At 36.7% G+C, this 114,010-nt stretch carries 106 protein-coding genes, 2 tRNA genes and 1 other RNA gene (1 of these 109 only partly in view); 57 read left to right on the top strand and 52 right to left on the bottom strand.

All coding sequences use genetic code 11. The features are described 5' to 3' along the window. Nucleotides 1–104: 104 nt before the first annotated feature. Complete coding sequence (gene trhA, locus ACXAGS_RS12765) at nt 105–737, top strand: PAQR family membrane homeostasis protein TrhA (RefSeq protein ID WP_474907227.1); 633 nt, start codon at nt 105–107, stop codon at nt 735–737. An 18-nt stretch (nt 738–755) separates the two neighbouring features. Here the strand turns inward: trhA and ACXAGS_RS12760 are convergent, their stop codons facing one another. After that, entirely contained in the window at nt 756–1,427 is a 672-nt protein-coding gene (locus ACXAGS_RS12760; RefSeq protein WP_474907225.1) for a ZIP family metal transporter, read from the bottom strand. Between the two features lie 61 nt (nt 1,428–1,488). Between ACXAGS_RS12760 and ACXAGS_RS12755 the strand changes: the two genes are divergently transcribed. After that, a complete protein-coding gene (locus tag ACXAGS_RS12755) occupies nt 1,489–2,652 on the top strand; it encodes a THUMP domain-containing class I SAM-dependent RNA methyltransferase (protein WP_474907223.1) in 1,164 nt (387 codons plus the stop codon). 33 nt (nt 2,653–2,685) lie between these two features. Here the strand turns inward: ACXAGS_RS12755 and ACXAGS_RS12750 are convergent, their stop codons facing one another. Then, entirely contained in the window at nt 2,686–3,552 is an 867-nt protein-coding gene (locus ACXAGS_RS12750) for a hydroxypyruvate isomerase family protein (protein WP_474907221.1), read from the bottom strand. Between the two features lie 46 nt (nt 3,553–3,598). Between ACXAGS_RS12750 and ACXAGS_RS12745 the strand changes: the two genes are divergently transcribed. From ACXAGS_RS12745 to yidC, 3 genes are all read left to right on the top strand, one after another. Beyond that, on the top strand, nt 3,599–3,835 hold the full coding sequence (locus ACXAGS_RS12745) for a DUF3820 family protein (protein WP_474907220.1): 237 nt from the start codon (nt 3,599–3,601) through the stop codon (nt 3,833–3,835). 56 nt (nt 3,836–3,891) lie between these two features. Then, a complete protein-coding gene (locus ACXAGS_RS12740; protein ID WP_474907218.1) occupies nt 3,892–5,529 on the top strand; it encodes a CTP synthase in 1,638 nt (545 codons plus the stop codon). Between the two features lie 63 nt (nt 5,530–5,592). Next, complete coding sequence (yidC, locus tag ACXAGS_RS12735) at nt 5,593–7,485, top strand: membrane protein insertase YidC (RefSeq protein ID WP_474907216.1); 1,893 nt, start codon at nt 5,593–5,595, stop codon at nt 7,483–7,485. Nucleotides 7,486–7,776: 291 nt separating this feature from the next. On the opposite strand, the gene ACXAGS_RS12730 is transcribed toward yidC, so the two are convergent. Continuing rightward, nucleotides 7,777–9,801: a fasciclin domain-containing protein gene (locus tag ACXAGS_RS12730; RefSeq protein WP_474907214.1), complete on the bottom strand. Its 2,025-nt coding sequence runs from the start codon at nt 9,799–9,801 to the stop codon at nt 7,777–7,779. 254 nt (nt 9,802–10,055) lie between these two features. Continuing rightward, entirely contained in the window at nt 10,056–11,639 is a 1,584-nt protein-coding gene (locus tag ACXAGS_RS12725) for a fasciclin domain-containing protein (protein WP_474907213.1), read from the bottom strand. Between the two features lie 167 nt (nt 11,640–11,806). Between ACXAGS_RS12725 and mnmA the strand changes: the two genes are divergently transcribed. From mnmA to ACXAGS_RS12710, 3 genes are read left to right on the top strand one after another with little or no spacing between them, the layout of a single operon-like run. Further along, complete coding sequence (gene mnmA / locus ACXAGS_RS12720) at nt 11,807–13,009, top strand: tRNA 2-thiouridine(34) synthase MnmA (protein WP_474907211.1); 1,203 nt, start codon at nt 11,807–11,809, stop codon at nt 13,007–13,009. Between the two features lie 3 nt (nt 13,010–13,012). Then, a complete protein-coding gene (locus tag ACXAGS_RS12715; RefSeq protein ID WP_474907210.1) occupies nt 13,013–13,963 on the top strand; it encodes an NAD(P)H-dependent flavin oxidoreductase in 951 nt (316 codons plus the stop codon). 37 nt (nt 13,964–14,000) lie between these two features. Next, complete coding sequence (locus tag ACXAGS_RS12710; protein ID WP_474907209.1) at nt 14,001–14,450, top strand: hypothetical protein; 450 nt, start codon at nt 14,001–14,003, stop codon at nt 14,448–14,450. A gap of 13 nt (nt 14,451–14,463) precedes the next feature. Here the strand turns inward: ACXAGS_RS12710 and ACXAGS_RS12705 are convergent, their stop codons facing one another. From ACXAGS_RS12705 to ACXAGS_RS12675, 7 genes are read right to left on the bottom strand one after another with little or no spacing between them, the layout of a single operon-like run. Next, complete coding sequence (locus ACXAGS_RS12705; protein WP_474907208.1) at nt 14,464–17,865, bottom strand: HEAT repeat domain-containing protein; 3,402 nt, start codon at nt 17,863–17,865, stop codon at nt 14,464–14,466. A gap of 44 nt (nt 17,866–17,909) precedes the next feature. After that, a complete protein-coding gene (locus ACXAGS_RS12700) occupies nt 17,910–19,244 on the bottom strand; it encodes a DUF58 domain-containing protein (RefSeq protein ID WP_474907206.1) in 1,335 nt (444 codons plus the stop codon). Nucleotides 19,245–19,246: 2 nt separating this feature from the next. After that, nucleotides 19,247–20,239, bottom strand: coding sequence for an AAA family ATPase (locus ACXAGS_RS12695; RefSeq protein ID WP_474907204.1), 993 nt, complete (start codon nt 20,237–20,239; stop codon nt 19,247–19,249). 3 nt (nt 20,240–20,242) lie between these two features. Then, nucleotides 20,243–21,448 carry a DUF4350 domain-containing protein gene (locus ACXAGS_RS12690; protein ID WP_474907203.1) on the bottom strand — a complete coding sequence of 402 codons (1,206 nt, stop codon included), beginning with the start codon at nt 21,446–21,448 and terminating at the stop codon, nt 20,243–20,245. 1 nt (nt 21,449) lies between these two features. After that, entirely contained in the window at nt 21,450–22,172 is a 723-nt protein-coding gene (locus ACXAGS_RS12685) for a DUF4129 domain-containing protein (protein ID WP_474907201.1), read from the bottom strand. Further along, entirely contained in the window at nt 22,165–23,103 is a 939-nt protein-coding gene (locus ACXAGS_RS12680; protein ID WP_474907200.1) for a hypothetical protein, read from the bottom strand. Before ACXAGS_RS12680 ends, ACXAGS_RS12685 begins: the two co-directional genes overlap by 8 nt. Further along, nucleotides 23,069–24,052 (bottom strand): stage II sporulation protein M, encoded by a 984-nt coding sequence (locus ACXAGS_RS12675; protein ID WP_474907199.1) that lies wholly within the window; start codon nt 24,050–24,052, stop codon nt 23,069–23,071. Before ACXAGS_RS12675 ends, ACXAGS_RS12680 begins: the two co-directional genes overlap by 35 nt. 35 nt (nt 24,053–24,087) lie before the next feature. On the opposite strand from ACXAGS_RS12675, the gene ACXAGS_RS12670 reads away from it, so the two are divergent. Together ACXAGS_RS12670 and ACXAGS_RS12665 are read left to right on the top strand one after the other, a co-directional pair. Beyond that, a complete protein-coding gene (locus tag ACXAGS_RS12670; protein ID WP_474907197.1) occupies nt 24,088–24,813 on the top strand; it encodes an RDD family protein in 726 nt (241 codons plus the stop codon). Between the two features lie 3 nt (nt 24,814–24,816). Beyond that, a complete protein-coding gene (locus tag ACXAGS_RS12665) occupies nt 24,817–25,425 on the top strand; it encodes a trimeric intracellular cation channel family protein (RefSeq protein ID WP_474907196.1) in 609 nt (202 codons plus the stop codon). 2 nt (nt 25,426–25,427) lie between these two features. Here ACXAGS_RS12665 and ACXAGS_RS12660 read toward each other — a convergent pair whose 3' ends face one another. Continuing rightward, nucleotides 25,428–26,156: a peptidylprolyl isomerase gene (locus ACXAGS_RS12660; RefSeq protein ID WP_474907195.1), complete on the bottom strand. Its 729-nt coding sequence runs from the start codon at nt 26,154–26,156 to the stop codon at nt 25,428–25,430. On the opposite strand from ACXAGS_RS12660, the gene ACXAGS_RS12655 reads away from it, so the two are divergent. Together ACXAGS_RS12655 and ACXAGS_RS12650 are read left to right on the top strand one after the other, a co-directional pair. Continuing rightward, a complete protein-coding gene (locus ACXAGS_RS12655) occupies nt 26,155–26,799 on the top strand; it encodes an NUDIX hydrolase (RefSeq protein ID WP_474907193.1) in 645 nt (214 codons plus the stop codon). The genes ACXAGS_RS12660 and ACXAGS_RS12655 overlap by 2 nt on opposite strands. Nucleotides 26,800–26,835: 36 nt before the next feature. Next, nucleotides 26,836–27,651, top strand: coding sequence for a lysophospholipid acyltransferase family protein (locus ACXAGS_RS12650; RefSeq protein ID WP_474907191.1), 816 nt, complete (start codon nt 26,836–26,838; stop codon nt 27,649–27,651). On the opposite strand, the gene ACXAGS_RS12645 is transcribed toward ACXAGS_RS12650, so the two are convergent. The 3 genes from ACXAGS_RS12645 to ACXAGS_RS12635 are packed head-to-tail and all read right to left on the bottom strand — an operon-like array spanning nt 27,648 to nt 30,270. Continuing rightward, entirely contained in the window at nt 27,648–28,286 is a 639-nt protein-coding gene (locus tag ACXAGS_RS12645; RefSeq protein WP_474907189.1) for a hypothetical protein, read from the bottom strand. The two genes, ACXAGS_RS12650 and ACXAGS_RS12645, sit on opposite strands and share 4 nt — an antisense overlap. A 3-nt stretch (nt 28,287–28,289) precedes the next feature. Further along, nucleotides 28,290–28,784 carry an RNA polymerase sigma factor gene (locus ACXAGS_RS12640; protein ID WP_474907188.1) on the bottom strand — a complete coding sequence of 165 codons (495 nt, stop codon included), beginning with the start codon at nt 28,782–28,784 and terminating at the stop codon, nt 28,290–28,292. 58 nt (nt 28,785–28,842) lie between these two features. Next, nucleotides 28,843–30,270 (bottom strand): amidohydrolase, encoded by a 1,428-nt coding sequence (locus ACXAGS_RS12635; protein WP_474907186.1) that lies wholly within the window; start codon nt 30,268–30,270, stop codon nt 28,843–28,845. A gap of 99 nt (nt 30,271–30,369) precedes the next feature. Here ACXAGS_RS12635 and ACXAGS_RS12630 point away from each other — a divergent pair, with 99 nt between their 5' ends. Next, nucleotides 30,370–31,659: an NAD(P)/FAD-dependent oxidoreductase gene (locus tag ACXAGS_RS12630; RefSeq protein WP_474907231.1), complete on the top strand. Its 1,290-nt coding sequence runs from the start codon at nt 30,370–30,372 to the stop codon at nt 31,657–31,659. A gap of 2 nt (nt 31,660–31,661) precedes the next feature. Here ACXAGS_RS12630 and xerD read toward each other — a convergent pair whose 3' ends face one another. After that, nucleotides 31,662–32,564 carry a site-specific tyrosine recombinase XerD gene (gene xerD, locus ACXAGS_RS12625; RefSeq protein ID WP_474907184.1) on the bottom strand — a complete coding sequence of 301 codons (903 nt, stop codon included), beginning with the start codon at nt 32,562–32,564 and terminating at the stop codon, nt 31,662–31,664. Between the two features lie 251 nt (nt 32,565–32,815). Between xerD and ACXAGS_RS12620 the strand changes: the two genes are divergently transcribed. From ACXAGS_RS12620 to ACXAGS_RS12610, 3 genes are all read left to right on the top strand, one after another. Then, complete coding sequence (locus ACXAGS_RS12620; protein WP_474907183.1) at nt 32,816–33,337, top strand: hypothetical protein; 522 nt, start codon at nt 32,816–32,818, stop codon at nt 33,335–33,337. 86 nt (nt 33,338–33,423) lie between these two features. Next, nucleotides 33,424–33,939, top strand: coding sequence for a porin family protein (locus ACXAGS_RS12615; protein ID WP_474907181.1), 516 nt, complete (start codon nt 33,424–33,426; stop codon nt 33,937–33,939). Between the two features lie 75 nt (nt 33,940–34,014). After that, nucleotides 34,015–34,482 (top strand): hypothetical protein, encoded by a 468-nt coding sequence (locus ACXAGS_RS12610; RefSeq protein WP_474907180.1) that lies wholly within the window; start codon nt 34,015–34,017, stop codon nt 34,480–34,482. A 72-nt stretch (nt 34,483–34,554) separates the two neighbouring features. On the opposite strand, the gene ACXAGS_RS12605 is transcribed toward ACXAGS_RS12610, so the two are convergent. After that, nucleotides 34,555–34,890, bottom strand: coding sequence for a TM2 domain-containing protein (locus ACXAGS_RS12605; protein ID WP_474907178.1), 336 nt, complete (start codon nt 34,888–34,890; stop codon nt 34,555–34,557). A 24-nt stretch (nt 34,891–34,914) separates the two neighbouring features. On the opposite strand from ACXAGS_RS12605, the gene ACXAGS_RS12600 reads away from it, so the two are divergent. After that, entirely contained in the window at nt 34,915–35,802 is an 888-nt protein-coding gene (locus ACXAGS_RS12600; RefSeq protein WP_474907176.1) for a hypothetical protein, read from the top strand. Beyond that, complete coding sequence (gene aroQ / locus ACXAGS_RS12595) at nt 35,799–36,215, top strand: type II 3-dehydroquinate dehydratase (protein WP_474907174.1); 417 nt, start codon at nt 35,799–35,801, stop codon at nt 36,213–36,215. The genes ACXAGS_RS12600 and aroQ overlap by 4 nt, the downstream gene beginning before the upstream one ends. On the opposite strand, the gene ACXAGS_RS12590 is transcribed toward aroQ, so the two are convergent. From ACXAGS_RS12590 to ACXAGS_RS12570, 5 genes are all read right to left on the bottom strand, one after another. Continuing rightward, nucleotides 36,207–36,488: a DUF3817 domain-containing protein gene (locus tag ACXAGS_RS12590; protein ID WP_474907172.1), complete on the bottom strand. Its 282-nt coding sequence runs from the start codon at nt 36,486–36,488 to the stop codon at nt 36,207–36,209. The two genes, aroQ and ACXAGS_RS12590, sit on opposite strands and share 9 nt — an antisense overlap. 71 nt (nt 36,489–36,559) lie before the next feature. Beyond that, nucleotides 36,560–37,951, bottom strand: coding sequence for a dihydrolipoyl dehydrogenase (gene lpdA, locus ACXAGS_RS12585; protein ID WP_474907170.1), 1,392 nt, complete (start codon nt 37,949–37,951; stop codon nt 36,560–36,562). A 226-nt stretch (nt 37,952–38,177) separates the two neighbouring features. After that, nucleotides 38,178–38,579, bottom strand: a complete 402-nt coding sequence (gene msrB, locus ACXAGS_RS12580) for a peptide-methionine (R)-S-oxide reductase MsrB (RefSeq protein ID WP_474907169.1) — start codon at nt 38,577–38,579, stop codon at nt 38,178–38,180. Nucleotides 38,580–38,591: 12 nt separating this feature from the next. Next, nucleotides 38,592–39,080, bottom strand: a complete 489-nt coding sequence (gene msrB / locus ACXAGS_RS12575; protein ID WP_474907168.1) for a peptide-methionine (R)-S-oxide reductase MsrB — start codon at nt 39,078–39,080, stop codon at nt 38,592–38,594. A 116-nt stretch (nt 39,081–39,196) separates the two neighbouring features. After that, the gene (locus ACXAGS_RS12570; RefSeq protein WP_474907167.1) at nt 39,197–39,766 is read right to left on the bottom strand and encodes a collagen-like triple helix repeat-containing protein; all 570 of its coding nucleotides are present in this window, start codon (nt 39,764–39,766) and stop codon (nt 39,197–39,199) included. A gap of 153 nt (nt 39,767–39,919) precedes the next feature. On the opposite strand from ACXAGS_RS12570, the gene glgB reads away from it, so the two are divergent. The 4 genes from glgB (at nt 39,920) to ACXAGS_RS12550 (ending at nt 46,562) form a co-directional block, all read left to right on the top strand. After that, on the top strand, nt 39,920–41,815 hold the full coding sequence (gene glgB, locus ACXAGS_RS12565) for a 1,4-alpha-glucan branching protein GlgB (RefSeq protein WP_474907165.1): 1,896 nt from the start codon (nt 39,920–39,922) through the stop codon (nt 41,813–41,815). Nucleotides 41,816–41,915: 100 nt separating this feature from the next. Continuing rightward, nucleotides 41,916–44,315, top strand: coding sequence for a glycoside hydrolase family 31 protein (locus tag ACXAGS_RS12560; protein WP_474907164.1), 2,400 nt, complete (start codon nt 41,916–41,918; stop codon nt 44,313–44,315). A 37-nt stretch (nt 44,316–44,352) separates the two neighbouring features. Continuing rightward, a complete protein-coding gene (locus tag ACXAGS_RS12555) occupies nt 44,353–45,162 on the top strand; it encodes a M48 family metallopeptidase (RefSeq protein ID WP_474907162.1) in 810 nt (269 codons plus the stop codon). Between the two features lie 56 nt (nt 45,163–45,218). Beyond that, nucleotides 45,219–46,562 (top strand): MFS transporter, encoded by a 1,344-nt coding sequence (locus ACXAGS_RS12550; RefSeq protein ID WP_474907160.1) that lies wholly within the window; start codon nt 45,219–45,221, stop codon nt 46,560–46,562. 29 nt (nt 46,563–46,591) lie between these two features. Here ACXAGS_RS12550 and ACXAGS_RS12545 read toward each other — a convergent pair whose 3' ends face one another. Genes ACXAGS_RS12545 through ACXAGS_RS12530 form a run of 4 tightly spaced genes read right to left on the bottom strand, consistent with a single transcriptional unit; the run spans nt 46,592 to nt 49,540 of the window. Beyond that, a complete protein-coding gene (locus tag ACXAGS_RS12545; RefSeq protein WP_474907159.1) occupies nt 46,592–47,317 on the bottom strand; it encodes a head GIN domain-containing protein in 726 nt (241 codons plus the stop codon). A 24-nt stretch (nt 47,318–47,341) separates the two neighbouring features. Continuing rightward, nucleotides 47,342–48,442: a DUF4097 family beta strand repeat-containing protein gene (locus ACXAGS_RS12540; RefSeq protein WP_474907158.1), complete on the bottom strand. Its 1,101-nt coding sequence runs from the start codon at nt 48,440–48,442 to the stop codon at nt 47,342–47,344. Continuing rightward, entirely contained in the window at nt 48,420–48,980 is a 561-nt protein-coding gene (locus ACXAGS_RS12535) for a hypothetical protein (protein ID WP_474907157.1), read from the bottom strand. The genes ACXAGS_RS12540 and ACXAGS_RS12535 overlap by 23 nt, the downstream gene beginning before the upstream one ends. A gap of 2 nt (nt 48,981–48,982) precedes the next feature. Beyond that, entirely contained in the window at nt 48,983–49,540 is a 558-nt protein-coding gene (locus tag ACXAGS_RS12530) for an RNA polymerase sigma factor (RefSeq protein WP_474907156.1), read from the bottom strand. 220 nt (nt 49,541–49,760) lie between these two features. Here ACXAGS_RS12530 and lon point away from each other — a divergent pair, with 220 nt between their 5' ends. Both lon and cmk read left to right on the top strand, forming a co-directional pair. Further along, a complete protein-coding gene (gene lon / locus ACXAGS_RS12525) occupies nt 49,761–52,211 on the top strand; it encodes an endopeptidase La (RefSeq protein WP_474907155.1) in 2,451 nt (816 codons plus the stop codon). A 21-nt stretch (nt 52,212–52,232) separates the two neighbouring features. Beyond that, nucleotides 52,233–52,922: a (d)CMP kinase gene (cmk, locus tag ACXAGS_RS12520; RefSeq protein ID WP_474907153.1), complete on the top strand. Its 690-nt coding sequence runs from the start codon at nt 52,233–52,235 to the stop codon at nt 52,920–52,922. Between the two features lie 48 nt (nt 52,923–52,970). Here the strand turns inward: cmk and ACXAGS_RS12515 are convergent, their stop codons facing one another. Continuing rightward, nucleotides 52,971–53,351, bottom strand: a complete 381-nt coding sequence (locus tag ACXAGS_RS12515; protein WP_474907152.1) for a LysM peptidoglycan-binding domain-containing protein — start codon at nt 53,349–53,351, stop codon at nt 52,971–52,973. Nucleotides 53,352–53,606: 255 nt separating this feature from the next. On the opposite strand from ACXAGS_RS12515, the gene rpsA reads away from it, so the two are divergent. From rpsA to ACXAGS_RS12470, 9 genes are all read left to right on the top strand, one after another. After that, complete coding sequence (gene rpsA / locus ACXAGS_RS12510) at nt 53,607–55,430, top strand: 30S ribosomal protein S1 (protein ID WP_474907151.1); 1,824 nt, start codon at nt 53,607–53,609, stop codon at nt 55,428–55,430. Nucleotides 55,431–55,544: 114 nt separating this feature from the next. Beyond that, the gene (pyrR, locus tag ACXAGS_RS12505; protein ID WP_010519741.1) at nt 55,545–56,087 is read left to right on the top strand and encodes a bifunctional pyr operon transcriptional regulator/uracil phosphoribosyltransferase PyrR; all 543 of its coding nucleotides are present in this window, start codon (nt 55,545–55,547) and stop codon (nt 56,085–56,087) included. Continuing rightward, on the top strand, nt 56,084–57,010 hold the full coding sequence (locus ACXAGS_RS12500; protein WP_474907148.1) for an aspartate carbamoyltransferase catalytic subunit: 927 nt from the start codon (nt 56,084–56,086) through the stop codon (nt 57,008–57,010). Before pyrR ends, ACXAGS_RS12500 begins: the two co-directional genes overlap by 4 nt. A gap of 2 nt (nt 57,011–57,012) precedes the next feature. Next, nucleotides 57,013–57,345 (top strand): ribonuclease Z, encoded by a 333-nt coding sequence (locus ACXAGS_RS12495; RefSeq protein WP_474907146.1) that lies wholly within the window; start codon nt 57,013–57,015, stop codon nt 57,343–57,345. Next, nucleotides 57,342–58,247 carry a ribonuclease Z gene (locus ACXAGS_RS12490; RefSeq protein WP_474907145.1) on the top strand — a complete coding sequence of 302 codons (906 nt, stop codon included), beginning with the start codon at nt 57,342–57,344 and terminating at the stop codon, nt 58,245–58,247. Before ACXAGS_RS12495 ends, ACXAGS_RS12490 begins: the two co-directional genes overlap by 4 nt. A gap of 42 nt (nt 58,248–58,289) precedes the next feature. Next, entirely contained in the window at nt 58,290–58,937 is a 648-nt protein-coding gene (pdxH, locus tag ACXAGS_RS12485; RefSeq protein ID WP_474907144.1) for a pyridoxamine 5'-phosphate oxidase, read from the top strand. A 10-nt stretch (nt 58,938–58,947) separates the two neighbouring features. Further along, the gene (locus tag ACXAGS_RS12480) at nt 58,948–59,433 is read left to right on the top strand and encodes a SixA phosphatase family protein (RefSeq protein ID WP_474907142.1); all 486 of its coding nucleotides are present in this window, start codon (nt 58,948–58,950) and stop codon (nt 59,431–59,433) included. Further along, on the top strand, nt 59,434–61,518 hold the full coding sequence (ppk1, locus tag ACXAGS_RS12475) for a polyphosphate kinase 1 (RefSeq protein WP_474907140.1): 2,085 nt from the start codon (nt 59,434–59,436) through the stop codon (nt 61,516–61,518). Then, nucleotides 61,519–62,421: a Ppx/GppA phosphatase family protein gene (locus tag ACXAGS_RS12470; protein WP_474907138.1), complete on the top strand. Its 903-nt coding sequence runs from the start codon at nt 61,519–61,521 to the stop codon at nt 62,419–62,421. Here ACXAGS_RS12470 and ACXAGS_RS12465 read toward each other — a convergent pair. After that, nucleotides 62,408–62,989: a MiaE family protein gene (locus ACXAGS_RS12465; protein WP_474907136.1), complete on the bottom strand. Its 582-nt coding sequence runs from the start codon at nt 62,987–62,989 to the stop codon at nt 62,408–62,410. The genes ACXAGS_RS12470 and ACXAGS_RS12465 overlap by 14 nt on opposite strands. A 93-nt stretch (nt 62,990–63,082) precedes the next feature. Between ACXAGS_RS12465 and ACXAGS_RS12460 the strand changes: the two genes are divergently transcribed. The 7 genes from ACXAGS_RS12460 to ACXAGS_RS12430 are packed head-to-tail and all read left to right on the top strand — an operon-like array spanning nt 63,083 to nt 69,814. After that, nucleotides 63,083–63,913: an EboA domain-containing protein gene (locus ACXAGS_RS12460; protein WP_474907135.1), complete on the top strand. Its 831-nt coding sequence runs from the start codon at nt 63,083–63,085 to the stop codon at nt 63,911–63,913. Nucleotide 63,914: 1 nt separating this feature from the next. Continuing rightward, on the top strand, nt 63,915–64,826 hold the full coding sequence (locus ACXAGS_RS12455; protein WP_474907134.1) for a TatD family hydrolase: 912 nt from the start codon (nt 63,915–63,917) through the stop codon (nt 64,824–64,826). After that, on the top strand, nt 64,826–65,728 hold the full coding sequence (gene eboC, locus ACXAGS_RS12450) for a UbiA-like protein EboC (protein WP_474907133.1): 903 nt from the start codon (nt 64,826–64,828) through the stop codon (nt 65,726–65,728). Before ACXAGS_RS12455 ends, eboC begins: the two co-directional genes overlap by 1 nt. Before the next feature lie 2 nt (nt 65,729–65,730). Beyond that, nucleotides 65,731–66,882: a 3-dehydroquinate synthase gene (locus ACXAGS_RS12445; RefSeq protein ID WP_474907132.1), complete on the top strand. Its 1,152-nt coding sequence runs from the start codon at nt 65,731–65,733 to the stop codon at nt 66,880–66,882. Nucleotides 66,883–66,897: 15 nt separating this feature from the next. Further along, nucleotides 66,898–68,085 carry a metabolite traffic protein EboE gene (eboE, locus tag ACXAGS_RS12440; RefSeq protein WP_474907130.1) on the top strand — a complete coding sequence of 396 codons (1,188 nt, stop codon included), beginning with the start codon at nt 66,898–66,900 and terminating at the stop codon, nt 68,083–68,085. Further along, the gene (locus ACXAGS_RS12435) at nt 68,085–69,458 is read left to right on the top strand and encodes an alkaline phosphatase family protein (protein ID WP_474907128.1); all 1,374 of its coding nucleotides are present in this window, start codon (nt 68,085–68,087) and stop codon (nt 69,456–69,458) included. Before eboE ends, ACXAGS_RS12435 begins: the two co-directional genes overlap by 1 nt. 2 nt (nt 69,459–69,460) lie before the next feature. Continuing rightward, nucleotides 69,461–69,814, top strand: coding sequence for a transmembrane 220 family protein (locus tag ACXAGS_RS12430; RefSeq protein WP_474907126.1), 354 nt, complete (start codon nt 69,461–69,463; stop codon nt 69,812–69,814). Here ACXAGS_RS12430 and ACXAGS_RS12425 read toward each other — a convergent pair. Further along, complete coding sequence (locus tag ACXAGS_RS12425; RefSeq protein ID WP_474907125.1) at nt 69,811–71,571, bottom strand: DNA polymerase III subunit gamma/tau; 1,761 nt, start codon at nt 71,569–71,571, stop codon at nt 69,811–69,813. The genes ACXAGS_RS12430 and ACXAGS_RS12425 overlap by 4 nt on opposite strands. Before the next feature lie 107 nt (nt 71,572–71,678). Here ACXAGS_RS12425 and rnpB point away from each other — a divergent pair. Then, an RNA gene (gene rnpB / locus ACXAGS_RS12420) (RNase P RNA component class A) lies at nt 71,679–71,983 on the top strand. A 130-nt stretch (nt 71,984–72,113) separates the two neighbouring features. On the opposite strand, the gene rsmD is transcribed toward rnpB, so the two are convergent. The 3 genes from rsmD to ACXAGS_RS12405 are packed head-to-tail and all read right to left on the bottom strand — an operon-like array spanning nt 72,114 to nt 74,118. Further along, nucleotides 72,114–72,662: a 16S rRNA (guanine(966)-N(2))-methyltransferase RsmD gene (gene rsmD / locus ACXAGS_RS12415; protein ID WP_474907124.1), complete on the bottom strand. Its 549-nt coding sequence runs from the start codon at nt 72,660–72,662 to the stop codon at nt 72,114–72,116. Beyond that, complete coding sequence (locus ACXAGS_RS12410; RefSeq protein ID WP_474907122.1) at nt 72,663–73,463, bottom strand: DUF3822 family protein; 801 nt, start codon at nt 73,461–73,463, stop codon at nt 72,663–72,665. It abuts the gene before it with no gap. 4 nt (nt 73,464–73,467) lie between these two features. After that, nucleotides 73,468–74,118, bottom strand: coding sequence for a hypothetical protein (locus ACXAGS_RS12405; protein ID WP_474907121.1), 651 nt, complete (start codon nt 74,116–74,118; stop codon nt 73,468–73,470). Between the two features lie 103 nt (nt 74,119–74,221). On the opposite strand from ACXAGS_RS12405, the gene ACXAGS_RS12400 reads away from it, so the two are divergent. From ACXAGS_RS12400 to ACXAGS_RS12370, 7 genes are all read left to right on the top strand, one after another. Next, complete coding sequence (locus ACXAGS_RS12400) at nt 74,222–75,661, top strand: ATP-dependent DNA helicase (protein WP_474907119.1); 1,440 nt, start codon at nt 74,222–74,224, stop codon at nt 75,659–75,661. A 26-nt stretch (nt 75,662–75,687) separates the two neighbouring features. Further along, nucleotides 75,688–76,257, top strand: coding sequence for a DUF4126 domain-containing protein (locus ACXAGS_RS12395; RefSeq protein WP_474907118.1), 570 nt, complete (start codon nt 75,688–75,690; stop codon nt 76,255–76,257). A gap of 23 nt (nt 76,258–76,280) precedes the next feature. Beyond that, the gene (kdsB, locus tag ACXAGS_RS12390; protein ID WP_474907116.1) at nt 76,281–77,009 is read left to right on the top strand and encodes a 3-deoxy-manno-octulosonate cytidylyltransferase; all 729 of its coding nucleotides are present in this window, start codon (nt 76,281–76,283) and stop codon (nt 77,007–77,009) included. Beyond that, nucleotides 77,000–77,707 carry an HAD family hydrolase gene (locus tag ACXAGS_RS12385; protein WP_474907115.1) on the top strand — a complete coding sequence of 236 codons (708 nt, stop codon included), beginning with the start codon at nt 77,000–77,002 and terminating at the stop codon, nt 77,705–77,707. The genes kdsB and ACXAGS_RS12385 overlap by 10 nt, the downstream gene beginning before the upstream one ends. Before the next feature lie 62 nt (nt 77,708–77,769). After that, on the top strand, nt 77,770–78,825 hold the full coding sequence (locus tag ACXAGS_RS12380; protein WP_474907114.1) for an iron-containing alcohol dehydrogenase family protein: 1,056 nt from the start codon (nt 77,770–77,772) through the stop codon (nt 78,823–78,825). After that, complete coding sequence (locus tag ACXAGS_RS12375; RefSeq protein WP_474907112.1) at nt 78,825–79,370, top strand: 1-acyl-sn-glycerol-3-phosphate acyltransferase; 546 nt, start codon at nt 78,825–78,827, stop codon at nt 79,368–79,370. The genes ACXAGS_RS12380 and ACXAGS_RS12375 overlap by 1 nt, the downstream gene beginning before the upstream one ends. Before the next feature lie 119 nt (nt 79,371–79,489). Further along, complete coding sequence (locus ACXAGS_RS12370) at nt 79,490–81,430, top strand: YncE family protein (RefSeq protein WP_474907110.1); 1,941 nt, start codon at nt 79,490–79,492, stop codon at nt 81,428–81,430. A gap of 55 nt (nt 81,431–81,485) precedes the next feature. Here ACXAGS_RS12370 and ACXAGS_RS12365 read toward each other — a convergent pair whose 3' ends face one another. The 9 genes from ACXAGS_RS12365 to ACXAGS_RS12325 all read right to left on the bottom strand — a co-directional run bounded on the left by ACXAGS_RS12365 (nt 81,486) and on the right by ACXAGS_RS12325 (nt 89,872). Continuing rightward, nucleotides 81,486–82,646, bottom strand: coding sequence for an alpha-hydroxy acid oxidase (locus ACXAGS_RS12365; RefSeq protein ID WP_474907108.1), 1,161 nt, complete (start codon nt 82,644–82,646; stop codon nt 81,486–81,488). Further along, a complete protein-coding gene (locus ACXAGS_RS12360; protein WP_474907107.1) occupies nt 82,643–82,978 on the bottom strand; it encodes an L-rhamnose mutarotase in 336 nt (111 codons plus the stop codon). The genes ACXAGS_RS12365 and ACXAGS_RS12360 overlap by 4 nt, the downstream gene beginning before the upstream one ends. 1 nt (nt 82,979) lies before the next feature. Further along, a complete protein-coding gene (fucP, locus tag ACXAGS_RS12355) occupies nt 82,980–84,287 on the bottom strand; it encodes an L-fucose:H+ symporter permease (protein WP_474907106.1) in 1,308 nt (435 codons plus the stop codon). Nucleotides 84,288–84,321: 34 nt separating this feature from the next. Beyond that, a complete protein-coding gene (locus ACXAGS_RS12350) occupies nt 84,322–85,101 on the bottom strand; it encodes an L-fucose dehydrogenase (RefSeq protein ID WP_474907104.1) in 780 nt (259 codons plus the stop codon). A 31-nt stretch (nt 85,102–85,132) separates the two neighbouring features. After that, on the bottom strand, nt 85,133–85,957 hold the full coding sequence (locus ACXAGS_RS12345) for an amidohydrolase family protein (RefSeq protein ID WP_474907102.1): 825 nt from the start codon (nt 85,955–85,957) through the stop codon (nt 85,133–85,135). Further along, nucleotides 85,957–86,811 carry a fumarylacetoacetate hydrolase family protein gene (locus ACXAGS_RS12340; RefSeq protein WP_474907101.1) on the bottom strand — a complete coding sequence of 285 codons (855 nt, stop codon included), beginning with the start codon at nt 86,809–86,811 and terminating at the stop codon, nt 85,957–85,959. The genes ACXAGS_RS12345 and ACXAGS_RS12340 overlap by 1 nt, the downstream gene beginning before the upstream one ends. Nucleotides 86,812–86,821: 10 nt before the next feature. Next, a complete protein-coding gene (locus ACXAGS_RS12335) occupies nt 86,822–87,595 on the bottom strand; it encodes an SDR family NAD(P)-dependent oxidoreductase (RefSeq protein WP_474907100.1) in 774 nt (257 codons plus the stop codon). Continuing rightward, complete coding sequence (locus ACXAGS_RS12330) at nt 87,592–88,917, bottom strand: L-fuconate dehydratase (RefSeq protein WP_474907098.1); 1,326 nt, start codon at nt 88,915–88,917, stop codon at nt 87,592–87,594. The genes ACXAGS_RS12335 and ACXAGS_RS12330 overlap by 4 nt, the downstream gene beginning before the upstream one ends. An 85-nt stretch (nt 88,918–89,002) precedes the next feature. Further along, nucleotides 89,003–89,872, bottom strand: a complete 870-nt coding sequence (locus ACXAGS_RS12325; protein WP_474907097.1) for an AraC family transcriptional regulator — start codon at nt 89,870–89,872, stop codon at nt 89,003–89,005. 166 nt (nt 89,873–90,038) lie between these two features. Here ACXAGS_RS12325 and ACXAGS_RS12320 point away from each other — a divergent pair, with 166 nt between their 5' ends. After that, on the top strand, nt 90,039–90,380 hold the full coding sequence (locus tag ACXAGS_RS12320) for a pyruvate kinase (RefSeq protein ID WP_474907095.1): 342 nt from the start codon (nt 90,039–90,041) through the stop codon (nt 90,378–90,380). A 72-nt stretch (nt 90,381–90,452) separates the two neighbouring features. On the opposite strand, the gene ACXAGS_RS12315 is transcribed toward ACXAGS_RS12320, so the two are convergent. The 7 genes from ACXAGS_RS12315 to thrA form a co-directional block, all read right to left on the bottom strand. Beyond that, nucleotides 90,453–91,163, bottom strand: a complete 711-nt coding sequence (locus ACXAGS_RS12315) for a YebC/PmpR family DNA-binding transcriptional regulator (RefSeq protein WP_474907094.1) — start codon at nt 91,161–91,163, stop codon at nt 90,453–90,455. 68 nt (nt 91,164–91,231) lie between these two features. Continuing rightward, nucleotides 91,232–91,510 (bottom strand): 4a-hydroxytetrahydrobiopterin dehydratase, encoded by a 279-nt coding sequence (locus tag ACXAGS_RS12310; protein ID WP_474907093.1) that lies wholly within the window; start codon nt 91,508–91,510, stop codon nt 91,232–91,234. A gap of 16 nt (nt 91,511–91,526) precedes the next feature. Next, nucleotides 91,527–92,360, bottom strand: coding sequence for a sugar nucleotide-binding protein (locus ACXAGS_RS12305; protein ID WP_474907091.1), 834 nt, complete (start codon nt 92,358–92,360; stop codon nt 91,527–91,529). A gap of 82 nt (nt 92,361–92,442) precedes the next feature. Beyond that, complete coding sequence (gcvT, locus tag ACXAGS_RS12300) at nt 92,443–93,525, bottom strand: glycine cleavage system aminomethyltransferase GcvT (protein WP_474907090.1); 1,083 nt, start codon at nt 93,523–93,525, stop codon at nt 92,443–92,445. Nucleotides 93,526–93,589: 64 nt separating this feature from the next. Further along, nucleotides 93,590–94,888, bottom strand: a complete 1,299-nt coding sequence (thrC, locus tag ACXAGS_RS12295; protein ID WP_474907089.1) for a threonine synthase — start codon at nt 94,886–94,888, stop codon at nt 93,590–93,592. Nucleotide 94,889: 1 nt separating this feature from the next. After that, a complete protein-coding gene (locus ACXAGS_RS12290; RefSeq protein ID WP_474907087.1) occupies nt 94,890–95,813 on the bottom strand; it encodes a homoserine kinase in 924 nt (307 codons plus the stop codon). Between the two features lie 2 nt (nt 95,814–95,815). Then, complete coding sequence (thrA, locus tag ACXAGS_RS12285; RefSeq protein ID WP_474907085.1) at nt 95,816–98,257, bottom strand: bifunctional aspartate kinase/homoserine dehydrogenase I; 2,442 nt, start codon at nt 98,255–98,257, stop codon at nt 95,816–95,818. Between the two features lie 255 nt (nt 98,258–98,512). Between thrA and ACXAGS_RS12280 the strand changes: the two genes are divergently transcribed. Beyond that, complete coding sequence (locus tag ACXAGS_RS12280) at nt 98,513–100,063, top strand: NAD(P)H-hydrate dehydratase (RefSeq protein WP_474907084.1); 1,551 nt, start codon at nt 98,513–98,515, stop codon at nt 100,061–100,063. Nucleotides 100,064–100,070: 7 nt separating this feature from the next. Here ACXAGS_RS12280 and ACXAGS_RS12275 read toward each other — a convergent pair whose 3' ends face one another. Next, nucleotides 100,071–100,478, bottom strand: a complete 408-nt coding sequence (locus ACXAGS_RS12275) for an STAS/SEC14 domain-containing protein (RefSeq protein ID WP_474907083.1) — start codon at nt 100,476–100,478, stop codon at nt 100,071–100,073. 184 nt (nt 100,479–100,662) lie between these two features. Beyond that, entirely contained in the window at nt 100,663–103,221 is a 2,559-nt protein-coding gene (locus ACXAGS_RS12270) for an ATP-dependent Clp protease ATP-binding subunit (RefSeq protein WP_474907082.1), read from the bottom strand. 258 nt (nt 103,222–103,479) lie between these two features. On the opposite strand from ACXAGS_RS12270, the gene gyrA reads away from it, so the two are divergent. Together gyrA and ACXAGS_RS12260 are read left to right on the top strand one after the other, a co-directional pair. Then, complete coding sequence (gene gyrA, locus ACXAGS_RS12265; protein WP_474907081.1) at nt 103,480–106,038, top strand: DNA gyrase subunit A; 2,559 nt, start codon at nt 103,480–103,482, stop codon at nt 106,036–106,038. Between the two features lie 55 nt (nt 106,039–106,093). Then, the gene (locus ACXAGS_RS12260) at nt 106,094–107,341 is read left to right on the top strand and encodes a tetratricopeptide repeat protein (protein WP_474907079.1); all 1,248 of its coding nucleotides are present in this window, start codon (nt 106,094–106,096) and stop codon (nt 107,339–107,341) included. Between the two features lie 54 nt (nt 107,342–107,395). Here the strand turns inward: ACXAGS_RS12260 and ACXAGS_RS12255 are convergent, their stop codons facing one another. Together ACXAGS_RS12255 and ACXAGS_RS12250 are read right to left on the bottom strand one after the other, a co-directional pair. Next, nucleotides 107,396–108,148, bottom strand: coding sequence for a C40 family peptidase (locus ACXAGS_RS12255; protein ID WP_474907078.1), 753 nt, complete (start codon nt 108,146–108,148; stop codon nt 107,396–107,398). A gap of 11 nt (nt 108,149–108,159) precedes the next feature. Next, a complete protein-coding gene (locus ACXAGS_RS12250; RefSeq protein WP_474907076.1) occupies nt 108,160–109,335 on the bottom strand; it encodes an acetyl-CoA C-acyltransferase in 1,176 nt (391 codons plus the stop codon). A gap of 113 nt (nt 109,336–109,448) precedes the next feature. Between ACXAGS_RS12250 and ACXAGS_RS12245 the strand changes: the two genes are divergently transcribed. The 5 genes from ACXAGS_RS12245 to ACXAGS_RS12225 all read left to right on the top strand — a co-directional run. Beyond that, nucleotides 109,449–111,488, top strand: a complete 2,040-nt coding sequence (locus ACXAGS_RS12245; RefSeq protein ID WP_474907075.1) for an HD family phosphohydrolase — start codon at nt 109,449–109,451, stop codon at nt 111,486–111,488. A 109-nt stretch (nt 111,489–111,597) separates the two neighbouring features. Continuing rightward, nucleotides 111,598–111,681 (top strand) — tRNA-Ser (locus ACXAGS_RS12240). 27 nt (nt 111,682–111,708) lie between these two features. Further along, a tRNA-Pro gene (locus tag ACXAGS_RS12235) sits at nt 111,709–111,783 on the top strand. 763 nt (nt 111,784–112,546) lie between these two features. Next, entirely contained in the window at nt 112,547–113,539 is a 993-nt protein-coding gene (locus tag ACXAGS_RS12230; RefSeq protein ID WP_474907073.1) for a VOC family protein, read from the top strand. A gap of 18 nt (nt 113,540–113,557) precedes the next feature. Then, nucleotides 113,558–114,010: the start of an alpha/beta hydrolase family protein gene (locus ACXAGS_RS12225; protein WP_474907072.1), read on the top strand. The gene runs 663 nt beyond the window's last position; only the first 453 of its 1,116 coding nucleotides appear in the window; it begins with the start codon at nt 113,558–113,560; the stop codon falls past the right edge of the window.

Raw genomic sequence — 114,010 nt, 5'->3', positions numbered from 1 at the left:
GGTACTGCCACACCAGGTGGGAGAGTAGGTCGCCGCCTCCTTCAAACCCCTTTACAAAACGTAAAGGGGTTTTTTTATGCCTTGAATTGACCTAAATTTGAAGGATGAATATAAATCGGTCTAATATACTATTAGAGGAAAAGTGGAATGCTTATTCTCATGGTTTAGGAGTGGTATTATCGCTAATTGGAGGAATATGGTTGCTAACAATCAGTAGGGACAATCAGCTATTTCCTTTAATTATTTATGCTTGCTCTTTAGTTCTTCTCTTTGCAGCATCTACTGTATATCATTCGGTTTATAAACCAGATATAAAGTTTAAACTTAGAAAACTAGATCATATAAGTATTTACTTTTTAATTGCTGGTACGTACACCCCAATATGTTTATCTATTTTAAAGCCTTCCAAAGGATTATTTCTTTTAATTTTGGTTTGGAGTATAGCTATTGTAGGTACTATTTTAAAATTAAGGTTTACCGGTAAATATGAGGCAATATCTTTGGTTCTTTATGGAATAATGGGCTGGTTGGTAGTTATTGATTTTGATTTTATACTTCAAAACGATATTGTAGATTTTACGTATTTAGCCATAGGTGGAATTTTCTACACACTAGGAATATTATTTTATGCTATTAAACGTATTCCCTACAACCATTTCATTTGGCATATTTTTGTTTTATTTGGTGCAGCTTTTCATTGGTTTTTTATCTATAAGGAAGTAGTATTAAATTATTAGCTTAAAATTACTCCAATTTTACATAAAATAAGCGGTGGTAATCCCCAATATGATTACTAATAATTTTTGCAAGTTGAAGGAATGCCCTTTAGAACTTTCAAAAAGAATTATGGTTGCTATATGTAAAAATACACCTATGGACAAGGCGTGTAAAAAGATTTTATAATCTGAAAAGAAGGGCGAGGAACTCGCTAAATAACTTCCTAGAGGCGTCATAATGGCGAAAAGTAATATAAATAAGTAGGTGAACTTTTTCTTGAGCTCTGAATTAATTAAAAAAATTGATAAGATAAGGGCTATAGGTATCTTGTGTACTAAGATTCCCAGTAAAATATTATTATTTTTAGTAATAGGCATTCCTTCAACTAAAGCATGGATAGATAGACTGATAAATAATATAACGGGAAATTTATTTTTTTCTAAAGAAAAATGCATGTGCCCATGTTCTGCACCTTTAGAAAAGAATTCTAAAAATATTTGTAAAAGTAAACCGGCCAAAATAAATAGCGCTATTGTTTTGCTATTCGTTTTGGTATATACAGATGGTAATAATTCAAAAAAGGTTAGTGATAAAAGGAAAGACCCACTAAAAGCGAGCAATAGGTTAATGAACAAGGTTTTTTTTGGATTAAAAACCTTAACCAGAATAAAACTTAGTAAAACCGCTAATACGGGTAGAATATAAATCATTAAAAATAACAAAGGGTAAGGTGCAAAATTACCCTATTTTTGGAGAAATGAATGCATATATATGAGTGGTAATTTTAAGATGTTAGCAAAGACGCTTTTTGGGTTTGAACCTATCTTGGCAAAAGAGTTGAGAAATCTGGGTGCAAGTAATGTTAGGGAAGGTGTTAGAAACGTAACTTTTGAAGGGGATACTGGATTTTTATATAAAGCCAATTTAAGTTTGCGAACAGCCTTGAAGGTTTATAAGCCCATAAAGGAATTTAGAATTTCCAATGAAAAACAATTTTACAGAGAGCTTTTCTCTATAGACTGGCCTTCTATTTTTGATGTTTCCCAAACCTTTGCTTTTGATACTACAATGAATACAGAGTTATTCAATAATTCTATGTTTGTTTCTTTAAAGGCAAAAGATGCATTGGTAGACCGTTTTAGACAGGACGTTAAAGAACGGCCAAATGTAGATTCCCAAAATGCTTCGGTTAGAATAAACATTCATATTTATGATAATCAGTGCACCGTTAGCTTAGATAGTTCAGGTTCGTCCTTACATCAAAGGGGTTATAAAGTAGAAACAAATATTGCCCCAATAAATGAGGTATTGGCTGCCGGATTGTTATTGCAAAGTGGATGGGACGGTCTTACCAATTTATTAGATCCTATGTGCGGTAGTGGAACTTTTCTTATAGAGGCGGCTATGATCGCTTGCAACATTCCTGCAAATATAAACAGGGAAAAATATGCCTTTAAAAATTGGTTGGATTATGATGAAGAACTGTTTTTAAAGATTGTAGATTCCAGTTTAAATAAAGTACGAGAATTTAGATACAAGATTATAGGTTACGATAAAGCTCCATCTGCGGTACGTAAAGCCCAAACAAATGTTGAGCATGCCAACTTGGAAGAATATATCACTATTGAACGTAAAGATTTTTTTAGAACAGAAAAACCAACTGAAGGTAAATTGCACTTAGTTTGCAATCCTCCATACGGTGAACGCCTAAATGTGGAGATGGAAACGTTTTATGGTAAAATAGGAGATACGTTAAAGCAGAATTATCCAGGAACTGATGCTTGGATGATAACGGCTAATTTAGATGCTTTAAAACATGTTGGACTTAGACCGTCTAGAAAAATAAAAACGTTTAATGGTAAACTAGAATCTAGATGGGTTAGATACGAAATGTATGAGGGTAGTAAAAAACAGAAATATCAAAATAAAGAATAAAATAAAGGGCAACTTGTTAGTTGCCCTTTATTTTTAAATATCACATCTTAACAATGCATCTTTTAAAGCCGCAATTTTATCTTCCCAAGAAACAATGAATTCTTGAGCAACATAACCTTCAAACCCGGTTTCGTGTATTGCTTTAATAATTGCAGGATAATATAGTTCTTGTGTTTCATCTATTTCGTTCCGGCCAGGAACACCGGCGGTATGGTAATGTCCAAAATATTGATGGTATTGTTTTATGCTATTTATAATATCTCCCTCTTGAATTTGCATATGGTAAATATCATATAATAGCTTAAAATTATCACTGCCTAATCTTCGGCATAATTCCACTCCCCAAAGGCTGCTGTCGCACATGTAATCTGGGTGGTTTATCTGATTGAATAATTCCATCTGCAAGACAACACCATGTTTTTCTGCTATGGGCATAAGCTGAGCAAGGCCTTCGTAACAGTTTTGCAGTCCAACATAATCATCCATCCCTCTGCGGTTTCCGCTGAAACAAATTAAATTGGTATAACCGGCATCTGCTACTTTTGGGATTACTTCTTTATAGTTTTTAATAAGCTGTTCATGATTTTTTGGTTCATTAAAACCGTCTGTAAGCCCTAGTTCTGCCCCATTGCACATGGCACAATGAATATCGTATTTTTTTAACAAGGAAAAATTGTCCGGACCAATTAAATCTATGCCTTTGACTCCTAAATCTTTTAATATTGCCAAAAATTCCTCCAGCGGATACGAAGCAAAACACCATTGTGCTACACTATGGTTGATATTATTTTTAAGCTTAAAATCTTTTTTGGACGATGCCGTGCTTTGAGCGGATAAACTAGTTGTGGCCGCACCAGCGGTTCCAGCTGCAGCAGTTGCTATAAAATTGCGTCGTTTCATTATTATTGTGGTTATTTGTCCTAGAAAGATACTACTTTCATATGAAATGTATATGTTACACGATAAACAAAAACTGTTAGAGTTGGTTCATTACAAAATGCCTTTTGGAAAATACAAGGGCAGGTATTTAGTTGATTTACCTATAGCTTACTTGGTATGGTTCAGGCAGAAAGGTTACCCGCCAGGTAAATTAGGCGCACATATGCAGACCATGTTAGATATAAAATCTGATGGCTTGGAACCTATGATTAAAAAATTACAGAAAGAATTTCCCTTAGAATGACCCAAATTTTAACTGGTTTGTTGTAATTTTACGCCCCGTAACGTTGAATTTTGAACATGTCAGAGACTAAGTATATTTTTGTTACGGGCGGAGTAACTTCATCTTTAGGAAAAGGAATTATAGCAGCATCTTTAGCTAAACTCTTGCAGGCAAGGGGCTATAAAACCACCATACAAAAATTAGATCCTTATATAAATGTAGATCCTGGAACCCTAAACCCTTATGAGCATGGCGAGTGCTATGTTACAGAAGATGGGGCAGAAACTGATTTGGATTTGGGGCATTATGAGCGTTTTCTTAACGTTAATACGAGTCAGGCAAACAACGTTACCACTGGTAGAATTTATCAAAGCGTAATAGAAAAAGAGCGTAGAGGAGAATTTCTAGGTAAAACCGTACAGGTAGTACCACATATTACCAATGAAATAAAGGACCGAATCCAGATTTTAGGGAAGAGCGGTGATTACGATATTGTTATTACAGAGATAGGAGGCACGGTTGGTGATATTGAATCTTTACCATATATAGAATCTGTTAGGCAATTGCTATGGGAACTTGGTGATTTTAATGCCATAGTAATACACTTAACATTGGTTCCTTACCTAGCTGCAGCCGGAGAACTAAAGACCAAGCCTACCCAACACTCTGTAAAAACATTAATGGAAAGTGGTATAAAGGCAGATATTTTAGTTTGTAGGACCGAGCATGAAATTTCTGAAGAAAAACGTGAAAAATTGGCTCTTTTCTGCAATGTAAAAAAAGAAGCGGTTATACAATCCATAGACGCAAGTACTATCTATGATGTTCCTTTATTAATGCAAGAACAAGGACTAGATACCGTTACACTCAAAAAATTAGGATTACCAGATACATCAGAACCAGATTTAAACCGTTGGAAAGAGTTTTTGGATAGGCATAAGAATCCAAAACATGAGGTTACCATAGGTTTAATAGGTAAATATGTAGAATTACAAGATTCATATAAATCTATTTTAGAGGCATTTATACATGCAGGTGCCGCAAATGAGGTAAAAGTTAACGTACGTTTTATACATTCAGAATATTTGAAACCCAATAATGTAGACAAAAAACTGAAAGGATTAGATGGCGTATTGGTAGCACCAGGTTTTGGAGAAAGAGGTATAGAAGGTAAAATTAAAGCCGTACAATACGCTAGGGAAAACAAAGTACCTTTCTTAGGTATTTGTTTGGGTATGCAAATGGCGGTAATAGAATTTGCCAGAAACGTTTTGGGTTTAAAGGATGCAAATTCCATAGAAATGAACCCAGACACTCCAGACCCAGTTATCAACCTGATGGAAGAGCAAAAATCCGTTACAGAAAAGGGAGGCACTATGCGCTTGGGAGCTTGGGAGTGTGTACTTGAAAAAGGTAGCCTAGTTAGTGCAGCGTACAACGGAGCAAATACTATTATGGAGCGCCACAGGCATCGTTTTGAATTTAATAATGCCTATAAGGAAAGTTTAGAGCAAAAAGGTATGATGGCAACCGGTTATAATACTAAAGCAAATTTGGTAGAAATTGTGGAAGTAAAAGACCATCCTTTCTTCGTTGGCGTTCAATATCATCCAGAATATAAGAGTACCGTTGCCAATCCACATCCTTTATTTGTTGGGTTTGTAAAGGCTGTATTAAATAGAAAGCTACAAGAAAGCAGTGCCACTTTGGCATAAAAGTATTTTTTGGGCATATATTTGCTAGCTAGAGCAATAAATAATTTATTCTAAGTAATTTTCATGGAAGAGAAGAAACTGGATATCAAGTCTATAATCGGATTCGTATTAATATTTGGTATCCTTCTGGGCTGGATGTATTTAAGACAGCCATCTGAAGAAGAGTTGGCCGCACAAAAAGCACAACAAGAGCAATTGGCAGCCAAAGAAGATGCAGAGCAAACTGCACAGCTTAAGGCCAATTCTGAACCAAAAGAGCCAACCTTAAATATAAATGATTCTACGGCTGTAGCTAATTATAAGAAAGCCGTAGGCGAATTTGGTTTTACCAAAACACAAGATGGTACCACTTTATTGGAGAACAATGTAATCTCCTTGGTTGTTTCTAATAAAGGGGGGCAGATAGAGGAAGCAAAAATGAAAGATTTTGTAACCTATGATAGTGTTCCTGTTTATTTGGTAAAAGATAACAATGCAGATTTTGGATTAAATTTTACTACTAATGACAATAGGGTTTTAGATACACAAGATTTATATTTTGAACCAAGTTTAACCAGTAGTGGAGAGAATAAAGTACTTTCCATGAAAGCAAAAGTATCTAATAACCAGTATTTAGAATTTAGATATGAGATAAAACCGAATGATTATTTGGTGGACTTTACCATTAGGTCTCAAGGATTAAATGGGGTTTTTAACAGCTCTAAACCAGTAGAACTTAAATGGGATTTAAAGGGAATTAGGCACAGTAAAAGTGTTCGATATGAGAATAGATATACTCGTTTAACCTATAATCACGAGGATGGTAAAATTAGCAAGCTAAGTGAAAGTAGCGACGAAGATGAGGAAACCGAAGAAGACATTAAGTGGATATCTTACAGGCAACACTTTTTTAGCTCTATTCTTGCCACAGATCAAAACTTTAAATCGGCCAAATTAGTTTCTAAAAACCTAGTAGAAGAGGAGAGTAAGACCATTAAGTTTACCAAAGATTATAGTACTGTTGCTTCTTTAAATTTACAAGGAGGTGAGTTAAACCAAAGCATGTATTGGTATTATGGTCCTACAGATGTTAAAACATTTGAATCTTATAATAAGGTTGATAAATATAAAGACTTAAACCTTGTAGAGTCAATACCATTTGGTTGGGGTATTTTTGGTTGGATCAACCGTTATGTATTTACCCCATTCTACGGATTTTTAAGTTCGTTCTTGCCTTATGGAATAGCTATTATAGTTATGACTATCATGGTGCGTTTGGCATTGTCTCCTGTAACTTATAAATCGTACTTGTCTCAGGCTAAAATGAAGGTGTTAAAACCAGAAATTACTGAGTTAAACGATAAGTACAAGGACAATGCGATGAAAAAGCAGCAAGAAACCATGAAACTGTATAATAAAGCAGGTGTAAGCCCAATGAGTGGCTGTGTTCCTGCATTGCTACAGTTACCAATTTTCTATGCACTTTTCATGTTTTTCCCAACTTCATTTGCGTTAAGGCAAAAATCTTTTTTATGGGCAGAAGATTTAAGTTCTTATGATACAATTTTTGAATTACCTTTTACCATTCCATTCTACGGAGACCACGTAAGTTTGTTTCCAATTTTGGCTTCTGTTGCAATTTTCTTTTATATGACTTTGACCACTGGACAAACCATGCAAATGCAACAACAGCCTGGTATGCCAAATATGAAGTTCATCATGTACTTATCTCCAATTATGATGTTGTTCTTCTTTAACAATTATGCGAGTGGTTTAAGTTTGTACTATTTTGTTTCTAACTTGATTACAATATTTATCATGTTGGCAATAAAAAACTATATCATTAATGAAGATAAAATCCATGCTCAAATACAAGAAAACAAGAAAAAACCTAAAAAGGAAAATCGTTTTCAGCGTAAGATGAGAGAGATGATGGAAGAAGCGGAAGCACAGAAAAAATCTGGCCGTGGACGCTAAACTAAGTTGATAAAATATATCTGGGGGGAACTTTTATAAAGCTTCCCCCTTTTTTTATTAGGGGGAAACTTTTTCCAATTGTAATAGGTATAGTTTGGAAAGATTTAGGACTCCAAAGATGCGTTTCTTATACCCAATTACAAATTAATAGTTGTAAAACGGTCTTTTTTGTATGGTAAAAGAATGGTCTATGTTGTATCTCCGATAAACGGTAATTTAATACAATTAAAAAGCCTCTCTGTTTTTGCAGAGAGGCTTTTTGCCAACTAAACTTTAGAAGGTCTTGGGGGATTAATTGTGTAATGCGTCTAAGGTAGCTTGTGGCAGTAGTACTTTGTCTACAATATGTACAATGCCATTGCTAGCTTCATTATCTGCTCCAGTTACATTTGCATTTGTATCTGTTTTGTCATCTAGTTGAACGCCAGAACTTAAGTCTACAGTTATGGTCTCTGTTTGTAAGGTAGTTATAACTTGTCCGTTAGTTAAATCTGTACTAGCTACCGCAGCTCCAGATACTACATGATAGGTAAGGATTCCAGCTAATAGTTCTTTTTCTTCAGGAGTATCAAAATCTGCTAGACTGTTATAAGCATCGCCCAAAGAATCTAATAATGCAGCAAATGCAGCATTTGTTGGCGCAAATACCGTAAATGGTCCTTCACCACTTAATGCATCTACCAAACCAGCATCAGCTTGTATTAATGCATCAACCAAAAGGCTTAAATCATCAACAGATTGTGCTAGTTCAACAATGTTTGGTGTTTGTAGGCTAGCAACAAAATCTACTGCAGCCTGTGGTAATAAAACTTTATCTATTATGTGTACTACACCATTACTAGCTTCAACATCTGCGGTAGTAACTGATGCAGGAGTGTCCGTTGCATCGGCTATGAAAACACCTCCTGTTAAATCTACGGTTAGCATATCTTCACTAACTGTGGTTAACATTTGCCCATCTGTTAAATCTGTAGAAAATGCTGCGGCACCAGAAACCACATGGTAAGTTAAAATATCTACTAATAAATCAATTTCGGCTTCTGTATCAAAATCTTCTAAGCTATTATAATCGTCTCCTAGGGTATCTAAAAGAGCAGCAAATGCAGCATTTGTTGGTGCAAATACGGTAAAAGGTCCGTCACCACTTAAGGTATCTACCAAACCGGCATTAGCCTTAATTAATGCATCTACCAATAAACTTAAATCATCTGTTTCTTGTGCAATTTCTACAATATTTTTCATATTAAGAGAAGCAACAAAATCTATTGCTGACTGTGGTAACAATACCTTGTCAATGGTATGTGCTACACCATTAGAAGCCATGATATCAGTAGCGGTAATGTTGGCGTTAGTTTCAGATGCGTCACCAATTACAAAAGTTTCACCATTAGCAATTACTTCAATAGAATTGTCTGTTAAAGCTGTGGCAACCGTACCAGCAGCTAAATCTGCAGCCAGAACTTCTCCAGGAACAACGTGGTATAGAAGAATATCTGTTAATAAAGCTATTTCAGCTTCCGTATCAAAATCATCTAAGGAGTTGTAATCATCACCAAGAGCATCCAATAAAGCTACAAAAGCATCGTCTGTTGGTGCAAACACGGTAAAAGGTCCATCTGCTTGTAAGGTGGTTACTAGGTTTGCTTTTAAAACTGCTGCCTCAAGACTAGAAAGACTTTCAGTTGCAACTACAATATCAACTAAATCATCCATTGCTTCTTCTTCGCCATTTAAGGCATCAATAACCGCTTGTGGTAAAAGTACTTTGTCTATAACATGTACAATACCGTTGGTATTCTCAACATCAGCCATCACAACTTCGGCATCTGTATCTGTGGCATCGCTTATAAAAACTCCGCCAGATAAAGAAACGGTAATGGTTTCCCCCTGTACGGTTGTAATTTCTTGACCTTCAGTTAAATCAGTTGAAGCGGCAGCAGTACCGGCTACTACATGGTATTTTAAAATCATACCTAGCAGTGCTTTTTCTTCTTCTGTATCAAAATCGTCTAAAGAATCATAGCCATCTAAGCTGTTTAAAAGTGCAGTGAATGCATCATTTGTAGGCGCAAAAACGGTAAAAGAACCATCGGCACTTAATGTTCCAATTAAATCTGAATCTGCATTTTCATCTGCTTTTGATAATGCGGCAACCAATGAGCTTAATGCTTCCGTGTTTTGGGCGGTTACCACAATGTTAGTTCCCATTTCTTCCATGTTTGGTGGGTTACCTTCATCGTCATCGTCACAAGACAAGACGAAAAGACTCATGCATGCCAGTAGTAAGACATTGGACAACTTTAATAAATGTTTCATAGCTAAAAATTTATGTTTAATTAATTAATGATAAAAATCAACAACTAAACGCAGTTTGTTTTAAATAATAGGTTTATTGTTTTATGTTTTGCTATTAATGTTGATTAATTTTTTATAAAGATTAAACATTTTTGATAAGGTTGCGTTTGTTTAATTGTTTTTTGCAAAAGTTTAACAGAATGGGTTAAAGAAATAAAAAAACCACTTTTAAAGTGGTTTTGAATAAAATAACTGTAAATACTACAATTATACTTTTAATAGGGCAGTAGAGCAGATTCTATTGAAAATATACTCGCATTAGTTGTATTCAGTTCCAAATTCAAAATTTTCGATTTATGGTTATGTACATCAACCAGTATTTTATGTTCTTCTTCCTCTAAAACCTTAAGTATATTTCCTTGTTGCGTGGTTAATTCCATCCCATCCGTTAGCGATTCCATAGTTAATTTTGTATTTGGAATATGATGATAGGAAATAACATCGGCCAACAACGATACATTTTCTGCAGAATTTAAATCTTGTAAACTGATAATTGTTGGTATTTGCTTTATACAATTTAGAAAGGAGGTATGTTCAGGTACGAACAGGGTAAAAGGCTCACTACTGTTTAATATTTGGTCTAAATAGTCTTGAGCTAATACTATTGCAGTTATAAAAGCAGGACTTTCTGCTAAAATGTCCGTTAGTCCTAAATTATTAATAGAACTATTTTCTGCCAATTGTATAATTGCCTGCTCGGGAATCAATATTCTGTCTATGAGGTGTATAATTCCATTTTTTGCCGGTATGTCTGGTGTTGTAATACGTGCTGGTTCCCCGGTAAAATCAATAAATTCTTTAGTATAAGCTATTGTTATGTGCTCTCCGGCAAGGGTTTCAAGCTCACCTGCCTCCAAACTAGTTTTTGGGTGCATGCCATTTATTATATGATAACTTAAAACGGCTTTTAAAAGGCTAATTTCTTCGGCAGTGTCAAATTCTGATAACTCATTGTTACCGGCCAAGCTTAGTATAAATCCGATTGAATTATTGCTAGGCAATAAAACGGTAAATGGACCTTCTTCTCCCAAGCTGTCTAACAAATTGGTTAATTCCAGAGCTTCTTTAAGAACAGAAAAAGATTCATTTTGGATGATAAACTCTTTGAGTGTAGGGATAGCTTCTCCGTTGGGTGGGTTGTTAATGTCGATTCCAATATCTGCCAATAAATCAGCCGTTTCTTGAGAAATCAATATTTTATCAATTATATGAAGCGTACCGTTGGTGGCATCCAAATCTAAGGTGGTACTATTTGCTACTGTGGTGGTTGCATCTGTAATTGTGAATGACTCGGTATCTAGGGTCAATAAAAAGGTTTGGTCGTTTTGCAGCGTATTGTACATTCCACTGGCCAAACTAGTAGTAGGTAGGTTTTCCGCCACAATATGATATTTGATAATATCTTGAAGGATTATTTTTTCAATGCTACTATCAAAATCAGAAAAAGAGGAGTAGGATTCTCCAAGAAAATCAAATAACAATTGTATGGCTTCATTAGAAGGAGCAAAAACCGTCAAAGGATTTTCATCGCTTAATACATCATTCAAATTAGCAACTGTTATAGCTTCATTTAAAAATTCTAGTTCTTCAGTATTGGCTATAAGTTCTTCTAGATTTACGGTATTGGTCTCCTTATCAAGTTCATCATTATCCCCTTCTTGGTTAGTGTTTTCATCTGAACTTTGCGTGGTATCCTCTTGTTCTGCAATTGGGCCGTCATCTCCCTTTTTACAATTGGTAACAATGCTAATAGCAATAATAAAAATCAAGGATTTGAAATAGGTTGGTAGGGTTCTCATTTTACGTAAATAATTGAATAGAATTCTAGATTTGGAAAAGTAAAATAGTTATGTAACCCTTGTTTAAACGTAGTCTTAATTCTTTGTTACTACAATTTTAAACTTAAACCTATATGTAAAGTTAAGATGTAAATACCGACAGAATTACTTTGTATTTTTGCAGTGTTATGAGTAATGTTAAAAAGAAAGTTGTTGTTGGCCTTTCTGGAGGTGTAGATAGTAGTGTAACTGCTTATTTGCTAAAGGAGCAAGGTTATGAGGTTATAGGTCTTTTTATGAAAAATTGGCACGATGATTCCGTTACCATTTCTGATGAGTGCCCTTGGTTAGAAGATAGTAACGATGCCTTAATCGTGGCAGAAAAGTTAGGTATACCTTTCCAGACCGTAGATTTAAGTAAAGAATACAAAGAACGTATTGTAGACTATATGTTCAAGGAATACGAAATGGGTAGAACGCCTAATCCAGATGTGCTATGTAATAGGGAAATAAAATTTGACGTATTCCTAAAGATAGCATTAAACCTAGGTGCAGATTATGTTGCTACGGGCCATTATTGCAGAAAAGCGAGTTTTTTAAATGATGAAGGGAAAGAAATACATCAATTGTTGGCAGGTATAGATAACAATAAAGATCAATCTTATTTTCTATGTCAGCTGTCTCAGTCACAACTGGCAAAAACTTTATTTCCAATTGGACATTTAACCAAGCCTGAAGTACGAGAAATAGCAGCGGCCAATGATTTGATTACTGCAGATAAAAAAGACTCACAAGGTCTTTGCTTTATCGGGAAGGTGCGTTTACCCGATTTTTTACAGCAAAAATTGAAACCTAAAAAAGGTGTAATTGTAGAGGTACCGCAAGAAGCTGCCCATTATAAATATGTAGTGCCTGAATTTGCCTCTAAACAAGAAGAGTTAATGTTTAAGGCCAAAAAGCCGCACTATTCTATTACAGATGGGAAGATTGTAGGAGAACATAACGGTGCTCATTATTTTACTATAGGACAAAGAAAAGGTTTAGATGTTGGTGGAACCAAAGAACCCTTATTTGTAGTGGATACGGATGTAAATGAAAACGTAATTTATACGGGACAGGGTAAAAATCACCCAGGTCTTTATAGAAATACGCTTTTTGTAAATGAGACCGAAATGCATTGGGTTAGAGAAGATTTAAAACTAGCCATAGATGAGACTATGACCGTAAGTGCTAGAATACGGTATAGGCAGCCATTACAAGAGGCCACTTTATATAGGGTAACAGGGGGATTATTTGTGGATTTTAAAGTTCCACAATCTGCTATAACAGAAGGTCAGTTCGTTGCTTGGTACCATGGTGAAGAATTAATAGGCTCTGGCGTAATATCATAAAAAATGACCAATCCTATTACCCAATTATTCAAAATTAAATATCCAATAATCCAAGGCGGGATGATTTGGGCAAGTGGCCACAAGTTAGCATCGGCCGTTTCCAATGCCGGTGGTTTGGGGCTTTTAGGTGCCGGAAGTATGTATCCTGATGTACTTAGAACGCATATTCAAAAATGTAAACAGGAAACCACCAAACCATTTGGGGTTAATGTGCCCATGCTTTACCCTGATTTACAGCAAATATTGGATATTATTGTAGCAGAAAAAGTAAAAATTGTATTTACTTCTGCAGGTAATCCAAAAACATATACCTCCTTTTTAAAAAGTCATGGGATTACGGTAGTGCACGTAGTGAGCAGTTTAAAATTTGCACTTAAGGCACAGGAAGCAGGAGTAGATGCTGTGGTTGCAGAGGGTTTTGAGGCTGGCGGCCATAACGGAAGAGATGAAACCACAACCATGGTGTTAATACCAAATGTTGTAAATAAATTAAATATTCCTGTAATAGCCGCCGGTGGTATTGCCACAGGGAGCCAAATTTTGGCGGCCATGAGTTTGGGGGCAGCAGGAGTACAAATTGGTAGCCGCTTTGTGGCTACAGAAGAAGCTTCTTCTCATTTGGCGTTTAAAGAGCAAATAGTTGCCGCGCAAGAGGGGAGTACCCAATTAACTTTAAAAGAATTGGCACCTGTAAGACTCTTAAAGAATAAGTTTTTTGATGCTATACAACAGGCTTATGCAGATGGTGCCACTAAAGAAGAGCTGGTCCAATTATTAGGAAGGGCACGTGCCAAAAAAGGAATGTTTCTAGGAGATTTAGATGAGGGTGAATTAGAAATAGGGCAGGTGGCCGGGCTTATTGATGACATTATACCAGTTTCAGATTTAATGAAACGGTTATTGAGCGAATTTAACCTAGCTAAAACCAACATTAGCAAACTAGATTTTTCTTAGCTCACCTTAAAACATTAGCTTTTATATCTTTGCGTACATGTTAAAAAAGCTAACCGTATTACCCGTATTACTTTTCTGTTTTTTAGGTCAGTCCCAATTAGAAAAAGATAAGGCGTTACATTTTCTTGGTGGAAATCTTTATGGTTTAGCCGGGGCGGGTATTGCTAAACAGATTTCTAAAGGCAACAGGTTCTGGACTTTTGCTGGTGCGGTTGGCGGTAGTGCGCTTATTGGTTTAGGCAAAGAAGCCATAGACTCAGGTAAAGGAGGTAGCGGTTGGGACAATGAAGATTTACTGGCTACGGTATTGGGCGGACTTACGGTTGGTGTTACAATAGACCTGTTTACCAATCACGAACGACAAAAAAAGCGTTTTGCAGCCAAGCAAAAATTAAATGCGCAATACTATCAATTACCTAATAATTTATCGTTAAAAAAAGGCTTGCCAACTTTAACACAGCTAGCAAGCCCAAATCTTATTCGGTAAATTTAATTTCTATTTATTCTTTAAGGTTACTTAAGAATTCAATTAAGTCTCTTAATTCTCTTTTAGTTATCATTCTGCCCATTGGTGGCATTCCAGAGGGCATGTTTTTACGTGTTTTAATTCTACTATGTATTATTTCCATAGGTTCCGCATCTCCAGTTCTAAGAATTAGTTCTTCGTCTGTTTCTGCTTCTAAAACACCTGTTATTTCTTGGCCATCTGTTAGCGTTACTGTTACGCTACCATAACCAGGCGCAATTCTTTTTGTTGGGTTAATTAAGGCATCTAACAGTTCTTTTTTAGAAAGAACGGCACCTATATTATCTAATGCAGGGCCTACTTTACCTCCGGTTCCTTGATAGGAATGGCAGCGCACACATTGAGCCGTTGTGTTGTGTAAAAATACTTGTCTACCAGGCCAATTACTACCACCACTAAGTGTTTGTTCATAGGAATCATCTCCAAAACCATTATCGTCTAAAACGGCTAGTTGACTAATTAAATCTTGGTTTTCTGAGTTTTTAACTGACTCTATTAAATCCAATATCAATTCATTAGGTAATCTATTTTTATCCGCTTTTGCAATTAAATTACTTAAGATCGATTTACTTTTTTCAATTGGCATTGCGGCCAAAACCTCTAAAGTTTTTTGCTGTTCCCAAACACTTGCGTTCTCAAACACCGGTTTAACCACTTGTTCCAATGCTTCTTTTGATAGCTCAATTTTATCTAACATACCCAAAGCAGCGCTTCGTACTTGGCCACTAGGGTCTTTCATGCCTTGTGCTAATACTTGGTGCAATTGTTCATACTCTAGAATACCTAAAGCATTAAGAGCGGTAGTTCTTATAGATTCAGAACTGTTGGATTTTGCTAATGCAACTAATTCTGCTTCTTTTTCTTTTAAGCCCAAGTTGGCTACCAACTGTATGGCACCATTTAAAAGTGCTTCGCTCTTGGTCTGGAATAGATTATCTAATTCCTTATTCACCTTTTTTTGTACCAAGGCGGAATCTCTTTTTACCTCGCCTCTATAACGGCCATCTACACGATCATAAACCGAAAGAGACGCCCATGTGCCCAAGGCGGCTAAGGCTTCACCTCTTAAGTTTTCTGGTAAACTATCGTTCTTGGCAAATTTAATTAGATAGTCTATATGTTCTGGTTTTTCTACTCTTATGGCGGCGTTAATAGCTCGTCTTAGTAAAGCTTCATTGGTAAACTTAAAGTTATTTAATACTTCAGCTAAAGCAGGTAATGCCTCTGGTATAGACGTATCGTCATTTATAGCTCTTGCTGCTTCAGTGGCAATAGCTTCGTTAGTATCTTTTAAGAAAAGCGCAATTTTAGGGTCTTTTAATTTTCTTAGTACTAGTACCGCCGCCATTCTTAGGCTACTATCATTGCTTGCTGAAAGAGCGATTAAAGGCTCAGGATTTCCTATCCTTGCTAAGGCCAAAACAGCTGCATGCCTTAAGTATAAATCTTCATCGTTATTATTTTTGATAAAATTTAGCAGGGGCTCAATTGCTGTTTCAGCTTTAAAACGCCCTAATGCCTGGGCAGCATAAAATTTTACCCTATCGTTTTTATGTTGTAACAAGTTAATTGCTTTCTCACTTGCCTTAACATAATTGGCGTCTCCTAATACTTTTAGACTTTGAGCAACAATTTCTGGGTCATTATCTTCCAACAATTCGGTCAATACCGCAACCTTATCGGTATCTTTTTCAGCCATCATTCCCAGGGTCCAAATCCCGTGAATTCTGGCAAGTTGATTTTGTTCTTCCTTAACGTAAGACTTTAACTTGTAATAGCCCCAAAAGGTACTTTTTGCTAGTTGATATTGAGCCTTTAACCGAATTCTCCTATCTGTATTTTGAAATAATGCCAATAACTCGTCATTAGAAAAGTCTTCGTAATTGGCCTGCATTAATTTTAAGGTTTCCTCACGTTGTTGGGCAAGGTCATCTTTATCTTCAGAAACATCTAGTTTCCATATTCTTCCAGAATCTTTGGTGCCCCAACCGTTGAGCCAATCTGCCAAGTACAAAGCCCCGTCTGGTCCAAATTTAATACCGGTAGGTAAAATGCCACTTAAAACATCAACCTCACTTTTAAGCTCAAAAGACGCGCCTTTCGGTTTTAAATCAAAAGCCCATAAATGAGATAGGGATGGGTCTCCTACAAATTCTACAAGAAAAAACTTGTTTTTCCATTCACTACCCAATGCCGTACCTGGGTTGTGCACCATGCCTGTTGGGCCGTTATGGTAATTCATGATTGGCGGAACTATGTAGGCCGCTTGGCCTTCCCAGTGGGGTTTGTAAAGTTCTTCTTCCATCCAAACTTTATAATCGTTGTTTTTGGGGTCTGTATATTTTCCATATTGCCAATTAGAGCGCCAACCCGCATCTGAACCTTCTACAATATGTACAAGACGTTCGCTTTCGCCTCTATGGTCCCCATCATTATCAGAAGAAATAATATTACCGTAATCATCAAAAACAAATTCGTGGGTATTTCTTAGGCCGTGTGCAAAAACTTCAAAATTGCTTCCATCTGGATTACAGCGTACAATTACACCCTCGTTTGGAAAGGCGAATTCAGAACCATCTTTAGCCTTTATATGGCCACCAATATCTCCAATTCCCCAGTATAATTTACCATCTGGACCTTTAATGGCCCCAGACATGCCATGGCCACTAAATCCAATATGAACGCCAAAACCAGTTGCCAAGGCCTTTTTGGTTTCAAAATAGCCATCTTGGTTTATATCTTTTAGCTCCCACATTTCTGGGGCAACACCAACATACATTTTATCTCTTTCTACCAATAGCGCATTGGCAACATCTGTAATTTCAGTGTTAAAGTCATGAACAATTCTTTGGGCAACATCTGCCAGACCATCCTTATTGGTATCGCTTAGTTTCCAAACCTCTTCTTTTTCAATCGCTAGGTCTTTCCAATCGCTACTGCCATCGTTGTTCAAATCTTGTAACCATTGGTTTTGTTCACTATTCTCTGGAGCAAAAAAGGTATGTAAAAAGTTTCTTCTGTCTTCTGGTGTTTTAAAAGAACTTGTAGGGGTTACCCAATCTCTATACCCACGAATATCAAACTCTGAGTGTTTTTGACGCAGGGTACGTGTTATATAAACCGAACCAAAATCATCTACATCTAACGCGATAGGGTCTGGTGCTAACGAATCTGTAGCCCATAGGTCTAGTTTAAGCCCTTCTACAAGCTTTATAGTATTGTTGTTTTTTACCTCTAATGCCAGTTGCTTGGCGGTGGTAGCATTTTGATTAAGTGTTAGGGGATTTTGTTTGGGTAAATTTGGTTGTTGTTCACAAGAAAGCAGCGCTATCAAAGAAAGTGTTGAAATAGCACTTAAAAATTTATTAAAAAGCATTTGGTTTGGTATTAAGTAAAAATGAACTTGAAAATTAGTACATTTTAGATTAATCCCCTTGCTTTAATTTCTAAATATTTATTGATTGTATTAATGGTAAGATCCTCTGGTTTGGTCAATATCGTTTGTATTCCATTTTTTCTTAACTCATTGACAATGAGTCTTTTTTCGTATATAAACTTCTCTGCAATAGTCTGCTCAAATATTTGGTGTACGTTTTTAGCCTTATTTGTAACAAATTCTTGTAGTTCTGTGTTCTGAAAAAAGATAACCACCAATAGATGATTTTTTGCAATTGCCTGTAAGTAGGGTAGTTGTCTATGTAATGCATCTAGGGTTTCAAAATTTGAATACAATAAAAGTAGGCTTCGTTGATTTAGGTTTCGTTTAATATCAATGTATAGTCTACTGTAATCACTTTCTGCAAAGTCCGTATCCAAATTATAAAGTGTTTCTAAAATTAGGTTCATCTGAGCGCTTCTGCGATCCGCAACCACTCGGTTTTCTACCTTTTTGCTAAAGGAGAACATACCTGCCTTATCTTGTTTTTTTATGGCAATGTTGCTTATAACTAAAGTTGCGTTTATAGCATAGTCTAATAAGGATAACCCGTTAAAAGGCATTTGCATTACCCTACCTTTATCAATAACGGAATATATAGGTTGCGATTTTTCGTCTTGATATTGGTTTACCATTAATTGGTTGCGTTTGGCGGTAGCCTTCCAATTTATGTTCCTAATATCATCTCCTCTAACATAATCCTTAATTTGTTCAAACTCCATGGTGTGGCCAATACGTCTAATTTTTTTCAAACCGTATTCAGACAAACGATTGGAAAAGGCCAATAAATCATACTTGCGCAATTGTAAGAACGAGGGGTACACCGGTACTTCTTGATCCGTATTGAATTGAAATCTTTTGCCTATGAAACCAATAGGCGAAGACCCAAAAACGTTTATGCTACCAAAAGAATAACTGCCTCTTTGGGTTGGTCTTAATTGGTATTGATATTGTTTTTCTTGGCCAGGATTCAATACACTCCAAAGTTCAAAATCCCGCTTTTGAAATTGAAAAGGAATTTCGTCTATGAGCTTAACATGCGTTTTAAATAAATAACTGTTGGTTAAGCTAATGGCAATGGGGTTTTCATCGCCGTTAGACAATTTATCTGGAACCAATCTTTTACCTTCAATTTTACCTTTTGTTGCAAATAGCAAGAATAAATCTGTTGCCAATAACAACATAAAAATTACAAATAGTATTTGCATTACAAATAATACTTGCGGGTATACAAAGGCAACCAGAAAGCCTAAAATTAAGCAGGTTAAACACCAAAAAAAGCGTTTGTTGAGGTAAGTATTTTTAAAAATACGTTTCAATTTTATCTAGGTATTTCTATGGATTCTATAAGTTGATTTACCATTTTCTCTGGGGTTAACCCCTCCATTTCCCGTTCTGGTGTTAATATAATACGGTGCGCCAGAATAGGGTTGGCAATTTTTTTGATGTCTTCTGGAGTTATAAAGTCCCTACCGTTCATAGCCGCCATGGCTTTGGCAGCTTCTAAAATGGCAATAGATGCCCTAGGTGAAGCCCCTAAGTACAGATTGGCATTGGTACGTGTTGCATTTACAATGGCCGCTATGTACCGTAAAAGGTTGTCTTCTACAATAACATCTTTAATGGTCTCTTGATATTCTTTTATTTCCTTGGCTGTTAAAATAGCACTGACCAAATTTTCTTCATTGCGTACTTTTTGTTGGTGTTTCCGCTCTAAAATCGCCACTTCTTCTTCTAAACTTGGATAGGCAACATTTATTTTAAATAGAAAACGGTCTAATTGTGCCTCTGGCAATCTGTAGGTTCCTTCTTGTTCTACCGGATTTTGGGTTGCAAACACTAAAAAGGGTGGCGCCATATTATATTCCGCACCATCTATGGTAATTTGGCGTTCGGCCATAGCTTCAAACAAGGCAGCTTGCGTTTTGGCCGGTGCTCTATTTATTTCGTCAATAAGGACAATGTTGGAGAATAATGGACCTTTCTTAAATTCAAAATCAGAAGTTTTAACATTAAAAATAGATGTTCCTAAAATATCACTAGGCATTAAATCTGGTGTAAACTGTATTCTATTAAAATCTACATCCATTGTTTTTGCCAAAAGTTTGGCAGTTATGGTTTTGGCAACACCAGGAACCCCCTCTATTAGGGAATGCCCATCTGCTAAAATGGAAACAATTAATAATTCTATAAATTCTTCTTGACCAATAATTACCTTACCTAATTCCTCTTTTATTTTAGTTACTGCCGTCTGTAGTTTAGTAAGGTCTATCCTTGAATTAAATTCTAATGGGTTTTCGTTGGTGTTATCCATATATTATTTCTTAAATGCGGTTATCTTTTTGTTTAGTTCTAATAAGGGCTCGGGGCCGTTTATTTTTTTACCTTTTAAACGTTGTATTAGCTCCACTAAAGCCTTGGTTTCTTGTATTGTTTTTCCAGATTTGGCGGCCAATTTTTTAATTGTACCCTCATCTAATCTTGTAGTATCTATGTAATAGTTTCTTCTTAGGTACGCCAAAAAGAACTTTATTTTTTTAGCAATTAAATCCGAATAATCTTTGTTTTGATAGTAAAGAGATCCTACCGTTCTAGCAAAAGCTACAGAGGTATTCTCTTTGGCGGTAATTACGGGAATGATGCGTTGTTCCCTTTTTGCCTTGAAAATAACGAATAATAAAAGCCCTGCAATTGTTAAATAATAGGCCCATTTCAACGCGGTTTGGTTAAGCACAAAACGCATGGGTGAATCTATAATTACCTTACCAGCTTTCTTATAACTATCCCAAAACAATGGTTCATCATTTAAATAGGATAAGGCATTAGCGGCATATTCTTCATTGCCGTTTAAGAGATAATAATTACTAAAAGCTTGTGGTATGGTGTTTATGTAAAATTGGCCTTCGCCAAATTTAGATTTGATAAAATTTGGGTGTTTTTCGGTTAGTGTTGGGCCATCTAAAATTCCGTTGTTGCTTTGGAAACTTATATGCCCTAAAACAGTTGCATTTAAGGTGTCTATACTGCTAAAATGGGTATTGTATAAGCCCCGGTCATAAACATACTTCTTACTAAACTTTGTATTGGTAAAAGAAGCCTTTAAAGTATCTTCTTTAATGGTGTAATCCGTGCTAAGCTTTATATTTAATGTATCCATCAAAAAATAACTTAGAGATGTAGAGGAAATAAGCACGCTATTACCACTAGATACATATTTAAGTAATTGATTTGTTTCTTGACGGTCTAAACTAATATGATCATTAATGAGTAAATAATTGCTTTTTTGTGTGCTATCCCTGTTTACCAAAAACTCATAAACATTTTGATCTACACTAGTTATATCTGTTTTTGGAAACAAACTTTCTAGTTCCTGAAAAAGCACATGGCACCCAAACGGAATTTTATCATATTGGGTATAAGAAGGTCTCCAATTTAGTGGTCTTGGTTTTGTTATTTCGGTAACAATTATAGCCAATAATACCGCACAGAAAATACCTAGAATAATTTTAGAGCGTTTATCCATGCTAACTTGGTGTTTGGTCTTTTACGGTATTAAATCTAGTTGCTGCGGTTTGGTAGGCCGGTTCTGATATAGCTTGTTCTCCGTACCAAACATAGTCATATAAATAAGCCAATTCTGTAAAGCTATTTTTAAGTCTTGGTTCCTTAATTTCCTTGGTATAATCAGCATTTGTTTTTTCAAAATGCCAGTCTATTACGTCTTTGTTAGAAAGATGTTTTAACAACAGCAAAAATTGATACCTAACGGCCAGCCTATAATCCTTATCTTTTATGGCATCTGCCAATAATGCATCAAAATCTATGGTTTCTATATGTTGCTCTGCAATACCAAGATCGGTAAGTGGTTTTGCCCGTTTGGTTAATAGGGTGCTAACTTTTTCATTCACAGCAAATTTTATGATTAAGTATAGTACCAATCCGCCCAATAAGATATAGATAATGATTTCTAAAACTTTAAATGCTTCAGGTGATATGGTAAAGCCAAAAGTATCTGCTAACCAATTAAAGAAAAAAGCTAAAAAGCGGGTAAGCAGGTTTTGAGATTCTCCAGTAGTGATGGAGTAATCAAATTCATCACCCGCATATTTTTCTTGAAGGTCTTTTTCAAAGGCACGCTGCTCAAGATTGGTGTTCGTATCATATTTAACGATACTATCATTGGTCTGGCCCCAACATAGATAACTGCTAAGTAAAAAACCTAATAAAAGCGATACAATTTTAGGCATTGTTCAAATCCTCCCCAATTTGCGCTATACGTTTACGTGTATTAATATTATAGGTTTTTTCATGTAGGGTGTAATACAAAATTCCGTTAACAAATTGTGTTAGACATTGCCCATATATTAGAACGATTAAGGCTAAAGTAAGGCAAATGGTATAAATTACCGTAGCCACCACGTTACTGGTTAAAGAAACGCTATTCTCTACTACATGAAAGGTATAGATGCCAAAAAGTACTCCAGGAACGGACATCATTAACATCAATAAAATAAATAGTAAAAGACCCATTACAAAATTTACGCCCACAGAACGCCAAAAGTTATTTTTTACCAAATTCCAACCTTCGCTCAAGGCTGCACCTACCGGCTTCTTGTTCTGTAACATTTCAAAAAAAGAAACTCCTACCCAAGCAGAGATAAAAAATTGAAGTACATATTGTGCCAAACTCCCTAGAATAGGAATAATTAAAAAGAAAATTGAGACGATTAGAAAGCCTATATGGATAACGAATAACAATAAGATAAATAGAATTATACTTCCCATATGCGACTTGGTGTAGGCCCAAACGTCCTTTTTTTGAAAAGATTCGTTGGGGTCGTTATCATACAAAACCATATAGCTGGTAGATAAGCCATAGTTTAAAGCACCAACCATTACAAAAATGAGAAAGAACAGACCACCGCCAATGGCCATGGGTATGTAGAAATCTTCTTCATTAGCGGTCTCTATGCCAAAATTGTTTTCAATTTCAATTAAACCAAGAATACCGGAAACCATTAAGTAACTGGCAACCAAAAGACCTATTAAAAAAATACCATTGTAGCTAATAAAAACATTGGTAAACTTTTTAATATTTCGCTTAAAAAAATCAAAATAGGTATTGATAATGTCACCAAAGTCCCTATTCACCCTTAAGGGAACGTAATTTTTCGTCATCTAATCTATTTAAAAATATAGGATAAAGCAGATAATAGAAAACAATTAAAATTAAGGATACTCCTATTATCAAAGCTGCCAACCAAGTTGGCATATTCGTGTATCTAGTTATAAAACCTTCAATAAAGCCTGCTACAATAAAAAAGGGTATGGTACTTATTACCACTTTTAAACCATCTTTAGCGCCTTTCATAAAAGAGACTCTTCTAGAAAACGTTTTGGGAAACAAAATACTATTTCCCATGATAAGACCTGCACAGCCCGCGATGATTATAACAGATATTTCTATTGTTCCGTGAAGCCAAATTTGCTTGTTGGCCTCAAAAAATACTCCTTTGGTATAAAAGAAAGTGATAAATGCTCCTAGCATTACCCCATTGCTGAACAGAATATAGGCCGTACCTATGCTTGTAATAACGCCAAAGGCAAAAGCCAAAAAACCTACCCTTATATTATTTATGGTAATACCCAAAAAAGTACCAATTTCACTACCGCCTTTATATATAGCGGCAGGGTCTCCTTTGGCAATATTGTTCAGGGTTTCGTTTACGTAGGCATCCCCAAGAATCAACCGTAAAAAACTAGCATCATTTAAGGCGCTTATTACACCTATGGCGGTTGCCGCCATAAATATGAGAAAAGCTACCCCAAGGGTTTTATGGTATTGTTTAAAGAACAAGGGAAATTCAAAAGCCCAAAAATCTACAATCCTGTTACGGCTCTCTTTCTTGTTTTTGTATATTTTTTGATGGGCCTGGGAGGCCAGAGCATTCAAATACAATAAAGTTTTACTTTCTTCGTAATAAGTTTGCGCGTACGCCAAGTCATTGGTAAGCTGTATGTACCCTTCTGCCAGTTCATCTGGATCAGTGTTGGATTTTAGGTTAATGGCCTTTTCAAAAGCTATCCATTTTTCCTTATTTTGCTTTACAAAGGCAGCTTCGCGCATAAAAAAGTTTTACTAAGAGTTAAATTTAAAGTTTAATGGGCAACCTCCAAATCAATACAACGCAAAATGTAAACCTAAATTATAAAATAGTAAGTTTAGGGGAGCGCATTGTTGCATTTTTAATAGATGGCTTTATCCTATATCTCTATGCCATTCTTGTGAATTTTATTGGAGATATGATTGGTTATATTTACAAAGATGGTTGGACCCAAAGGGGACTGGTTGCTTTAATTTTTTTACCAGCAATGGGTTATAGTTTGTTTATGCATAGCCTATTTAACGGAAGAACCGTTGGTAAGATGTTGTTAAAGATGCGCGTGGTTCGTTTTGATGGTACACCTGTACATTGGAGTAATTATTTGGTTAGGTGGATGCTGCGTTTAGTAGACATTTGGCTTTTTTTAGGTTCTATAGGTATCTTATCCATTTTGTTTACGGAAAGAAGGCAACGATTAGGAGATGCCGCGGCGGGTACGGTGGTAATTAGCACTAAAAATAAAACCAAGGTTTCCCATACCATTTTAGAGGATGTAACGGATGATTATGAACCAACTTTTACTAACGTTACCCTACTGTCCGATAAAGATATTAGACTAATTAAAGAAACGTTCTTGATTGCCAAGAAAAGTAACGATTACAAAACGTTAACCGCATTACGGGTTAAGGTAGACAGTATTTTGGACACCAAATCTAATCTGTATGACCTACAGTATATAGACACCGTACTAAAAGATTACAATTACTACACGCAAAAAATATAAAACTTGTTTTTACAGCTTATAGATGTTTTGGGTACCATAGCCTTTGCAATCTCTGGTGTTTTGGTGGCCATGGACAAAAAATTAGACCCCTTTGGGGTACTTATTATTGGTTTTGTCACCGCTATTGGTGGGGGTACCTTAAGAGATTTGCTCATAGGAAATACACCTGTGGTTTGGATGCGAGACGCCAATTATATGATTATAATAATTGCCTCCGTATTTTTTGGTGTATTGTTTTTTAATAAGTTAAAGTACCTGCGTAAATCTCTTTTTTTGTTTGATACCATAGGTATTGGCCTTTATACCATTGTAGGTATAGAAAAGGGATTGGAGGCTGGCCTTATTCCTGCTATTTGTATTGTTCTAGGAATAATTACTGCCAGTTTTGGTGGGGTTATCCGGGACATTCTTTGTAATGAGATTCCTGTGATTTTTAGAAAAGAAATTTATGCTACGGCCTGCATACTGGGTGGTGTGGCCTATTTTGGTCTTAATTACATACCTTTTACTAAAAATTATGCTACCGTGGGTGGAATTCTCGTGGTTTTATTAATTAGGATTTTAGCCGTACGGTATAAAATTTCATTGCCGAGCATCTACAAAAATAACTAAGCTTAATCTAGTACTTCAGCTTTCAAAATATAAATATTTTGCTTAGGCCATTCTCCAGTATCTATTGGGGTTTGGTTTATTTTGTCTACTACGTCCATACCTTCTATAACCCTGCCAAATGGTGTGTAATCTCCATCTAAATGATAAGAACCAGGGTTTGTGGTCACTATAAAAAACTCAAAAGGAGAAGCAAGTTTATGTGGGTTGTCTCGCTCACTACTAGGCATAGAAATGGTTCCTCTATGGTGTTTGTGTCCTTTTCGCGTATCTGGAGGCAGAAGATAACGTCCTATTTTACCACGTTTTTTAGCCGTTCTCATATCATCAGAGTTTCCGCCTTGAATAATAAAATTGGGTACTACACGGTGAAATTGAGTGCTATCAAAATACTTTTTACGTGTTAAGTAGATAAAATTAGCTTTGTGGTAGGGAACATTATCGTACAACTGAAGGGTAAAACTTCCTTTGGTAGTAGTTAGCCTTACTTTATCTTGTTTCAAGTTTTTAGCGTAGTCAAAGAAAAATTTTATCGCATTTTCCTCATTTAGTTCAAAGGTATCTTTTTGTTTTTCTGCTACGGCAATACTATCTGCCCGTTGTTTTGCTTTTATTGAATCTTGATTTACAACTTCTTTAACTGTGTTTTTTTGCTTTTTTTTAGGAGGATTACCGCATTGAGCCATAAAAAATAATAGTAAACTTGCTAAAAAGGAGAATTTTAAAACACGCATGAATTTTACCGATTTTAAGAAACAGGTCGTAAAAATAAAAAATCTGAATTTGCCGGGGCCAGAGGCGCACTTTAAAATGGAGCCAGAAATGCGTAGGGTGGTTAGGGAACAGCATGTAGACCATTTAAAAAAAGCCAGAAAAGCAGCTGTTTTAGCTTTGTTTTATCCTAAAGGAGCAGCAAATAGCACACATTTATTGCTAATTTTAAGAAAAACGTATAAAGGGGTACATTCCAATCAAGTTGGTTTTCCTGGTGGCAAGGAAGAAAAAACAGATGCTAATTTACTAGCAACAGCTTTAAGAGAAACCCAAGAGGAAGTGGGTGTAACCCCTGCTGAGGTTGAATTGGTTAGAGAATTGACGGATTTATACATTCCTCCAAGTAATTTTTTGGTGCAGCCCTACTTGGGCTTGTATGCCAATCCTAAACCATTTGTTAAAGACCCGGTTGAGGTAGAACGTTTGGTAGAGGTTTCTTTAACCAACTTTTTAAGTGCAGCTAGTTTAATTGAAGAAAAAATGAATACCTCTTATGGTTCCGATATTTCGGTACCCGCCTTTAAATTAAATGGTTATACCGTTTGGGGTGCAACGGCAATGATGCTAAATGAAATCAAAACCTTAATAAAACAAGTGCTTTAGCGCCTATTTTGTATTTTAGCGATTCTGATTTAACGTATGGATATATTTAAGTCTACCCCCTTTGGACACAATCTTTTCCTAAAAAAATGGCTAATCCGTATTTTAGGAATGGTAACACATTCTAGATATAAAGGATTTAATAAGTTAAAAATCGAAGGTTCTGAAGTTATAAGAAACCTACCGGAGAGAAATGTTCTTTTTGTAAGTAACCACCAAACTTATTTTGCAGATGTGGTAGCTATGTTTCATGTCTTTAATGCTGCCTTAAGTGGTAGGGAAGATAACATTAAGAACGTAGCCTATTTATGGAATCCAAAATTGAACTTCTATTATGTTGCGGCCAAGGAGACCATGAAAAAGAACCTTCTGTCCAAGATTTTGGCTTATGCAGGTTCTGTTAGTATTGAGCGCACATGGCGCGCAGATGGTCAAGACGTTAAACGCCAAGTAAAACTTAGCGATATTAGTAATATTGGTGTGGCATTAAATGATGGTTGGGTGGTAACGTTTCCCCAAGGAACCACAAAACCTTGGAAGCCCTTGCGAAAGGGAACGGCCCACATAATTAAAAGATATAAACCCGTAGTGGTGCCTGTTGTAATAGACGGCTTTAGACGTTCTTTTGATAAGAAAGGATTATACATCAAGAAAAAAGGAATACTCCAATCTATGATTATTAAGGAGCCCCTTAACATAGATTACGAGAACGAAAGTATTGACCAAATCATAGAAAAGCTAGAATATGCTATTGAACAGCACCCTTCCTTTTTGCGTGTAATACCACAAGAGGAATTAGCAGCCTATGAAGAGGACCATCAAAAAAGAAGATATAGTTACAAGGGAGATTCTTAAACCTCTAGCTTTTTTAATTCTTTATAATTTTCTTGTAACCGTTTTAATAGAATGCCATAGATAAGACGGTAAAATAGCCAAAGTAATACTCCGGTTACTAGTATGCAACCAATTACTATTATGCCAATTAAGGCGTAAACCATAAAGGTATTATCAGCTGCGGCCAATTTTTCGTTTAAAGCGGTAAATTCTGGTTCATAGAAAATTAATTCTGCAGTAACTATTACCAAAGAAATAGCAAAGACAGAAAGGCTTACCCATACATAGGTAACAACGGTTCTACGCGTTTTTAAAATATTCTTCATCAACGCCCGGGCAGAATCCGTGGTGTTAATTTTCTTGTAGTTCAAATAAAACTTAACGATAAAAAATAGCATTATGCAGTAGGATAACACTTCTAAAACGGTATAAAGTGTATTGGTGTTTTTTAATTCTGAAGTGGAAGATTCCGCAACAGGTATCTGGCCAATAAGAATCCAAAAAAGAAATTCAGCAATACTTATATAGAAAATCCACTTTACAATGGAGCTCGACTTCTTCAAAATCATTTTATAGATTTCGTCATAGCTAAGCTTAGGCAAAGAAGCTGTTTTCTTTTGCCAATCTTTTTTCAATAATTCTAACTCGTCCATCATAGTTTAAGGATTTAAAATGGTCCTTAATTTGTTTTTAACCCTATTCATTTTCACTCTTGCATTTACCTCACTAATACCAAGGGTTTCAGCTATTTCGGCGTAATTTTTATCTTCTAGGTAAAGAAAGACTAAGGCTTTTTCAATATCGCCCAATTCTTTAATGGCATTGTACATTAATTTCAATTGTCGTTCTTCGGTATCGTCATATTCCTGAGCCTTTATTTTGAACAAAACTGAATCAAAATCTTGCGTCTTTACTCTTTTCTTTGACTTTCTATAAAGCGTTATAGCCGTGTTCAATGCCACACGGTACATCCACGTACTAAACTTAGCGTCTCCTCTAAATTTTGGATAAGCTTTCCACAACTGTATGGTAATTTCCTGGAACAAATCGTTATGGGATTCACGGTCGTGCGTATATAACGTACACACTTTGTGAACAATATTTTGATTGTTCTCCAATTCCGTAACAAATTGATGCTCCAGGTTTTTACTCACAGTTGGTTGGTGGCTACTTTTTTAATTAGTAGTCTAAATTTTAAAATTGTTACAACTATTAATCCCTATAATTTAGAGCGGGTGCTCTATCTCCTAGTAAAGGTTTGTAAACAAAGTTGTTACCTCTTTTTTCTTTAAATTCTTTTTTGGATTTTTCTATTATATCGGTATTACTAAATAGGTCTATGGCTGTTGCGGTAAGCGTTTTTGCTGCCACCATCATACTTTTTGTACCAATAGATGTGCCACCTGCGGCAACGGCTTGCCAACTATGCGCGGGTGTTCCCGGAACCCAAGTTGCGGTACTAAAACCTACAGTTGGCACAACAAAACTTACATCTCCAACATCTGTAGAACCAAAGGCGCGGGCTTCTTCTTTATAAGGTTGTACTATTGTTGCGGTTTGCTCTGCTAGTTGTTCATTACCTAGCGATTTAGCTATTTTTTTGGCAAATGCCCTTTCCTCATTTGTGTACATTATACCGCCAATAGTAGAAAGGTTGTCATGAACTAGTTTTTGTAAGGTAAGATTGGGTAATAATTCATGTGTGCCACCTATCATTTCATACTCCATGGTGGTCCCAGTACCCATTGCGGCACCTTCAGCGGCTTTTACCATACGGTCAAAAATATTTATTACAACATCTCTGTTACCATGTCTGGCATAGTAGTAAACCTCTGCATAATCTGGAACTACATTGGGTGCTTTGCCACCATCTGTAATTACATAGTGTATTCTAGCGTCTTGTGGTATATGTTCTCGCATCATATTAACCATCATATTCATTGCTTCCACACCGTCTAATGCAGAACGGCCTCTTTCTGGAGCGCCAGCAGCGTGGGCGGAAACACCATGAAATCTAAACTTTGCAGATTTGTTTGCTAAAGCTGCACCTGCACTAGCTGCATTTTGAGCCCCAGGATGCCAATGTAGGGCTACATCTACATCGTTAAAAATTCCAGAGCGTACCATATATACTTTTCCGCTACCACCTTCTTCTGCAGGGCAACCGTAAAACCTAACCCTACCTTTTGTATTGGTTTCTTGCAACCAATTTTTTACGGCAATAGCAGCCGCAGTAGAGGCCGTGCCAAACAAGTGATGGCCACATGCATGACCTGCCTTGCCACCTGCCGGTACTTTTTCTGAAACCGCTTGCTGGGATAATCCTGGCAGGGCATCATATTCTCCTAAAATAGCAATAACAGGCCCTTCAGTTCCATATTCTGCCATAAAGGCCGTGGGTATTTCAGCTATTCCAGCCGTAATTTCAAAACCTTCGTTTTTTAAGGTTTCTTGTAGTAAAGCAGCACTTTTTTCTTCTTGATATCCCATTTCTGCCCAATCCCAAATTTGCAAGGCAATTTTGCTGTATTCAGAACTTTTAGCATCTAGATTATTTAAGGTGCTTTTTTTTGCTTTTTGTGCAATAATAGATACAGGAATCCATAAAAATGCAATTAGTAATACGTGGTAGTTTTTCATAAAGATATTTCTTTGGTTCTAGCTTTAAATATAGGCTAAAATCTACTATTCTATGGTAGGTTAATAGGCTTATTGTTTACCTTTGAGGCAATGAGTTCAATGAATATTCCACAGTCTAGCAATCCCCGCGTAGTTATTATTGGCGGTGGTTTTGCAGGTATTGCGCTTGCCAAAAAACTGAGTAAGCAAGAATTTCAGGTAGTGTTATTAGACCGCCACAATTACCATACGTTTCAACCTTTGTTATACCAAGTCTCTACGGGTGGTTTAGAACCTGATTCTATTGCCTATCCCATACGAAAGGTTTTGCAGGGTTATCCTAATTTTTACTTTAGGTTGGCCGAGGTTTTAAAGGTGAATACGGACGTAAATCTTGTAGATACCAACATAGGTTCGCTCAAGTTTGATAAGCTTGTAGTGGCCACTGGTACAGAAACTAATTACTTTGGTAATACCGAGTTGGAACAGAATAGTATGGCCATGAAAACCATACCGCAATCCCTAAATTTAAGAAGTCTTATACTAGAGAACTTTGAACAAGCTTTATTAACGGACGATTTACACGAGCGTGAAGCGTTAATGAATTTTGTAATAGTAGGAGGTGGCCCTACGGGAGTAGAGCTTGCAGGAGCTTTGGCTGAAATTAAAAAGGGAATTCTACCAAAAGATTATCCAGATTTGGATACCAGGAGAGCCCAAATAAACATAGTACAAGGTGGGGATCGTTTGTTGCCCGCTATGAGTGAAAAAGCTTCTGAAAAAGCAGAAGCCTTTTTGGAAGAACTTGGGGTAAACGTTTGGAAAAAATTAAGGGTTAGTGGTTATGATGGCAAAATGGCCACCACCAATACCGATATATCATTTAGGACAGAAACCTTGGTTTGGGCCGCAGGGGTTAAAGCAGTTTCCTTGAATGGCTTGGACGGTGAAGCTTTTGTTAGCCGCTCTAAACGTTTGTTGGTAAATGAATACCACCAAGTTAAAGGTTTTGATCACATCTATGCCATTGGAGATGTGGCCCAAATGGAGTCCGAAGCGTTTCCGCATGGGCATCCTATGATGGCACAACCAGCCATGCAACAAGGCGAAAATTTAGGCAATAATTTAGTAGCGGAGTCTAAAGGAAATAAATTAAAACCTTTTAGTTATAGGGATAAGGGTAGTATGGCTACAATTGGTAGGAACAAGGCTGTTGCAGATTTACCTAAATTTAAGTTTCAAGGAGTGTTTGCTTGGTTTGTTTGGATGTTTGTACACCTTTATTTTTTAATTGGTTTTAGAAATAGGGTAGTAGTATTTATTAATTGGGTGTATAATTACATAAAATTTGATAGAGAAGCGCGTTTGATTATACGTCCATTTAAAAACCATTTTAAAACAAAAGAATAGTTTTAGTCTGTACTTCTAGGGTGAAATTTTTCTAGCACTTTGGCTAAATGGGTCCTATCTACATGCATGTAAACTTCTGTTGTGGTAATGCTCTCATGGCCAAGCATTTGTTGTATGGCACGTAAATCTGCTCCATTTTCTAATAGGTGGGTGGCAAAAGAATGCCTAAAGGTGTGTGGGCTAATGGTTTTATTTAGTCCTATCTTTTCAGCCAGTTGCTTTACAATGGTAAAAACCATGGCCCTGGTTAATTGCTTGCCCCTTCGGTTTAAAAATAATATGTCCGTGGCCTCTGGAGCAATAGCTTGGTGCACCCGTATTTGCTCCAGATAAATTAGAATATATTTTTTGTTGATGTCTGCAATGGGCACCAATCGTTGTTTATTGCCTTTTCCGGTAACTTGTATAAAATCTTCATTAAAATATAAATCTGATAATTTTAAATTAATCAACTCAGATACCCGTAAACCGCAGCCATAAAGCGTCTCAAGTATAGCTCGGTTGCGTTCACCTTGCGGGTGCGATAAATCAATCGCGGCAATTAGGTTGTTTATTTCATCTAAGGACAAGGTATCTGGTAATTTTCTACCAATTTTAGGCGACTCTATTAAATCTGTAGGGTTGTCTTCCCTAAGGTCTTCAAAAACCAAATAGTTAAAAAAACTTTTTATGCCGGAAATAATACGTGCCTGTGAACGCTCGTTAACCAATTTGGCAATTTCATAAATAAATTGTTTAAGGGTTTCCGTATCTACGGTTAAGGGTAGTTCCGTTAGTTTCTTTTCTTCCAGAAATCGAACTAGTTTTTCTACATCCATTACGTAGTTGGCAATGGAATTATCCGCAAGTCCTCTTTCTAATTTTAAATAGGTTTTATAAGCTACCAGTGCTTGGTTCCAATTCATTTTTCAAAGATATACACTAAATTGTACTGTTAATTTGTAAAAGATAAACTACCTCTTTTAAGTACAAACTACGCGTGTTTTACGAGTAAAGTTTCATGTCCTTTAATTAAAGCAAAATAAATATACAATGGTTATACTCTTTAAAACTAAACCTTACGTATTTAATTCTATACCACATAAAATGAAAAACTGGCAACTTTTATTAGGTAATAGTTTGTAAAGCAGGCAATTTGTGATAAAATTAATCAACCATGAAAAAACGACTAGTATTATTCTTCATTCTTTTAACTACAATTATTGCTGCACATGCACAAAAGGTAGACCGTTCATTTTTTAAAGCAGGTTTACAGGTTTCCATGCCCCTTGGTGATGCAGGTGATATATCTAATTTTGGTTTAGGGATAGACTTACAGCAACATTATGGTGTAGATAAGATTCTGGATTTAGGGTTTGCTACTGGTTTTATAAACTATTTTGGCAAAACAGAGTCCATTTCTGAAGGATTTGTAGAAGTTGAAGCAGATTTTCCAAACATTCAGTATTTACCCGTTGCGGGCCTTGTAAGATTATATGCTTCTAAAGGTTTTAATTTTGGTGCCGATGTTGGTTATGCTTTTGGGTTAGATGAAATTACGGAAGGTGGTTTTTATTATAGACCTACGGTAAGTATTGGAATGTCCGATACTTCTGCATTGGAATTTTCTTATACCGGTATTTCTGATGAGGCCGTAGATTGGTCTTCTGTAAATCTAAGTTTGGTTTTTCTATTTTAAGGACTAACTGTAATAAATAAGAGTTGTAAGAGTTATTTTATTAATATTGTAACGTTTTAATATATAATCAAACAACTTAATTTATTATGAAAAACTTATTATTTTCTTTAGTAGCAATACTAGGTATTACCATTGGCGCTAATGCACAAGACACTTCTTTTGGTGTAACTGCAGGTTTATTTAATGCAGATGCAACTGTAAAATTTGAAGGTGAAAAACAAGATGTAGATGGCAGTACAGGTTTCTACATTGGGGTAGTTGGTGATTTCTCTATCACTGAAAAATTTGGAATTAGACCAGAACTACTTTACGCCAATATAGATGAGAGTTCTGCTATTTTTATTCCAGTTATGGCTAAGATTTTTGTTGCCGATGGATTGCATTTTCAAGCGGGTCCTCAATTCGGTTTTTCTTTAGAAGATTTACCAGAAGATGCTAGTGCATTTGATTTAGGATTAGGTGCAGGTTTAGGTTATGATTTCCCTTTTGGACTCTTTTTAGAAGGGAGATACACTTTCCAAGTTAACAATTCTTACTCGGGTGATTTAGACCTTACAGCTAAGGGTAAATACTTAACCTTTGGTGTTGGTTATAAGTTTTAAGAATTTTTAATTCTTAAGATTTATTTAATGTTGAATTATATACATTTGAAGCTTCAACAACAAACACTACATATTATGAAAAGACTTTTAATTTCATTGGCCTTAGTTTTTGGTTTGGCTTTAACTGCTCAAGCGCAAAACTATAAAGGAGCCATTGGTTTAGGATTAGATCTAGGAGAAGGTTTTACCTTTGTTGGACCAAGTGGTAAGTACTTTTTTGATGAAAACAATGCAGGACAATTTGATCTTGGTTTTGAGGATCAGGTAACTGCTTTAACCTTCTTGTATTCTTATCACGGTCAGTTTTCTGGCGCAGATGGTTTACAGTGGTTTGCAGGAGCAGGACCAAGCATTTGGTTAATTAAAGATTTTGATACACAATTTTCTTTAAGACCACATGTAGGTTTGGATTTTAAGATCCCTAATGTGCCTTTAGCTTTTTCTGGAAGTTGGAGACCTATCTTAGGATTGAGTGATGGTTTTGACGGAAACCGTTTTGAAGCTGGAGCATTTGCTTTAGGCTTTAGATACGCTTTCGACTAATAAATTACTTAATCAACAACTAAAAAGCAGTGCCTTGGCACTGCTTTTTTTATTCTTAATTTTTTTCAAAATCTAATTAGGAAAGGTGTCATTAAGGATATTCACCAAATCTATTACCCACCATACCCCTAAACCTCCTAGGGTTAGGATAAATAAGATATTGTATCCTGTTGGTTTACCAGCGTACCATCTATGTGCGGCAAAGAAACCTAAGAAAAACCACAGGCCAAGTGCTACCCATTTGTTGTAAGAAGCAGCAGCTACAGGAGTTTCTAAATCAGCTACGGCAACTTCAATTAATTCGTTACTTTCGTTATTAGTTTGATGCCTTTTAACAGGAAAGGATGCAGAAACACTTGTTAGCATAAAAATCATGCATAAAAATGTAAAGAGGAATTTTAATTTCATAATACTAGTTTTTTAATTAAATAAATGTACAGATTGCATAAAAACCTTTTAACGCTATTCATTTTATTGTGCACTGTAAGCCATTTACAGGCGCAAAAGCATGAATTTTTAGGAGTTTTAACCCTAAAAGATACCGTACACGTTGCCTATCGTTTACTATTAGAGCTTAAGGGAGAAAAGGTGTCAGGGTTTTCGGTGACCGATTTAGGCGGGGCGCACGAAACCAAATCTTATGTTACTGGAAATTATTATCCAGAAAACAACACTTTAAAATTTCAAGAATTTGGTATAGAATACACCAAATCTGATGTAGAAACGTATGACTTTTGTTTTGTACATTTTTCTGGTAAAGTAAGTAGTTTAGAAAAAGAAGATATAATCCAAGGACAATTTGTAGGTAGGTATGAAGATGGTTTTGCTTGTATAGACGGGGAATTAAATGTAAAATCTATAGATAAGATTTATAAAAAAGCTAAACGAATAGATAAAAAAATACAAAAGGCTAAAGTTGTGCCAGATAGTATTAAGGCGATAACGAGCATGACAAAAACAATAGATGAAAGACGTTTAAACATGCTCAAGGCAAATGAGAAAACCTCCATTTTTACCAAAAGTAATCAAATAACACTTAGGGTTGTAGACGTAGGCAAAGAAGATGGCGACCAAATTTCTATTTATCTTGATGATGCCGTACTGCTGAAAAATAAAGAAGTAACTAATAAAAGTTATACTTTATCCGTGAATTTGGAAAAACCAATTACTACTCTTAAGATTGTGGCTCAAAATGAGGGAACAATTGCGCCCAATACGGCCAAATTAGAAGTGGAAATAGATAATAGGGTTATAGAATTAATGAGCAATCTAAAAGAAGGTGAGCAAACCAGTTTAAGCTTTCATAAAATACAAGAATGAAACTAATTATAATTAATGGTCCCAATTTAAATCTCTTGGGCAAAAGAGAGCCAGAGGTTTACGGTAGCAAAACGTTCGAGGATTATTTTTCTGAACTTCAGTTTAAATTTAAAAACACTCAATTAGAATATTACCAAAGTAACATTGAGGGCGAATTAATTGATAAAATTCAAGAGGTTGGTTTTGAGTACGATGGTATTATTTTAAATGCTGCCGCATACACCCATACTTCTGTTGGTATAGGAGATGCAATTAGAGCGGTAACTACTCCTGTGGTAGAGGTACATATTTCCAATACATTTTCTAGAGAAGAATTTAGGCACCAATCCTATATTTCTCCAGTGGCCAAAGGGGTAATCTTAGGCTTTGGGCTCAACAGTTATGATTTAGCTATCAATAGCTTTCTATTGTAAGTCTTTTAGATATTTCTGGTCTACATAAAAAGTGCCAAATGGTAATAAGGAGGCAATAAAGAATATAATAAACCTTTTTATGCTCCATTTGTATTGGTAACAAACCATACCGGCTAAAACTACAAAGAGAATAAAAAGTACACCATGTGCCATGCCCACGTGTTTGTTTGGCTCTCCTATATTTGCCCAGTATTTTAAGGGCATGGTAAATGCAAACAACAACAAGTAGGATATTCCTTCTAAAATAGCAGTTAGTCTAAAGACTTTAATCATAGTATTAATATTAAAAACCGCCAAGTAGTTAATGTACTTGGCGGTTTTGTTTTTCTATTACTTATATGTGTTTATAAGTGAATTACTTCGTCATAAGCAGCAGCTACGGCTTCCATAACCGCTTCACTCATAGTAGGGTGTGGGTGTACCGCTTTCAATACCTCATGACCGGTAGTTTCTAGTTTTCTAGCTACAACGGCTTCGGCAATCATATCGGTTACACCGGCGCCAATCATATGGCATCCCAACCATTCCCCATATTTTGCGTCAAAAATTACCTTTACAAAACCTTCAGCGTTACCTCCAGCTTTTGCTTTTCCGCTAGCAGAGAATGGAAATTTCCCCACTTTTATATCGTAACCTTTTTCCTTGGCTTGCTTTTCCGTAAGACCAACAGATGCAATTTCTGGCATACAATAGGTACAACCTGGTATATTGCCGTAATCCAATGCTTCTACATGCATCCCGGCAATTTTCTCTACACATAAAATACCTTCTGCAGAAGCTACGTGAGCCAATGCTGGTCCTGGGGTAACATCACCTATGGCATAATAACCCGGGATGTTGGTTTGGTAATAATCGTTCACCAATATTTTATCTCTATCCGTAGCAATGCCTACATCTTCTAACCCTATATTTTCAATATTGGTTTTAATACCAACGGCAGAAAGTACAATATCCGCTTCTAGAACTTCTTCTCCTTTAGCTGTTTTTACCGTAGCTTTTACGCCGTCACCACTGGTATCAACTTTAGTTACCTCGGCATTGGTTTTTATTTTAATTCCTGACTTTTTAAAGCTGCGCTCTAATTGTTTGGACACATCTTCGTCTTCTACCGGAACAACATTTGGCATGTATTCTACAACGGTTACTTCGGTGCCTAAAGAATTGTAAACATAGGCAAATTCCATTCCTATGGCGCCACTACCTACAACAATCATTTTTTTAGGTTGTTTTTTTAAGGTCATGGCTTCTCTATAGCCAATAACTTTTTTACCATCTTGTGGTAAGCTTGGCAATTCTCTACTTCTTGCTCCCGTTGCAATTATAATATGGTCAGCGCTATAAGTTGCCGCATCGCCGTTTTCTCCTTTTACAATTACCTTTTTACCAGCCTGCACCATGCCGTAACCGTTCAAAACTTCAATTTTGTTCTTCTTCATTAAGAATTGAACTCCCTTGCTCATTCCGTCGGCAACGTTTCTACTACGGTCTATAACTTTATCAAAATCATGTTCTACTTTTTTGGCACTTAGACCATAATCTTCTGCATGCTTTAAATATTCAAAAACCTGAGCAGATTTTATCAATGCTTTTGTAGGTATACACCCCCAGTTTAAACAAACACCTCCTAGGTTTTCTTTTTCTACAATGGCGGTTTTTAAACCAAGTTGAGAAGCACGGATTGCAGTTACGTAACCTCCAGGTCCGCTTCCTAAAACTATAACATCGAATTTGCTCATTGATTTACTTATTTAAGTTGTCTTTAAAAATCGATTGCAAAGATAATGAACTATCACAAGATTTTGGGTATTGTTAGGTCAAGGTTAATGGCAATTAATAAACCTTACCTTTTCTTGTTGTTTATTGTTAACATTTATTGTGGTAACAATAGCGTTTTAGCTCCTATTTGTACAATAAAAAAGCTCGCTTAAGGCGAGCTTTTTAGATTCTTATGCTAATTGAGGATTACTCTTCTTTCTTAAAATCTAAACTTAAACTATTGATGCAGTAACGCTGGCCTGTTGTTTCTCTAGGCCCGTCGTTAAAGACATGTCCTAAATGCCCACCACAATTTGCACACAATGTTTCGGTTCTAATCATCCCGTGAGAGGTGTCTCTTATGTACTCTATGGCTCCTTCTACTGCTTGATCAAAAGAGGGCCATCCACAGCCACTTTGGAACTTATTGTTACTTTCAAATAGTTTTGCCCCACATGCCTTGCAGTGGTAATCGCCATCTTCAAAGTGTAAATTATAAGTGCCGGTAAACGGGCGTTCCGTACCTTTTTGGCGCAATACATAGTAAGAATCTGAATCTAATTCTTTTTGCCAATCTGCCTCTGATTTATCTATAGGATATTTTTTCATTCTAAAACTTTTTTAAGAAGATGGAACAAAATCTAAGGCCGCACCATTAATGCAATGTCTTTCACCGGTAGGTTCTGGTCCGTCTTTGAAAACATGTCCTAAATGGCCCCCACAGGTGGCACAATGTTCTTCGGTACGGGCGTACCCAATTTTATAATCGGTATCAAAACCTACATTGCCCTCAATTTCTTGATAAAAACTAGGCCACCCTGTACCAGATTTGTATTTGTGTTCGCTCTTGAATAAAGGTGTTTGGCAAGCGGCACATACATAGGTTCCTTTTTCTTTGTTTTCTAATAATTCACTGGTAAAAGCATTTTCCGTACCCGCTCTTCTTAAAATATAATATTCCATATCCGTGAGCTCCTTGCGCCATTCCGCATCTGTTTTGGAAACTTTATACTCTTTTACTTCTTTTTTTTCTTCAGAATCTTTTTTTTGCGAAATACCGTTGCACGCGGTAAGAATTCCAAATACGATTACAGCTAATTTTTTTCCCATCTTTTTCTTTTTCAATATGTCGTTTAAACGGGTTTATCCTTTCAATTAAAAAGAAAACCACACTTTAGTTACGTAAAAATAACAAGTGTGGTTTTAAAATATATGTTTGTTAAAGGCTAATTTACACTAACCTTTTCTATGGAGTTTACGTCTTGGTTAAGCCCGTTCATTACACTATTAAAGTCGGCCGGGTTAAAATCTTCGCTATTGGCATACTCAGCAGGTACAACTGCTATTCTAAATACTTGATTTTGGGTGTCTCCCGCCTGTAATGTACCTAAATCAAAATCTGACTCTAAGAATAGACTTACATCTAAAAAAGTATGATCGTAGTTATACTGCAGTAAACCTTGGTCAAGAATCCTGGTTTGTGGCATTGGTCTCCAAACCGAAATATTTCCATCTGGGTCTTCAATTTCTTCCCAAAGTAGATAAACAAGAACAACATCAGATTCTAAAACCTCAATGCCATCATCTGCAAATGAGTAGAATAACGAGTAATCGTTTTCTGGGGTAAAAGACCCCTGAATTTCTACTACTTGTCCTAATATGTTTACGCCGTTGGCACCGTCTGAACCATTTAATCCGTCAAAACCATCCCTACCAGGAGGTCCTTCGGGGCCTTGGCAGCCAAATGCCAGTAATGCTATTGCAAAAATTCCTAAAAGTGATTTCAATTTTGTCATTGTGTATTGATTTAATGATTTGTAATTTGTTGTTTGCTTGTTTAGGTAGAAAAACAAATATCGTTCCAAAAATTTTACCTAAGCTTTGCAATCTAAGTTTTACTATCTTGTGTAAAGTTGTATAATATTGTACAAATCTTTAATCTCATCTTTATGGCAAATGTTTTACCGCATAGTTTTTTCACTGAATTTGATATCAATCTTTTTAAGGCGGGAAAGCATTTTAGGCTTTATAACAAACTAGGTTCACATATAACCACCGTGGAGGGTGTAGTTGGTGTTTATTTTGCGGTTTGGGCGCCTTCTGCCAAAGCGGTTTCTGTTGTAGGTAACTTTAACAATTGGGATGCTGGTACTCACCAACTAATGGTGCGTTGGGATAGTAGTGGTATTTGGGAAGGTTTTATACCCCATATTTCGCAAGGGGAAATTTATAAATACAAAATAGAGTCTCATGGAGGGACTATTACCGAAAAGGCGGACCCTTTTGCCCGTTTTTGTGAACATCCGCCAAGAACAGCATCTGTGGTATGGCAGGCAGATTATACCTGGAAAGACCAAGAATGGATGCATACCAGGGCTAACCATAATGCATTAGATAGACCGTATTCTGTATACGAGGTACATTTAGGTTCTTGGAAGCGAAACGCGGACAACTCATTCTTATCTTACAAGCAACTTGCAACAGATTTGGTAGCTTACGTTAAAAAGATGGGGTTTACCCATGTGGAATTTATGCCTATCATGGAATATCCTTATGATCCTTCTTGGGGATATCAATTAACAGGTTATTTTGCCCCTACTTCACGTTTTGGTAAACCAGAAGAGTTTAAGGAATTGGTAGATGCCTTGCATGCGGCAGGTATTGGAGTAATATTGGATTGGGTGCCTTCTCATTTTCCTGAAGATGCACATGGTCTAGGTTATTTTGATGGGTCACATTTATATGAACACCCAGATAGGCGAAAAGGCTATCATCCAGATTGGAAAAGTTTAATTTTTAATTACGGCCGTAACGAGGTTAGGGCATTTTTAATTAGTAATGCCGCTTTTTGGCTAGATCAATACCATGTGGATGGCTTACGGGTAGATGCCGTTGCCTCCATGCTTTATTTAGATTATTCTAGGGAAGAAGGAGAATGGGAACCAAACATGTATGGTAATAACGAGCATTTGGAAGCCATGTCTTTTATTAGGGAAATGAATGCTGAGGTCTACGCCAGTTTTGAAGGTATACAAACCATAGCAGAAGAATCTACCGCTTTTACCGGTGTATCTAAACCTGTACATTTAGGGGGCTTAGGTTTTGGTATGAAGTGGATGATGGGGTGGATGCACGATACCTTAGAGTATTTTAAAAAAGAACCCATTTACAGAAGGCATCACCAAAACGATTTAACCTTTAGCATGACTTATGCCTTTACCGAAAATTTTATGCTGCCTTTTTCTCATGACGAGGTGGTATACGGTAAACAATCTTTGATTTACAGGATGCCCGGAGATGAATGGCAACGATTTGCCAATTTAAGGTTGCTTTTTGGGTACATGTTTACCCATCCTGGTGCTAATTTAATTTTTATGGGGGCAGAGTTTGGCCAAACAGCCGAATGGAATTTTCAACAAAGTTTAGATTGGCATTTAACCCAATACCATTTTCATAGTGGCATCCAAAAACTAATTCAGGATCTAAATAAATTATATAAAAAAGAACCTGCATTATATCAAAAGCAATTTAGCCCGGAAGGTTTTGAATGGATAGAATGGAATGATGCGGAAAACTCTGTACTTTCCTATATACGCAAGGGAAATACTAAAGAAGAACAAGTTATAATTATAGGCAACTTTACTCCAGTGCCTAGGGAAAAATATAAATTAGGCGTGCCAAACAATACCAAACTAAAATTACTGTTTAATAGCGATGATAAAGCATATGGGGGCAGCGGAATAGGAAAGAAAACCGCCAAACCCAGTGTGCAAGGTTGGCACGGTAGGCCCAATAGCGTAGAATTAAACCTTCCACCGCTAGGTATTTTGGTCTATAAGCAGTAATCGTGTTAACTATAACGTTTTAGTTGTAAATGAGTTATAAAGTTGCTTTCCGGTGTCATGGGAAAACACTTTTTTTGTTAGTATATAAAATCATTAGCCTATGATTACCAATACAGAAGTTGAAAAAAGGGGCAATCAGTATCCCAACAATATAATAGATTTTAAGCACGATAATGAAAAGGTCTATTTTACCACTCAGAATGGTGTGTTACTTGAAATAACCATTCTTAGGGATAGTATGGTGCGTTTTAGATATGCAACAGAATTTGCCTTTGAACCAGATTTCTCTTACGCAATAAGCTCAGAAGTAAACACGGGTTATAATGAGTTAGAAGTAGAAGAAAAAGATACCTCTTTTAGTATTGCTACGTCAAAGGTGGTTATACGTGTAGCTAAGAAGAATCTTAAAATTACCATATCAGATTTAGAAGGGAATATCATAAATCAAGACGATAACGGATTCCATTGGGAGGAAAATTTTGATTACGGTGGTAATGTGGTTAAAATGACCAAGATTACCCAGTCCGGAGAAAGTTTTTATGGAGGTGGAGACAAAGCCTCCCATACCAATCTAAAAGGAAAACGAATTTCTAATTGGGTTACGGATTCTTATGCCTACGGCAAAGACCAAGAGCCATTATATAAGTCTATACCATTTTATATTGGTCTACATAACGAAAAGGCCTACGGAATTTTCTTTGATAATTCTTTTGGTACATACTTTGATTTTGCGCATGAGCGTAGAAACTTAACCAGTTTTTGGGCAGACGGTGGAGAAATGAACTATTATTTCTTTTACGGTCCTAAAATTTCGCAAGTAGTAGAAGCTTACACAGACCTTACCGGGGTTCCAGAGCTGCCTCCAATGTGGGCTCTGGGTTTTCATCAATCAAAATGGAGTTATTACCCAGAAAGCAAGGTTAAAGAGGTGGCAAAAACATTTAGGGATTTAAAAATTCCTTGTGATGCTATCTATCTAGACATTGATTATATGGATGGTTTTAGGTGTTTTACCTGGGATAATCAAAAATTTCCAGACCCTAAACGAATGATAGATGAATTGGAGGAAGATGGTTTTAAAACCATAACCATGATAGATCCGGGTCTAAAAATAGACCGGGAATACGACATTTACCAGCAAGCAATGGAAAATGATTTTTTCTGTAAGCGTGCAGACGGACCGCATTTTAAAGGCAAGGTATGGCCGGGAGAATGTAAGTTTCCAGATTTTACCAATCCAAAAGTACGGGAATGGTGGGCAACACTTTATAAAGAAATGATTGCCGACATGGGAGTACATGGTGTTTGGAATGATATGAACGAACCTGCCATTATGGAAGTGCCCACCAAAACGGCCAATTTAGATGTTCGCCATGATTATGACGGGCATCCATGTAGCCATAGAAAAGCACACAATGTGTATGGCATGCAAATGGTTAGGGCAACATATAATGGTGTTAAAAAATATACTTTCCCAAAGCGTCCATTTGTATTAACTAGGGCAGCATATTCGGGAACACAGCGGTACTGTGCTACGTGGACAGGAGATAACGTGGCTACTTGGGAACATTTGTGGATTGCAAATGTACAGATGCAGCGTATGTGTATGAGTGGTTATTCCTTTGTAGGTTCGGATATTGGTGGTTTTGCGGAACAACCTAATGGCGAATTGTTTGCCAGGTGGATTCAATTAGGGGTTTTTCACCCATTTTGTAGGGTACACAGCAGTGGCGATCATGGAGACCAAGAACCATGGTCTTTTGGTGAAGAAGTAACCAATATTGTGCGCAAATTTATAGAGCTACGTTATGAGCTATTACCTTACTTATATACCGCCTTTTACAAGTATATTGAAAATGGTGTGCCAATGTTGCAATCTTTGGTGTATTATGATCAAGCAGATACCCAGACCCATTTTAGAACAGACGAGTTTTTATTTGGTGAACAAATTCTGGTATGCCCGGTACAAGAACCAAATTCACAAGGCAGGAGAATGTACGTGCCAAAAGGGAAATGGTATAATTATTGGACAGATGAGTTGGTAGAAGGGGGCGTTGAAAAATGGGTTTCAGCTCCGTTAGACCGTATTCCGCTTTTTATCAAAGAAGGCGCAATGATACCTAAGTATCCGGTACAACAGTATGTGGGCGAGAAAAAGCTAACAGAACTTAAAATTGACGTTTATTTTAAAGAAGGAAAAGAAGATTCTGTTATTTACGAAGACCAATTAGAAGGTTTTGATTATAAGAAGGGTAGGTATAGTCTAAGAAACTTCAGGTTAACCGGGAAGCCTAATGAGCTTATCATACAGCAATTTAAAGATGGTTCATTTACAACCACCTATGAGAATTTTAAAATTCAGTTTCATGGTTTACCCTTTAAAATAAAAGAAATTGAAGTAGACAATGAAGTGGTAAGTTTTGAGTCCTTAAAGTATAATGGCAATAATGCTATTGAAGTAAGTAAGGATATGACGGCAATTCACTTGATTGGCGAATAAAAAATTGTAAATTACCATTAAACACAAATATACCATTATGAAGAAGATAGGTCTAACCCTATTGGTATTTATAGGCGTAATTGCCTGTAAGACCAATCCTTTTACGGGTAAGAAAATGTTGAACTTTTATGGAAATCAACAAATTTTCCCCATGGCTTTTGCCCAGTACGATCAGTTTTTAGAAGAAAACAAGGTAATTACCGGAACTGCAGAAGCAAAAATGATTACTACGGTAGGGCAACGTATTGCCACCGCCGCAGAACGTTGGTTAAATGCCAATGGCTACCCCGGCTATCTTAAGGATTATAAATGGGAGTATAACCTAGTTAATGATGAAACGGTAAACGCTTGGTGCATGCCAGGGGGTAAAATAGTTTTTTACACGGGTATTTTACCTATTTGCCAAGGCGAAACAGGGGTTGCCGTAGTTATGGGGCACGAAGTTGCACATGCTCTGGCCGATCATGGGGCCCAACGTATGAGCGCAGGTACATTGCAACAAATTGGCGCGGTAGCTGGTAATGTTGCCATCCAAGACCCCCAAAAACGAAATATGTTCAATCAGGCATATGGCATTGGTTCACAATTGGGAGTAATGTTGCCATTTAGTAGAAGCCATGAAACCGAGGCAGACCGTATAGGGTTGCAAATAATGGCAATAGCAGGTTACAATCCTGATGAGGCAGCAGAACTTTGGAAGCGTATGAAAGCTAAGAGTGGAGGGCAAGCCCCACCAGAATTCATGAGCACGCACCCTTCTAACGACACCCGTATTGCCAATTTAACACAATGGGCACCTGCGGCAAAACAAGAGGCTGCTAAATTTGGTGTTACATCCTTTAAGTAAAAAAACAATTCTTTATATTGAAAGCTGCTTTTGAAGCAGCTTTTATTTTTTATACCATGACTGAAGTTTTAGCATTAAAAGGAGAAAAAAAATTACTAAACGCATGGGCCTTTTATGATTGGGCCAATTCCGTTTACAGTTTAGTAATTTCATCCGCTATATTTCCAATTTTTTACGGTGCACTTTTTAGAGTTGCAGAAATTGAGAAAGTAGCCGTTTTTGGATATGAAATAGCAAGAGCTCCCCTAATTAGTTATGTTACATCTGCCGCATTTGTTTTTATAGCTATAGTTACGCCACTGGTTTCTGGTATTGCAGACTATTTAGGGAACAAAAAATTATTCTTAAAATTCTTTTGCTATTTAGGTGCGCTTTCATGTGCTGGTCTGTATTGGTTTTCTTTAGAGAATATTTATTTTGGGTTGGTTTGTTATTTTTTTGGTTTGGTAGGTTTTTGGGTAAGTTTTGCCATTAACAATTCCTATTTGCCAGATATAGCTTTTCCAGAGCAGCAAGATCGTATAAGTGCAAAAGGTTTTTCCTTGGGCTATATTGGTAGTGTTATTCTATTGTTGTTTAACCTTGCCATGGTTATGAAGCCAGAAGTGTTTGGTATTACAGACAGTTCTGCTACTGGTGGTGATGTAGCTGAGGTTAAGGCCATGAAGTATTCTTTTGTAACTGTAGGTTTTTGGTGGGCCTTGTTTAGCCAATATACATTTAAACACCTACCCAATGGTTTTAAAAAGGAGGGTGAGCGAAAAAATGTAATCTTAAATGGTTTTTTAGAATTAAAAGGTGTTTGGGGGCAATTAACAGAAATGCCCAGCCTTAAACGATACTTAGGTGCTTTCTTTGTTTATAGTATGGCGGTGCAGACCGTAATGCTTATTGCAACTTATTTTGGAGAGGAAGAAATACAGTGGGGTACGGATAGTGAACGAACCACAGGTTTAATTATCAGTATTTTGGTGATTCAAATTGTAGCGGTTTTGGGTGCTTCTGTTACTGCTTGGTGTTCTAAGCAGTTTGGAAATATTAAAACTTTAGTAACAATTAATATATTTTGGCTGGGTCTATGTGTTTATGCATTCTTCTTGATAACTCCAATGGATTTTTATATTGCAGCAGGTCTCGTTGGTCTGGTTATGGGCGGTATACAAGCATTATCTAGATCTACGTATTCAAAATTTTTGCCAGACACTACGGATACTACCTCTTTCTTTAGTTTTTATGACGTAGCGGAAAAAATAGGAATCGTAATTGGTACGTTGCTATACGGTTTGGTTGCACAGATTACTGGTAGCATGCGTAATGCTATTATCTTTTTAGGGGTATTCTTTTTGGTAGGTGCTTTTTTATTAACCAGAGTAGAAAAAAAGCCCCAATCCAGAGATTAGGGCTTCGTTTTTTGATTGGTATATTTTTTCTAGTATTTGGAAACGTCTCCGGAGCCAGAGCTTTTTGTTCTTACCCTAGAAGGGTTACCTTTGTAGGTAATATCTCCACTACCAGATACTCTAGCCTCTATGGCGTTATTTGCGGTCACTTTTATGTCCGCTGAGCCAGAAACGGTAGCTTCCACATTATCTGCTTCTAGCTCATAGGCAGAAATATCTCCGGAACCTGATACCGTGACGTCAAAATTAGTGGTGTTTCCTGCAAATTTTAAATCGCCCGATCCAGATAATCTTACTTCTAGATTTTTGGCTTGTACCTCCAGGGCGCAATCTCCGGACCCAGACATACTAATATCAAGATTATCGCTATCTAAAACCACGGAGCTACTAATGTCTCCAGAACCAGACATGCTCAATTCACTAATTTCTTCTACTGGTATTGTAATAGAAATTCCGTTTCTCCAGTTAGATGATTTAAGGTTTACCCCTTTTTCAACTTTTACCACCAATTTATCGTTCTCAACTTCAGTAATAATATATTCTAGTAGGTTTTCCTCTCCTTTAAGGGTTATGTTTCCTTCTTTACCTTTTACCAATTCAACATCAAACCATCCGGCAACACTAACTCCATCATAATCTCCCGTATTCCGTTCTATGGTTACTACATTTCCGTTTCCTTTTATGCGTTTGCCCCATTGCGCGTAGGATGAAGCGGTAAAAATTAGGATTAAACTAAGGGTAAAAAGGTTTTTCATGATTGTTCGTTTTTATATTTAGATTTAATTTTTAGATAGACTTACGCCACCGTATTCACTGTTAATAATTACATTGTTTTTTGCAGAACTGCTGCCATAATAACCTTTGTAATATTTATCACTGGATTTTTCTTGGCTTATATTAATTTCTAAATCTTCTTTGCCACTTACACCGGCATATTCTGTTGTTATTTCAAATTTGAAATGGTAGTCCGCATCGTAGCCCAGCTTAACACCGGTATAATCCGTTCTTATGGATACATTGCCCGCATCCGAGGTTAAATTTGCAATTTTTATAGATCCATAATCCGCAACTAGATCTACGTTACCAGACACATTACCTAGCTTAACACTTATGTAGTCGCCATTGCCGTTTACATTTTTTACATTTTCTGCCGTAATGGATCCGTAATCACTGGAATAGTCTAGATTACCCATGTTCTGTATGGTTGCATTAGTGTAGTCTGCCCTTACTACTAAGTTACCTGCTTTTTCTATGGTAAACCCAGAGTAATCTGCAATAATTTCTGCGCTGTTAATATATTCAAAGCTAGATTTGCTGGTGTAATCAAATCTTAGTTCGTTATTTCTGCCCCTAAGTTCACCAATTTCCATTTTACCGTAATCACAACTTATTTTTGCATGGCCGTCTATTCTATCTAAGTAAATATTACCATAATCGTTACTTAAATTAACACTGTTCTTGGTGGGTAGTTTAATGGTATAATTTACCTGCACGTTTACACTTTTTTTGTTGCCCCAGCTCCAGCTCCATCCACTATTTCTTTCTCCAAAGCGGGTTATGGCAGAAACCAAACTTGCCGTGTTTTCAAAATCTACGTCTATCTCGGCTAATCTTTCCTTTACTCGTTCTTCATTGTTACCATTGGTTTTTACATGAACTTCTATAAGCACTTTGTTCTGGTCCCAAGAAGAGATATTTAAGTTACCATAGCTGTTTTTTACCTTAAAAAGGGCATCTGCATTTACCGCAAACTCTTTTTTAATGGTTTTTTCCTTGGTGTACTTGCCGCCCCACCTAGCGTTTATACTATTGGCATTTACTGCAAAAGGCAATGCCAGTAGAATTAGTAAACACGTTTTAAATAGTAATGTTCGCATCATTTATTTCGTTTAAATTTTTAATATCTTCAATAGTGGTCAATACTTCTTTGACCAGGGTAATTCTTGTTTCAAAATTGATGATCATAGCGTTTAATATTAGTTTACTATTACCACCATTTACCAATTCTTGTTCTAATTTTTTATAATCTTTTTCTAGCTTTTGTAGCTGCCCCAAGGTGTCATCTACAAGTTGTTCGGTTGCAGGTGTGCGCTCAGCTTCTAAAAGGTTGATCTGTTCTTCTACCAAGCTGGTAAAATAAAATTCAGTATTAGAGGCCTCCGGAGCAATTTCTACTACCTGTTCTTTAATACTTTGCGTGGGCATTAAAATTTGTTTGCTCAAAACAAATACCAATGCTAAAGAAGCAGCAATGCTTAAGGGCATCCAAATGTTAAATCTTTTCTTGGTTTGTTTAACAACTGTTGTAGGTTGTTGTAATTTTTCCAAAAATCTTGCTTGATGCCCATTGTTGGGTTCTTCAAAATCAAATTGGTTATGTAATTTTTTAAACAGTTCTTCAATAGGCTCCTTTTCCATAACTACACATTTACTGTTAATTTTTTTCTTAGACTTTCTTTTGCCCTGCTAATTGTTGTTCTACAATTGGCATAACTTATATCCATAATCTCACAGATTTCGTCATAATCATACCCTTCTATTAAATGTAGGGTCAAAGACACTCTGTAATTATCTTTTAGATTTTTCATGGTTTCCATCACCTTTTGAGCCTTCAGTTCTGTATACCCACTAGTATCTGTTGTAACTACTTCGTCATCTTCAACCCTGTACATAACTTCTTCTAGGTCTACCGTGCCGGTTTTCTGATTTTTTCTGTAGTGATAAATACTATTGTTTATAACAATTCTTTTTAACCAAGCCCCAAAAGCGACGTCTCCTTTAAAGGTGCTTAATTTGGTAAAGGCACTTAAAAAAGAATCTTGCATAATATCTTCTGCTAGTGCAGTATGCTTTACAATTCTAAGTGATGCATTGTACATAGCTTTGTAATATTTATTGTAAATAGCTAGCTGTGCACGTTGGCTCCCTTCTAAACATTGTTTTAGCAACAATTCTGTATTTTCACTTTGTTGGCTCAAAAGGTGATTGGTTTGGTATAAAGATGGCCCATTTTTACTTCTGTTACACTTTTCTTTTATTTTTTTATAATTACATGGCACAAGAATTGTTTTTAAGCCAATACATAATTTTAGTGAAGCACGCTAAATTGTTGTTCTACAAGAGGTTTTGTCCATATTAAGGGTGTTTGTAGTGGAAAAGAACAATTTTTTAGGGTGACAGAATGACCGATATAATACTATGGGAAGAATAAAATTTACAGATTTTGACAATATGTCTCTTCAAGGTTTAGATCAAGATGCGGAGTTAATTCCGTTATTGACACCCGAAGATGAAGAGCAAATGAATAACGAGAGTCTTCCGGAGACCTTACCAATTTTACCTTTACGTAATACAGTGTTGTTTCCAGGAGTGGTAATCCCCATTACAGCTGGTAGGGATAAATCTATACAATTAATAAAAGATGCCAATAACGGCTCTAAGGTTATTGGAGTGGTAAGTCAGAAAGATGAAAGTGTAGAAAATCCAAAGGTAAAAGATATTAATACGGTGGGTACGGTTGCACGTATTCTACGTGTTTTGCAAATGCCAGACGGTAACACAACCATTATTATACAAGGTAAAAAACGTTTTGAACTAGCAGAGGTTATTACGGAAGAACCTTACATGACCGCTACGGTTAGAGAGGCGATAGAAAAAAGACCTGAAAACGATGACAAGGAATTCTTGGCTATTATAGATTCTATAAAAGACTTGGCATTTAAGATTATAAAGGACAATCCAAATATTCCTAGTGAAGCAAATTTTGCAATTAAGAATATTCAAAGTAACTCCTTCCTTATCAATTTTGTTTCTTCCAATCTTAACCTTGAGGTCAAGGAAAAACAGAATTTGCTAGAAATACCAGATTTGCAAGAACGTGCATTGGCTACCTTAAAATACATGAACCTGGAGCTTCAAAAATTGGAGTTGAAAAACGATATACAGTCCAAGGTAAGGAGTGATATGGACCAGCAACAACGTGAGTATTTCTTACACCAACAAATGAAGACTATTCAAGAAGAGTTGGGTGGTATTTCTTATGAAGAAGAGGTGGATGAAATGCGTAAAAAAGCCAAGGACAAGAAATGGGGAAAGAAGGTTAAAGAGCATTTTGAGAAGGAATTGGCTAAAATGCAGCGTATGAATCCACAAGTAGCGGAATACAGCATACAGCGTAATTACTTGGATTTATTTTTGGACTTACCTTGGAATGAGTTCTCAAAAGATAAGTTTGATCTAAAAAGAGCACAGAAAATATTGGACCGTGATCACTACGGTTTAGAAGACGTTAAAAAGCGAATTATCGAATATTTGGCAGTGTTAAAACTGCGTAACGATATGAAATCGCCCATTCTTTGTTTATACGGACCTCCTGGCGTTGGTAAAACCTCTTTGGGTAAATCTGTGGCAGAAGCTTTGGGCAGGGAGTATGTTAGAATTTCGTTAGGTGGTTTGCGAGACGAAGCAGAAATTCGTGGTCACCGTAAAACGTATATTGGTGCTATGCCTGGTAGAATAATACAAAGCTTAAAAAAAGCAGGCACCTCTAATCCTGTTTTTATTTTAGATGAAATAGATAAACTGAGCAATAGCCACCAAGGAGACCCATCTTCTGCTATGTTAGAAGTATTAGATCCGGAGCAAAATGGGGAGTTTTATGACAACTTTTTAGAAATGGGGTATGACCTTTCTAAGGTTATGTTTATTGCTACCGCCAACAATTTAAGTACCATACAACCCGCATTAAGGGATAGAATGGAAATTATAAATGTTACCGGTTATACTATTGAAGAAAAGGTAGAAATAGCCAAAAAACATTTGTTGCCCAAGCAACTTAAAGAGCATGGTTTAACCGAAAAAGATTTAAAAATAGGTAAGCCACAGTTAGAAAAGATAGTTGAAGGTTACACTAGAGAGTCTGGTGTGCGTACCTTGGAAAAGCAATTGGCAAAAATGGTGCGTTATGCGGCTAAAAATATTGCTACGGATGAAGCATATGAGATTAAGGTAAGCAATGAAATAGTTGAGAAAGTTTTAGGTCCTGCAAGGTTGGAGCGAGATAAGTATGAGAATAATGACGTTGCCGGTGTGGTAACCGGACTGGCTTGGACAAGTGTTGGTGGTGATATCTTATTTATTGAGTCTATACTCTCTAAAGGTAAGGGTGCCTTGAACATTACAGGTAACCTTGGTAAGGTTATGAAAGAGTCTGCAACTATTGCCATGGAATATATTAAAAGTAACGCGGCTGAGTTTGGCATTGAACCTACCGTGTTTGAAAAGTACAACGTACATATTCATGTTCCAGAAGGGGCTACACCAAAAGATGGTCCAAGTGCAGGTATTACCATGTTAACTTCTTTGGTATCCTTATTTACCCAACGCAAGGTTAAGAAAAGTATAGCAATGACGGGTGAGATAACGTTAAGAGGAAAGGTATTGCCAGTTGGTGGTATAAAGGAGAAGATTTTAGCGGCCAAGCGAGCCAGAATCAAAGAAATTATTCTGTGTGAAGAGAACCGTAGGGACATTCAAGAAATAAAAGCAGAATACCTAAAGGGGCTTACTTTTCACTATGTAACAGATATGAGCGATGTAATTAAATTGGCCATAACCAAACAAAAAGTAAAGAACGCTAAGGAGCTGTAATTCTTTCAGTATTTTTAGAACATGAAGAACATCACCATTGCAATTGATGGCTTTTCCAGTACAGGAAAAAGTACGGTTGCCAAAAAATTGGCAAAAGCCCTAGGGTATATTTATGTAGATACTGGGGCCATGTATAGGGCGGTAACCTTGTTTGCCTTGGAAAATAATTTTTTCAAAGCGGATGTATTGGATAAATCAGCTTTAATCAATTCGTTAGTAGCAATACAATTGCAATTTAAGTTTAACGAAGAAACCCAACAGTCCGATATTCATTTAAACGGAAAAAATGTAGAGAAGGAAATTAGGACCTTAAGGGTTTCTAAAAAGGTGAGTCCAGTAGCAACCGTGCCAGAGGTAAGGGAAAAATTGGTAGCCATGCAACAGCAAATGGGTAAGGATAAAGGTGTGGTGATGGATGGCCGTGATATTGGAACAGTTGTTTTTCCAGATGCGGAATTAAAGTTGTTTATGACGGCTTCTTCAGAGAAAAGGGCTTCTAGAAGGTATAAAGAGTTATTGGATAGGGGCGATGTAGTTACCTATGAGGAAGTTTTAAAAAACGTGGAAGAAAGAGACCGGATAGATTCTACCAGGGAAACCTCGCCATTAAGGCAGGCAGAAGACGCAGTTCCTTTTGACAATTCTGACATGGGATTAGAAGAACAATTTGAGCGCATTTACCAATTTGCTTTGCGGATAATAAACCAATAAAAAAAGCACCTTTTAAGGTGCTTTTTTTAGTTCTATGTTTAATCTTAATTATAGATTAGGTATAACTAATTCCTGATCCGGATGAATCACGTCTGGATTCTTTAAAATACCTGTATTAGCTTCAAAAATTTGCTTGTATTTCATTGGATCGCCATAGTAGTGCTTAGCAATTAAGCTTAAAGACTCTCCGCTTTTTACTGTGTGTCTGTGGTAAACAGAAGTATCGGCAACTGTAATATTTGCTTTTAAATCGCTAGGGCTATCACCACCAATTTCTTTGATTTTATCCCAAATCAAGTTTTTTTCATATTGTGTAGCAGCTTCGCCTTTTATTTTTAGAACACCAGCTTCTTCTGTTACGTTACCGTCTTTAATGGCTAATTTTTCTCCTAAATCTAAAACAGGTTGGTATTTTGCTTTTACGCTCATAATAAGTAATATTTTAATGGTTATAATTAGGAAACAAGTTAGCGATAAAAGTCACATTAAAGCTTAAATTATCTTTAATAAATCAAAATTGAGGGCAATACAAGAATAAGCCTTTGTAAAACAAGGAATTAATTGTATTTTTGCACACCTTTTTGACGATAGGCAGGAGAAAAAAGGATTCAATTTTATTTTAAACAACTTCTACGGTCAACGTTAACTCCTGTAAATCCGTAGGATACAAATTTTAATCAGCGCATGGCTGAAGAGCAAAAAGCAGCTGAGGTTGTAGAAGAAACCAAAGCACAAGAAACGTCTCCAAAACAAGACCCAAAAGAATTTTTGGACAATTTTGATTGGGACAAGTACGAAGAGGGTATTGAAAAAGTAGACGACAGCAAACTTAACGAGTTTGAAAAGTTAGTTGAGGAAAACTTTGTAGATACTGCAGATGAAGAGGTTGTAGAAGGTACCGTTGTTCACATGACGGACAGGGAAGCAATCATTGACATCAATGCTAAATCTGAAGGTGTTATCTCTTTAAATGAATTCAGGTACAATCCAGACCTAAAAGTAGGTGATAAGGTTGAAGTATTGATAGACATCCGTGAGGACAAAACAGGACAGTTAGTATTATCTCATAGAAAAGCTAGAACTATCATGGCTTGGGATCGTGTTAACGCGGCCCATGATAAAGAAGAAATCGTACAAGGATTCGTTAAGTGTCGTACTAAAGGTGGTATGATCGTAGACGTATTTGGTATTGAAGCATTCTTGCCAGGTTCTCAAATAGATGTTAAGCCAATCCGTGATTACGATCAGTATGTTGGTAAAACTATGGAATTCAAGGTGGTAAAAATTAACCATGAGTTTAAAAACGTAGTTGTATCCCACAAAGCGCTTATCGAGGCGGATATTGAAGAGCAGAAGAAAGAAATTATTGGCCAATTAGAAAAAGGTCAAGTATTAGAAGGTGTGGTTAAGAACATTACTTCTTACGGTGTATTCATCGATTTAGGAGGTGTAGATGGTCTTGTACACATTACAGACCTTTCTTGGAGCCGTATAAACCACCCGAACGAGGTAGTAGAATTGGATCAGAAATTAAACGTTGTTATCCTTGATTTTGATGATAACAAATCTAGAATCCAATTAGGTCTTAAGCAATTAGAGAAGCACCCATGGGATGCTCTAGGAGACAACATCCAAGTTGGTGAAAAAGTTAAAGGTAAGGTAGTTGTAATTGCTGATTACGGTGCATTTATCGAGGTTGCAGAAGGTGTAGAAGGTCTTATTCACGTATCAGAAATGTCTTGGTCTACCCACTTACGTTCCGCTCAGGATTTCGTAAAAGTTGGAGACGAGGTAGAAGCTGTAGTATTGACTTTGGATAGAGAAGAGAGAAAAATGAGCTTAGGTATTAAGCAATTGACTCCAGATCCATGGACAGATATTACATCCAAATATCCTGTAGGTTCTAGACACAAAGGTATTGTACGTAACTTTACCAACTTTGGTGTATTTGTAGAAATGGAAGAAGGTATTGATGGTCTTATCTACATCTCTGACCTTTCTTGGACAAAGAAAATCAAGCACCCATCAGAATTCGTTAATGTAGGAGATGAGTTAGAGGTAGAAGTACTAGAACTAGATGTTGACGGTAGAAAATTAAGCCTTGGTCACAAGCAAACTACTGAAAACCCTTGGGACAAGTATGCTGCTGAGTTTGGAGAAGGTTCTGTGCACAAAGCAACGGTTACCGATATTGTAGACAAAGGAGCTACTATCGTATTAAACGACGATATTACTGCATTTGTTCCTTCTAGACACATGGAAAAAGAAGATGGTAGCAAAATTAAAAAAGGAGAAGAGGTAGAATTCAAGGTAATTGAGTTCAACAAGGACTTCAAAAGAGTTGTAGCTAGCCACACTGCTATTTTCCGTGAGCAAGAGGAAACCAACATTAAAGCGGCTAAGCGTAAAGCAGCTGCTTCTGCAGAAGAGAACGCAACTACTTTAGGAGATGCTAATTCTGCATTACAAGCATTAAAAGATAAAATGGAAGCAGACGCTAAGAAGTAAGCTTTTAAAATCTTTAAATATTTGGAAACCCCGGACTTTAGTTCGGGGTTTTTTGTTGCCGTTTCGTTAGCAAGAAATGTTTACTTTTGTAGGCAAGCGCTAGAAAAATAGCCAATGAGTCAAAAAATTCTGCTTTCCGCAAAAGAAATAAACATCATTTTACATCGTTTGGCCTGCCAATTATTGGAGAATCATTTAGATTTTTCCAATACGGTACTCATAGGTATTCAACCAAGAGGAACCTTCTTGGCAGAGCGGTTAAGACAAATATTGTCTGAAAAATACAAGGTAAAAGATGTAAAAATGGGCTTTTTAGATATTACATTTTATAGGGATGATTTTAGAAGGGGGGAAAAAATATTAGAAGCCAATTCTACCAAAATAAACTTTTTAGTAGAAGATAAGAACGTTGTTTTTATTGATGATGTCCTGTATACCGGTAGAAGTATTCGTTCTGCTCTAACTGCTGTCCAATCTTTTGGTAGGCCAAAACAGATTGAGTTATTGACCTTGATAGATAGAAGGTTTAGCAGGCATTTACCTATACAACCCAACTATAGGGGCAGACAGGTAGATGCTATTAATAATGAAAAGGTAAAGGTAATGTGGAAAGAGAATGATGGGGAAGATGCCGTTTATTTAGTAGAAAAAGTATGAGCGAGTTAAGTGTAAACCATCTATTGGGCATAAAATATCTTAAAAAGAAAGATATAGACCTGATTTTTGAAACTGCAGATCATTTTAAAGAGGTCATAAATCGTTCTATAAAAAAGGTGCCAACCCTAAGGGATATTACCATTGCCAATATTTTCTTTGAAAATAGTACGCGTACCAAACTATCTTTTGAGCTGGCAGAAAAAAGATTATCTGCAGATGTTATTAATTTCTCAGCCTCCCAATCCTCAGTAAAAAAAGGAGAAACCCTAATAGATACGGTAAACAATATCTTAAGCATGAAGGTAGATATGGTAGTAATGCGCCATCCTAACCCAGGTGCTGGTATATTTTTGTCTAAAAATGTAAAAGCTGCCATAGTAAATGCGGGTGATGGTGCACATGAGCATCCTACGCAAGCCTTGTTAGACTCCTATTCTATTAGGGAGCGTTTAGGGGATGTTGGTGGTAAAAAAGTTGTAATTGTTGGGGATATATTACATTCCCGTGTAGCTTTATCCAATATATTCGCTTTACAATTACAAGGAGCAGAAGTAAAGGTGTGTGGGCCTAAAACCTTAATACCAAAACATATAGAATCTTTAGGGGTATCTGTAGAAACCAATTTAGAAAAGGCGTTGCAGTGGTGCGATGTAGCCAATATGTTACGCATACAAAACGAACGTTTGGATATTAGCTATTTTCCTTCAACAAGGGAATATACCCAGCAATTTGGCTTAAATAAAGCCATGTTAGAACGTCTGGATAAGGAGATTGTAGTAATGCATCCTGGCCCAATTAATAGAGGGGTAGAAATAACATCGGATGTCGCAGATTCAGGACAATCTATTATCTTAGACCAAGTAGAAAACGGTGTGGCCGTAAGGATGGCGGTAATCTATCTTTTGGCCTCAAAAATTAAGTAAATATGATTTTTGATAAAGAAGGTAACACAACCATAGTATTTCAAGAAGATATTTCGTTAGCTGGTTTTTTGAGCAATTTAAACCAGGCATACGATAAAATAAAGCACGATCATTTAATCATCAACCTATTTTCATTTAGCAAATTATCTGCAAATGAAGTATTGGAATTTTTGGATTTATCTAATACCCATAAGGCTAAGAAAAAGTCTTTTGTCTTAGTAAGTAATGCTATTTCTTTTGAAGAAATACCAGACGAGCTGACCTTGGTACCTACCGTACAAGAAGCAAAAGACGTTATCGAAATGGAAGAAATAGAACGCGATTTGGATTTATGAAACTAACCATTTTAGGTTGTTATTCTGCCACTCCGCGTACTCTAAATAACCCAACCGCACAAGTATTGGAAATAAAAAACCATCTTTTTCTAATAGACTGTGGAGAAGGTACCCAAGTACAGTTGCGTAAAAGCAAGTTAAAATTCTCCAGAATAAAGCACATCTTTATATCTCATTTACATGGAGACCATTTCTTTGGTTTACCAGGTTTGGTTTCTACTTTTAGGTTGTTGGGTAGGGAAAAAGAATTACATATTTATGGACCAAAAGGTATTAAAGAAGCTATAACCTTACTTTTAAAGTTGGGCGATTCTTGGACCAATTACCCATTATATTTTCATGAATTGGAAGGCAAGGAGTCTCGAATGATATATGAGGACGACAAAGTAAAAGTTACCACTATTCCGCTAAATCATAGAATTTATACAAACGGTTTTTTATTTCAAGAAAAGGAAGGTGCTAGAACTTTAAATGTAGAAGCTGCTAAGGCATGGGAAGTAGACAAAAGTCAGTTCAATAACATTAAAGCGGGTAAACACGTAGTTTTAGAAGATGGTACAATTGTAGACAATAAAGAATTAACTTTTGACCCACCAAAACCTAAAAGCTATGCTTTTTGTAGTGATACCATGTATAAAGTAGATATTGTTCCTTTAATTAAAAAGGCAGATTTACTTTACCATGAGGCTACTTTTCTAGAAAGTGAACAAGAATTAGCCGTCAAAACCAAACATTCTACGGCCAAAGAAGCCGCAGAAATCGCTAAACAAGCACAAGTTGGTAAATTAATTTTAGGACATTACTCTACTCGTTACAAATCTCTAGAAGTATTTAAAGAAGAAGCTCAAACCGTTTTTACTGCTGTAGATTTGGCAGAAGATGGTAAATCTTTTGTAGTGTAGTATTTGCTTTTAATTCTGCTGTAATTTCATCAAATTTGTGTTATGCAGAAAGATTTAAGCAACTACCGTAAATCCTACCAAAAAAGTGAATTATTAGAAGAAGCCATTTCAGATAATCCTATGGAGGTTTTTCAAAAATGGTTTTATGAGGTTGAAGCCGCAGAGGGCGTAGATGAGCCCAATGCCATGACCGTAAGTACTATTGGTTTGGATGGTTATCCAAAAAGTAGGGTGGTACTAATGAAAAAATTTACTTTTGAAGGCTTTATTTTTTACACCAACTACCTAAGCGAAAAAGGGAAAGCTATTGCCAACAACCCCAACGTTTGCTTATCTTTTTTCTGGCCCAACCTAGAAAGACAAGTATTAATAAAAGGTAAGGCAGAAAAATTGGCAACAAATCTTTCAGACGGTTATTTTGAATCCAGACCAAGAGGTAGTCAGTTAGGAGCGGTGGTATCTGAACAAAGTGAGCCAATAAAATCCAGGCAAGTACTAGAAGATAGACTCATAGCCTTAGAAAAGGAATTGGAAAATAAAGAGATAGGTCGTCCTGATCATTGGGGTGGCTATCTAGTACGCCCTGTTTCCATTGAATTCTGGCAAGGCAGACCAAATAGATTACACGATCGCATTCGTTTTGTGCTAAAAGAAAATTTAGATTGGAAAATAGAACGTTTGCAACCTTAAAGCTGCTTATATGAAAACCGTTATTTTTATTAGACATGGCAAATCATCGTGGGATTTGGATGTAAGTGATAGGGATAGGCCACTAAAGGAACGAGGAATTAATGATGCCTATTTGGTAGGTGAATATTTGTATGCAATTGATAAAAAAATAACGGCTGCATACGGTAGTCCTGCCAACAGAGCCCTACACACCGCGCTAATTGTTTTAAAAACAATAAGGTTTAATTTGCAAAATTTTAGGGTATCTAATGATTTATATGACTTTTCAGGAGAAAGCGTAATGCAGTTTCTAAAGAATTTAGAAAATAAACATGATTGTGTTATTGTCTTTGGTCATAACCATGCCTTTACAGAATTGGTAAACAAATTGGGAAATAAATATGTTGATAATTTACCAACTGCCGGTATGGCTATACTAAATTTTGACATAGAAAACTGGACCAATATAACTAAAGGAAAAACAGAAAAACTTATCTTTCCAAAAGAATTAAGATAAATGGCAAAACCTAAAAACGATTACATAAATAGAGAAATTAGTTGGTTGCATTTTAATGACCGTGTACTGCAAGAAAGTGCAGATAAAGATGTACCATTAATTGAGCGCTTACGTTTCTTAGGTATTTTTAGTAACAATTTAGACGAGTTTTTTAAGGTACGTTATGCCACGGTAAAACGTATTGTTGATGCTGGTAAAAGCGGAAAAAGTGTTCTTGGAGGCGAGAAGGCGAAGGACCTTTTGGAAGAGATTACGCGCATTGTTATTAAACAACAAAGTAAGAGTTTAGAAATCCTGAATAAAATTCAGCGAGAGCTGGCCACGGAAAATATTTTCATGATTAATGAAACCCAGGTTTCAGAATCGCAAGCACCGTTTATCAAGGATTACTTTTTAAAGAAAGTAAATCCAGAGCTTACTACAATAATCTTAAACAACCTTAGGGAATTTCCACTTTTAAAAGATACTGCCGCGTATTTGGCGGTACGTATGGTATTAGAAGATGAGGTAGGTACGTTTCTACGTAAACGTAATGAAGTTCAGTATGCTTTGATAGAGATTCCCAAAGGCATAGACCGTTTTGTGGAATTACCAGAAGAAGATGGTAAGAATTACATTATTATGCTAGATGATGTAATACGCTATTGCCTAAATAGCATATTTACCATGTTTGAATATAAGGAGATTTCTGCACACATGATAAAGATTACCAGGGATGCAGAATTAGATATAGATAATGATTTAAGTAAGAGCTTTATTCAAAAGATATCCTCTAGTGTAGAGCATCGTAAAATTAGCGACCCTGTACGTTTTGTTTACGATAAAAAAATCAAAATAGATACGCTACGTTTTTTGAAGGAAAAAATGGAGATTGAAGAAACCGATAGTGTAATTCCTGGTGGTAGATACCATAACCGTAGGGATTATATGGGGTTTCCAAGTTTGGGAAGAGCAGACTTATTGTACGATAAGATAAAGCCTCTACCTATTAAAGGACTCAGTTTAGAGGGAAGTATTTTTGAGAAAATTGCGCAAAAAGACTATTTGCAATATGCACCTTACCACACTTTTGGCTATCTAATAAAGTTTTTGAAAGAAGCGGCCTTGGATCCATATGTAAAATCCATTAAAATTACAATTTACCGTTTAGCATCGGATTCTCAGGTGGCGGCGGCACTTATTAATGCTGTTAAAAATGGTAAAGATGTTACGGTTCAAATTGAATTACAGGCAAGATTTGATGAGCGTAATAACATAGAGTATGCCAGTAAGCTACAAGAAGAGGGTATTAAATTAATTTTTGGGGTACCTGGTCTAAAAGTGCATTCCAAAATTTGCTTGGTAGAGCGTTTAGAAGGAGATAAGATAAAACACTATGGATTTATCAGTACGGGTAATTTTAATGAAAAAACGGCCCGTATTTATACTGATTATACCTTGTTTACAGCTCATGAGGAAATTTTAAGAGAAATTGATAAGGTGTTTGGTTTCTTTGAAACTACTTACAAAATAAATAAGTATAAACACCTGATTGTTTCTCCACATTATACAAAGAGTAGGTTTTCTAAGTTAATAGATGTGGAGATAGCTAACGCCAAAGCAGGTAAAGAGGCTTACATACGCATAAAGATGAACAGCTTTACCTCTTATAAAATGGTAGATAAGTTGTACGAAGCCAGTAGGGCAGGGGTAAAAGTGCAATTGATTATTCGTGGAATTTGTTGTCTTATTCCTGGAGTAGAAGGAATGAGCGAGAATATAGAAGCCATAAGTGTGGTGGATAAATTTTTAGAACATCCTAGGTTGTTCATTTTTGGAAATAATGGTGACCCAAAAATTTATATTTCCTCAGCAGATTGGATGACAAGAAATATAGATTATCGCGTAGAAGTAGGTTGCCCTATTTATGATGAAGATATTAAACAAGAATTGATAGATACGTTCGAGATTTCTTGGAAAGATAATATTAAGGCAAGGGAGTTTACGGCAAAACAAGATAATGCTTACCGGGATGATGATAAACCTAAAGTGCGTTCACAATTTGCCACGTACGATTACTATCAAAAGCGAATAGAGAACGAATAGATGGCCATTAATATTCGCAAATTTGCTGCTATTGATATTGGTTCCAATGCGGTTCGTTTTTTGGTGCATAATGTTATTGAAAGAAAAGGACAGCCTGTAAAATTCAAGAAAAGTGAGCTTGTTCGGGTGCCGATTCGTCTAGGAGAAGATGCTTTTATACTAGGTGAAATTTCTGAGAAAAATCAAAATAGGATGCTAAAAGCTATGAAATCCTTTAAATTGTTAATGGATGTTTATGGTGTAGAAGCATATTGGGCTTGTGCTACTTCTGCTATGCGAGAAGCAAATAATGGTCAAGAATTAGTAAGTAAAATTGCAGCAGAAGCTAATATAGATGTAGATATTATAGATGGTAAAGTAGAAGCCAAAATAATAGCTAGTACAGATTTAAAAGAATTGCTGCAAAACGGAAAAACGTATTTGTACGTTGATGTTGGTGGTGGTAGTACCGAATTTACCATTTTTAATGGTAACGAAGTAAAAGGCTCAAAATCATTTAAAATTGGAACCGTTAGATTGCTAAACCAACAAGTAAAAGAATCTGTTTGGGACGCTATAAAATTATGGATTAAAGACCATTTAAAGGATGCAGATAATGTAGAAATAATTGGGTCTGGAGGTAATATTAACAAGTTACATAAAATGTCTGGCCGTAAAATAGGGCAGCCTTTATCTTACATATGGCTCAATGCACAATATCACTTTTTAGATGCTATGTCTTATGAGGATCGTGTTGCTGAGTTAGGATTAAATCAAGATAGGGCAGATGTAATTGTCCCGGCTACCAAAATTTTCCTTAATACTGCAAAATGGTCAAAAGCAAAAAAGATACACGTTCCAAAGATTGGTTTGTCAGACGGTATGATAAAGACCTTATATCATAAGGTAACTACCCATGCATAGTTTCTTTTTTACCTAGTTTTTTCATGATTTCGGCTTCGTATTCTAATAAATCCTGCCATTTTTTATCTACAATTTCTTTTTCGCCATATTTTCTGGCAAACTTTAAAAACATAGTATAGTGGTTTGCTTCGCTTACCATTAATTTTCTGTAGAATTCACGAAGGTCGGCATCGTTTATATTTTCAGATAGTAATCTAAACCGTTCACAGCTGCGTGCTTCAATCATTGCCGCATAAAGTAGTTTGTGTACTAAATGAGTTGTTTTACTTCCGCCCTTAGGAAAAAACTTCATCAATTCAATTACATATTCATCCTTGCGTTCTCTGCCTAAATTTAAATTACGTTCTAAAATTTTTTCGTGAACCATATTAAAATGGCCCATTTCTTCCCTAGATAAAGCAATCATTTCTTTTACCAAATCAGACTTATCTGGAAATCCTATAATTAAAGAAATTGCCATGCTCGCTGCTTTTTGTTCACAGTACGCATGGTCTGTTAAGATTTCTTCTATATTTTTTTCTACAATATTTACCCAACGCGGATCTGTTGGCAGTTTAAGTCCTAACATGATTTCGAAAATTTGTAGCAAAGATAAATTTAACCAAGTAAATATGTATTTATAGACTGTTATATTTGTAAGACCAACAGATTCTAACCTTTTATGAGTTTATCCGCTAACAAATATCTAGAGGATATTTTATTGAGTAACGGAACAGAAAAGCAGCTTTCTTGGTTGCGGCAAGAAATCGATACTATTCTTAATACTAAATCAAAGCAAAAACTATATATAACTTATAGTCTATGCGCTATGCATTTTAATGAGAATATAAGGTTTGATTTGGAATTTGACCAACAACAATTATACGTTAATACCACGCTGTTAGAAGCCGCTCGGTTGTACTTATTGCAAACAATATTACTAAAAGAGCCAACTTTTGTAAAAGCAGTGCAGCAACTTATACAAGTTGCAGATAAAACGGAGTTGGAAGCTTTTTTAAAACACTTGTACTTATTGCCTAATGCTGTAGATTATAAGTTTGCGGGCGTGGAAGCCTTAAGAACCAACATTGCAACTGTTTTTAATGCAATATCTCAACAGAATCCTTATCCTGGGGCTTATTTTAACGATGCGGAGTGGAACCAAATGTATCTAAAAGCTGCCTTTATGCAGCAAGATTTGACTAAAATTCTTGATGTAGATAAAAGAGCAAATAAGGATTTAACCCGGATAATTTTAGATTATGCACATGAACGTTGGGCGGCAGGCCGTACTATTGATCCTTTATTCTGGAGGCCTGTCTCCAAATTTGTAGATGATCATGTTTTAAAAGACTTGGAAAGACTTTTTTCTAGTACAAATATTAGAGAAAGAAAGGCGGCGACTTTGGTATGCCAAAGGGCAACAGATGAAAGTGCCAAAAAGCTGTTAAAAGAAAACAATGAATTTCAGGAAGATGCCATAAGCGGTAAATTAACCTGGCAAAATATTTAAGATGGAAGAAGAAAAATTAATGATTATTGATCCCCATGTACACATGACATCTAGGACCACGGATGATTATGAAGCCATGGCTGCAGCTGGAGTAGTTGCGGTTATAGAACCTTCTTTCTGGTTGGGGCAGCCCAGAACCCAAGTTGGGTCTTTTCAAGATTATTTTAGTAGTCTAGTAGGGTGGGAACCTTTTAGGGCATCTCAATTTGGGATTAAGCATTACTGTACTATAGGCTTAAATTCTAAAGAAGCCAATAATATTCCTTTGGCGGAAGAAGTAATGGACTTATTGCCATTATATCTACATAAAGATAATGTTGTTGGAATAGGTGAAATTGGATATGATGACCAAACACCGGCAGAAGACCGTTTTTTTAGAGAGCAGTTAGAACTTGCCAAGACGTTTAACATGATGGTTCAAGTACATACCCCGCACAGAGATAAGAAAGCGGGTACCTTAAAAAGTATGGAGGTTTGTCTGGAACATGGTCTAGATCCAGGTATGGTAGTGATTGATCATAACAACGAAGAAACCGTTAAATCGGTTTTGGATAAAGGTTTTATAGCAGCTTTTACCATTTATCCTAAAACCAAGATGGGTAATCAACGTATGGTAGAAGTAGTGCGTAAATTTGGAAGTACTAATATTATTGTTGATAGTTCTGCCGATTGGGGAGTTAGTGATCCTTTAGCGGTACCTAAAACAGCAAACTTAATGCTGCAAAACGGTATTGGTCGCGAAGATGTGGTCAAAACTTGTTACCAGAATGCGCTTGACTTCTTTGGTCGTTCTGGGAAAATGAAACCAGAACATTGGTTAAGTCCCGAGGCTATTGATCAGCGAAAATTGTATAATGACAATAGTGTATTAAGGGGCCAAGAGCCAAAGGTTGAAAATAATAAAATAATTTAATGGGTACCGATTTAAAGGCCTATTTACAATTATGTAGGCCAGCAAATTTGCCTACGGCAGCAGCAGACGTTTTAGCAGGGTTAGCCATTTCTGGATTGTTTGGAAGTTTGGATTATTTTGAATTTCCAAGTTTATTAAATTTTAATCTTATTTTACTGGTTTTTGCTTCGGTATTCTTATATGCTGGGGGGGTAGTATTAAATGATGTTTATGATTTTGAATTGGATAAAAAAGAAAGGCCGGAAAGACCAATACCTAGCGGACGAGTTGCTTACAAAAATGCCTTAGTTTTTGGTTATGCCCTGCTCATAATTGGTATTATTTGTGCCTTTATGGTAAAATTAGAATGTGGCGTGGTATCCATGGCACTGGCAACGGCTATATTGTCTTATGATAGAGTGGCTAAACACCATTCATTTTTAGGCCCTTTGAATATGGGTATTTGTAGGGGGCTTAATTTATTTATGGGAATAATCTATGTTAATCAATTAGATAATTGGTTGTATGCGTTAATCCCCGTTGTTTTTATCTTTGCGGTTACATTGATTAGTAGAGGGGAAGTACATGGCAAGAACAAACGTAACATTGTTTTTGCCGGTCTGTTATACACTTTGGTAATAGTTGCTATAATTGTATTAAATCAGTTTTATAGTTTAAACGAAGGTATATCTTATTTGTTTTTTATTGTTCTTTTCGCATTTATTGTGTTTTTACCTTTAATTAGGGCATACACCAACAATACGCCTCAGAATATCAAAAAGTCGGTTAAAGCAGGTGTATTATCAATTGTGCTATTAGATGCGGCTATGGCAGTAGGTTTTACCAGTATAGTGTACGGCATTGCCATAGTATTGCTTTTACCACTATCTATCCTATTGGCTAAAAAATTTGCTGTTACTTAACTATGGATTTTAATAAACTTACAACCATTAAACAAGCTTTTCAGGTAAATTACCAGTATGAGTTGCATTTTACATCTTCGGTATTTCAATCGGATAATCCTTTGTTTTGTACAATAATTCAAAATTATGCTCCAAATCGGCCTATCAAATGTCTATTTGTTATCGATGATAAGGTTAGCCGATTTCACCCAAAATTGGTTAGTCAGATTAAAGCTTATTGTAAAGAAAATCCAAATCAGTTACAATTTACAACCGCTATGGTGGTTCCCGGTGGGGAGATTGCCAAAAAAGAACCAAAACACACCCAAACTATTTTAGCGGCAATTAACGATTTTGCAATTTGTAGACATTCTTTTGTAGTGGCAATTGGCGGTGGCGCTCTAATAGATATGGTAGGTTACGCTGCTACAATTGCACATAGGGGTGTTAAATTAATACGCATACCTACTACTGTATTGGCACAGAACGATGCCGCTGTAGGTGTAAAAAATAGTATTAACGCCTTTGGAAAAAAGAATTTTTTGGGAACCTTTTCTTTGCCCTATGCCATTATTAACGATTTGGATTTTCTAAAAACACTAGAACAGCGAGATTGGATTTCTGGCATAGCAGAGGCAATTAAGGTTGCATTAATTAAAGACAAAACATTTTTTGAATCCATAGCGAATTCCGCAGAGCAATTGGCAACTAGAAAATTAGAACCCATGGCGGAATTGATACATACATGTGCGGCATTGCACATGGAGCATATATCAAAAGGAGGGGATCCATTTGAAAGTGGTTCTTCACGCCCGTTGGATTTTGGGCACTGGGCGGCACATAAACTTGAGTACATGACCAATTACCACTTGCGCCATGGTGAAGCGGTGGCAATTGGTATGGCTATAGATGTTACATATGCCCATTTCCTTGGACTGCTCTCTAAAGCTGAAAAGGAACAGATTATACAAGTTTTGGAAAGAATAGGTTTTGACTTAAGAATACCAATTGAGCAGGCTCAAATTAAAGAGTTATTAAAAGGGATTGAAGAATTTAGAGAGCATTTAGGTGGCGAATTGACCATTACTTTAATCAATGCTATTGGAACCAAAGTGGATGTGCATCAAATAGATTATCCGGTAATGGAGAAAGCAATTGCCGCCTTCATTAATTAAGAACTAAAAAGAAGTATGGAAATAAATAATAGACATTTAACCTATTGTACCAACATCCATGCAGGGGGTGATTGGACTGAAACGTTTAAATCCATACAACAAAATTTACCCGCTTTAAAACAAAGCGTTTCACCTAACAAAAAAATGGGGTTAGGTCTAAGATTGAGTAATAAGGCAAGCTTGGAATTGGGGGAAAAGGATAATCTGATTCAATTTAAAAATTGGCTTAATCAAGAAGAATGCTATGTTTTTACCATGAATGGTTTTCCATACGGAAATTTTCATGGTGAACCAGTAAAAGACAAAGTACACGCACCGGATTGGACTACGGAAGACAGGGTAAAATACACACAACGTTTGTTTGGTCAACTGGCTTTTTTGGCCCCTGCCAACATGGAAGCTGGTATTTCTACTTCTCCAATTTCGTATAAACATTGGCATAAAACCGAAGCTTCTAAAGCTATAACTTTTAAAGAGGGTGCTAGGAACATGGTTCGTATTGCAGATTATTTAAAGCGTCTAGAGAACGATACTGGGCGTTATATGCATTTAGATGTAGAGCCTGAGCCGGATGGGTTTTTAGAAAATACCTCTGAGGTCCTTTCCTTTTATAAAGATTATTTAATTCCGGAAGCACTAGTTTATTTTAAAAATTCAGGTAAAACAGAAATCGAAATTACCGCTTTGGTAAAAAGGTATATAACACTATGCTACGATGTTTGCCATTATGCGTTAGCTTTTGAAGAACCGGAATTTACTTTTGAGCAAATGCAAAAAGCAGGTATAGTAATTGGGAAGATACAGGTAAGTGCGGCCTTGAAGGTAATATACGACGAAAACCAAATAGACATTATATGGAAAACACTAGAAGAGTTTAACGAGCCGGTTTACTTGCACCAAGTAACGGAAGAGAAAGCAGGTAATGTTGTTACTTATAACGATTTGCCCTTAATATTAGAAAAGAAAGCCCCTTTTACAGAATTGCGCTCACACTTTCATGTTCCTATTTTTTTAGAGGATTATGGTGTATTAAAATCTACCCAAGACCAAATTTTAAAAGTATTGTCCTTGTTAAAAACTAACCCTATCAGTAATCATTTGGAAGTTGAAACCTATACATGGGACGTGCTACCACAGGCCTTAAAATTACCTTTGGTAGATTCAATTGCAAGAGAGTTACATTGGATGAAAAATAGGCTATAATGAAAAAGACCGTTGTAATTAATGTAGTAGGGTTAAGCCAACGTTTAATTGGGGAATATACTCCTTTTATCAGTGAATTTGTGGCTAAAGGAAAAACGGCTGTTATAGAACCGGTTTTACCTGCCGTAACTTGTAGTGCCCAAAGCACATACCTAACAGGGAAATTACCTTCTGAGCACGGTATTGTTGGTAATGGGTGGTATTTTAAAGACGAATACGAGGTTAAATTTTGGCGCCAATCCAACGCATTGGTGCAGGCCCCAAAAATATGGGACGAATTAAAACGCATGGACCGTAAATTTACTTGTGCCAATATGTTTTGGTGGTACAACATGTATTCTAATGTAGATTATAGCGTAACTCCTAGACCAAATTATTTAGCAGATGGCCGCAAGATTCCAGATGTATATAGCAATCCAGCGTCCTTACGAGATGAATTGCAGGGGCAACTGGGAACGTTTCCTTTGTTTCAATTTTGGGGGCCAAAAACTAGTATTAAATCCAGTAAATGGATTGTAGATGCCACTATAGAGACCGATAAAAAGTATAATCCTACGCTTACCTTGGTGTATTTGCCACATTTGGATTATAACATGCAGCGCTACGGTCTCAATTTTGAAATAATTAAAAATGATTTAAAGGAAATTGATAGGGAAGTGGCCAAACTTGTTACTTATTACGAAGCACAGCATGCCAACGTAATTTTGTTATCTGAGTATGGTATAACAGATGTTTCTAATCCCATTCATCTAAACAGACATTTAAGAAAAGCTAATTTATTGGGTATCCGCGTAGAGCGCGGCTTGGAGCTATTAGATGCAGGGGCAAGTGAAGCTTTTGCAGTGGCAGATCACCAAATTGCACATGTTTATGTCAAAAACAAAGAAAAGCTACCGTTGGTAGCTTCTATCTTAAAGAAAATTAATGGAGTAGAAGAAGTAATTCCTAAAGCTGAATTGAATAAGGCGGGATTGGACCACGAACGTACAGGTGATTTTGTTTTAGTGGCAAATAGTACTAGTTGGTTTACGTATTACTTTTGGGAAGATGATGAAAAGGCTCCGGATTACGCACGTATGGTAGACATACATAAAAAACCTGGTTATGATCCTGTAGAGATGCTTACCGACCCCAAGGATAAAGCAATTATGGCAAAAGTAGCTTGGAAGTTGGCCAAAAAGAAACTAGGATTTAGGAGTGTTTTAGATGTAATACCACTGAAAGCGGAATTGATAAAAGGTTCTCATGGTAGAAGGCCAGAAGATAAGGCAGATTGGCCTGTATTTATTAGTAATGCCAATCAGTTGGATTTGCAATCTGAAATTGCGGCCACAGCAGTTTATAATCAACTAAAAAACCATATTTTATCTTAAGTATGAATGTATTTTTTAAAGTTTTAGCAGGCTTGTTTGCCATCCTATTCGGCTTTGCTATAGTAGTACAGTTTAATGATCCTGATGCTTTTAAATGGGTAATTATTTATGCTATGGCGTTGTTAGCTTCAATATTGTTCATTTTTAATGCGCTTAAAGTATATCAGGCTTTATTTTTAATGGCATTCTATATTACATTAACTGTAATTTACTGGCCAGATGTATTTGAAGGGGTGCAGTTGGATCAAGGCATGAAAACTAATAATATAGAGTTGGCTCGTGAATCTTTAGGCTCACTAATTGCTGCTGTTGTAATGTTAGTTTATGCGTTACGTATAAAATTTGGAAAAACTTAAAAGTCTAAATCAAATTCCCTTCTGAGAATATCTAGGGCAGGGTTTTTTTCTCGTAGTTTTTCAAATTTTTCCTGTGGGGTAAATGCAAATTTTTTAGCCACCTCTTCATTTACAGATATTTGGAGTTCTATATTATAATTCTGTAATTTTTCTCTCAGGTATTGAATTAATGGTCCTTGTTCCCGTTCTACCTCTTTTTTCATGGTGCTGTTGGGTAGCTCTATCCATAAGGTATGTTCTCCTTTTTTTCTTGGTTTATCTGCTTGTAAATTAGAAGCTAATATCTTTTTGCCGTTCTTTTCAATTTTGTCCACAAAATCATTCCAGTGGCGTTGCATTTCTTTTTCCTCAAAAGGTTTTGTAGGTAGATTTTTATGGTCTACTTCATCTACCTTTTGGGATTCATGTACTTTTTTAGCTTTTATGCTGGATAAAGACAAGCCAGAAACTCGCTTTTTACGTTCAGTTATAGAAATACCGGCTTTTTTTGGTTCCTCTACGCTTTGGGTATTTGTTGTTTGCGCAGCTCCGGTTTCTGATTTTATTGTAGGTTGTACTACTTCTTTTTCTTTGGCCACCTGGATATTACTGCCGGGTTGGGAAACCTCCTCTGTTATACTATAATTTTTGGAAGCTTTGGTAAATGGTTGGCCCCTAAAATGAGTGGCAGGTATTATGAAATCAGACTTTTTTTTTTCAGCATCAAAACTCAACGATGCTAATTTCATTAAGCAAAGTTCTACTAATAACCTTTGGTTTTTACTGGTTTTATATTGCAAATCACATGTATTGGCCAGTTCCAAGGCGTTTAGCAGCAATGGTCTTTTAAATTGTTTGGCCTGTTCTAAATATTTGGCTTTGGCACCTTCCCCCACCTCTAATAAAATATGGGTATCTGGGTGTTGACTTACCAATAAATCCCTAAAATGGGTGGCCAAACCGGTAATAAAATGATGCCCATCAAAGCCTAAAGCTAAGGTCTTATTAAAATGAAGTAGAAGAGAGGGGATATTGTTTTCCAACATAAAATCCGTTGCCTTAAAAAAGGTATCGTAATCTAAAACGTTGAGGTTTTCTGTAACTGCCTGACGGGTTAGCTCATTGCCGGAAAAACTTACCACACGATCAAAAATAGAAAGCGCATCTCGCATAGCGCCATCGGCCTTCTGGGCAATAATATGCAAGGCGTCGTCCTCTGCATTTATTCCTTGTTCTTCTGCAATGTATTTTAAATATTCTGCCGCGTCTTTAACGGTTATACGTTTAAAATCAAATATTTGACAGCGAGATAATATGGTAGGTATTATTTTATGCTTTTCCGTGGTAGCCAGTATAAAAATAGCATGCTTTGGAGGTTCTTCCAACGTTTTTAAAAAGGCGTTAAAAGCAGATTGAGATAGCATATGTACCTCATCTATTATATACACCTTGTATTTACCGGTTTGCGGCGGTATTCTAACCTGATCAATTAAGTTTCTAATGTCATCCACAGAATTGTTAGAGGCCGCATCAAGTTCAAAAATATTAAAGGCGAAATCTTCTTCTTCGCTTTCGGTACCATCTTGGTTTATTTTTTTCGCCAAAATACGGGCACAGGTAGTCTTACCAACACCTCTTGGACCGCAAAACAAAAGTGCTTGTGCCAAATGGTTATTGGCAATTGCATTCTCTAAAGTGTTGGTTATGGCCTGTTGGCCTACCACATCTTTAAAGGTCTTGGGTCTATACTTTCTGGCAGATACAATAAATGGTTCCAAACGCTAATATTAATATGCTTTACAAATATAAAAATTGAAGTGCTTTCGTATTGATAACAAATCTAAAGGCATTCACCTTTTTATTAACAATTAAAGTATCTTTGCCTGTTGCAGGCCACCTTATCGCTGCCGTGCCTAGCACGGGAGAGGAAAGTCCGGACACCGCAGTGCAACATAGCGGGTAACGCCCGTCCGTCGAAAGGCGAGGACCAGTGCAACAGAAAGCAAGTACAGTTAGGCTGTAGTGAAATCAGGTAAACTCTATGTGGTGCAACGTCATGTATACCAACGCTTGAGGGTTGCACGCCCAAGTTGGAGGGTAGGCGGTTAGATCTTAAAAGTAATTTTAAGGCTAGATAAATGATAAGGACCCTTTTTGGGAACAGAATCCGGCTTATGGCCTGCTTTTTTTGGAAGCTAATAACTTATTGAGCAAGAGTATGTATAGACTATGTAGTTAGGCGTTTTTTCCATTTTGTTTATCTCAGAATGGTTAAAAGAGGTTTTGTAATGCTAATAAGGTATTTATGGATTTTATTTACCTATTCTTCTTCTTCCAACCCAAAAAAACTGAAAACATTACTACCGTACTTTCTGTCTTCTAAAAAGTTAGGTAGCTGGTCCATTTTAGTTTGTGGGCTGTGCTCTACTACCAAAATGCCTTCTGGCAGTAACAATTCGTTCTTAAAAATTAATTCAGGAATTTTAGCAAATTGTTCTTGAGTAAAATCATAGGGTGGATCGGCAAAAATAAAGTCATACTGCAGCCTGTGACGTTCCAAGAATTTGTATACATCTATTTTTAACACTTCTATTGGAAAACCTAGTTCTTGTGCTGTTTTTTGAATGTATTTAATACAGCCCATGTGTTGTTCTACGGCGGTTATTTGCTTTGTTCCTCTAGAAGCAAATTCAAAACTTATGTTTCCGGTTCCTGCAAAAAGGTCTAACACTTGTAAATCTTCTAAATAATATCTGTTTCGTAAAATATTAAATAGGCTTTCCTTGGCCATGTCCGTTGTTGGCCTTACGGGTAGTTTTTTAGGGGCTACTAGCCTTTTACCTTTATATTTTCCAGATATTATTCGCATTTATAAAGCGCTTAATAGTGTTAAGTCTATCGCTGTTTTTTGGTGAACCTCCAGTTCGTAAGCGGTATTTTCAGGTTCGGCTAAATGTATTTCTTTAATGTACTTTTCGGTAAGAATAAAATTTTCGTCTGTAGTGTCTATACTTCCAAACAAATGGCAGGGCACTTTTTCCGTATCTAAGCCCAATTGTTCATAGGTGAAAAGAATGTAGTAAAGAAAATCTTCCTTAGAGATATAATCAAATTGATTGTATAACTTAAGTTGTTTGTGTTCAATAACACAGATTTCTAGGGTTTTGGGCGTAACATGAACGTAGCAGGTTTTTTGCTGTTTATTTTCTGCTAGTAGGGTTTGTATTACGGCCAAACTAGAATGTTTAAATTCAAATGACCCAAATAGGTTTAAAAGGTAATTGTTTATGTTGGTGAAAGGTACATAAACACAAATAATATCCTGGTTGGGAACTTGATCATGAACAATCTGATCTGTTGCTAGAATTTTTGCATTGAATTTTAGGTAGTTGGCCAATTCTTCAGGATCAAACAAGGCTTTTGGCACCAAACTAAATAGGTTGTTTCTATGTAAAACCGCCACCTCGTTAAAGTCTACACCAGCCAGGTTATGCTTTTCAATACTAGCTTTTAATTCTTTTAGAAGAAGGTAAGGTGTAAGCTCTGTTTTGAACGTTACTTGGTCTACCATTTCTATCTTTTTAGAAATAGTGTCCAGTACACAAAAAGAAAGTCCATTCAAGCTTACCTGAATGGACAGTTTCTTAAAATTATTCTTAGAATCGGTCACCCCATTAATTTTCTAATTTTCTATCATAGATAGGAGGCCAGTTACCATTGGTGCTTACCTCGGTTAATGATCCTACTTTAATTGTATTTCCATTAACTTCCTCCACACTATTATGAGCGTTTTCCTTTGCTCTTAAATCATCTGGTTGATCGTAAAGAATTGCATCTTTTTTAACGCTTACTTCAAATACTGGAGCTTTAAAACCACTCTTTTCAATGATATCCGTCTTCATATCAAATTTTACATCTCCTTGAGCGTAAGGCACGTTCATCATAGAGGTGTAACGGTTATCCTTACCAAACAAAGTATCTTTTACTTTAACAAATCCTAAAGTATCTACCACAACGGTATCTACCTGCATGTCTATCTGGAATCTTTTATCGTAACGCATAAAAGAAGAATCACGTTGCTGGGTAATTGTAAAGTTAGCCGTATCTATAAATTGGATTAGGCTATTAAAATCTTTAGCATATTTTCCGTTTACTTTTTTGTAGGCCTCTTGAGAATCCCTGATATCCTTAAGTTTGGCAATAACGGCAGCATAACGTTCTTCACGTACTTTATTAAACTCAATAGGAGCCATTACGGACTGATAGATTAAATAAGCAAAAACTCCGCATAAAATCCAAAGAGCTATTTGTAAAATGGTCTTCATTCTATATAGTATTAATTACATTTAGTGGTTAAAAGCAAATCTACAATTTTTTTTGAATGATGAAAGTTTTTGTCCTAAAAATGATGGCTATCTTTGGCCAAGTATGGACCAACTAACACCTGAGAATTTTTACGTTTATTTAATTGATAAATTTCCGCACAAGCCTACTTCGCTGCAAGACTTAACGTTACGGCAGCTAGCAGAGTTTGTAATGGCTAAATCCAAAGAACAACTTTTTCTATTAAAAGGATATGCAGGTACTGGAAAAACTACTATAATAGGTAGCTTGGTAAAAAGTCTTTGGAAAGTTAAAAAAACGGCCGTGTTATTGGCACCGACCGGTAGGGCAGCTAAGGTTATGACCAATTATTCTAATACACAGGCATTTACCATACATAAAAAAATCTATTTTCCTAAAAAACAACAGGGTGGCGGGGTGCAGTTTACCCTTGCGCCTAATAAGCATAGAAATACTGTTTTTATTGTAGATGAGGCATCTATGATTCCAGATGCGCCATCAGATTCCAAATTATTTGAAAATGGTTCTTTATTAGACGATTTAATATTTTACGTATACAGCGGTCATAATTGTAAGCTGGTTTTAATTGGAGATACGGCCCAGCTGCCACCGGTTAAATTAGATTTGAGTCCTGCATTGGACGCCGGTAAATTAGAATTGAACTACAATAAGGATGTAAAAAAAATAGAATTGGACGAGGTAATGCGGCAATCCACCACCTCAGGAATTCTTTTTAATGCCACCAATTTAAGGGAGCAGTTGCAAGATGCGTTTTATTCTGATTTTAAGTTTTCCGTTTCTGGTTTTACAGATATTGCAAGGTTGGTAGATGGTTATGAGGTACAAGAGGCCATAGATACGTCGTATGCAGAGAATGGTAAGGAAGAAACTGCGATTATTGTACGGTCTAACAAAAGGGCCAATTTATTTAACGAGAACATTAGAAGCAGAATTCTTTTTTTGGAAAACGAAATCTCTGTTGGTGATTTTATGATGGTGGTGAAAAACAATTATTTCTGGCTCAAACCAAATTCGGAAGCTGGGTTTATTGCCAATGGCGATATCATAGAAATTCTTGAGCTTTTTGCCATAAAGGAGTTGTATGGCTTTAAATTTGCAGAAGTTAAAGTACAGATGGTAGATTACCCCAACCAAAAACCTTTTGAAACGGTTTTACTGTTAGATACCATTGCAGCAGAAACCCCTTCTTTATCTTATGAAGATGGTAATAGGTTGTACCAAGAAGTAAGTCAAGACTATGCCCATGAAAAATCTAACTACAAACGGTTTTTAGGTGTAAAGAATAATAAGTATTTCAATGCACTGCAAGTAAAATTTAGCTATGCCATTACCTGTCATAAATCGCAAGGTGGCCAATGGGATACGGTTTTTGTGGAGCAACCCTACATGCCTAATGGCATGGATAAGGAAAATTTAAGGTGGTTGTATACCGCAATCACAAGGGCAAAGAACAAATTATACCTAATAGGGTTTAAAAAGGATTTTTTTCTTGAAGACGAATAGTCTATTTTTAAACAAATACATTTAGCATGACTTCAGAAACCATCATTAGTATATTTTTAGGTGTAGGCCTAGCTGCTTCTGCAGGTTTTAGGGTCTTTTTGCCACTTTTTGCTCTAAGTTTAGCTTCTTATTTTGGTGTTTGGGAGCTCAATGATAGCTGGAATTGGATTGGAAGTCTGGCAGCCGTTTTAACGCTTGGTGCAGCAACTGTTTTTGAGATTTTTGCATATTTTATTCCATGGGTAGACAATGCCTTGGATAGCTTGGCTATTCCATTAGCCGCTATTGCTGGTACAGCCGTAATGGTATCCACAATTGCAGATTTAGATCCGGTTATAACTTGGTCTTTGGCCATTATTGCAGGCGGGGGCACAGCTTCTGCTATAAAAGGTGCCAATGCAGCAGGTAGGCTTACCTCTACAGCTACTACGGGAGGCTTGGCAAATCCGGTTGTATCTACGGTAGAAACCGGTACGGCCGTAGTAGTTTCCACGGCATCTATTTTTGCCCCTATTGTTGCAGTAATATTAGTTATCGTAATTTTAGCAATTATTTTTAGGGTTTACAGAAAACTCAGACCTCGATTAAAAAACTAAGACAACAACGCATACCCAATTTTATGAAGGTAATATCCATGATACCTGCACGGTATAAGGCTTCTAGGTTTCCTGCTAAATTAATGCAAGATTTAGCAGGAAAGCCGGTTATTCTTAGAACCTATGAGGCTGCCGTTAATACCAAATTATTTGAAGCTGTTTATGTAGTTACGGATAGCAAAGAAATCTTCGATTTGATAAAAGAAAACGGAGGTAACGTAATTATGAGTAAAAAGGAACACGAAAGCGGTAGCGATCGTATTGCAGAAGCCGTTGCAGATATAGAGGTTGATATTGTGGTAAATGTACAGGGAGACGAACCTTTTATAGACCATGAAAGTTTAGAAAAGGTAATTCAGGTCTTTAAAAAGGATACCCAAAAAGAAATAGATTTGGCATCCCTAATGACGCCAATTAATGATTGGGAAGAGATAGAAAATCCAAATACGGTTAAAGTAATTGTAGATAATCAAGATTTTGCACTTTATTTTTCCCGTTCACCTATTCCTTTTCCAAGAGATAAAAATGGTGGGGCTACTTATTATAAGCACAAGGGAATTTATGCCTTTAGAAAACAAGCCATTCAAGATTTTACACAACTACCCATGTTACCTTTGGAGGCTACGGAGAAAATTGAAGCCATTCGCTTTTTGGAATACGGCAAAAAAATAAAAATGGTAGAGACCCATGTTACGGGTGTAGAAATAGATACCCCAGAAGATTTGGAAAGAGCACGTAAAGAATGGAAGTAGATTTTAAGAAGATAAAGGTTATAGGCTTTGATGCAGATGATACCCTTTGGGTAAACGAAACCTATTTTAGGGAAACTGAAGAGCGTTTTGCCACCTTATTAGAAAACTATGAAACCAAAAATAAGGTAGACCAAGAGCTTTTTAAAATGGAAATAAAAAACCTTGACCTGTATGGTTATGGAATTAAAGGTTTTGTATTGTCCATGATAGAATCTGCTTTGGACCTATCGCAAAATAAAATACCGCAAGAAACCCTGGTAGAGATATTGGATTTGGGTAAAAAAATGATTTCCCAACCCGTTGAGTTATTAGATGGGGTAACGGAAACCTTAAAAGCATTGAGTGACAAAGGCTACCGGTTAATTGTATTGACTAAAGGCGATTTGCTAGACCAAGAACGCAAGTTAGAAAAGTCTGGTTTAAGCAGCTATTTTCATCATGTTGAGGTGTTAAGTGATAAGAAAGAAAGCAATTATAAAAACCTCTTGGAACACTTAGAGATAGATGTAGATGAATTTTTAATGGTAGGGAATTCACTAAAGTCAGATGTTATACCCTTGATAAACCTTGGCGCTAAGGCAGTTCATATTCCATTCCATACTACTTGGGTGCACGAAACGGTAAGCGATAAGGAAGAACAAGAGAGTGATTATCTAAAATTAAATTCGATAAAAGAGCTGATACCTCTTTTTAATTAAAACCAGATTGGTTTATAAAGAACAGAACACTGGAACAGATCAAAACATACAAGAATTTTCCAATGGTGCCCAGAGTGGTTTTTGGCCGAGGTAGTTTTACAAGTTTAGACACCATCTTAATGCCAAAACGTAGAAATTCTGAGGCTCCATTTATTTACTTAATAGATGCCTTTTTTGAAGGTACGGATTTACATTCCAAAATTCCGTTGTTATTTAACGACCAAATTATTTACATATCTGCAGAAGAAGAACCTAAAACAGAACAAGTAGATGCCTTGGTAGCCAAGTTAAAGACAGACTATACTGAGTTGCCTTCTGGAATTATTGGAATTGGAGGCGGTACTCTTTTAGACATGGCCAAGGCGGTTGCCCTTTTAATGACCAACCCTGGGTCATCTGCCGATTATCAAGGATGGGATTTAATAAAAAGGCCTGGATTGTATCATGTAGGTATACCTACTATTAGCGGTACCGGTGCAGAGGTTTCTAGAACAGCGGTTTTAATGGGGCCAGAGAAAAAACTGGGATTAAACTCGGACCACACCACATATGACCAAGTAGTCTTAGACCCTGATTTTTTAGCTACTGTGCCCAAAGAACAGTGGTTTTATACCGGTATGGATTGTTTTATCCATTGTGTAGAATCTTTGGAAGGAACTTATCTAAACGCCTTTAGTGAAAGTTATGGTGAAAAGGCCTATGACTTGTGTAAAGAGGTATTCCTAGAAGATATTCCGAAAGTGGAAGCCGAAGAAAAATTAATGATGGCGTCTTGGCATGGGGGTATGAGTATTGCTTATTCTCAGGTAGGCGTGGCACACGCTATGAGTTATGGGCTTTCTTATGTTTTAAGTACCAAGCATGGTATTGGTAATTGTTTGGTTTTTCAGTTTTTAGAAGCATTTTATCCAAAAGGTGTTGCACTTTTTAATAGAATGCTACAAAAACACAACATTTCCTTACCTAAAGGAATTTGTGCTAATTGCACCGATGCTGAATTTGAACTAATGGCTAAAATTGCGTTGGGTATGGCGCCGCTATGGGAAAATGCATTAGGTCCAGATTGGAAATCTAAAATTTCCAAAGAAGATTTAATCGACATTTATAAAAAGATTTAATGGCAAAATGGCTGTCCCATATAATCCTATTTAAAATAATGGGCTGGAAATTCAATGGCGAATTCCCAGATGTTAAAAAATGCGTAATTGCCGTTATACCACATACCCATTGGATGGATTTTGTTTTAGGGGTTTTGTGTAGAAGTATCATTAACAAGAAAATGCATTTTATTGGTAAACAAGCATTATTTAAACCACCATATGGATGGTTCTTTAGATGGATGGGTGGTACTCCCGTAGACCGTACCAAGAACAGTAATCTAGTGCAGTCCGTAGCAGCAATTTTTAATAATAAAAAAGTGTTTAGGTTAGCTTTGGCACCAGAAGGTACCCGTAAAAAAGTAACTGACCTAAAAACTGGTTTCTACTACATTGCATTAAGTGCCAACGTGCCCATAGTATTAGTGGCTTTTGATTTTGGAAAAAAGGAAGTTAAATTTAGTAAGCCTTTTGGGCCCACAGGAGATTACACTAAAGACCTAAACTACATACGCACATTTTTTAATGGGGTAATAGGTAAAGTGCCCCAATACAGTTATTCCTAAACCGGTTACGATCAGGTTTAACAATTACTTCTTTTTTTTTAACAGAATTTGGCTGTTTTTAAGAAAACCCAATATTCATATTCTCGTAGGTAATCTTTAGAACAATTAAACAGATTCTTATGAAAGTTTTAAAAACACTAACGGGAAGATCATTGTTATTATCGGCATGTACGGCTTTAGTTTTTACTGCCTGTAGCGATGATGATTCTGAAATGATGGTTATGGAAGATGACGGTATGCAAGAGGGTAGACGCGCACAATTGTATACTACAAACAATGAAAATGGGGACATTACCATTTTTGATTTAACTAATGATTCACAGGTTACATTAAATACCAATTCAACAGCGGCAGAGGGTATTTATTATGATGCTACCGAAGATTTAGTGGTTCAAGCTTCAAGATCAGGTTTGGCATTGGAGGCCTATTCAGAAGTAAGTACGGTAACGGCAAATACGGCTGTTTCTGTTACTTTAAGTGCTAATGCAGATTTAGAAAGTCCAAGGGAATTGGCGGTAAAGGGTAACACTTATGTGGTTGCGGACAACGGAAGCAATAAGCTTTTTGTATACACCAAAAATACAGCTGGGTTTACCTTAGATGCTACGGTAGAAGTGCCTTTTGCATTATGGGGTATTACCTTTAAAGGCGATGATTTATATGCAGTAGTAGATAAGTCTAGTGATTTAGCGGTTTACTATGATTTTGTCGCAAATGCATCAACTGGTGTAATGGCTCCTAATAAAAGAGTTACAATAGCTGGTATAGTTAGAACGCATGGATTGGCGTATAGTGGTACGGATGATACCATGGTAATGACAGATATTGGTGATGCAGCTAATACTACAGATGATGGCGGTTTTCATGTCATAAACAATTTTTCTACAAAATTTGACGCTTTATCAGACGGTGATATATTGCCTACCAGTATGCAAACAAGGGTGGCCGGTGATGCAACCCTAATGGGTAATCCTATAGATGTTGCCTATGATTCAGAAACGGATGCAGTTTATATCTCCGACATAGGAACTGGAAAAGTATTGGGCTTTACAAATATTGATAACGGTGGTAATCTTTCACCAAGTTTTAATAAGGACCTTACCTCTACATCTTCTATTTTCTTTTCTAGTGATGAAACGGATATGGATTTTGGCGTTGCTTCTATGAACTTCTCATCTACCTTATTTACTACGAGCACGGCAAATGGTGATATCACGGTTTACGATCTATTAACCGGAGCAATTAAAACAGTAGAAACAACATCTACGGCTACAGAAGGTATTTATTATTCTGCTTTGAACGATATGGTTTTTCAAGCTTCACGCTCTAATCTAATGGTAGAAGCTTTTGCGGATTTTTCTAATAATATGGATGCAGCTATGATTTCTCCAGACTCCCAGAGCATGGCAGATTTAAATAGCCCAAGAGAAATAGCAGTTTACGGTGACAAAGTTGTGGTAGCAGATAATGGTGAAAATAAGCTGTTTGTATATACCTATACCAATGGCAGCTTTACAATAGAAGGTGTTTTTGAAACAGGCTTTCCGGTGTGGGGAATTGCTTTTAAAGGAAATGATTTATTAGCAGTTGTTGATACTACAAGCGATTTGGCAATTTATGGCGATTTCTTCTCCAATATTGCAGATGGTACGCTTACCGCAACTAAACGTATAACGGTAGAAGGCATAGTAAGAACCCATGGTATAACCTACAGTGCCGCAGATGATGTCTTGGTTTTAACAGATATAGGGGATGCTGCAAATACCACGGACGATGGCGGATTTCAGGTAACCATGAACGCAACAGCCATGTTAGATGCTGTAGAAAATGGAGGAACTTTGGCGTTGGCCAATCAATTAAGGGTGGCAGGAGCTGCAACTCAAATGGGTAATCCAATTGATGTTGCCTACGACCATAAAACCAAAACAGTGTATGTTGCGGAAATTGGTAACGGTAAAGTTTTAGGTTTTACGGGAGCTTTAGAAGCAACAGGAGATATTGCGCCAGCATTGGTTAATGATTTAGAAGCAGCAGCTTCATTATACTTATATAACAATTAAGTTAGATGTATTTGGATTGAGAAAAAAAGGCTGCCAATAGGCAGCCTTTTTTATATTATAAAGTGTTTAAGTGATTTGGAAAATCGGCTACTTCTTCGCAACAAATTTGTTCCATAACCTGTTGTAATTCGGTCTTAAGTAATGAAATGGTGTGGTCTCCTCCTTTGCTACCCAGCGCAGCCACACCATACATAAAAGATCTGCCTAAAAAAGTAAAAGCTGCGCCAGATGCCATTGTTCTAGCAACATCTGGTCCAGAGCGTAAACCACTGTCCATCATTACTTTTATTTGGTCTCCATATTTTTCGGCAATTCTTGTTAAGGGTTTAATGGTAGATTCTCCTGCATCTAATTGCCTACCTCCATGGTTAGAAACTATAATACCGTCTAGGCCCAAACGTATGGCTTTTTCGGCATCCATCTCCGTAGCAACGCCTTTTAAAACCAATTTACCCTTCCACATATCTCTTATGGGCTTAATCTTTTCTTCGTTTAACCTGCCCGAAAACGTTTGGTCCATAAACTTACCTAGTTGTTTTAAATCTAGGTTTTTGGGCATATAAGGTTTAAGTGTTTCAAAATTAGGTTGACCGTGAACAAGGGTTTTGTAGGCCCATTCTGGTTTGCCCAAAATTTGTAAAATATTACTTAGGCTCATTTTGGGTGGCATGGCCAATCCATTTCGTATATCTCTAGGTCTAAACCCAAAGGTGGGTACATCACATAGAATTACCAAAACAGGACAAGAAGCCGCTGCGGCTCTATTTATAATATCGTCCCGTAACTTATTCTCGGTAGGATGATACAGCTGAAACCATGCTTTACCTTCCGTTATTTCAGAAATGCGCTCAATGCTGCTTGTAGTTACCGTACTTAAAATAAAAGGTATATTATGCTCAAAAGCGGCCTTAGCGAGTATTTCTGGTGCATTGGGCCACATTAAACCTTGAAGACCAACTGGCGCTATACCAAAGGGAGCATCATATTTATGGCCAAACAATTCTGTTTGCATGGTAGAGCCTTGGTGTTTGGTTAAATAGCTCGGTAAAAGTTCTACCTCCCTTATATCCGTAGTGTTTTTAATAAGATTAACATCTTCGTTGCAACCACCATCTAGATACTCAAAAGCAAATTTTGGAATTTTTCGTTTTGCTTTATTCCGCAAATCCGTAACAGAAGGGTAGGCGTTATTAATTGTCCACTTTTTGCTACTCATAATTTAAAAATCAAGTCCATTAATTGCCATTTTTCTCCTGGTTTTGCAAGCGGTAATGCTTTTTGGTATTTCCACATAAGTGTTTCCCACTCTTGTACTTTGGTATTTTTTTTATCCATTTCTTCTTTCAATTCAAAAGAAAAATTGTCTTCTGTTTCCATTATCATAAAAAGTCTGTTCGCAACCAGATAGATTTCTAAATCTATAATACCTGCGGATTTTATACTGCTGATAATTTCTGGCCAGACTTTAGTATGATGTTTTTTATACGCCGCTATTAATTCGGCATCGTCTATTAGGTCTAAAGCAAAGCAATGCCTTTGTTTTTTCATTTTATTTATCAAATAGTTTTTGCGCATAATTACCATAAAAGGCAATAACGATGAAGCACCCTAAGGGTAGAATAAATGAAAAATTAATCTCGGTTATCCCTAAAATTTGGGTGTCGTTTACTCCATAACCGCCAATGTCTATAATTCTGCCCTGTAAATTTGGCATTAAGGCCCCGCCAACTATGGCCATAACCAAACCTGCCGCACCAATCTTAGATTCTTCTTCTTTTAATCCTTCTAATGCAATCCCATAAATAGTTGGGAACATTACGCTCATAAACAAGGTTATGCATACTAAACCATAAAGACCAACAATGCCTTGTACGGTTATGGTTACTACGGCACTTAATATTGCAGCAATTGCATAGAACTTAAGTAGTTTCCCCGAAGAAATAAAACGCAGTAAATAGGTACCAATAACACGGCCCACCAAGAATAAGATAAAGGCTGCAAATTGATAGTTGGCCGCACGCTCACTAGAGATTCCTATAGCTTCGGCATATTGGTAAATGTATGTCCAACACATGATTTGGGCTCCTACGTAGAATACTTGAGAAAGTACACCAAACACGTAATTTTTATTCTTTTTAAGGGAATTAAAAGTTTGGGCAATACTAGGTATGTTGCCATCCCCTTTGGTTTGGGGCATTTTACTCACGGCAATTAGCACAAAAATACCTATGATTACGAGTCCTAGAATTACATAAGGGTCACGTATAACCATTAAATCCGCGGTTCTTATCATTGCTTTTTTGGTTTCGCTTAAGGCGGCATAGTTATCAATGTCGTCGGACTGTAGGTTTTTTAAAACAAATTGTTGGGCTACAAAAAGGCCTAATAATAACCCTACAGGATTAAACGCTTGGGCAAGATTTAATCTTTGTGTTGCGGTTTTTGGGTCTCCCATTGCAAGGATGTAAGGGTTGGCGGTAGTTTCTAAAAAAGCTAGGCCAAAGGTTAAAATATAGAGGCCTAAGCAAAAGAACCAAAACTGTTCGGTTATGGCCGCTGGATAAAATAGTAAAGCGCCAACGGCATAGAGCGCCAAGCCAATTAATACGCCAATCTTATAAGAAAATTTTCTAACGAACAATGCTGCAGGTAAAGCCATACAGAAATAACCACCATAAAAAGCCATTTGTACCCATGCTGCCTGGGCATTAGAAAGCTCTAATACCTTTTTAAAAGCTTGTACCATTGGATCTGTAACCGCATTGGCAAACCCCCAAAGCGCAAATAAGGAAGTGATTAAAATAAACGGAATTAGTGTTTTCTTGGCAACAACGGCCGGTTTTTGCTCTATTTTCATTCTAGTTTTTAGTTGTTTGTTTGTGGTTTGCAGTTTATAGGGCTCTATCTAGATGGGTGTAACCACCATCTACAAAAAGTAATTGCCCTGTGGTATGGCTAGATTTATTGGAAAGCAAAAATGCCACCGTACTTCCAATTTCAAATTCAGTGGTCATTCTATTTTCCAAAGGAATTTTATTATTGATTTCTTCTAACCGTTCTTTGGAATTGGGTAAAGAGCTTATCCATCTCTCGTACAACGGGGTATAACATTCCGCAACTATTACCGCATTTACTCTAATGGAGTAGGGTAGTAGCTCTACCGCCCATTCTCGGGTAAGTGCATTACGGCCACCATTGGCTGCAGCATAACCAGAGGTGCCTCCTTGACCCGTTATTGATGTTTTGGAGCCAATATTAACAATTGCACCTTTACTTAATTTTAATTGGGGTAGGGCATAATGCGCCATCATGTAATAGTGGGTAAGGTTTCTAGAGATAGAACGCATAAATTCTTCATGGTTTCCCGTCTCTAAGCCAACAGAATCATTAACTCCTGCATTATTTACCAAACCATCTATTGTTCCAAAAACTGCTAAGCATTGGTCAATAGCTTTTTTACAATCTTCTGGTAAGGTAAGTTCTGCCGTGCAGTACGCTGCCCTTACACCAAATTGTTGTAATTCTTCTATAACAGATTTTAGGTTGGTTTCGTTTCTACCAACTATAAAAAGGTTAGCGCCTTCTTGGGCCAGGGTAAGGGCAATACCCCTACCAATACCAGAAGAACCGCCGGTTATCAATATAACTTTATTTTTTAAGTTTAAATCCATTCTACGTTTGTGTAAGCGGTTTAGTTAATCTTTATAGCTTATAAAATTGAATGGCATTTTTGGCCATGATTTTACTTCTTTCATTAGCAGTTAAAGTAGCTATATAATTGTCAACAATGGATAAGACCTCTTTAAAATTTGCAGCTAGATTGGATACCGGCCAATCTGAACCGAATAATAATCTATCGCAACCAAACGCCTCAAATACTACATCTAAATAAGGTTCAAAATCATTTGGAATCCATTTGTCCCAAGTTGCTTCGGTTACTAAGCCAGATAGTTTACAATAAACATTGGGTAATTGTGCTAAGTCTTTGAGGTCTTCTTTCCAATCTAAGATGCGACCGTCTTTAATGTAGGGTTTTGCCAAATGGTCTACTACAAAAAACTGGTTGGGAAATTTCTTCACCAATTTTTTTGCCGCTTGTAATTGATTAGGAAAAATTAAAATATCATAGGTTAAGCCATACTTTTCCAATTTACTAATTCCATTTAAAAATGGATCACTTAGCATAAAACCTTGGTTTTCTGCCTGCAAAATATGCCTAACCCCTTTAAAAGAATTGAAAGTATTGTAATGTGCCAAGCTTTCTTCTACGGAAATATCGCAAAGGTCTACCCAGCCAACAACACCTTTTATAAATGAATTGTTCGCTGCTAACTTTAGAAGAAAATCGGTTTCTTTTAAAGATTGGTCTGCTTGTACGGCAATACAGCCATCAACACTATTGGCCTGATAGATGGGTAATAAATCTTCTGGTAGAAAATTACGCCTAATAACCTGCATAGAATCATCTATCCAAGCATCTCGGACCGGGTCATATTCCCAAAAATGTTGATGGCTGTCTATTATCATTAGCTGTGGGCTTGCGCTATTTGAGACGAAACACCTAATTTGTCTATACCTAACTCTACTACATCTCCTGGCTTAAGGTAGCGTGGAGGATCAAAACCAAGGCCTACACCAAAAGGTGTGCCCGTAGAAATGATATCTCCTGGTAATAGTGTCATGTATTCGCTTATGTAACTTACTAAATGTGGAATGTCAAAGATTAAATCTTCCGTATTGCTATCCTGTAAAAGTTTACCATTAACTTTTAGCCATAAGTTTAGATTATGCGGATTAGGCACTTCTTCTTTAGTTGCCAAAAATGGGCCTATGGGCGCAAATGTATCGCAGCTTTTACCTTTTACCCATTGCCCTTCTTTTTCTAATTGAAAAGCACGTTCGCTATAGTCGTTATGCAACGCATAACCTGCAACATAGTCCATGGCATTTTCTTTGGTTACGTAGCTAGCTTTTTTTCCAATTACCACGGCTAACTCTACTTCCCAATCTGTTTTTTCACTATTTCTTGGAATTATTACCGGGTCATTTGGGCCGCAAATAGCAGAGGTAGCTTTAAAAAACAATACAGGTTCTTTTGGCAAGGCCATACCACTTTCTGCTGCGTGCTTGGCGTAATTTAAGCCAACACATACTATTTTTGATGGTCTTTTTATTGGCGCCCCTAACCTTTCTTGATCATTAATTACGGGTAAAGAAGTTTCGTTTTTGGCCACGTATTGGGCTAATTTAGAGAGACCGTCGTTTTCAAAGAAAGCCTCATCGTAATCTGAAACAAATCCGGAAACATCTAGTCTTATGTTCTCATCTGTTAATATGCCCGGTTTTTCTTGGCCGGGTGCGCCAAAGCGTATTAATTTCATTTTTAGTGTTTTATCCGTTTAATTTTATAAATCCACCATCTATTGGAAAATCGGTTCCCGTAATGAAAGATGCTTCTTCTGAGCATAAGTATAGTGCCAAGTTAGCAATCTCCTCTGGTTTTCCCATTCTTCCAATAGGTTGCGTAGCCGATAGTTTTTTGAACATTTCCTCTTCCTGTCCTGGATAATTTGCCTTTAAAAAGCCATCTACAAAGGGAGTATGCACACGTGCGGGTGAAATACTGTTGCATCTTATATTATGGTTCACGTAATCTTTGGCTATGGAATACGTCATGGTTAATATAGCCCCTTTACTCATAGAATAAGCAAAACGGTCAGTTATGCCTACAGAAGACGCTATAGAAGCCATGTTAATAATAACCCCGCCGTTCTCTTTAAGGTGTGGCACCATGGCATACATACAATTATAGGCGCCTTTTACATTAACATTATAAACCCGGTCTAAATCTTCTTCCGTGGTTTGTTCAATATTTCCTACATGCGCAATACCAGCATTATTTATTAATATGGATAAGGGGTGTTCTTGAGCAATGCTGTTTACCGTATTTAATACTTGTTGCTGATCAACTACGTTACAGGTGTAGGCAAAAGCTTTACCCTTTTTCTTTTCTATTTGTAGTAATGTATCTACGGCATTTTCTTTGCTAAGCTCAATAATATGGACGGTGGCACCTTGTTCTGCAAAAGTTTTGGCTATGGCCTGTCCAATGCCGCTACCGCCACCAGTTACTAAGGCATGTTTTCCGGTTAGGTTAAACTTCATGATACTTTAGTTTTTAATTCTTCTTTCCAAAAATCACCATTTGGAAACTCATAGGTATCCAAAGATTTGTTTTTCATGGTAATACTATAGCCAGGTAGTTTAGGAGGCATATAGGCGCCGTTTTTAATGACTACAGGTTCTATAAAATGTTCATGTAAATGATCTACAAACTCAATGATACGATCATCTAATTTACCACTTATGGCAATGTAATCTATCATAGATAAATGTTGTACGTATTCACAAAGACCAACTCCACCGGCATGGGGGCAAACGGGAATGTCAAATTTGGCCGCCATTAAAAGTATGGCCAAAATTTCGTTTACGCCACCAACCCTACAACTATCAATTTGACAAATACCTAAGGCACCTGCTTGCATCAATTGTTTAAAAATAACCCTGTTTTGGCAATGTTCCCCTGTTGCTACTTCTATAGGTTTTACAGCTCTAGCAATTTTGGCATGTCCTAGGATATCATCGGGACTCGTTGGTTCTTCTATCCACCATGGGTTAAATTCTTTTAACGATTCCATGTTGGCAATGGCTTCGTCTACATCCCATTTTTGGTTGGCGTCCATCATTAACTTTAAATCGTCCCCAATTTCTTCTCTAATAATGGAGGCTCTTCTCATATCATCCTTAAGGTCTGAACCTACCTTGATTTTCATGTGTTTGAAACCACTTTCTTTAGCTTCTCTACACAACCTTCTCATTTTATCATCAGAATAGCCCAACCAACCAGCGGAAGTAGTATAGGCGGGATAACCATTTTCTTTTAAATACGTAATACGCTCTGCCTTAGATTTTGCCTTACTTTTAAGTAGATTAAGGGCTTCATCTGGTGTAATGGCGTCTGTGATATAAGTAAAATCTACACAATTGACCAGTTCTTCTGGGGACATATCTGCCAAAAGTTTCCAAAGTGGTTTTTGAGCCAATTTGGCATATAGATCCCATACGGCATTTACCACGGCACCTGTAGCTAAATGTATAACGCCTTTTTCTGGCCCTAACCATCTTAGTTGGCTATCTCCGGTTATCATTTTCCAAAAAGCACCCATGTTGCTCGTAAAGCTTTCTAAAGTTTTACCAACAACCAAATGGGCCAACGATTCAATTGCTTTGGTGCATAATTCATTGCCCCTACCAATGGTAAAGGTTAAACCATGACCTTCTAAGTCTTGCACATCTGTTTCTAAAATTACATAGGCGGCAGAATAGTCTGGGTCTGGATTCATGGCATCTGAGCCATCTAAAGATTTGCTGGTAGGAAAGCGAATATCGCGAGCAATTACGGCAGTAATTGTTACGGGTTTAGACATTTGTTACTGTTTTAATCAAAAGTAGTAGCCTATTTTTGACAATACCACCTAATAAAACGCATAAACCTATACTTTTTTTGCAATTTTAGAAATGTTCCTGATGCCTTTTTAAATAAGAGCGCGGCGTTTCTCCTTTGATCAATTTAAATTGTCTGTTGAAATTAGAAATATTGCCAAAACCACTTATGAAAGCAATATGCGTTATACTTTCTTTGTTTTCCAAAAGGAGTTTGCAGGCAAAACCCACCCGAATTTCATTTAAAAAACGCGTAAACGGCTTTCTGTGGGTATTTTTAAAAAAACGGCTAAAAGCGGACGGATTCATGTGGATGTGATTAGCAACATCTTTAGCACTAATGGCGTTGTGAAAGTTGTTGAATACAAACTCATAAATATTATTCATTTTATGGTCTGCAGTTTTATGAAACGTATTGATAAACCCATTGCTAGAGAGTATTTCAAAAGATTCCGATTGTGCCAATTCTAGCAGAATTTCCAAAATTCGTAATAAACGAATGGCAGGATTATGATTGCTAAGATTTAGAAGGTTATTTTTAAGCGTGTTTGAAAGGTCATAAAAACGAATGCCTTGGCTCGCTTTAGAAAGCAATTTAGAAATGGTCCGCATTTCTGGTAATGAAAAGAACGTATTTCCGGCAAAATTTTCTTTAAAATGAATAGCAACCGCCTCTGCTTCTAAAGGATTCTCTTTATCAAAATAGGAGTCGTCATTTAGCCACATATGTGGTACGTTTTTACCAATTAAAACAAGTTCTCCGCGGTCAAATTTGCCAATATGATCACCAATAAAACGAGTTCCTGAACTTTTTAAGATGTAAACCAGTTCCAATTCTTCATGGAAATGCCAAATTTTTAGAAAATGAGGGTAACAATTGTGAGAAACGGTTACGGAGGTATTATCTATGCTAGAACGGTCTAATAAATGCAGGCGCATTACCACGGTTTTGTTACAAGCTACAATGTATAAAAAATATATGTTTGGCGTGTAATTTTTAGGTATAAAGCTCTTTTTTAAACTGTTATAAATATGTTAATAAACCACTTTAAAACTACTTTTCTTGCGTATGCCATACCAGTATATTTGTGGTGTAAACCGTAGTATGAGACCATTAGAAATAGGAGATAAAGTATATAATGTAAGGCAGAATGGCTTTGCAGATTTTAAAAGATATTCTTTTTCTGTTGTAGTAGAACTTACCAAAACGTTGGCAATTTTAAAGAACGGAGTTCGCTTAATAAATATACCAAAGGAGTCTTTTATTATGGAAGATGTTGGCTATTCCGTGTATAGAAAAAAAGGGGTTCACTGGCATTTGGTTAGTTTAGATGCTATACGTTGCGCTCAGATAGAGAATAGGCGTATTGCTGCGCATGATTGGTTTAAAGAAAAAGAGTTTACCGTTGAAGAAATGATTAAAGTACATGATTTACTAAAACGTTAACATCATTATCGTATAAACAAGAAAGCCGCTAAGTAGCGGCTTTCTTATTGTAATTTGTTTAGTATAAGTGTACTATTCTTTCATAGTATGGTATACGTTCTGTACGTCATCGTCTTCTTCTATCTTTTCCAATAACTTTTCTACATCTGCAACTTGCTCTTCGTTTAGTTCTTTGGTTACTTGTGGTATACGTTCAAAACCAGAAGATAATATCTCAATTTCTCTAGATTCCAACTCTTTTTGTAAATCTCCAAAACTTTCAAAAGGAGCATATATTAAAATACCGTCTTCATCTACAAAAACTTCTTCGGCACCAAAATCTATTAACTCCAATTCTAATTCTTCTGGGTCTAGGCCTTCTCCATTAATCCTAAAATTGCAGGTATGGTCAAACATAAACTCTACAGATCCAGAAGTACCTAAGCTACCATTACATTTGTTAAAATAACTTCTAATATTGGCCACGGTACGGGTATTATTATCTGTAGCCGTTTCTATTAAGATAGCAATGCCATGTGGCGCATAGCCTTCAAAAAGTACTTCTTTATAATCTCCCTGACTTTTGTCAGAAGCTCTTTTAATGGCTCTTTCTATATTGTCTTTGGGCATGTTTACAGACTTGGCGTTCTGTATTACCGCACGCAGTCTAGAGTTGGCATCCGGGTCTGGGCCACCTTCTTTAACTGCCATAACGATGTCTTTGCCAATTCTGGTAAACGCTTTGGACATTGCTGCCCAACGTTTCATTTTTCTGGCTTTTCTAAACTCAAAAGCTCTTCCCATGTTTACACTTTAATTTTTATGATAGCGACAAATTTAATCAATCAAGACTATGAAATACAAATTTGAGCCTAGGCTAAATCTTGAATAGTTTTGGCAAGGTCAAAATCTTTTTGGGTAACGCCACCAGCATCATGTGTGTTCAATTTTATGCTTACGGAATTGTATACATTTTCCCAATCTGGATGATGGTTTTGTGCTTCGCATTCAAACGCAACTCTGGTCATAAAAGCAAATGCTTGCTTAAAATTTTTAAACTCATAGTTTTTTTGAATGCAATTGTCTTTGTAGTCCCAACCTTTTAAGTGGGTCAATTTTTCCGTAATTTCTTTTTCGGTCAATTTTTCCATGACCTAAAATTAAGCATTATTCTATAGGTAGATGATGGTCTATAACTTCTTGATAACCAAATTGTAGGTTTTTGGGTAGTAGGTGATTTTTGGGTAACGCAGCTAGGTAACGGTCATCATTAGTTGTGTAAACTTTTTTAAGGATAGGGTGAAAGTTACCAAGATTTTGAATGGTTTCTTTTATAAAATCTTCATGATGTACCAAATCTTTACTTCCAAGGTGATAAATACCATAAAGGTTTTGGTTTATGATGTAATGTATTTGTTGAGATAATTTATCATCATCGATAACATTGGTTATTAAATTTGGAAACACCTCGATAGGTTCTTTTTCTTGTAAAGCCGTTCTTATTTCTTTAAGACGAGGGGATGCATTGCCAAAAACCATAGAAACCCTTAGTATGGCCATTTTCTCTTGAGGTATTCTCATGAGCATGTTCTCTATCCTAATTTTCAATTTTCCATAAATACTTCCAGACAAGGTTTTGTCATATTCGTACGATGGAAACTTGCTGTAGGCGTCAAATACATTGGCCGATGATATGAATAGTATTTTGGCATCATTCTCAGACACGTATTCTACCAAATGTTGGTGGGCAATAAGCTGGGCGGCAAAATCGCCCCTCACGGCAGAGATGATAATATCGGGCTTTATTTTTTCCAAAATTGGAAAAACATCGTCCTCTACCATATTGTAAGGATAAAATTGCTGATTATTCCTAAACGTAGGGTTGGTGCAATAGGTGCCATACGTATCAAAATAACCCCTAAGTTCTTTATACAAGGCATTACCTATAAAACCGCTACCACCTAAAATCAGTATTTTTTTTCCTTTTTCTCTACTACTCAAATCCGCTTTCTCCTTTATTTAAAAAAACAAACATCCTATCTTTTACAAAGGTAGGATGCTTTAATATAGTTTTCGTTTCTGTTTAAACCTTATAAAAGGGTAATTTTACCACTTGTGCCGGCACTGTCTTTTTACGTATTTGAATGTGTATTTGGGTGCCAGGTTTGGCCATATTGGTAGGTACGTACCCTAATCCAATGCCTTTATTAAGAGAAGGAGACATGGTACCAGAGGTAACGGTGCCAACAGTGGTATTATCTGCCACAATTGCATACCCTTGTCTGGGTATTGCTTTTTCTAACATTTCAAAAGCCACCAACTTTTTAGAAACCCCATTTTCTTTTTGTTGGGCCAATGCATCCGAATTAACAAAATCTTTGCTGAATTTGGTAATCCATCCTAAACCAGCTTCTAAAGGCGAAGTAGAATCGTCTATATCATTACCATACAAACAATACCCCATCTCTAAACGTAAAGTATCTCTAGCGGCTAAACCAATAGGCTTAATTCCATAAGCTTTACCTGCTTCAAAAACCTTGTCCCAGACTTGCTGTACTTCAGCGTTCTTACAATAAATCTCAAACCCACCGGATCCCGTGTAACCTGTTGCTGAAATAATTACATGTTCTATTCCGGCAAAATCCCCAACTACAAAGTTGTAGAAGCTGATAGCGGATAAATCATGCGAACTTAAAGATTGCATAGCTTCAAGAGCTTTTGGACCCTGAATGGCCAAAAGTGAGTAACCTTCGGATAAATCTTTCATGTTGGCTTCAAATTCCTTGTTGTATTTAGAAATATGATTCCAATCTTTTTCTATGTTAGCCGCGTTTACAACCAATAAAAAGGTTTCTTCTTTAACACGATAGATGATTAAATCGTCTACCACACCACCCGTTTCATTGGGCATACAACTATATTGTGCTTTACCAACCGTGAGTTTACTGGCATCATTAGAACTGATTTTTTGAATTAAGGCCAATGCGTTAGGTCCTTCTATCAGAAACTCTCCCATGTGGGAAACATCAAAAACACCCACTCCATTACGGACGGTTTCATGCTCGGCATTAACCCCTTCATAGGAAACAGGCATTTCGTAACCAGCAAAGGGTACCATTTTAGCACCCAAGGCAACGTGTGTATCGTTTAAAGCAGTTTTTTTCATTAGTTGAAATTTAGTCTGCGCAAAAATATTAAATCTAGCTGGGTTAAAACGTGGCTATTTGTCATTATGATTTTAACAGATAGGTTTTTAGTTCTTTATAAGAGGTTATTGTAATAGCTTCTTTTTTCCCATTCATGACCTTCATAATCTGTGGTGGAATTTCTGGTTCTATACCAAGCGTTTCTTTTACCACGGGTAAAAATTTAACAGGATGCGCTGTTTCTAAAAATATGCCATAGGTGTTTGGGTTGGTTTCTTGGAACTTTTTAAGCCCAAGATAACCTACGGCTCCATGCGGATCCGCTACGTAACCTGTTTCTTCATAAATTTTTTTCATGGAAGCTTTTGTTTCCTGGTCTGTAAAAGAATAGGAAGAAAGGCTTTTAGAAAGCGTTTCAAATGCATTATCATATAATTGCTGTATTCGTATAAAATTACTGGGATCGCCCACATCCATTGCATTGCTAATAGTAGCTGTAGATGGTTTAGGTCTATATTTGCCTTTTGACGCCATAAACTGAGGTACCACATCATTTACATTTGTTGCGGCCACAAAGTGCTTTACGGGCATTCCTAACTTTTGGGCTACCATACCGGCACAAATGTTTCCAAAATTTCCAGATGGAACGGAAAAAACAATTTCTTGGCCCTGTTCTTTTGCTTGTTTATAGGCAAATAAATAGTATAAGAGTTGAGGGAGCCAACGGGCTACATTGATGCTATTGGCAGAAGTTAGCTTCCTAACTTTGGTAATGTCCGTATCTAAAAATGCCGTTTTTACCATACTCTGGCAGTCATCAAAAACACCATTTACTTCAATTGCCGTTATGTTTTGCCCTAGTGTAGTTAATTGCTTTTCTTGAATATCGCTGACCTTACCACTAGGGTATAGGATAACCACACGAACCCCTTTTACACCTAAAAAACCGTTAGCTACAGCGCCACCTGTATCACCAGATGTAGCCACTAGAACTGTGACTTCTTCATCATTACCCTCAGAAAAATAGCCTAAGCAATTGGCCATAAAACGAGCTCCTACATCTTTAAAAGCCATGGTTGGGCCGTGAAACAATTCTAAGGTTGCTACATTTTTTTCAATTGGCACTATAGGAAAATCAAAATCTAATACATTGGCCAATATTTCACGTAGACGTTGGTTTGGAATTTCATCAGCTACAAATTGATGAATGGCATTAAATGCAATTTCCTCTTTACTAAGGGCCGTTATATTCTTAAAAAATGATTCTGGTAGTGGTGTTATTTGTTCTGGAAAATACAAACCTTTATCTGGGGCAATACCGGCTATCACAGCCTCTTTAAAAGTTGCGGTATAAGATTTATCGTTTAGGCTATAGTATGTCATTCTATAAAATTTTGTGTACCCCTGAGGATGCTATTTTAGAAACATGGATATCAAAATCTATCCCCGTTTTACTGTAAATTGTTTTTATGGTTTCTGCAACTTGTTTAGCCATATCCTCGCCTTTGCTCAATGCAAAAATAGAAGGGCCAGAACCAGAAATACCGGCACCTAATGCACCAGTTTCTTTTACACTTTCGGTAACTTTTTTAAATTCTGGTATCAATATAGAACGTATAGGCTCTATTATATGGTCTTCTAACGAACGGCCAATTAGATTGTAATTTGAAGTGTATAGGCCGGCAACCAAACCACCCATATTACCCCATTGTTTAATTCCCTGCTCAAGGGAAAATGTATTTTTTAGAATTTTCCTGGAGTCAGAAGTTTTTACTTCTATCTGTGGATGTACTACCGTTGCATATAATTCTTTAGGCGTGGGTATGGGTACTATATCTAATGGGCTGTAACTGCGTACTAAAGTAAAACCACCAAAGATGGCAGGAGCCACATTGTCTGCATGAGCAACATTACTGGCTAATTTTTCGCCCTGCATGGCAAAAGTGGTTAGTTGGGTAAAATTAAACGGATTGTCCAGTAAAATGTTCATGCCCACTACAGCACCTGCAGAACTGGCAGCGCTACTACCAATGCCGCTACCGGGTTTTATTTTTTTATGGATTTCTATTTCAAATCCGCCCTTATAATCAGATGCTTCTAAAAGTGCCAAGCCTGCCACGCCTGCCACATTTTTTTCTGTTGCCAAGGGTAAATCTTGACCGGTAATTTTGGTGATAGTTATACCTGGTTCCTTTTTTTTACGGACTATCATGGTATCCCCAACAGTTTCCAAAGCCAGACCAAGAACATCAAAACCACAAGAAACATTGGCAATTGTGGCAGGGCAAAATAGTTGAATTTCTTCCATACCTAAAAATTACCAATTCTAACAATGTCCGCAAAAATACCAGACGCCGTTACATCTGCTCCGGCACCGGCTCCTTTAATTATCAAAGGTTGTTGTGGGTATCGCTCCGTGTAAAATAAAACAATATTGTCACTACCTTCTAAGTTGTAGAAATCATGCCCTTGCGGAATTTCTTGTAAACCAACCTTGGCTTTGCCATTTTCAAATTGTGCTACATATTTAAGTTTACACCCTTTATCGGCTGCATTCTTATAGCGCTTTTGAAAATCTGCTTCATATTTAATCAAGGTTTTAAAAAAGGCCTCATTAGAGTTGGTTTGTAAACTCTCTTCAGGTAAAAAAGCTTCGTTTTCAATATCCGTTAATTCTAACTGGTAACCACTTTCTCTAGCGAGTATTAGAATTTTACGGGCAACATCAATTCCACTTAAATCTATTGTAGGGTCTGGTTCTGTGTAACCTTGTTCTTGTGCTTGTTTAACAACATCATGAAAAGTGGTTTCACCATTAAAATTATTGAACACAAAATTTAAACTACCAGAAAGCACAGCCTGTATTTTCTTTACTTTATCACCAGAAACAATTAAATGTTTTAGGGTATCCAAGATTGGTAAACCTGCCCCAACGTTGGTCTCAAACAAAAAAGGAGCGTTGTATTTTTTGGCTAATTGCTTAAGCGAAAGGTAATTTTGATATTCGCTAGAGCAGGCAATTTTATTGCAGGTAACCACTGAGATACTGCTCTTTAAATAGTTATTATAGGTTGCTGCAACAGTAGCATTTGCGGTATTATCTACAAAAATGCTGTTGCGGTAATTTAAGTCTTTAATTTTGGTAATAAATGCGTCTTGGCTAGCTTTAGTACCAGAATCTAAGGCATTTTGCCAATTAGATAGATCTATACCACTTTCTTGAAAGACCATTTTTCTAGAATTAGCAATACCTATAACACGCACATTTAGTTTTAATTCCTTCTTTAAATAACTATGCTGTTGCTGTAATTGTTGCAATAATTTGGAACCTACGTTGCCACAGCCCATAACAAAGAGGTTCAATTGTTTTATATTCTCTTCAAAAAAGGCTTCGTGCAATGCATTTAATGCCTTTTTAATATCCTTTTTATCAATTACGGTAGAGATATTACGCTCAGAAGCACCTTGAGCTATAGCCCTAATATTCACGTTATTTTTTCCTAACGTAGAAAACATTTTTCCGCTAAGCCCTTGATGGCTTTTCATGTTGTCGCCTACTAAGGCAACAATAGCTAAGTCTGTTTCTACTTTTACCGGATGTATTTTATTGGAAGCAATCTCGTATTCAAACGCTAGGTTTACCGCTTTAGAGGCGTTGGCAACATCCTTATCTGCAATACCAATGCAAATAGAATGTTCAGAAGAGGCTTGGGTAATTAAAACTACGCTAACCCCAATTTGGCTTATTGTTTCAAAAAAACGTTTAGAAATACCTGGAATACCTACCATTCCGGGACCTTCTAAAGACAACAGACTAATGTTTCCAATATGGCTTATACCTCTTACGGTTTTACCTTCTCCATTAGTGTTCTTTGTAATTAAAGTTCCTTCTTGTTCTGGTTCAAAAGTGTTTTTTATGACTATAGGTATCTCTTTATTTAAAACGGGTTGTATAGTAGGAGGGTAGAGCACTTTGGCACCAAAATGTGATAACTCCATAGCTTCTTCATAAGATATATGGGCAACACATTTAGCCTGCTTTACCAATTTTGGATTGGCGGTATACATACCGCTAACATCTGTCCAGATTTCTAAAATTTCACTATTTGTTGCTGCTGCTAGAATGGCCGCGGTAAAATCAGAACCCCCTCTACCTAATGTTGTGGCGTCTCCTTCTTCTGTTGCTGCCACAAAACCCGGTACAATGGTAATATGGTGCGGATTGTTTTCAAAAAATGCAGCAACTTGTTCATTGGTATTACTAAAATTTACGGATGCATTACCAAATTTGTCATTGGTAACTATAAGTTCTCTTCCATTTTTGAGAATCGCATCTAAGCCTTCGGCCTTAAAATGTTCACTTATTAAATAAGAAGAAAGTAATTCGCCATAGCTTACCACTTTATCAGAAAGGCGTTGCGTGGTTTCACCAATTAAAAAAGCCCCTTCTAGTAAGGTTTCCAAATCATTGAGTTCGCTCTTTACCTTGCTAATTATTCCGCTATGTATGGCAACAGGAAATAGTAATTTAATAGCGTTAAAGTGTCTTTCTTCTATTTGCGAAAGAATTTCTTTGTAGCCTATATCGTTCTTGGCAGCTAGGTCTAAGGCGTTTAATAATAAATCGGTAACGCCACCAAAAGCGGAAACCACCACAATAGTTCGTTCTTGGTTTTGTTCAACTATAGCTTTTACAAGTTTTATATTATTGGCATTGGCGACAGAAGTGCCACCAAATTTTAGGGTTTTCATGTGAAATGAAATTTAGATTTAAACGAATTTAATTGAAATAAGGACGGAAAGTATATATATAGATTACCCCAAAGGGGTTGTAGTGGTAATTGTACGGAAGTTGAAATTACCATGTGAAAAAGTTGTTTTAATGTCCGATTGCTTAAATTGCATGCTTCAATTATCTATACCAAAAGTAGTGTATAGCAAATAGGCATCAAATAGATTCGTCTTATTTTTACGATATTATCAATTTAATACAATCATTCTTATATAATGAAAATTTTATCTGCAAAACAAGTACATGAGGCTGACAATTTCACAATAAAGAAATACGGAATTACCAGTGATATGCTCATGGAACGAGCTGCTGACCAAGTTTTTAATTGGATACATACTAGGTTACAGGGTAATCCAATAAAAATTCATGTTTTCTGCGGAATTGGTAATAACGGAGGGGATGGTTTGGCCGTTGCCAGGATGCTTAAGGAGCATTATTATAATGTAGCGGTCTATGTAGTAAATTATAGCGAAAAACGTTCTAAGGATTTTTTAATAAACCTAGATCGTTTAAAAGAGCGTAAGCTATGGCCAGAATTCATAGATGATAACTTACACTTAACCCCAATTAGTAAGGACGATGTAGTTATAGATGCCATATTTGGAATAGGCCTTAATAGAGACCCTGAACCTTGGGTGGTAAAAGTATTAAGCCATATTAATGGTTCTGGTGCTTTTGTATTAAGTGTAGATGTGCCTTCTGGTTTGTTTATGGAGCAAGCCCCCTCTAGTGAAGCAAATGTGATTAAAGCTGATGTTGTTTTAAGTTTTCAGACTCCTAAACTTCCCTTTTTTTTACCAAAGACGGCAAGTTATTTAAACCATTGGGAACTGCTGGATATTGGTTTAGACGCTGAATTTATTTATAATGCTCCTACGGCATACCAATATATAGGTAAGCCTGAGGTAGCTGCCTTATATAGGCCACGATTAAAATTCTCTCATAAAGGAACGTACGGTCACGCATTAATTGTAGGTGGCAGTTATGGTAAAATTGGGGCTGTACATTTGGCGGCAAAAGCTACATTAACGGTAGGGGCTGGCTTGGTTACTGCTTTTGTTCCGGCGTGCGGTTACTTGCCGTTGCAAACCGCTTTACCAGAAGTTATGGTATTAACAGACGAACAAGAAAAGCAGATTAGCGCTATTGAAGTGCCAGAACAAGTAAATGTAATTTGTTTGGGAATTGGTTTAGGGCAGCAAGAAGATTCCAAATTAGCACTAGTCAATTTTTTAAAGAAGAATAAATTACCGTTGGTTTTAGATGCTGACGCTTTAAACTTGTTGTCAGATAATAGAGAACTGTTGGAATTGGTGCCTGAGGGGTCTGTTTTTACACCACATCCAAAAGAATTTGAGCGTTTGGTTGGTGCATGGTCAAGTGATTTTGAAAAGTTAGATAAAGCAAAAAAATTCAGTGAGCAAACCAAAAGTGTATTGGTCTTAAAGGGCGCTCATACTATCTGTTTTTATAATGGCGTTGGCTATATTAACTCCACTGGAAATCCGGGTATGGCCACAGGAGGTTCTGGTGATGTTTTAGCAGGTATGGTAACTGGGTTAATAGCACAGGGCTATGATGTTCTGGCGGCAAGCGTTATGGCAAATTATTTACATGGCCTATCGGCAGATATGTCTGTTGCCAATATGGGGTATGAAGCGTTAACCGCGAGTAAGATTATTGATGGTATTGGTGCTTCTTTTGTTGAATTGTTTAAACGTGAACAGCCACAACAGCAAGGACAACAAGAGGAGGTGCAGCTATAAGGGTTTTTTATTTCTTTTTTGCTTTTACCTTTTTTTGAGCCCATGCAATCGCGTTTTCGTATTCTATAAAAAACTCCATTTGTTTCTTATAAAATAGTTTTTCAATCTTAAAGTTGTGCATGTCTATTTCTTTTTTAGATACAACCGCCAATGCTTTAAGGTTATCTAGTTCTCTTAGGTACGTATAAATAATGGGGTCTATAGCAAAAGAATTTTTTCTATAACTGATGTATGCAAAGGGCCTTTCCCTAAAATGGATTTCTGTAATTCCAATAAGTTGATACAAACGCTCAAGAGTTAATGTAGTACCCTCGTTAAAATGCGAAACAATATAGTCTTCAAAGACTTGTATTATACCCGCATCCAAGTGGTACTCGCGCACAACCACTTGTTTCTTTGCTGCCCCAAATTTCATTTGCTCTTATTATAGTGTCTCAAGGACAAAACTAGAAAGGTGTACTGCGGTGTTGAAATTTATTAGATTAAAAGCAGATTTAGCTGGACAAATGTTAAAAAAAATGGACTTTTATCGATTTTAGACGCAACCATAAAAAAGGACTGCATCTGCAGTCCTTTTCAAAAACCTTGTAGCTAACCTTTTAGTCTTCTTTTGTTTCAGAAGATTTTTCAGCTTTATTAATTTTTATGGTCAACTCTTCTTTCTCTTTGTCCAAGTCCATAAAAATGCTATCACCTTCTTCTAGGTTGGCATTTACAATTTCTTCTGCAAGGGCGTCTTCAATGTATTTTTGAATAGCTCTTTTTAATGGTCTTGCGCCATATTGCTTATCAAAACCTTTGTCTGCAATGTAATCTTTAGCCTCTTCTGAAAGGGTTAAATCATAACCAATATCCTTGATGCGTTTGAACAATCTGTTCAACTCTATATCTATTATTTTGTGAATGTCTTCACGTTCTAATGCATTAAATACAATAACGTCATCAATACGGTTTAAGAACTCAGGAGCAAATGCCTTTTTTAATGCATTTTCTATTACACTTTTTTGATGACTATCTGCCTGTGCTTTTTTAGAAGCCGTTCCAAAACCAACACCTTGTCCAAAATCTTTTAATTGTCTGGCACCTATGTTAGAGGTCATGATTATAATGGTGTTCCTAAAGTCTATTTTTCTACCTAAACTATCTGTGATAAAACCATCATCCAATACTTGTAATAACATGTTAAATACATCTGGATGGGCTTTTTCAACCTCGTCTAGCAATACAACAGAATAGGGTTTTCTACGCACTTTTTCTGTTAATTGTCCACCTTCTTCGTAGCCAACGTAACCTGGAGGTGCACCAACTAATCTGGATATAGCGAATTTTTCCATGTATTCGCTCATATCTATACGAATTAGCGCGTCTTCAGAATCAAATAGCTCTTTTGCTAAGACCTTGGCCAACTGGGTTTTACCCACACCTGTCTGTCCTAAGAAGATAAAAGAGCCAATAGGTTTGTTTGGGTCTTTAAGTCCTGCTCTGTTACGTTGTATGGCTTTAGCAACTTTTTGTACCGCTTCGTTTTGACCAATAACAAAATCTTTGATTAAGTTGGGCAGTTCTGCAAGTTTGTTGCTTTCTGTCTGTGCTATCCTATTTACTGGAATACCGCTCATCATACTTACCACGTCCGCAACGTTGTCTTCTGTAACCGTTTCCCGGTTAAGCTTACTTTCTTCTTCCCATTGTTCTTGGGCAGATGCTAAATCTTTTTCTAAGCGTTTTTCATCATCACGTAGTTTTGCGGCTTCCTCGTATTTCTGCTTTTTAACTACGCTGTTCTTCAGTTCCCTAACATCTTCCAATTGTTGTTCTAACTCTAGAATTTGTTTAGGAACGTCCATGTTTACAATATGAACACGAGAACCAGCTTCATCTAAGGCATCTATAGCTTTGTCTGGTAAAAAACGGTCCGTCATGTATCTATTGGTTAGGTTTACACAAGCTTTAATAGCATCGTCTGTGTAGACCACATTATGGTGGTCTTCGTATTTCCCTTTAATGTTCATAAGGATTTCTATGGTTTCATCAACTGTGGTTGGTTCTACCATTACCTTTTGGAACCTTCTTTCAAGGGCACCGTCTTTTTCAATATACTGGCGGTACTCATCTAATGTGGTAGCACCAATACATTGAATTTCACCACGGGCCAACGCTGGTTTAAACATATTAGAGGCATCTAAACTTCCGGTTGCGCCCCCTGCACCAACAATGGTATGAATTTCGTCTATGAAAAGAATGATATCATCATTTTTCTCCAACTCGTTCATTACCGCTTTCATTCGTTCTTCAAACTGCCCACGATATTTGGTACCTGCCACCAATGAGGCAAGGTCTAAAGTAACAACCCTTTTGTTGTATAGTATTCTAGAAACCTTTTTGTTAATAATACGTAGGGCCAAACCTTCTGCAATGGCACTTTTACCTACACCGGGTTCACCAATTAAAAGTGGGTTGTTCTTTTTACGTCTACTCAAAATTTGAGACACACGTTCAATTTCTTTTTCCCTACCCACTACCGGGTCTAGCTTGTTATCTTCTGCAAGACGCGTAAGGTCTCTACCAAAATTGTCCAAAACAGGGGTTTTGGATTTTTTATTGCCTTTTGCCTGTCCAGAAGAACCAAAGGTACTCTCCTTTCCATCTCCTAAATCGTCAGGTTCTCCAGGGAAAGATTCTGCCCTTGGTGAATCTGTAAAATCGTCGTCGCTTGTTATCATAGACTTAAATTGCTCTTTTACGTTATCATAATCAACTTTAAGTTTATGGAGCAATTTGGTTGTAGGATCGTTTTCGTTCCTTAAGATGCACAATAGCAAGTGTGCTGTATTAATAGATGAGCTTTGAAAAAGCTTAGCCTCTAAAAAAGTTGTCTTTAAAGCTCTTTCTGCCTGTCTAGTTAAATGTAGGTTTTTTTTATCTTTTTGTGTGGTACCTGCACTGGGGTTTGCGGGGCTTAATATTTCTACCTTCCTCCTCAAATGATCCAAGTCCACATCCAGGGCATCTAATATGTTAATTGCTTTGCCGTTTCCGTCTCGCAATAATCCTAACATCAAATGTTCGGTGCCAATAAAGTCGTGCCCTAAACGCAGGGCTTCTTCCTTACTGTAAGCAATCACATCTTTTACCCTTGGTGAGAAATTATCATCCATAGCTTATCTTTTCCGAACTTAAAATTAATAAAAGTATTGCAACCTTGTCCAAATACCGTACCTATATTCGATAAAGAAGTGCTAAATCACGGAAAATGTCAGGCTTTTGTAAAAACTTTAACGAAATACCCCTTCATAATATTGAATTCAAAGTGTTAATAATTTTTTTAATAAAGAAGTTTGTCAGTTCCCGTAAGGCGGCAATTTTTGGTATATTGCCACGATATTTAAACTGCAATTAAATTTAGCAAAATAAGTATGGCTGAAGGAGAAAAATTAATACCGATCAACATCGAGGACGAAATGAAATCTGCCTACATTGATTATTCAATGTCGGTCATTGTGTCACGTGCCCTGCCAGATGTTAGAGACGGTCTTAAACCGGTACACCGTAGAGTACTTTTTGGAATGCATGAATTGGGTGTAAGGTCTTCTAGTTCTCACAAGAAATCTGCGCGTATTGTTGGTGAGGTATTGGGTAAATACCACCCTCATGGCGATACATCTGTATATGATACCATGGTGCGTATGGCCCAAGAATGGAGTCTGCGTTATATGCTGGTAGATGGTCAAGGTAACTTTGGTTCCGTAGATGGCGATAGCCCTGCGGCAATGCGTTATACGGAGGCCAAAATGCGTAAGATTTCTGAGGAAATGTTGGCAGATATAGACAAAGATACTGTTGATCACCAACTAAACTTTGATGATACCTTAAAAGAACCTACTGTTTTACCAACCCGTATACCCAATTTATTGGTTAACGGAGCTTCTGGTATTGCTGTGGGTATGGCTACCAATATGCCGCCCCATAACCTATCTGAGGTTGTGGACGGTACCGTAGCTTATATTGATAATAGCGATATTGAGATAGACGAATTAATTACTCACATTAAAGCGCCCGATTTTCCTACTGGTGGTATTATTTATGGATATGACGGTGTCAAGGAGGCTTTCCATACCGGTCGCGGACGTGTAGTTATGCGTGCAAAGGCTTCTTTTGAAGAAGTTCAGGGTAGGGAGTGTATCGTGGTTACGGAAATACCTTATCAGGTAAATAAGGCAGACATGATCAAGAAGACTGCCGATTTAGTTAACGATAAGAAAATAGAAGGTATTTCTACCATTAGGGACGAGTCCGATAGAAAGGGTATGCGAATCGTGTATATGTTAAAACGCGATGCCATACCAAACATCGTGCTTAATATGTTGTACAAATACACGGCATTACAATCTTCTTTTAGCGTAAACAATATTGCCTTGGTCAATGGTAGGCCCAAATTATTGAACCTAAAGGAAATTATCCATCATTTTGTAGAGCACAGGCATGAGGTGGTTGTGCGTAGAACGCAATATGAACTTAAAAAGGCAGAAGAGCGCGCCCATATTTTAGAAGGATTAATCATTGCTTCTGACAATATTGATGAGGTAATTGCAATTATCCGCGGATCTTCTAATGTAGAAGAAGCTAGAAATAGCTTGATGGAACGCTTTAAATTAACCGAAATACAAGCTAAGGCCATTGTAGAAATGCGTCTTAGACAGTTAACGGGTCTAGAACAAGATAAATTAAGGGAAGAATATGATGAGTTAATTAAAACCATTGAAGACCTTAAAGACATCCTGGAAAAGAAAGAGCGCAGAATGCAAATCATTAAAGATGAATTGCTAGAGGTTAAGGATAAATATGGCGATGCCAGACGTTCGGAAATCAATTTTGCCGGAGGCGATTTGAGCATAGAAGATATGATTCCAGATGAGCAAGTGGTAATTACCATTTCTCATGCAGGTTATATCAAAAGAACCTCACTTTCTGAATATAAGACACAAAATAGAGGAGGAGTAGGCCAAAAGGCATCTAACACCCGAAACGAAGATTTCTTAGAACATTTGTTTGTAGGTACCAACCACCAATACATGTTGTTCTTTACCCAAAACGGAAAGTGTTTCTGGATGCGTGTTTATGAGATTCCAGAAGGCAGTAGAACTTCCAAAGGAAGGGCAATTCAGAATCTAATCAATATAGAGTCAGAAGATAAGGTTAAAGCCTTTATTTGTACGCAAGACCTTAAAGATGAGGGCTATGTAAATAGCCATTATGTAATTATGGCAACCAAAAAGGGTACGGTTAAAAAGACTTCTTTGGAACAATACTCTAGACCCAGACAAAATGGTATCAATGCCATTACTATAAAAGATGGGGACGAATTGCTAGAGGCAAAATTAACTACGGGTACCAGCCAAATTTTCTTAGGATTAAAATCTGGTAAGGCTATTCGTTTTGAAGAAAGTAAAACCAGACCTATGGGTAGAAATGCGTCGGGTGTGCGTGGTATTACTTTAGCTGATGACAAGGATGAGGTTATAGGTATGGTTTCTGTGAACAACTTTGAAGATAATATACTAGTTGTTTCAGAAAATGGCTATGGTAAAAGATCCGATATTGAAGATTATCGCGTAACTAATAGGGGTGGTAAAGGTGTAAAGACCATTTCGATAACGGATAAGACGGGTGGATTGGTAGCTATAAAGAATGTTACCGATTCTGATGACTTAATGATTATTAATAAATCCGGTATTGCTATCCGTTTAAGCGTAGAAGATTTAAGGGTTATGGGTAGGGCAACCCAAGGTGTTAGGCTTATAAACCTTAAAGGAAAAGATTCTATTGCGGCGGTAGCAAAAGTGATGAAAGATGAAGATGCCGTAGAAGATGTTGATGTTATGGATATAGAAGTGAAATCTGAAGATGGCACGGCTATTGATAATAAGACAGACGAAAATGGTTCTGAAGAGGCGTCCAATCCGGATAACGAATAGAAAAGAACCTTATAAAAATTAATAAACACTAAATTAAAAATTACAAATTAAGAAGATGAAACGTAAAATGTTAGTGCTACTTGCCATGGGAGTTTCCTTAGCAGGTGTTGCCCAAAAAGATGAAATAAAGACTGCCTCAAAGGCAATGAAAACTGGCGATGCTGCTAGTGCAAAAACGGCATTGATGAGTGCTTCTGGTAGTATTTCTGGTGCAGATGAAAAACTACAGGCGCAATACTATGCGCTTCTAGGTGATGCTCATGCTAAATTGTCAGAATTTGATCCTGCAATTGAAGCTTACAAAAAAGCAATGAGTATAGAAGAGGCCAGTGGTAAAAAGAAATACTCTGCAGATATAGAGCAAAAAATGTCTCAGATGTCGGCAGACATGATTAATTCAGCAGTAGAAGACAACGCTAATAAAAACTTCAAAACTGCTGCAAAAAAGTTATACCAAGTGTATAATATGAGACCGCAGGATACCATTTATCTATATTATGCGGCCAGTAGTGCTGTAACTGCAGGTCCTGAAAACTTCGATCAAGCCATCAAGTATTACGAAGAGTTAAAGGAAATTGACTACGACGGTAGCGGTGTAAAATATACTGCTGTAAACGTGGCTACTGGAGAGGTTGAAGAGTTAGACGAGAATACTCGTGACCTGTACATTAAAGCGGGTACACATAAAGACCCTAAAGATGAAAAAACTGAATCTAAAAAAGCAGAGATTGTAAAAAATATTGCTTTGATTTACCAAGAGCAAGGTAAAAATGATGAAGCCTTGGCTGCTTACGAAGACGCTATTGCTAGCAATCCAAATGATGTTAATTTGGTGTTGAACAAAGCTAATCTTTATTATTCTATGGGAGATAAGGATAAGTTTAAAGAATTAATGGGTCAAGCTTCTGAAATGGATCCAGATAATGCAGATTTGTTGTACAATATTGGAGTTATCAATATGGAGCAAGGAAATCTAGAAGAGGCACGTGCGGCTTATAAAAGAGCCTTGGAGATTAATCCGGATTATACTAATGCCCAACTTAATTTATCTACCTCTTATGTAAATGAAGGTAATGCTTTAATTGACGAGATGAATGTTTTAGGTACATCTAGAGCAGATACGCAACGTTATGATGAACTAAAAAAGCAAAAAGACGATTTGTTTAGACAGGGAGCTAAGATTTTGGAAGATGCCTTAAAGGAAAAGCCTGGTAACGAAGGGATATTGGCTCAGTTAAAGAACATTTATGGTGCTTTAGGTGACAACGAAAACTTTATGAGAATAAAGCAAATGATGGAGTAAGACCTACACCATTCTAATAATAAAAGAGCCTCGTTTTTATGAGGCTCTTTTTTTTTAGATAATCTTTTTTATGACGCGCAACTGGTGCGAATAGCGGTTTTCATCCGTATTAAAAATACCAGTATGGTCAATACGGTCTATACGTACTTGATGGTGGGCATGAATAATATAGTTGTCTTGTAGAATTATTCCAACGTGATTGATGTTTCCTTCGTTGTCATCAAAAAAGGCCAAATCACCAGGCTCACTTTCTTCTATAAAACTTAGGGCTTCACCTTGTTTTGCTTGTTCTTGCGTTGTTCTAAGTAATTTTAAGTTATTTAATTTGTATACCATTTGGGTAAATCCAGAAGCATCTGTACCTAAAGGTGTTCTACCTCCATTTAAAAAGGGTGCGTTTAAAAATAAGAAAGCGGTATTTACCAATTCTTCTTTAGCGGTAAAAAGGGTTGGTGCTTCCGCTTCGTAAGTATGTTGCAATAAGGGAGCTATATCTAATCTAGAGCCTAAAACTACTGGCTGTAACACATTTTTTTGTGTAGAAATGTAGGTGAACAAATCTTGGGACAAAATGTACTCATTCTGTTCTTCTATGGCCAAGTAGGAATGTTCTTCTATTTTGGTTATTTGTCCATTAAGAACCCAGCCTTCTATGCCGTCGAATCTATTTTGTACACGGCTCCAAAATTTACGCTCTTCTTTAATCTTAAAATGATCACCGTAAATAAGCTGGGTGATCATTTCAGATGTGTTGTCTGGGTTTATCCTTACTGGGATAACACTTAAATGTGCCAGTCCATATTGCATGTATATCTTTGTTATAGGCGTTCTAGAATCAATGCAGAAGCGCCACCGCCACCATTACAGATGCCCGCAGCTCCTAGTTTGGCATAATTTTGTTCCAGTACGTTTAAAAGGGTAACTACAATTCTTGCTCCAGAACACCCCAAAGGATGCCCTAAAGAAACTGCACCACCATTTACATTTACATTACTATCGTTTAAATCCAAAAGCTTCATGTTGGCTAAGGCCACCACAGAAAAAGCTTCGTTAAATTCAAAATACTCAATATCTTCTATAGATACATTGGCTTTTGCCAGTGCCTTTGGTAATGCTTTTGCTGGCGCTGTTGTAAACCATTTTGGTTCTTGTGCAGCGTCTGCATAACCTGTTATTTTAGCCAATGGTTTTAGATTCAATTCCTTGGCTTTTTCGGCACTCATCAAAACCAAAGCTGCAGCACCGTCATTAATGGTAGATGCATTGGCAGCCGTTACGGTTCCTTCTTTTGTAAAAGCAGGGCGTAAAGCTGGTATTTTCTCCATCTTTACGTTTTTATACTCCTCGTCTTCTTGGATTACGATTGCATCGCCACGACGCTGAGGTACTTCTACCGGTACTATTTCATTCTTAAACTTACCAGTATCCCATGCAGCTTTAGAACGGTTGTAAGACTGTATGGCATAATTATCTTGGTCTTCCCTGGTAAAACTGTATTCAGAGGCACAAGCATCTGCGCAAACCCCCATAGCTTGTTGATCATATACATCAACTAAACCATCTTTTTGCATACCATCTATCATCGTTGCAGGACCAAATTTGGTACCTGTACGCATGTGCACATAATGAGGAATTTGACTCATGTTTTCCATGCCACCGGCTACCACTATATCATTATCGCCCAAAGCAATACTTTGCGTAGCTTGCATAATTGTTTTCATGCCAGAGGCACACACCTTGTTTACCGTTGTACAAGGAACACTATCTGGAATACCGGCAAAAATAGCAGCTTGTCTAGCAGGGGCTTGCCCGGTACCAGCTTGCACCACATTACCCATTAAAACCTCTTGTACCATTTCTGGTTGTAAGTTAATTTTATCCAGTGCTCCTTTAATTGCAGTTGCCCCCAATTTAGGTGCAGGAATGCCGCTTAAAGCGCCCATAAAACTACCAATAGGCGTTCTTACCGCAGAAACAATAACTACTTCTTTCATGTCTTTTTCAGTTTGTGCCACGAAAATAGTAAATAAAGAGAAATGATGCGGTAAACTTTGCAGGTCTACGTTGCGTTATAATTTTCTATTTTTGAAGATAACCAATCTATAAAATGGCGAACGCTTTAGAAAATATATATAAGAACCAATCCCTCATTTACAAGTATATCTTATACGCCATTTCTGTTGGATTAATCGTTTTTTTCTTTCCTAGAGGTGGTAAGTTTAAATTCGATTTTCAAAAGGGTAAAGCATGGCAGTACGAGAACCTCTATGCACCTTTCGATTTTTCCATACGTAAAGGAATTGATGAGATAGAAGCGGAAAAGAAAGAATTGTTGCTCAACAAGGCGGCTTATTACGTTTTTGACCAAAGTATTTACCAGCAAGTACAAAAACGGTTTGCCAATGATTTTGCCGAAGTATTTGATGCGGCAAATTACACTTCCAATGAACGAGAAAAGCTTTTTGATTTAGGAAAATCGCTTCTTTCTTCTGTTTATAGAATAGGTGTTTTTAAGGAGAACAAAGTAACGGGGCAACCTTATCTAGTTAAAGATAATGAAGCCACCTTGATTCGTAAGCACCAAATTATTACTGTGCCTTCTGCTGCTGTTTTTCTAGATAATAATTTGGATGTCAATTTGCCTAGGGAGCAACGTACAAAACTATTAAGTGTTTTAGAAGGGGTTATAAAAGCTAATGTTAGTTATGATAAAGAACTTTCTGATAAGGCCTATGCAGATGAGCTGAGCAAGGTTTCTTTTACTCGAGGTTCTATACCAGAAGGGAAATTACTAATAGCGAAAGGGGAAGTTGTAGATGCGGATAATTTTTTGGTGTTGGACTCTTTACGTTCGGAGTACGAATCTGAAGTATGGAGTAGGGATAACTACTACTATATTTTAATGGGTTATGCCGTTCTGGTAGCCCTGGTGCTGGTAATGTTGCTTTTATTCTTAAAAAAATATAGGCCTGATATATTTGAGAATAACATAAAAGTTACTTTCATTTTTTTTAATGTATTGTTGATGGTTTTTATCACCACTTTGGTGGTAAAACGTATGGATGGCTACGTTTACATAGTACCCTTATGTATATTACCCTTAATCTTAAAAAACTTTTTTGATGCTAGATTGGGATTGTTTGTTCATGTGCTTACCATATTAATTTTAGGGTTTGTAGTGCCCAATAGCTTTGAATACATTTTTCTACAGATTATAGCAGGTATTGTTACCATCTTAACCGTATCTGAGTTATACAAGCGTGCCAACCTTTTCATTTCTGTGGGCCAGATAACGCTCATTTATATTCTGGGTTATTTTGCTTTTCACATTATCCATGAAGGTAATATGGATAATATACAGTGGTTTACCTTTTTAATTTTCTTGTTAAATGGCATGCTTACTTTATTTGTGCAGCCATTGATTTATTTATACGAAAAGCTTTTTGGGTTAGTCTCTGATGTTAGCTTGCTAGAATTATCGGACACCAACTCTAAACTACTTAAAGAATTGGCCAACAAAGCTCCAGGAACATTTCATCATTCGTTACAGGTAGCAAATTTGGCCGAGGCAGCAGCCAATGAGATTGGTGCTAACGCAATGTTGGTTAGGGTGGGCGCACTCTACCACGATATTGGTAAAATGAATAAACCAACGTATTTTACCGAGAATCAAATAACCAACGTAAACCCGCATGACGATTTGCCGCCAAAAGAAAGTGCTAAAATTATAATTGATCATGTAATCCAAGGTATAGAATTGGCTCGAAAAAATAATCTACCAGATCGGGTTATCGATTTTATACGTACCCATCATGGTAATTCATTGGTGTATTATTTTTACAAAAAGCAATTAGATTTGGAGCCTGATACGGATCAGGATTTTTTTAGATATCCGGGTCCTATGCCATTTTCTAAGGAAACGGCTATTTTAATGATGTCAGATGCCGTAGAGGCAGCCTCTAAAAGTTTAAAGTCACCAACCTATACCATAATCAACGATTTTGTTGAGAAAATTATACAAGGACAATTAAAAGCAGACCAATTTATTAATGCTGATATTACGCTAAAGGAGATAGAAATGATAAAAAAGGTGCTTAAAAAGAAGCTAACCAACATTTATCATTTACGTGTAGAATACCCAGAATAAGGCAGTTATAATTTTTATCAAAAAAAAGCAATCAAAATAGTTGCATTGTATATCAACTTATGGTATTTTTGCAACCGCATTTTTAGCGACGATCTTATAAAAAAATATTGGAGAGGTGCCGGAGTGGTAACGGAGCAGATTGCTAATCTGTCAGCGCGTAAGTGCTGCCTGGGTTCGAGTCCCAGTCTCTCCGCTTTTTTTTCCATATAAAGATAACCTTCGGGGTGTAGCGTAGCCCGGTTATCGCGCCTGCTTTGGGAGCAGGAGGTCGCAGGTTCGAATCCTGCCACCCCGACAAGTAAAAGCCACTGAGAAATCAGTGGCTTTTTTTGTTTAAAACCTTTTTAATCAATTGATTTTCAGGTTTTTTTGCTTTTAAACCCCTTGCGAAACTGTCCAAATCAGTACAAATTTCACATCGGACTTGTCCTATTACGTGCCCTATTTTTATGCTACAATTTGGAAAGTACTGTTAACAATGAGTTTTAACATTTAGGTTCTCGGGGAATATGGATTCGAATATTTTACTATTTTAAAAAATTGTTTTTCAATGGTTTAGATTTTTGTAAAAACAAAATGGTGGCCTATAAATTTGGTGGTGTCGATTCCAATAAAATTGTGGTGAAGGATATTATAGGATAGGGGGTCCAATACTAAATTTTAAAGTGTACATTAAAAATTGTCTTAAAACTGAGAACCAACCAAGATTCCACTTATATGGCTGGTTGATCAAAATTCGATATGGGTTTCAAAGGTGTTCGATATTTTGGTTATTAGTTTGGTGGTTATAGCATGTCTAGCAACATCATAAGTAGTATTTATAATAAGCATTGATCCCCAGCAAGTTTCAGTATCTTTTTTCATATTTTCTTTCGTTATGTAAAAATGACTTGCTAAAAAGTAATTATTCTAATATATGTGAGTCTGGTGCAACTTGTGCTCTTTACTTCCTTTTATATGATTGATATTGCATAGTATTGGAGGTTTATTGCTTATTCTTCACAAAAGTGATTGTTTAATTTGCGGTATTCTAAAATTGTATATCAAAAAATGATATTATGGCACGTAATCCACATTATTTTTCCCAATTAGCACATGTTGAAGTATTAACTACGGATTTAGATAAATCTGTTGAATTCTTCAGAGATGTTACAGGAATGGATGAAACAGACCGTGATGAAACATCGGTATATCTTCGAGCTTGGGGCGATTATTTTCATCATACTTTAAAATTGACAAAGAGTAACACTTCTGGACTAGGTCATTTGGGTTGGAGAGCCGATAGTCCGGAAGCCCTTGAGGATTGTGTCGCATATTTGGAATCTATTGGAGCTGGCGAAGGTTGGATAGATGGAGACAAAGGTCACGGAAAGGCCTATAGATTTAAATCACCAGACGGTCATATCCATGAAATATTTTGGGATGTTCAATGGCTCAGAGAAGATGGAGAACGAGGCAGCATTTATGCTGATCGTTATGCAAGTAATCGTTTAAAGGGTGCTAATCCAAGAAGGCTTGACCACGTCACGTATATGGTGGCCAAGGGTAAATACCAGAAAGAAAAAGAGTTTTGGCAAGGATTCGGTTTAAAAAATCCAGATGAGATAAGGATAGACGATGAAAAACCACCGATAGGAGGTCTTTGGACTATTGGAAACTTATCTCATGATATAGCTGTTTTTACTGATCCCAATATCGAAGAAAACCAAGGAACACTTAATCATATCTGTTGGAATGTGGATAGTCGTGAGGAAGTTTTGTTGGCACTAGATTATTACATTGAAAAAGGCTACAAAAGCGTAATGGGCGCACCAACACGACATAAAGCAGATGAAGGTTTCTTTATTTACATACAAGATCCGGGAAGTGGCGTATTGTTTGAGTATTATGCATGTGCGCGACTAGTTTTTGCCCCGGATCACCAAGATGTTCATTATTTAAAGGACAATCCAAATGATGCTTGGGGGTCTGTAAACCCATTTTCAGAAATGGCAAAAGGTAAAAAGCTGGGTCTTTCAGAAGATGGTGTAGTAAAACCAGTTGACATTTAATTTAATAATAGCAAAATAATGTGGCATTTTTTTCCGGGCAAGTATATGCCCTCATATCAAATAAACAGAGCGCTTACCCAAGCACATTATGGTGGGGGTGAATTTGCTGAAATTTTAGAAGTGGCGGGTAATATTAATCCCGACAATAGGGAAACCTTTAATGTAGAGTGGTTAAAAAAAGGAAATGAGGTTTACGGTTGGGCAGAAAATTATGAAAAACATGAAAATTTTGTTTCGGCCAGAAGAACATATCTGCGCGCATTCAATTATTTAAGAACAGCGGAATTTTTTATGAATCTTCAAGATTCCAGAAAAATAAAAACATATTTAAAGGCAAGGGATGCTTTTATCAAGGCTACCCAATATTTTGACGAAAAACCGTTACAGGTTGAGGTTCCTTTCGAAGGTTCGCATTTGCCTGGTTATTTGTTCAAACCCAAAGGTGTTAAAAATCCTCCGGTGATGATAATG

Source organism: Croceivirga sp. ABH4_376, from assembly GCF_056160685.1.
The sequence above is the reverse complement of the archived record's forward strand: the minus strand, read 5'-3'. Positions and strand labels throughout refer to the sequence as shown.

Excerpts from the sequence above, each read along its gene's own strand:
- ACXAGS_RS12555 (WP_474907162.1), top strand. The coding sequence starts at position 44,353 with ATGAAGAAGATAGGTCTAACCCTATTGGTATTTATAGGCGTAATTGCC.
- ACXAGS_RS12750 (WP_474907221.1), bottom strand. The coding sequence starts at position 3,552 with ATGAAACGACGCAATTTTATAGCAACTGCTGCAGCTGGAACCGCTGGT.
- ACXAGS_RS12730 (WP_474907214.1), bottom strand. The coding sequence starts at position 9,801 with ATGAAACATTTATTAAAGTTGTCCAATGTCTTACTACTGGCATGCATG.
- ACXAGS_RS12405 (WP_474907121.1), bottom strand. The coding sequence starts at position 74,118 with ATGAAGACCATTTTACAAATAGCTCTTTGGATTTTATGCGGAGTTTTT.
- ACXAGS_RS12460 (WP_474907135.1), top strand. The coding sequence starts at position 63,083 with ATGAGTTTATCCGCTAACAAATATCTAGAGGATATTTTATTGAGTAAC.
- ACXAGS_RS12275 (WP_474907083.1), bottom strand. The coding sequence starts at position 100,478 with ATGAAATTTGGGGCAGCAAAGAAACAAGTGGTTGTGCGCGAGTACCAC.
- ACXAGS_RS12745 (WP_474907220.1), top strand. The coding sequence starts at position 3,599 with ATGTATATGTTACACGATAAACAAAAACTGTTAGAGTTGGTTCATTAC.
- ACXAGS_RS12550 (WP_474907160.1), top strand. The coding sequence starts at position 45,219 with ATGACTGAAGTTTTAGCATTAAAAGGAGAAAAAAAATTACTAAACGCA.
- ACXAGS_RS12630 (WP_474907231.1), top strand. The coding sequence starts at position 30,370 with ATGAATATTCCACAGTCTAGCAATCCCCGCGTAGTTATTATTGGCGGT.
- mnmA (WP_474907211.1), top strand. The coding sequence starts at position 11,807 with ATGAGTAATGTTAAAAAGAAAGTTGTTGTTGGCCTTTCTGGAGGTGTA.
- ACXAGS_RS12260 (WP_474907079.1), top strand. The coding sequence starts at position 106,094 with ATGAAACGTAAAATGTTAGTGCTACTTGCCATGGGAGTTTCCTTAGCA.
- aroQ (WP_474907174.1), top strand. The coding sequence starts at position 35,799 with ATGAAACTAATTATAATTAATGGTCCCAATTTAAATCTCTTGGGCAAA.
- ACXAGS_RS12600 (WP_474907176.1), top strand. The coding sequence starts at position 34,915 with ATGTACAGATTGCATAAAAACCTTTTAACGCTATTCATTTTATTGTGC.
- ACXAGS_RS12635 (WP_474907186.1), bottom strand. The coding sequence starts at position 30,270 with ATGAAAAACTACCACGTATTACTAATTGCATTTTTATGGATTCCTGTA.
- ACXAGS_RS12380 (WP_474907114.1), top strand. The coding sequence starts at position 77,770 with ATGGTGCCCAGAGTGGTTTTTGGCCGAGGTAGTTTTACAAGTTTAGAC.
- ACXAGS_RS12370 (WP_474907110.1), top strand. The coding sequence starts at position 79,490 with ATGAAAGTTTTAAAAACACTAACGGGAAGATCATTGTTATTATCGGCA.
- ACXAGS_RS12620 (WP_474907183.1), top strand. The coding sequence starts at position 32,816 with ATGAAAAAACGACTAGTATTATTCTTCATTCTTTTAACTACAATTATT.
- msrB (WP_474907168.1), bottom strand. The coding sequence starts at position 39,080 with ATGGGAAAAAAATTAGCTGTAATCGTATTTGGAATTCTTACCGCGTGC.
- ACXAGS_RS12685 (WP_474907201.1), bottom strand. The coding sequence starts at position 22,172 with ATGCCTAAAATTGTATCGCTTTTATTAGGTTTTTTACTTAGCAGTTAT.
- ACXAGS_RS12680 (WP_474907200.1), bottom strand. The coding sequence starts at position 23,103 with ATGACGAAAAATTACGTTCCCTTAAGGGTGAATAGGGACTTTGGTGAC.
- ACXAGS_RS12395 (WP_474907118.1), top strand. The coding sequence starts at position 75,688 with ATGACTTCAGAAACCATCATTAGTATATTTTTAGGTGTAGGCCTAGCT.
- thrA (WP_474907085.1), bottom strand. The coding sequence starts at position 98,257 with ATGAAAACCCTAAAATTTGGTGGCACTTCTGTCGCCAATGCCAATAAT.
- ACXAGS_RS12590 (WP_474907172.1), bottom strand. The coding sequence starts at position 36,488 with ATGATTAAAGTCTTTAGACTAACTGCTATTTTAGAAGGAATATCCTAC.
- thrC (WP_474907089.1), bottom strand. The coding sequence starts at position 94,888 with ATGACATACTATAGCCTAAACGATAAATCTTATACCGCAACTTTTAAA.
- ACXAGS_RS12690 (WP_474907203.1), bottom strand. The coding sequence starts at position 21,448 with ATGGATAAACGCTCTAAAATTATTCTAGGTATTTTCTGTGCGGTATTA.
- ACXAGS_RS12340 (WP_474907101.1), bottom strand. The coding sequence starts at position 86,811 with ATGAAATTAATACGCTTTGGCGCACCCGGCCAAGAAAAACCGGGCATA.
- ACXAGS_RS12715 (WP_474907210.1), top strand. The coding sequence starts at position 13,013 with ATGACCAATCCTATTACCCAATTATTCAAAATTAAATATCCAATAATC.
- gcvT (WP_474907090.1), bottom strand. The coding sequence starts at position 93,525 with ATGAAAAAAACTGCTTTAAACGATACACACGTTGCCTTGGGTGCTAAA.
- ACXAGS_RS12360 (WP_474907107.1), bottom strand. The coding sequence starts at position 82,978 with ATGAAAAAACAAAGGCATTGCTTTGCTTTAGACCTAATAGACGATGCC.
- ACXAGS_RS12760 (WP_474907225.1), bottom strand. The coding sequence starts at position 1,427 with ATGATTTATATTCTACCCGTATTAGCGGTTTTACTAAGTTTTATTCTG.
- fucP (WP_474907106.1), bottom strand. The coding sequence starts at position 84,287 with ATGAAAATAGAGCAAAAACCGGCCGTTGTTGCCAAGAAAACACTAATT.
- ACXAGS_RS12325 (WP_474907097.1), bottom strand. The coding sequence starts at position 89,872 with ATGCGCCTGCATTTATTAGACCGTTCTAGCATAGATAATACCTCCGTA.
- rsmD (WP_474907124.1), bottom strand. The coding sequence starts at position 72,662 with ATGCGAATAATATCTGGAAAATATAAAGGTAAAAGGCTAGTAGCCCCT.
- ACXAGS_RS12725 (WP_474907213.1), bottom strand. The coding sequence starts at position 11,639 with ATGAGAACCCTACCAACCTATTTCAAATCCTTGATTTTTATTATTGCT.
- ACXAGS_RS12570 (WP_474907167.1), bottom strand. The coding sequence starts at position 39,766 with ATGACAAAATTGAAATCACTTTTAGGAATTTTTGCAATAGCATTACTG.
- ACXAGS_RS12430 (WP_474907126.1), top strand. The coding sequence starts at position 69,461 with ATGAATGTATTTTTTAAAGTTTTAGCAGGCTTGTTTGCCATCCTATTC.
- ACXAGS_RS12350 (WP_474907104.1), bottom strand. The coding sequence starts at position 85,101 with ATGGATTTAAACTTAAAAAATAAAGTTATATTGATAACCGGCGGTTCT.
- lon (WP_474907155.1), top strand. The coding sequence starts at position 49,761 with ATGGGAAGAATAAAATTTACAGATTTTGACAATATGTCTCTTCAAGGT.
- ACXAGS_RS12480 (WP_474907142.1), top strand. The coding sequence starts at position 58,948 with ATGAAAACCGTTATTTTTATTAGACATGGCAAATCATCGTGGGATTTG.
- eboE (WP_474907130.1), top strand. The coding sequence starts at position 66,898 with ATGGAAATAAATAATAGACATTTAACCTATTGTACCAACATCCATGCA.
- ACXAGS_RS12330 (WP_474907098.1), bottom strand. The coding sequence starts at position 88,917 with ATGTCTAAACCCGTAACAATTACTGCCGTAATTGCTCGCGATATTCGC.
- pdxH (WP_474907144.1), top strand. The coding sequence starts at position 58,290 with ATGCAGAAAGATTTAAGCAACTACCGTAAATCCTACCAAAAAAGTGAA.
- ACXAGS_RS12500 (WP_474907148.1), top strand. The coding sequence starts at position 56,084 with ATGAGCGAGTTAAGTGTAAACCATCTATTGGGCATAAAATATCTTAAA.
- ACXAGS_RS12710 (WP_474907209.1), top strand. The coding sequence starts at position 14,001 with ATGTTAAAAAAGCTAACCGTATTACCCGTATTACTTTTCTGTTTTTTA.
- ACXAGS_RS12255 (WP_474907078.1), bottom strand. The coding sequence starts at position 108,148 with ATGCAATATGGACTGGCACATTTAAGTGTTATCCCAGTAAGGATAAAC.
- ACXAGS_RS12535 (WP_474907157.1), bottom strand. The coding sequence starts at position 48,980 with ATGGAAAAGGAGCCTATTGAAGAACTGTTTAAAAAATTACATAACCAA.
- ACXAGS_RS12400 (WP_474907119.1), top strand. The coding sequence starts at position 74,222 with ATGGACCAACTAACACCTGAGAATTTTTACGTTTATTTAATTGATAAA.
- ACXAGS_RS12670 (WP_474907197.1), top strand. The coding sequence starts at position 24,088 with ATGGGCAACCTCCAAATCAATACAACGCAAAATGTAAACCTAAATTAT.
- ACXAGS_RS12515 (WP_474907152.1), bottom strand. The coding sequence starts at position 53,351 with ATGAGCGTAAAAGCAAAATACCAACCTGTTTTAGATTTAGGAGAAAAA.
- ACXAGS_RS12270 (WP_474907082.1), bottom strand. The coding sequence starts at position 103,221 with ATGGATGATAATTTCTCACCAAGGGTAAAAGATGTGATTGCTTACAGT.
- ACXAGS_RS12445 (WP_474907132.1), top strand. The coding sequence starts at position 65,731 with ATGGATTTTAATAAACTTACAACCATTAAACAAGCTTTTCAGGTAAAT.
- ACXAGS_RS12310 (WP_474907093.1), bottom strand. The coding sequence starts at position 91,510 with ATGGAAAAATTGACCGAAAAAGAAATTACGGAAAAATTGACCCACTTA.
- ACXAGS_RS12495 (WP_474907146.1), top strand. The coding sequence starts at position 57,013 with ATGATTTTTGATAAAGAAGGTAACACAACCATAGTATTTCAAGAAGAT.
- ACXAGS_RS12755 (WP_474907223.1), top strand. The coding sequence starts at position 1,489 with ATGAGTGGTAATTTTAAGATGTTAGCAAAGACGCTTTTTGGGTTTGAA.
- ACXAGS_RS12385 (WP_474907115.1), top strand. The coding sequence starts at position 77,000 with ATGGAAGTAGATTTTAAGAAGATAAAGGTTATAGGCTTTGATGCAGAT.
- ACXAGS_RS12655 (WP_474907193.1), top strand. The coding sequence starts at position 26,155 with ATGAATTTTACCGATTTTAAGAAACAGGTCGTAAAAATAAAAAATCTG.
- kdsB (WP_474907116.1), top strand. The coding sequence starts at position 76,281 with ATGAAGGTAATATCCATGATACCTGCACGGTATAAGGCTTCTAGGTTT.
- ACXAGS_RS12540 (WP_474907158.1), bottom strand. The coding sequence starts at position 48,442 with ATGATGCGAACATTACTATTTAAAACGTGTTTACTAATTCTACTGGCA.
- ACXAGS_RS12610 (WP_474907180.1), top strand. The coding sequence starts at position 34,015 with ATGAAAAGACTTTTAATTTCATTGGCCTTAGTTTTTGGTTTGGCTTTA.
- msrB (WP_474907169.1), bottom strand. The coding sequence starts at position 38,579 with ATGAAAAAATATCCTATAGATAAATCAGAGGCAGATTGGCAAAAAGAA.
- cmk (WP_474907153.1), top strand. The coding sequence starts at position 52,233 with ATGAAGAACATCACCATTGCAATTGATGGCTTTTCCAGTACAGGAAAA.
- ACXAGS_RS12560 (WP_474907164.1), top strand. The coding sequence starts at position 41,916 with ATGATTACCAATACAGAAGTTGAAAAAAGGGGCAATCAGTATCCCAAC.
- ACXAGS_RS12545 (WP_474907159.1), bottom strand. The coding sequence starts at position 47,317 with ATGAAAAACCTTTTTACCCTTAGTTTAATCCTAATTTTTACCGCTTCA.
- ACXAGS_RS12675 (WP_474907199.1), bottom strand. The coding sequence starts at position 24,052 with ATGCGCGAAGCTGCCTTTGTAAAGCAAAATAAGGAAAAATGGATAGCT.
- ACXAGS_RS12645 (WP_474907189.1), bottom strand. The coding sequence starts at position 28,286 with ATGATGGACGAGTTAGAATTATTGAAAAAAGATTGGCAAAAGAAAACA.
- ACXAGS_RS12740 (WP_474907218.1), top strand. The coding sequence starts at position 3,892 with ATGTCAGAGACTAAGTATATTTTTGTTACGGGCGGAGTAACTTCATCT.
- yidC (WP_474907216.1), top strand. The coding sequence starts at position 5,593 with ATGGAAGAGAAGAAACTGGATATCAAGTCTATAATCGGATTCGTATTA.
- ACXAGS_RS12230 (WP_474907073.1), top strand. The coding sequence starts at position 112,547 with ATGGCACGTAATCCACATTATTTTTCCCAATTAGCACATGTTGAAGTA.
- ACXAGS_RS12490 (WP_474907145.1), top strand. The coding sequence starts at position 57,342 with ATGAAACTAACCATTTTAGGTTGTTATTCTGCCACTCCGCGTACTCTA.
- lpdA (WP_474907170.1), bottom strand. The coding sequence starts at position 37,951 with ATGAGCAAATTCGATGTTATAGTTTTAGGAAGCGGACCTGGAGGTTAC.
- ACXAGS_RS12605 (WP_474907178.1), bottom strand. The coding sequence starts at position 34,890 with ATGAAATTAAAATTCCTCTTTACATTTTTATGCATGATTTTTATGCTA.
- ACXAGS_RS12315 (WP_474907094.1), bottom strand. The coding sequence starts at position 91,163 with ATGGGAAGAGCTTTTGAGTTTAGAAAAGCCAGAAAAATGAAACGTTGG.
- ACXAGS_RS12650 (WP_474907191.1), top strand. The coding sequence starts at position 26,836 with ATGGATATATTTAAGTCTACCCCCTTTGGACACAATCTTTTCCTAAAA.
- ppk1 (WP_474907140.1), top strand. The coding sequence starts at position 59,434 with ATGGCAAAACCTAAAAACGATTACATAAATAGAGAAATTAGTTGGTTG.
- ACXAGS_RS12705 (WP_474907208.1), bottom strand. The coding sequence starts at position 17,865 with ATGCTTTTTAATAAATTTTTAAGTGCTATTTCAACACTTTCTTTGATA.
- ACXAGS_RS12660 (WP_474907195.1), bottom strand. The coding sequence starts at position 26,156 with ATGCGTGTTTTAAAATTCTCCTTTTTAGCAAGTTTACTATTATTTTTT.
- eboC (WP_474907133.1), top strand. The coding sequence starts at position 64,826 with ATGGGTACCGATTTAAAGGCCTATTTACAATTATGTAGGCCAGCAAAT.
- gyrA (WP_474907081.1), top strand. The coding sequence starts at position 103,480 with ATGGCTGAAGGAGAAAAATTAATACCGATCAACATCGAGGACGAAATG.
- ACXAGS_RS12455 (WP_474907134.1), top strand. The coding sequence starts at position 63,915 with ATGGAAGAAGAAAAATTAATGATTATTGATCCCCATGTACACATGACA.
- ACXAGS_RS12365 (WP_474907108.1), bottom strand. The coding sequence starts at position 82,646 with ATGAGTAGCAAAAAGTGGACAATTAATAACGCCTACCCTTCTGTTACG.
- ACXAGS_RS12280 (WP_474907084.1), top strand. The coding sequence starts at position 98,513 with ATGAAAATTTTATCTGCAAAACAAGTACATGAGGCTGACAATTTCACA.
- ACXAGS_RS12320 (WP_474907095.1), top strand. The coding sequence starts at position 90,039 with ATGAGACCATTAGAAATAGGAGATAAAGTATATAATGTAAGGCAGAAT.
- ACXAGS_RS12345 (WP_474907102.1), bottom strand. The coding sequence starts at position 85,957 with ATGATAATAGACAGCCATCAACATTTTTGGGAATATGACCCGGTCCGA.
- glgB (WP_474907165.1), top strand. The coding sequence starts at position 39,920 with ATGGCAAATGTTTTACCGCATAGTTTTTTCACTGAATTTGATATCAAT.
- ACXAGS_RS12465 (WP_474907136.1), bottom strand. The coding sequence starts at position 62,989 with ATGTTAGGACTTAAACTGCCAACAGATCCGCGTTGGGTAAATATTGTA.
- ACXAGS_RS12615 (WP_474907181.1), top strand. The coding sequence starts at position 33,424 with ATGAAAAACTTATTATTTTCTTTAGTAGCAATACTAGGTATTACCATT.
- ACXAGS_RS12695 (WP_474907204.1), bottom strand. The coding sequence starts at position 20,239 with ATGGATAACACCAACGAAAACCCATTAGAATTTAATTCAAGGATAGAC.
- xerD (WP_474907184.1), bottom strand. The coding sequence starts at position 32,564 with ATGAATTGGAACCAAGCACTGGTAGCTTATAAAACCTATTTAAAATTA.
- pyrR (WP_010519741.1), top strand. The coding sequence starts at position 55,545 with ATGAGTCAAAAAATTCTGCTTTCCGCAAAAGAAATAAACATCATTTTA.
- ACXAGS_RS12290 (WP_474907087.1), bottom strand. The coding sequence starts at position 95,813 with ATGGAAGAAATTCAACTATTTTGCCCTGCCACAATTGCCAATGTTTCT.
- ACXAGS_RS12375 (WP_474907112.1), top strand. The coding sequence starts at position 78,825 with ATGGCAAAATGGCTGTCCCATATAATCCTATTTAAAATAATGGGCTGG.
- ACXAGS_RS12250 (WP_474907076.1), bottom strand. The coding sequence starts at position 109,335 with ATGAAAGAAGTAGTTATTGTTTCTGCGGTAAGAACGCCTATTGGTAGT.
- ACXAGS_RS12335 (WP_474907100.1), bottom strand. The coding sequence starts at position 87,595 with ATGAAGTTTAACCTAACCGGAAAACATGCCTTAGTAACTGGTGGCGGT.
- ACXAGS_RS12470 (WP_474907138.1), top strand. The coding sequence starts at position 61,519 with ATGGCCATTAATATTCGCAAATTTGCTGCTATTGATATTGGTTCCAAT.
- trhA (WP_474907227.1), top strand. The coding sequence starts at position 105 with ATGAATATAAATCGGTCTAATATACTATTAGAGGAAAAGTGGAATGCT.
- ACXAGS_RS12435 (WP_474907128.1), top strand. The coding sequence starts at position 68,085 with ATGAAAAAGACCGTTGTAATTAATGTAGTAGGGTTAAGCCAACGTTTA.
- rpsA (WP_474907151.1), top strand. The coding sequence starts at position 53,607 with ATGGCTGAAGAGCAAAAAGCAGCTGAGGTTGTAGAAGAAACCAAAGCA.
- ACXAGS_RS12245 (WP_474907075.1), top strand. The coding sequence starts at position 109,449 with ATGGCGAACGCTTTAGAAAATATATATAAGAACCAATCCCTCATTTAC.